Annotated in this window: 78 protein-coding genes and 1 pseudogene (1 of these 79 cut by a window edge); 40 read left to right on the top strand and 39 right to left on the bottom strand. The window is 71.0% G+C overall.

The window, feature by feature from the left end; translation table 11 throughout:
• Positions 1–77: 77 nt before the first annotated feature.
• Positions 78–935 carry a hypothetical protein gene (locus tag C7C45_RS15225; protein ID WP_110564318.1) on the bottom strand — a complete coding sequence of 286 codons (858 nt, stop codon included), beginning with the start codon at positions 933–935 and terminating at the stop codon, positions 78–80.
• Between the two features lie 37 nt (positions 936–972).
• Positions 973–2,817: a phosphoenolpyruvate carboxykinase (GTP) gene (locus C7C45_RS15220; RefSeq protein ID WP_110564317.1), complete on the bottom strand. Its 1,845-nt coding sequence runs from the start codon at positions 2,815–2,817 to the stop codon at positions 973–975.
• A gap of 136 nt (positions 2,818–2,953) precedes the next feature.
• On the opposite strand from C7C45_RS15220, the pseudogene C7C45_RS35855 reads away from it, so the two are divergent.
• The 4 genes and pseudogenes from C7C45_RS35855 to C7C45_RS15205 all read left to right on the top strand — a co-directional run.
• Positions 2,954–3,037: pseudogene (locus C7C45_RS35855) on the top strand (GtrA family protein); the annotation flags it as partial.
• A gap of 218 nt (positions 3,038–3,255) precedes the next feature.
• On the top strand, positions 3,256–3,795 hold the full coding sequence (locus C7C45_RS35850) for a GtrA family protein (RefSeq protein WP_110564316.1): 540 nt from the start codon (positions 3,256–3,258) through the stop codon (positions 3,793–3,795).
• A 63-nt stretch (positions 3,796–3,858) separates the two neighbouring features.
• Positions 3,859–4,569 (top strand): GtrA family protein, encoded by a 711-nt coding sequence (locus tag C7C45_RS15210; protein ID WP_110564315.1) that lies wholly within the window; start codon positions 3,859–3,861, stop codon positions 4,567–4,569.
• Positions 4,566–5,258, top strand: coding sequence for a MaoC/PaaZ C-terminal domain-containing protein (locus tag C7C45_RS15205; RefSeq protein ID WP_208641173.1), 693 nt, complete (start codon positions 4,566–4,568; stop codon positions 5,256–5,258). Before C7C45_RS15210 ends, C7C45_RS15205 begins: the two co-directional genes overlap by 4 nt.
• Before the next feature lie 43 nt (positions 5,259–5,301).
• On the opposite strand, the gene C7C45_RS15200 is transcribed toward C7C45_RS15205, so the two are convergent.
• Positions 5,302–5,874: a PH domain-containing protein gene (locus C7C45_RS15200; RefSeq protein ID WP_110564327.1), complete on the bottom strand. Its 573-nt coding sequence runs from the start codon at positions 5,872–5,874 to the stop codon at positions 5,302–5,304.
• Positions 5,875–6,014: 140 nt separating this feature from the next.
• The gene (locus C7C45_RS15195) at positions 6,015–6,890 is read right to left on the bottom strand and encodes a biotin--[acetyl-CoA-carboxylase] ligase (RefSeq protein ID WP_110564314.1); all 876 of its coding nucleotides are present in this window, start codon (positions 6,888–6,890) and stop codon (positions 6,015–6,017) included.
• 84 nt (positions 6,891–6,974) lie between these two features.
• On the opposite strand from C7C45_RS15195, the gene C7C45_RS15190 reads away from it, so the two are divergent.
• Positions 6,975–8,558: an acyl-CoA carboxylase subunit beta gene (locus C7C45_RS15190; RefSeq protein WP_110564313.1), complete on the top strand. Its 1,584-nt coding sequence runs from the start codon at positions 6,975–6,977 to the stop codon at positions 8,556–8,558.
• A gap of 108 nt (positions 8,559–8,666) precedes the next feature.
• Here C7C45_RS15190 and C7C45_RS15185 read toward each other — a convergent pair whose 3' ends face one another.
• From C7C45_RS15185 to C7C45_RS15170, 4 genes are all read right to left on the bottom strand, one after another.
• Positions 8,667–9,521 carry a hypothetical protein gene (locus C7C45_RS15185; RefSeq protein ID WP_110564312.1) on the bottom strand — a complete coding sequence of 285 codons (855 nt, stop codon included), beginning with the start codon at positions 9,519–9,521 and terminating at the stop codon, positions 8,667–8,669.
• Positions 9,514–10,014, bottom strand: a complete 501-nt coding sequence (locus C7C45_RS15180; protein ID WP_110564311.1) for a SigE family RNA polymerase sigma factor — start codon at positions 10,012–10,014, stop codon at positions 9,514–9,516. The genes C7C45_RS15185 and C7C45_RS15180 overlap by 8 nt, the downstream gene beginning before the upstream one ends.
• 62 nt (positions 10,015–10,076) lie before the next feature.
• Complete coding sequence (locus C7C45_RS15175; protein ID WP_110564310.1) at positions 10,077–11,060, bottom strand: ketopantoate reductase family protein; 984 nt, start codon at positions 11,058–11,060, stop codon at positions 10,077–10,079.
• 21 nt (positions 11,061–11,081) lie between these two features.
• Positions 11,082–11,825 carry a M50 family metallopeptidase gene (locus C7C45_RS15170; RefSeq protein WP_110564309.1) on the bottom strand — a complete coding sequence of 248 codons (744 nt, stop codon included), beginning with the start codon at positions 11,823–11,825 and terminating at the stop codon, positions 11,082–11,084.
• 101 nt (positions 11,826–11,926) lie between these two features.
• Between C7C45_RS15170 and C7C45_RS15165 the strand changes: the two genes are divergently transcribed.
• Both C7C45_RS15165 and C7C45_RS15160 read left to right on the top strand, forming a co-directional pair.
• The gene (locus C7C45_RS15165; RefSeq protein WP_110564308.1) at positions 11,927–12,472 is read left to right on the top strand and encodes a Uma2 family endonuclease; all 546 of its coding nucleotides are present in this window, start codon (positions 11,927–11,929) and stop codon (positions 12,470–12,472) included.
• A gap of 125 nt (positions 12,473–12,597) precedes the next feature.
• Entirely contained in the window at positions 12,598–13,350 is a 753-nt protein-coding gene (locus C7C45_RS15160; protein WP_110564307.1) for a GH25 family lysozyme, read from the top strand.
• A gap of 82 nt (positions 13,351–13,432) precedes the next feature.
• Here the strand turns inward: C7C45_RS15160 and C7C45_RS15155 are convergent, their stop codons facing one another.
• Together C7C45_RS15155 and C7C45_RS15150 are read right to left on the bottom strand one after the other, a co-directional pair.
• Positions 13,433–13,666 carry a hypothetical protein gene (locus C7C45_RS15155; RefSeq protein WP_110564306.1) on the bottom strand — a complete coding sequence of 78 codons (234 nt, stop codon included), beginning with the start codon at positions 13,664–13,666 and terminating at the stop codon, positions 13,433–13,435.
• Positions 13,667–13,753: 87 nt separating this feature from the next.
• Complete coding sequence (locus C7C45_RS15150) at positions 13,754–15,769, bottom strand: serine/threonine-protein kinase (protein WP_110564305.1); 2,016 nt, start codon at positions 15,767–15,769, stop codon at positions 13,754–13,756.
• A gap of 90 nt (positions 15,770–15,859) precedes the next feature.
• On the opposite strand from C7C45_RS15150, the gene C7C45_RS15145 reads away from it, so the two are divergent.
• The 5 genes from C7C45_RS15145 (at position 15,860) to C7C45_RS15120 (ending at position 20,771) form a co-directional block, all read left to right on the top strand.
• Positions 15,860–16,054 (top strand): acyl-CoA carboxylase subunit epsilon, encoded by a 195-nt coding sequence (locus tag C7C45_RS15145; protein ID WP_110564304.1) that lies wholly within the window; start codon positions 15,860–15,862, stop codon positions 16,052–16,054.
• Positions 16,055–16,144: 90 nt separating this feature from the next.
• Entirely contained in the window at positions 16,145–16,603 is a 459-nt protein-coding gene (locus tag C7C45_RS15140; protein WP_110564303.1) for a hypothetical protein, read from the top strand.
• 1,378 nt (positions 16,604–17,981) lie between these two features.
• Positions 17,982–19,151 carry a type VII secretion-associated serine protease mycosin gene (gene mycP, locus C7C45_RS15130; protein ID WP_110564302.1) on the top strand — a complete coding sequence of 390 codons (1,170 nt, stop codon included), beginning with the start codon at positions 17,982–17,984 and terminating at the stop codon, positions 19,149–19,151.
• Between the two features lie 301 nt (positions 19,152–19,452).
• Complete coding sequence (locus tag C7C45_RS15125) at positions 19,453–20,121, top strand: Maf family protein (protein ID WP_110564325.1); 669 nt, start codon at positions 19,453–19,455, stop codon at positions 20,119–20,121.
• Positions 20,118–20,771 (top strand): O-methyltransferase, encoded by a 654-nt coding sequence (locus tag C7C45_RS15120; protein WP_110564301.1) that lies wholly within the window; start codon positions 20,118–20,120, stop codon positions 20,769–20,771. The genes C7C45_RS15125 and C7C45_RS15120 overlap by 4 nt, the downstream gene beginning before the upstream one ends.
• 90 nt (positions 20,772–20,861) lie before the next feature.
• Here the strand turns inward: C7C45_RS15120 and C7C45_RS15115 are convergent, their stop codons facing one another.
• From C7C45_RS15115 to C7C45_RS15105, 3 genes are all read right to left on the bottom strand, one after another.
• Positions 20,862–21,617 carry an ABC transporter permease gene (locus C7C45_RS15115; protein WP_110564300.1) on the bottom strand — a complete coding sequence of 252 codons (756 nt, stop codon included), beginning with the start codon at positions 21,615–21,617 and terminating at the stop codon, positions 20,862–20,864.
• A 16-nt stretch (positions 21,618–21,633) separates the two neighbouring features.
• Positions 21,634–22,593, bottom strand: coding sequence for an ATP-binding cassette domain-containing protein (locus tag C7C45_RS15110; RefSeq protein WP_110564299.1), 960 nt, complete (start codon positions 22,591–22,593; stop codon positions 21,634–21,636).
• A 125-nt stretch (positions 22,594–22,718) separates the two neighbouring features.
• A complete protein-coding gene (locus tag C7C45_RS15105) occupies positions 22,719–23,333 on the bottom strand; it encodes a PadR family transcriptional regulator (protein WP_110564298.1) in 615 nt (204 codons plus the stop codon).
• Positions 23,334–23,481: 148 nt separating this feature from the next.
• Between C7C45_RS15105 and C7C45_RS15100 the strand changes: the two genes are divergently transcribed.
• The 5 genes from C7C45_RS15100 (at position 23,482) to C7C45_RS15080 (ending at position 31,276) form a co-directional block, all read left to right on the top strand.
• Positions 23,482–25,233 (top strand): acetyl/propionyl/methylcrotonyl-CoA carboxylase subunit alpha, encoded by a 1,752-nt coding sequence (locus C7C45_RS15100; protein WP_110564297.1) that lies wholly within the window; start codon positions 23,482–23,484, stop codon positions 25,231–25,233.
• A 110-nt stretch (positions 25,234–25,343) separates the two neighbouring features.
• Positions 25,344–26,783: a GuaB1 family IMP dehydrogenase-related protein gene (locus C7C45_RS15095; RefSeq protein ID WP_110564296.1), complete on the top strand. Its 1,440-nt coding sequence runs from the start codon at positions 25,344–25,346 to the stop codon at positions 26,781–26,783.
• 244 nt (positions 26,784–27,027) lie between these two features.
• Positions 27,028–27,510 carry a MarR family winged helix-turn-helix transcriptional regulator gene (locus C7C45_RS15090; protein WP_110564295.1) on the top strand — a complete coding sequence of 161 codons (483 nt, stop codon included), beginning with the start codon at positions 27,028–27,030 and terminating at the stop codon, positions 27,508–27,510.
• On the top strand, positions 27,504–29,237 hold the full coding sequence (locus tag C7C45_RS15085) for an ABC transporter ATP-binding protein (RefSeq protein ID WP_110564294.1): 1,734 nt from the start codon (positions 27,504–27,506) through the stop codon (positions 29,235–29,237). Before C7C45_RS15090 ends, C7C45_RS15085 begins: the two co-directional genes overlap by 7 nt.
• Entirely contained in the window at positions 29,234–31,276 is a 2,043-nt protein-coding gene (locus tag C7C45_RS15080) for an ABC transporter ATP-binding protein (RefSeq protein WP_425271139.1), read from the top strand. Before C7C45_RS15085 ends, C7C45_RS15080 begins: the two co-directional genes overlap by 4 nt.
• Before the next feature lie 58 nt (positions 31,277–31,334).
• Here the strand turns inward: C7C45_RS15080 and thrS are convergent, their stop codons facing one another.
• Positions 31,335–32,552, bottom strand: coding sequence for a threonine--tRNA ligase (thrS, locus tag C7C45_RS15075; RefSeq protein ID WP_110564293.1), 1,218 nt, complete (start codon positions 32,550–32,552; stop codon positions 31,335–31,337).
• Positions 32,553–33,069: 517 nt separating this feature from the next.
• Between thrS and C7C45_RS15070 the strand changes: the two genes are divergently transcribed.
• From C7C45_RS15070 to C7C45_RS15055, 4 genes are all read left to right on the top strand, one after another.
• On the top strand, positions 33,070–33,693 hold the full coding sequence (locus C7C45_RS15070) for a DedA family protein (protein ID WP_110564292.1): 624 nt from the start codon (positions 33,070–33,072) through the stop codon (positions 33,691–33,693).
• A 45-nt stretch (positions 33,694–33,738) separates the two neighbouring features.
• Entirely contained in the window at positions 33,739–34,107 is a 369-nt protein-coding gene (locus tag C7C45_RS15065) for a type II toxin-antitoxin system RelE/ParE family toxin (RefSeq protein WP_110564291.1), read from the top strand.
• Positions 34,104–34,436, top strand: coding sequence for a helix-turn-helix domain-containing protein (locus C7C45_RS15060; protein WP_110564290.1), 333 nt, complete (start codon positions 34,104–34,106; stop codon positions 34,434–34,436). The genes C7C45_RS15065 and C7C45_RS15060 overlap by 4 nt, the downstream gene beginning before the upstream one ends.
• A 150-nt stretch (positions 34,437–34,586) precedes the next feature.
• Positions 34,587–35,237, top strand: coding sequence for a DUF998 domain-containing protein (locus tag C7C45_RS15055; protein WP_110564289.1), 651 nt, complete (start codon positions 34,587–34,589; stop codon positions 35,235–35,237).
• On the opposite strand, the gene C7C45_RS15050 is transcribed toward C7C45_RS15055, so the two are convergent.
• Complete coding sequence (locus tag C7C45_RS15050; RefSeq protein ID WP_110564288.1) at positions 35,194–36,597, bottom strand: NAD(P)H-quinone dehydrogenase; 1,404 nt, start codon at positions 36,595–36,597, stop codon at positions 35,194–35,196. The genes C7C45_RS15055 and C7C45_RS15050 overlap by 44 nt on opposite strands.
• A gap of 106 nt (positions 36,598–36,703) precedes the next feature.
• Between C7C45_RS15050 and C7C45_RS15045 the strand changes: the two genes are divergently transcribed.
• Entirely contained in the window at positions 36,704–37,159 is a 456-nt protein-coding gene (locus C7C45_RS15045; protein WP_110564287.1) for a gamma-glutamylcyclotransferase family protein, read from the top strand.
• A gap of 90 nt (positions 37,160–37,249) precedes the next feature.
• Here C7C45_RS15045 and C7C45_RS15040 read toward each other — a convergent pair whose 3' ends face one another.
• The 3 genes from C7C45_RS15040 to C7C45_RS15030 form a co-directional block, all read right to left on the bottom strand.
• Entirely contained in the window at positions 37,250–37,984 is a 735-nt protein-coding gene (locus tag C7C45_RS15040; protein ID WP_110564286.1) for an SCO6745 family protein, read from the bottom strand.
• 101 nt (positions 37,985–38,085) lie between these two features.
• Positions 38,086–39,069 (bottom strand): coiled-coil domain-containing protein, encoded by a 984-nt coding sequence (locus C7C45_RS15035; RefSeq protein WP_110564285.1) that lies wholly within the window; start codon positions 39,067–39,069, stop codon positions 38,086–38,088.
• A gap of 4 nt (positions 39,070–39,073) precedes the next feature.
• The gene (locus C7C45_RS15030; RefSeq protein ID WP_110564284.1) at positions 39,074–39,706 is read right to left on the bottom strand and encodes an MBL fold metallo-hydrolase; all 633 of its coding nucleotides are present in this window, start codon (positions 39,704–39,706) and stop codon (positions 39,074–39,076) included.
• A gap of 93 nt (positions 39,707–39,799) precedes the next feature.
• Between C7C45_RS15030 and C7C45_RS15025 the strand changes: the two genes are divergently transcribed.
• Together C7C45_RS15025 and C7C45_RS15020 are read left to right on the top strand one after the other, a co-directional pair.
• Positions 39,800–40,816 carry a DUF4349 domain-containing protein gene (locus C7C45_RS15025; protein ID WP_110564283.1) on the top strand — a complete coding sequence of 339 codons (1,017 nt, stop codon included), beginning with the start codon at positions 39,800–39,802 and terminating at the stop codon, positions 40,814–40,816.
• Between the two features lie 178 nt (positions 40,817–40,994).
• Positions 40,995–41,738: a hypothetical protein gene (locus C7C45_RS15020; protein WP_146247323.1), complete on the top strand. Its 744-nt coding sequence runs from the start codon at positions 40,995–40,997 to the stop codon at positions 41,736–41,738.
• A gap of 2 nt (positions 41,739–41,740) precedes the next feature.
• Here C7C45_RS15020 and C7C45_RS15015 read toward each other — a convergent pair whose 3' ends face one another.
• From C7C45_RS15015 to C7C45_RS14990, 6 genes are all read right to left on the bottom strand, one after another.
• A complete protein-coding gene (locus C7C45_RS15015) occupies positions 41,741–42,328 on the bottom strand; it encodes a maleylpyruvate isomerase N-terminal domain-containing protein (RefSeq protein ID WP_110564281.1) in 588 nt (195 codons plus the stop codon).
• 44 nt (positions 42,329–42,372) lie between these two features.
• Positions 42,373–43,767 carry a glutamate-cysteine ligase family protein gene (locus C7C45_RS15010; RefSeq protein ID WP_110564280.1) on the bottom strand — a complete coding sequence of 465 codons (1,395 nt, stop codon included), beginning with the start codon at positions 43,765–43,767 and terminating at the stop codon, positions 42,373–42,375.
• A gap of 48 nt (positions 43,768–43,815) precedes the next feature.
• On the bottom strand, positions 43,816–44,856 hold the full coding sequence (locus C7C45_RS15005; protein ID WP_110564279.1) for an N-formylglutamate amidohydrolase: 1,041 nt from the start codon (positions 44,854–44,856) through the stop codon (positions 43,816–43,818).
• 87 nt (positions 44,857–44,943) lie between these two features.
• Positions 44,944–45,696 carry a histone deacetylase gene (locus C7C45_RS15000; RefSeq protein ID WP_208641172.1) on the bottom strand — a complete coding sequence of 251 codons (753 nt, stop codon included), beginning with the start codon at positions 45,694–45,696 and terminating at the stop codon, positions 44,944–44,946.
• Positions 45,693–46,988 carry an amidohydrolase gene (locus tag C7C45_RS14995; RefSeq protein ID WP_244200389.1) on the bottom strand — a complete coding sequence of 432 codons (1,296 nt, stop codon included), beginning with the start codon at positions 46,986–46,988 and terminating at the stop codon, positions 45,693–45,695. The genes C7C45_RS15000 and C7C45_RS14995 overlap by 4 nt, the downstream gene beginning before the upstream one ends.
• A gap of 647 nt (positions 46,989–47,635) precedes the next feature.
• Entirely contained in the window at positions 47,636–49,219 is a 1,584-nt protein-coding gene (locus C7C45_RS14990) for an acyl-CoA mutase large subunit family protein (protein WP_110564277.1), read from the bottom strand.
• Positions 49,220–49,425: 206 nt separating this feature from the next.
• On the opposite strand from C7C45_RS14990, the gene C7C45_RS14985 reads away from it, so the two are divergent.
• Together C7C45_RS14985 and C7C45_RS14980 are read left to right on the top strand one after the other, a co-directional pair.
• Positions 49,426–51,522: a serine/threonine protein kinase gene (locus C7C45_RS14985; protein WP_110564276.1), complete on the top strand. Its 2,097-nt coding sequence runs from the start codon at positions 49,426–49,428 to the stop codon at positions 51,520–51,522.
• A gap of 48 nt (positions 51,523–51,570) precedes the next feature.
• Entirely contained in the window at positions 51,571–53,250 is a 1,680-nt protein-coding gene (locus C7C45_RS14980; RefSeq protein WP_110564275.1) for a phospho-sugar mutase, read from the top strand.
• 189 nt (positions 53,251–53,439) lie between these two features.
• Here C7C45_RS14980 and C7C45_RS14975 read toward each other — a convergent pair whose 3' ends face one another.
• Positions 53,440–54,117 carry a GOLPH3/VPS74 family protein gene (locus C7C45_RS14975; protein WP_110564274.1) on the bottom strand — a complete coding sequence of 226 codons (678 nt, stop codon included), beginning with the start codon at positions 54,115–54,117 and terminating at the stop codon, positions 53,440–53,442.
• Positions 54,118–54,191: 74 nt separating this feature from the next.
• Positions 54,192–54,824, bottom strand: a complete 633-nt coding sequence (gene upp / locus C7C45_RS14970; protein ID WP_110564273.1) for a uracil phosphoribosyltransferase — start codon at positions 54,822–54,824, stop codon at positions 54,192–54,194.
• 126 nt (positions 54,825–54,950) lie between these two features.
• Here upp and deoC point away from each other — a divergent pair, with 126 nt between their 5' ends.
• The 10 genes from deoC (at position 54,951) to C7C45_RS14920 (ending at position 67,157) form a co-directional block, all read left to right on the top strand.
• Entirely contained in the window at positions 54,951–55,910 is a 960-nt protein-coding gene (gene deoC / locus C7C45_RS14965; protein WP_110564272.1) for a deoxyribose-phosphate aldolase, read from the top strand.
• 6 nt (positions 55,911–55,916) lie between these two features.
• Complete coding sequence (locus tag C7C45_RS14960; protein WP_110564271.1) at positions 55,917–57,347, top strand: aldehyde dehydrogenase family protein; 1,431 nt, start codon at positions 55,917–55,919, stop codon at positions 57,345–57,347.
• The gene (locus tag C7C45_RS14955; RefSeq protein WP_110564270.1) at positions 57,340–58,164 is read left to right on the top strand and encodes an aldehyde dehydrogenase family protein; all 825 of its coding nucleotides are present in this window, start codon (positions 57,340–57,342) and stop codon (positions 58,162–58,164) included. Before C7C45_RS14960 ends, C7C45_RS14955 begins: the two co-directional genes overlap by 8 nt.
• Before the next feature lie 723 nt (positions 58,165–58,887).
• Positions 58,888–59,385: a BlaI/MecI/CopY family transcriptional regulator gene (locus C7C45_RS14950; RefSeq protein WP_244200388.1), complete on the top strand. Its 498-nt coding sequence runs from the start codon at positions 58,888–58,890 to the stop codon at positions 59,383–59,385.
• 10 nt (positions 59,386–59,395) lie between these two features.
• Entirely contained in the window at positions 59,396–60,301 is a 906-nt protein-coding gene (locus C7C45_RS14945; protein WP_110564268.1) for a M56 family metallopeptidase, read from the top strand.
• Positions 60,302–60,659: 358 nt separating this feature from the next.
• Positions 60,660–61,913 (top strand): cytochrome ubiquinol oxidase subunit I, encoded by a 1,254-nt coding sequence (locus tag C7C45_RS14940; RefSeq protein WP_110564267.1) that lies wholly within the window; start codon positions 60,660–60,662, stop codon positions 61,911–61,913.
• Between the two features lie 18 nt (positions 61,914–61,931).
• Positions 61,932–62,939: a cytochrome d ubiquinol oxidase subunit II gene (locus tag C7C45_RS14935; protein ID WP_110564266.1), complete on the top strand. Its 1,008-nt coding sequence runs from the start codon at positions 61,932–61,934 to the stop codon at positions 62,937–62,939.
• Positions 62,936–64,612 (top strand): thiol reductant ABC exporter subunit CydD, encoded by a 1,677-nt coding sequence (gene cydD, locus C7C45_RS14930; RefSeq protein WP_110564265.1) that lies wholly within the window; start codon positions 62,936–62,938, stop codon positions 64,610–64,612. The genes C7C45_RS14935 and cydD overlap by 4 nt, the downstream gene beginning before the upstream one ends.
• Positions 64,609–66,414 (top strand): thiol reductant ABC exporter subunit CydC, encoded by a 1,806-nt coding sequence (gene cydC, locus C7C45_RS14925; protein ID WP_110564264.1) that lies wholly within the window; start codon positions 64,609–64,611, stop codon positions 66,412–66,414. Before cydD ends, cydC begins: the two co-directional genes overlap by 4 nt.
• Before the next feature lie 68 nt (positions 66,415–66,482).
• On the top strand, positions 66,483–67,157 hold the full coding sequence (locus C7C45_RS14920) for a permease prefix domain 1-containing protein (RefSeq protein WP_110564263.1): 675 nt from the start codon (positions 66,483–66,485) through the stop codon (positions 67,155–67,157).
• Between the two features lie 21 nt (positions 67,158–67,178).
• On the opposite strand, the gene C7C45_RS14915 is transcribed toward C7C45_RS14920, so the two are convergent.
• Positions 67,179–67,520, bottom strand: a complete 342-nt coding sequence (locus C7C45_RS14915; protein WP_110564262.1) for a PadR family transcriptional regulator — start codon at positions 67,518–67,520, stop codon at positions 67,179–67,181.
• 160 nt (positions 67,521–67,680) lie between these two features.
• Here C7C45_RS14915 and C7C45_RS14910 point away from each other — a divergent pair, with 160 nt between their 5' ends.
• Both C7C45_RS14910 and C7C45_RS14905 read left to right on the top strand, forming a co-directional pair.
• Positions 67,681–68,643: a DNA primase gene (locus tag C7C45_RS14910; RefSeq protein WP_110564261.1), complete on the top strand. Its 963-nt coding sequence runs from the start codon at positions 67,681–67,683 to the stop codon at positions 68,641–68,643.
• 39 nt (positions 68,644–68,682) lie between these two features.
• Positions 68,683–71,160, top strand: coding sequence for a transposase (locus C7C45_RS14905; RefSeq protein WP_110564260.1), 2,478 nt, complete (start codon positions 68,683–68,685; stop codon positions 71,158–71,160).
• Positions 71,161–71,401: 241 nt separating this feature from the next.
• Here C7C45_RS14905 and C7C45_RS14900 read toward each other — a convergent pair whose 3' ends face one another.
• The 4 genes from C7C45_RS14900 to C7C45_RS14885 all read right to left on the bottom strand — a co-directional run bounded on the left by C7C45_RS14900 (position 71,402) and on the right by C7C45_RS14885 (position 76,467).
• Complete coding sequence (locus C7C45_RS14900) at positions 71,402–71,995, bottom strand: GTP-binding protein (RefSeq protein WP_110564259.1); 594 nt, start codon at positions 71,993–71,995, stop codon at positions 71,402–71,404.
• 1 nt (position 71,996) lies between these two features.
• A complete protein-coding gene (locus tag C7C45_RS14895; protein ID WP_030329021.1) occupies positions 71,997–72,374 on the bottom strand; it encodes a DUF742 domain-containing protein in 378 nt (125 codons plus the stop codon).
• A gap of 98 nt (positions 72,375–72,472) precedes the next feature.
• A complete protein-coding gene (locus C7C45_RS14890; protein ID WP_030329023.1) occupies positions 72,473–72,877 on the bottom strand; it encodes a roadblock/LC7 domain-containing protein in 405 nt (134 codons plus the stop codon).
• Positions 72,874–76,467, bottom strand: coding sequence for a sensor histidine kinase (locus tag C7C45_RS14885; RefSeq protein ID WP_110564258.1), 3,594 nt, complete (start codon positions 76,465–76,467; stop codon positions 72,874–72,876). Before C7C45_RS14885 ends, C7C45_RS14890 begins: the two co-directional genes overlap by 4 nt.
• Before the next feature lie 502 nt (positions 76,468–76,969).
• Here C7C45_RS14885 and C7C45_RS35010 point away from each other — a divergent pair.
• Positions 76,970–77,263 carry a hypothetical protein gene (locus tag C7C45_RS35010; RefSeq protein ID WP_244200387.1) on the top strand — a complete coding sequence of 98 codons (294 nt, stop codon included), beginning with the start codon at positions 76,970–76,972 and terminating at the stop codon, positions 77,261–77,263.
• A 4-nt stretch (positions 77,264–77,267) separates the two neighbouring features.
• Here C7C45_RS35010 and C7C45_RS14875 read toward each other — a convergent pair whose 3' ends face one another.
• Positions 77,268–78,341, bottom strand: coding sequence for an adenosine deaminase (locus C7C45_RS14875; RefSeq protein ID WP_110564256.1), 1,074 nt, complete (start codon positions 78,339–78,341; stop codon positions 77,268–77,270).
• 111 nt (positions 78,342–78,452) lie between these two features.
• Between C7C45_RS14875 and C7C45_RS14870 the strand changes: the two genes are divergently transcribed.
• A complete protein-coding gene (locus tag C7C45_RS14870; protein ID WP_110564255.1) occupies positions 78,453–79,463 on the top strand; it encodes a putative RNA methyltransferase in 1,011 nt (336 codons plus the stop codon).
• A gap of 2 nt (positions 79,464–79,465) precedes the next feature.
• Here C7C45_RS14870 and C7C45_RS14865 read toward each other — a convergent pair whose 3' ends face one another.
• From C7C45_RS14865 to C7C45_RS14835, 7 genes are all read right to left on the bottom strand, one after another.
• Positions 79,466–80,146 carry a DUF4272 domain-containing protein gene (locus C7C45_RS14865; protein WP_110564254.1) on the bottom strand — a complete coding sequence of 227 codons (681 nt, stop codon included), beginning with the start codon at positions 80,144–80,146 and terminating at the stop codon, positions 79,466–79,468.
• A gap of 111 nt (positions 80,147–80,257) precedes the next feature.
• Positions 80,258–81,541 (bottom strand): thymidine phosphorylase, encoded by a 1,284-nt coding sequence (locus C7C45_RS14860; protein WP_110564253.1) that lies wholly within the window; start codon positions 81,539–81,541, stop codon positions 80,258–80,260.
• A 145-nt stretch (positions 81,542–81,686) separates the two neighbouring features.
• Positions 81,687–82,391, bottom strand: a complete 705-nt coding sequence (locus C7C45_RS14855; RefSeq protein ID WP_110564252.1) for a cytidine deaminase — start codon at positions 82,389–82,391, stop codon at positions 81,687–81,689.
• A 143-nt stretch (positions 82,392–82,534) separates the two neighbouring features.
• Positions 82,535–83,815, bottom strand: a complete 1,281-nt coding sequence (locus tag C7C45_RS14850) for an ABC transporter permease (RefSeq protein WP_110564251.1) — start codon at positions 83,813–83,815, stop codon at positions 82,535–82,537.
• Positions 83,816–83,818: 3 nt separating this feature from the next.
• The gene (locus tag C7C45_RS14845; RefSeq protein WP_110564250.1) at positions 83,819–85,195 is read right to left on the bottom strand and encodes an ABC transporter permease; all 1,377 of its coding nucleotides are present in this window, start codon (positions 85,193–85,195) and stop codon (positions 83,819–83,821) included.
• A gap of 76 nt (positions 85,196–85,271) precedes the next feature.
• Positions 85,272–86,819: an ABC transporter ATP-binding protein gene (locus C7C45_RS14840; RefSeq protein WP_341866492.1), complete on the bottom strand. Its 1,548-nt coding sequence runs from the start codon at positions 86,817–86,819 to the stop codon at positions 85,272–85,274.
• Positions 86,820–87,066: 247 nt separating this feature from the next.
• Positions 87,067–87,541, bottom strand: partial view of a BMP family lipoprotein gene (locus C7C45_RS14835; RefSeq protein ID WP_110564248.1) — the end only. Its footprint extends 593 nt past the window's final position; only the last 475 of its 1,068 coding nucleotides appear in the window; its start codon lies beyond the right edge, outside the window; the stop codon is at positions 87,067–87,069.

The raw sequence follows: 87,541 nt of genomic DNA, 5'->3' as shown, positions 1-87,541 counted from the left end.
GCCACGTCCCGGTAGTCGCCGCGTCCTGGTGGTCGCCGCGAGGCTGCCGGCCAGCCGGGCGCGAGGTCGTGCCGCCGTCAGCCCTGGCCGACGTCGTCGGTGCGTGCCGCGCGGCGCAGGCCGTAGAGGGTCAGGGCGGCGGCGGCCAGCAGCGGGGCGCCGTCGCGGACCAGGCCGTCCACGCCCAGCAGCCACCAGCACAGCGGCAGGTCCACGGCGAGGACGGCCACCGTGACGGCGACCAGGAGGCCACGCGCCCAGTCCTTGCCACGCAGCAGGAACGCGGTGCAGAACAGCACCGCGTAGCTGGCCACGATGCCGGCACCAAACCAGATCAACACGGCCGGCACCGCGGTCAGTCGACCATCCAGGATGGAGCCTCCGGCCACCAGGGCCGGCACCAGCATCAGTGGGCTGTAGGTGAACGCGGCCACCCGGCTGGTCAACAGCCAGGCGCTGGCCTCCGGCCGGCGGGGCGGGGTCTCCCGCCAGGAGAGGCCGGCCCGGTCGATGACCAGTCGTGGCCGGTGCCGGACAAGATGCTCGGCCAGCGCCGACGACCGGTACAGCAGCCAGACGACCGCCACACAGAGCGCGGTGAGTACGGCGAAGCCGAGCAGGCCGGGCAGCGGTGGCACCCCCTGCCGCGGCACGATCAGCCGGCCGACGGCGAAGATCGTGGTGACCGCGAGGATCAACCCGAACGGGCGGGCCACCGTCCGGCCCTTGCGTACGTGCCCGATCAGCAGCAGGAAACCGAACGAGCGCAGCATCGCCCAGCCGGTGCGTACCGCCAGACCGAAGCCCTGCTCCGGGGCGTACCACCAATTGAGCACCTCGACCACGACGGTGGCCGCCGCCGTCGTCGCGAGCAGGGTGGTGAGCACCCGGACGGCGGACGGCCGCCGGACCTGGGTCTCGGCGGCCGTCCTCATGGGATCCGATGATGCCCGCCAGGGGCGGACTTCACACCTAGCGCTGCGGCTGCACTGCGTCCAGACGCGCGCGCAGCGCGTCCAGCTCCGCCCAGAGCACGCCGGGCAGCTTGTCACCGAACTTCTCGAACCACTCGGTGATCATCGGCAGCTCGTTACGCCACTCGTCCGGGTCGACCTTAAGGGCGATCCGAACGTCCTCCGGGGTCATGTCCAGGCCCTCGACGTCCAGGGCGTCGGGCGCGGGAACCATGCCGACCGGCGTCTCGACCGCGTCGGCCGTGCCCTCGATCCGTTCGACGACCCACTTGAGCACCCGGGCGTTCTCCCCGAAGCCCGGCCAGAGGAACGAGCCGTCCGGGTCCTTGCGGAACCAGTTGACGTAGTAGATCTTCGGCAGCTTCGCCTCGTCGCCGTCGGTGCCCTTGCCCATCTCGATCCAGTGCCGGAAGTAGTCGCCCGCGTGGTAGCCGATGAACGGCAGCATCGCCATCGGGTCCCGTCGGACCACACCGACCGCCCCGGACGCGGCGGCCGTCGTCTCCGAGGAGAGCGTGGCACCCATGTAGACGCCGTGCACCCAGTCGCGGGCCTCGGTCACCAACGGGATGGTGTCCTTGCGGCGACCGCCGAAGAGGATCGCGTCGATCGGCACGCCGTTGGGGTCGAAGTACTCGTCGGCGAGGATCGGGCACTGGGTGATCGGGGTGCAGAAACGGCTGTTCGCGTGGGAGGAGAGGCCCTCGCTCTCCGGCGTCCAGTCGTTGCCCTTCCAGTCGATCAGGTGCGCCGGGGGCTCACCCATGCCCTCCCACCAGATGTCGCCGTCGTCGGTGAGGCCCACGTTGGTGAAGACGGAGTTGCCCCGGTCCAGGGTGCGCATGGCGTTGGCGTTGGTCTTCCAGTCGGTGCCGGGCGCGACACCGAACAGGCCGTACTCCGGGTTGACCGCGTAGAGGCGACCGTCGGGGCCGAACCGCATCCAGGCGATGTCGTCGCCGATGGTCTCGACCTTCCAACCGGGGATGGTCGGCTCCACCATGGCGAGGTTGGTCTTGCCGCAGGCAGACGGGAAGGCGCCCGCGATGTGGTAGACCCGACCCTCCGGCGAAGTGATCTTGAGGATCAGCATGTGCTCGGCGAGCCAGCCCTCGTCGCGGCCCATCACGCTGGCGATCCGCAGGGAGTAGCACTTCTTGCCGAGCAGCGAGTTGCCGCCGTAACCCGAGCCGTACGACCAGATCTCCCGGGTCTCCGGGAAGTGCGAGATGTACTTGGTCTCGTTGCACGGCCAGGGGACGTCCTGCTGCCCGGGGGCGAGCGGGGCGCCGATCGAGTGCAGCGCGTGCACGAAATCCCGATCGTTGCCCATCGCCTCGAGGATCCGCGTGCCCATCCGCGTCATGATGCGCATCGAGGCGACCACGTACGGGCTGTCAGTGATCTCCACACCGAACATCGGGGACTCGGCCTCGACGGGGCCCATGACGAACGGGATGACGTACATGGTGCGACCGCGCATCGAACCGCGGTAGAGATCCGTCATCGTCCGCTTCATCTCCGGCGGCGCCATCCAGTTGTTGGTGGGGCCGGCGTCCGCCTCGTCGACGGAACAGATGAAGGTGCGCTCCTCGACCCGGGCGACGTCCGTCGGATCGGTGCGCGCGTAGAACGAGTTGGGCTTCTTCTCCGGGTTCAACCGGATCAACGTGCCGGCCTCGACCAGCTCGTCGGTGAGCCGGCGCCATTCCTCGTCGGACCCGTCCACCCAGACGACACGGTCGGGGGTGGTCAGTTCCGCGACCTCACGGACCCAGGCGAGCAGTTTCGGATGGGACGTCGGGGCCTGATCAATACCCCGCACAACAGCCGGAGCAACCATGACACATCTCCTTGTGGTCGACGCTGACCGATCTATGGGATGCACGAAACTCAGCGGCGCGATGCGTCGCCTTCGTGGAAACCTGGGATTGGCCTCAGCGTAAACCGGGCAGCCTTCCGAGTCAGTGGGACTGGTTGTGAAGAACTGCACAAGGTACGGCCACGCTGCGGTATCACGAGCTGATACCCGCTTTCCCGCGCAGTTTCACGCAAATCTGTTGTGCACCCCGGCGGACGCTTGTTGCGGTCGGGCCGTGGACCTGCCCCGCCGACCGGTGCGTGGATTCCCGTTCCGAGGCGCGTCAGTCCTCCCAATTGGCTACGCTCCGTGCAACGGCCCCGCACACCGCGCTGGGCGCTTCCGGGCGACCACGCCCGCTCGCCGTTGCTACCCCTCTGACTGGTCGACAGCCGGTAGGCTCCGTCCGTGGCCGCCACAATGACCGGGGAACAACCGGATCCTCGGCAGACCCGACAGGGTTTGGTGGGCATGCTGCTGGACCGCTTCGGTCACCTTGTCCGCGAGTTGGGCAAGTTCGCCACCGTGGGCGGGGTCGCCTTCCTCATCGACTTCGGGCTCTTCAACTACCTGACGAGCAGTCGTGACGTCGAGGAGTTGACGGCGAAGACGATCTCCACCGTGATCGCGGCCTCGTTCGCCTTCGTGGGCAACCGGTTCTGGACCTGGCGGCACCGTCAGCGCAGCAACCCGGCCCGCGAGTACGCACTGTTCTTCTTCTTCAACGCGGTCGGCCTCGGCATCGCGGTGGCCTGCCTCGCGATCAGCCGGTACGGGCTCGGCAGCATCTGGCCCGACGTGTTCCAGACGCGCCTGGCCGACAACATCGCCAGCTACCTTGTCGGCGCGGGCCTCGGCACGCTGTTCCGATTCTGGTCGTACCGGCGGTTCGTCTTCGTCGAAGCGGGAACCCCGACCCTTCCACCACAGGTGAAGCCTGACCCCGATCACGGGGCGTGACCTGCCGCTCACCTCGTTCGGCCGGTGATCGCCGGCCGCACCGACTGCCCTAAGGTGTTTCGCATGCGTCTTGTCCGTCTCCTGCCTGAGCGCTGGCAGAAGTTCATCCACGAGGCGCTCAAGTTCGGCATCGTGGGCGGCATCAACACCGTCATCAATTACGCGGTGTTCAATGCCCTCGCACTGACCGTATTCGTCAATGGCCAGCTGAAGGCCTCCGTGATCGCGACCATCGTCGCCACGATCACGTCGTATCTGATGAATCGGCACTGGACGTACCGGGATCGCCCGAAATCGGCGCTCCGTCGGGAATACGTCCTGTTCTTCCTGTTCAACGGTGCGGGCCTGCTCATCGAACTGGGTGCCGTGGCAGCGGCGAAGTACGGCCTCGACATCCACGGCCTGCTCGCGTTGAACGTGGCCAAGACCGCCGGCGTACTGCTGGCCACCCTGTTCCGATTCTGGTCATACCGGACCTTCGTCTTCCAGCCGGTCGCGAAGACCGAGGTCGAGCCCGAGGCGAAGCCCGCATCCACCTGGCACAGCATCCCGCGTGACGAGTGGGACACGATGGCGGAAATGGACCCGGTCGCCGAACTGGCCGAGACCGTGTCGGAGCTGGAAGAGGCGGAGTCCGCGGAACGTGCCGACCCACCGCCCGGCGCGCCCACCCAGGGACGGTCCAAGCGGCTGAGCGTCAGCCCCGCCGCCGACCTGGACGCGGAACTCGCCGCGGAGTTGCACGTCAGCACCCGCCGCGCGCCCCGCCGGTGACGGCACCCGACGCCCGCTCCGGCACCGGGCAACCTGCCGAGCTGTTCTTCGAGGATCTCGTCCCAGGGCTCACCGTCGACCTCGGTGTGGTCACCGTGGATGGCGACGAGATGGTCGCCTTCGCCCGCCGCTTCGACCCGCAGTGGTATCACGTCGACCCCGAACTGGCCGGGGCGAGCCGGCACGGCGGCCTGATCGCCAGCGGTTTCTACACGGTCAGCCTGTTCATGCGCGCGTACGTCGACCACCTGCTGTCCCGGGCGGCGGCGGACGCATCCCCCGGGCTGGAGGAGCTGCGCTGGCTCGCCCCCGTGCGCGCCGGCGATCGGCTCGCGGTACGGGTCGACGTGATGGGCGCCCGGCCCTCGACCGCCCGCCCGGGGCTGGGCACCGTCAGCCTCACCGGCACCATGCTCCGCCTCGGCCCGGACGACCGACCCGAGCAGGAGGTGCTGCGGACCCGCTTCCGTGGCTGGTTCGCCGTGCGACCGGTCGACCCGGCCGAAGCCGACCCAGACGGGGCCGATCGGCCCGATGCCGCCCCAGCCGACGCCGAGCAGCCCGTCAGCGACCCAGCCGACGCCGAGCGGCCCGTGAGTGGGCCAACCGGCGCCGACCCGGCCGAGATCGGCCCGCCGGGGCCTGACCGACCCGGAAGCGGCACGCCCGGGGCCGAACCACACGACTGACCCGCCCCGACACCGCGGCCGGGGCGGGCCTCAAGCGTCCGGATCAGGTCGTGGTGTCGCGCAGCGGCTTGCCGTCCTGCATGTCGGCGAGGATGTCGCGCATCTCCCCGTCACCCAGCGAGTGCCTGTCGTGCTGTGCCTCGACCAGCTCGTACAGGGTGGTCTGCACCTTCCCGACGTTCGGCACGTCGGAAAGCACCGACTGGCCCCGCTCACCGGCCGACTCGATGGTGAGCGTGCCGCAACCGAGCAGGCGCTCGACGAACCGTTGGTTCATCGAGTGGTCGTTGACCCGGGTGAGCGGAAGATCCCGCCGGTCGCGGGAGAAGACACCCTGCTGGATCAGCACACGCTCGTTGGTGAACAGGTAGTGCGTGGTGCGCCAGACCAGGAACGGCCACAGGCCGAGCCAGAGCACCGCGACCAGGGCGATCGCCCCGATCACGGCCAGCACGATCGAACCGCCGCCACTCTCGGGCAGCAGGAGCACACCGACCACCACCGCCGCGATGGCCAGCACCAACACCGCGATCGGCTGGATCAACGCCTTCCAGTGTGGGTGCAGATGGAGCACGACATGCTCGTCCTCGGTGAGCACGTCTTCAGGGAACGCCACGACAACCTCCATCGCCATTTTTCCGACGCGCAGACCGTAACCGGTCCAACCGCCTGATCGGATCAGCCACCCGGGGTGCCTTGTGTCGACGGCGCGACCTTTCGCCGGCGGAGGCCTCCCGGCCAGCGAAGGTGCGGGCGTCACCGAAGGTGCAGGACGTCCCCGGCGGCAAGGGTGCGGTCGCCGCCAGCGGTGGTGACGAGGAGTTGGCCGTCCGGGTCGACTCCGGTGGCGGTGCCGGTCAGGGCTTCGCCGTTGGGGAGCAGGACGCGCACCTCCCGGCCGACCGTCGCGCACGCCGCCAGGTAGGCGTCGCGTAGGCCACTGGTCACCGCATCGCCGCCCGCGGAGCGCCAGCGGTCGTACCAGTCGGCGACCGACCGCAGCAGGGCCCGCAGCAGCGGATCCCGGTCGGTGGCCGCCGCGCCGGCCAACTGCAGCGAGGTGGCCGGCAGCCCGGTCGGATTCACCGGCAGTTCGTCGGCGCGCAGCGTCACGTTGAGCCCGATGCCGAGCACGATGGCCGGCGGTTGGTCCGCCGAGCGCCCCGGCACCGCCTCGGCCAGCACGCCCGCGCACTTCGCGTCGTCGATCAGCAGGTCGTTGGGCCACTTCAGGGTGGCCTCCAACTCGGCCAGCCGGGCCACTGCCTCGACCAGCGCCACGCCGGCCAGCAACGGCAGCCACCCGTACCCCGTGGGTGTCGCGGGCAGCCAACCGCGGTCCGGCACGGCCTCGCCGGGCCGCAGCAGCACGCTGGTGGTGATGCCGGCCCGCGCCGGCGACTGCCAGACCCGACCGCGGCGCCCACGCCCGGCGGTCTGCCGTTCGGCGACCACGACCAGGCCCTCGGGCTCACCGGCCCGCGCCGCCTCGGCCACGTCGGCGTTGGTGGAGCCCGTCTCGGCACGCAGCTCCAGCCGGGCCCACGGCCCGTCCGGGGCGACCAACGCGCGGCGCAGCCGGGCCGCCGACAGCGGCGGGCGGTCCAGATCGTTGTACGGGGAGCCCGACATTCCGCCAGCCTACGACGGTGGTCGCGCCGACACTGAGGCGTACTGCACAGCGGTGCCCACCTGAACCATCGTTATATTCCCTGGGTGACTACCGAGACCGGGACCAACATCCACAGCACCGCGGGCAAGCTGGCGGACCTGGAGCGCCGGGTCGACGAGGCGGTGCACGCCGGGTCGGCCCGCGCGGTCGAGAAGCAGCACGCGCGAGGCAAGAAGACCGCCCGGGAGCGGATCGAGATGCTGCTCGACGAGGGCTCGTTCGTCGAACTCGACGAGCTGGCCCGGCACCGTTCCACGGCCTTCGGGCTGGAGCGGAACCGCCCGTACGGCGACGGCGTGGTCACCGGCTACGGCACGGTGGACGGCCGGCAGGTGTGCGTCTTCGCGCAGGACTTCACGGTCTTCGGCGGTTCGCTCGGTGAGGTCTTCGGCGAGAAGATCGTCAAGGTGATGGACCTGGCCATGAAGATCGGCTGTCCGGTGGTCGGCATCAACGACTCCGGCGGCGCGCGCATCCAGGAGGGCGTGGTCTCGCTCGGCCTCTACGGTGAGATCTTCTTCCGCAACGTGCGGGCCTCCGGTGTCATCCCGCAGATCTCGCTGGTCATGGGGCCCTGCGCCGGCGGCGCGGTCTACTCGCCGGCGGTCACCGACTTCACCGTGATGGTCGACCAGACCTCGCACATGTTCATCACCGGACCCGACGTGATCAAGACGGTGACCGGCGAGGACGTCGGCATGGAGGAGCTGGGCGGGGCACGTACGCACAACTCCCGCAGCGGCAACGCGCACTACCTCGCCAGCGACGAGGACGACGCCGTCGACTACGTCAAGGCGCTGCTGTCGTACCTGCCGTCGAACAACCTGGACGAGCCGGTGGTCTTCGACGCCCCCGCCGACCTGGCGATCAGCGACGAGGACCGGGAGCTGGACACCCTGATCCCGGACTCGGCCAACCAGCCGTACGACATGCACAAGGTGCTCGAACACGTCCTCGACGACGGGGAGTTCCTCGAGGTTCAGCCGCTCTACGCGCAGAACATCGTGGTCGGCTACGGCCGGATCGAGGGGCGGCCGGTGGGCGTGGTCGCCAACCAGCCGATGCACTTCGCCGGCACCCTGGACATCGCCGCCTCCGAGAAGGCCGCCCGGTTCGTGCGCACCTGCGACGCGTTCAACATCCCGGTGCTGACCTTCGTGGACGTACCCGGCTTCCTGCCCGGTACCGGCCAGGAGTGGGACGGCATCATCCGCCGGGGCGCCAAGCTCATCTACGCGTACGCCGAGGCGACCGTCCCCAAGGTCACCGTGATCACCCGCAAGGCGTACGGCGGGGCGTACGACGTGATGGGTTCCAAGCACCTCGGCGCGGACCTCAACTTCGCGTGGCCGACCGCGCAGATCGCCGTGATGGGCGCGCAGGGCGCGGTGAACATCCTCTACCGCTCCGAACTGGCCGGCGCCGAGGACCCGGCGGCGGTCCGGGCCGAGAAGATCGCCGAGTACGAGGACACCCTGGCCAACCCGTACGTGGCGGCCGAGCGTGGCTACATCGACTCGGTGATCGCGCCGCACGAGACGCGCACCCAGATCGTCCGGGCACTGCGCGTGCTGCGTACCAAGCGGGAGACCCTGCCCCCGAAGAAGCACGGCAACATCCCCCTCTGAGGCCGCTCGCGGTCCCCTGATCCGCTGATCCGCGCAACTTCGGGGAAAGTGCTGCCTCCGGGCGACGGGAGGCAGCAACAACCCTGATGTTGTGCGGATCAATAGCGGTCAGCAGGCTGGGTTGGCGGCGACGCACATCCGGCGGGCGGCGACCTCCGCCAGGCGGCGCAGGTCCAGCTCGGTGCCGGCCTGTTCCATTCTGAGCACGGTGATCAGATCACCGACCCGGACCACGGCGGTGGTGGTCGGCCGGGGCGCCGCACCGATGGGCTCGCCCGTCTTCTGGTCGACGGGCTGCGTACCGGTGTGCCGCAGCAGCGCAGCCCCATCGCCGGCGAAACCCCGCTGGACCACCGCCCAGCGGTGCGTCGCCATTCCGGTGCCCGTCGCATCCCCCGCCTTGTACCCGCCGACGCTGACCCAGTCGGCGCACGGGGCAACCACGTCGTCCAGCGTGGCGAGTAGCTGGATGGCCGCCTCGGGTACCAGCCGGAAGAGATCCTGCGTGACCAGAGCAGTCGACTGGGTGCGGATCGGCGCAGCGCGTTTGGGCACAAACGTCTGCGAGCGAGACAGGATCGAGTTCTGCCAGCCATTCGAGCGTCCCTGGCTCGTCCGGCAAGCGCCGAGCAGTTGATCCAGCAGGACCGGCTCGCCCAGCCCCGATTGGCTGAGCTGCACATCGACCTGCTGCGACAGGTCGGCTGGCTGCAACAGGGCGTCGGTGGTGATCTCATGGCGGGTCGGCGAGGCGGAGGCGGCCGGCAGGGCCGGTGACGGGGACTTCCTCGGCGCAGCGACCGCTGCTGCGGACACCCCGGCGAGAGCCAGCACGACGGTCGCCACGACGATCCTGCGCCGGCTGCGGCGACGAGCCCGGGAGCGAATCTCCTCCGGACCGAGCCAGCGCACGTCCTGCAGGTCCCGCTGAATCTGTTCCACGATTGCCAGCTCGTCACGCATCGGTGGCCTCCTCAAGATCAGAGACGGCGAGCAGGCCGGCGAGCGCGGCGCGCCCCCGGGAGAGTCGGGCCTTGACGGTGCCGACCGGGGCCGCGGTCTCCCGCGCCACGTCGGCGACCGGCATGCCGACCAGGTAGTAGAGGGCGATGGCGACGCGTTGCTCCTCGGGCAGCCGGCGCAGGGCGGCGACCACCTCGACGGTGTCGGTGCCCGGCCCGGGAACGGTCTCGGTGGCACCGTGCCGCAGGTACGCGCGGGCACGGCTGCGCAGGCTGCGCCACCGGCTGACCGCGACCCGGCTGGCCACCACCCGCAGCCACGCCTCCGGGTCGTCGTACCCACTGACCGTCGACCAGCGCTGCCACGCCCGGATGTACGCCTCCTGCACGGCGTCCTGCGCCTCGACCCGGTCGCCGGTGAGCGCGTAGACGAAGCCGAGCAGCCGTTGCCGACTCCCCCGGTAGAACTCGTCGAACCCGTCGACGTCCGGCACCCGCTACCTCCCCGTGTCGGTCGCAGAGAACACGCACCAGGCAGGGTCGGCGGTTGCCCCGGTCAGGCGATCATCTTCTCCAGTTCGGCGAGCGGGAACGCGCCCGCCCCGATCCGCTCCCGGACCGCCCGGCGGACGGCCCGCTGCACGGCCACGTTGACCGGCGTCGGTACGCCGTGCAGCCGGCCGAGCAACGCGATCTCCCCGTTGAGGTGGTCGACCTCGGTCGAGTCAGTGCCCCGGGCGAGGCTCTGCCAGGTGGAGCCGCCGGACCGGGCCTCCCCGTCGACCGGGCGCTGCCCGACCCGGTCGCCGCGCTCGGCCTTCTCCTCCTCCGGCGAGGTGTGCGCGATGCCGGCGGCGGCGAGTGCGGCGACACCCTCGGCGCGTACCCGCTCGACCAATGCGTCGGGGATGTCCCGACCGAGCAACGCCTGTAGGCCGTTGCCGAGGTTGCTGAGCAGCTTGCCGTACTTCCAGCGCAGCACATCCGTACGGACCGGGGCGACGAACCCGGCCGCGCTCAGATCGGCGGCGATCGCCCGGTCGGTGTCGTCGGCGCCGCCGGGGTACCGCCCGATGTGGAGCATCCCCGGGTGCGGGTAGCCGTTGGCCACCACGACGCCCGGGTCCAGGTGGGTGGCCGGCAACCAGACGCAGACCGGGTGCACGTCGGCGAAGAGCCGCAGCGCGGCCCGCTCGTTGGCCACCCCGTTCTGCGCGGTCACCAGCGGCAGACGCTCGCCCGCCGTGCCACCACCGACCACCGGCGCGTCCACCCAGGCGGCCAGCGCACCAGCGGTGTCCTGCGACTTGACGGTGAGGATCAGTACCGTGTCCGCCGGCAGCGGCTGGTCAACGGGCCCGTCCACGGCGGCGAGCCGGGTGGTGATCTCCTCGTCGGGCTGCCGCAGGGTCAGACCCCGCGCGCGGATCGCGTCCAGGTGCGCACCCCGGGCCACCAGGGTCACGTCCCGCTCAGCATGCGCCAGCCGTACGCCGATGGTCCCGCCGACCGCACCCGCCCCGATGATCACGTATCGCATGGCCTCATTCTGCCCGCTGGATCAGACCGTCAGGCCGGCGCTGGTGAGGATGGGGCCCACCAGCAGGAGCGCGCCGGCGACCAGGGCGGCCAGGTTGACCAGAGCGAAGACGGTCACCCAGAAGAGCGCCGGGAACGGGGTGAGCCCGGCGAGCTGGTCGGCGTCGGAGGCGGGCATCCGGCCCCGCGAGCGCAGCCGCTGCAACTCGACCACCGGCCGCACCCCGCCGAGCAGCAGGAACCACACCCCGGTGTACGCGAACGCGGCCTGGACCTGCGGCGTCGCGTACCACGAGACGGCGAACACCAGTGCGCCGGTGACCAGCAGCGATACCACGCCGAAGACGTTGCGGATCATGATCAGCATGGCCAGCAGCAGCACCACCGCCACCCAGAGCAGCAGGGTGATCCGGTTGCCGCCGAGCAGCCAGGCACCGGCAAGCCCGACCAGCGGTGGGGCGACGTACCCGGCGAGCAGGGTGAGGATCATGCCCGGCCCGGTGGGACGGCCGGCGGAGAGGGTCAGCCCGGACGTGTCCGAGTGCAGCCGGATGCCGCGCAGCTTGCGGCCGGTGAGCAACGCGACCAGGGCGTGCCCACCCTCGTGCGCGATCGTGATGGCGTTGCGGGCGATCCGCCACGGCAGCCGGGTGGACACCACCACCAGCGCGACCGCCGCGGTGATCAGCACCAGCAGCGCGGGCGGGTCCGGCTGCGCGCCGAACAGCGTGTCCCACAGGTCGCTCAGCCCGTCGATCGACATCATGGGGCGCGAGCCTACCGGCGGCGTTCCGTGTCGCTCCCGGAGCACCGCCTCGTATCCTGGGAGACTGATCGGGTGGCGAGCCGGGTCGGAGGTGACAGCGGATGAGGTTGGTGCCGCTGGAACACCACATCGGCCCCTGGACCGAGGCCGACTACTTCGCTCTGGGCGAGACTCCCGACCGGATCGAACTGCTCGACGGGAGCCTGCTCCTGAGCCCGGTCTCGGACAAGCGGCACCAGTTGGTGTCGCGCCGGCTGGCCAACCACGTCCAGCGTGCCGCAGACCGCCTCGCCGTCTTCAGGGCGGTCAACGTACGGCTCGAGGTGGATCGGATCGCCATCCCGGATGTGGTCGTCGCGGACACCGACGATGAGGGCACGGTGGTGGACGCCGCCGAGGTGGTGCTCGTCGGCGAGATCGTCTCGCCCGGCAACGCCGCCGCCGACCGGCTGGTCAAGATGCAGCTCTACGCCATCGCCCGGATCCCCTGGTATCTGCTGGTCGAGCAGGACGGCGACGGTCACTCGCTACGGCTCCACCGACTCGACGGTGAGCACTACATCGAGGACCAGGTCGCCAAGGCGGGCGAGACGCTGACCATCGTCGAGCCGTTCCACTGGCAGCTCGACCCGGCCACCCTGGGCTGACTCGTTCCGCTCCGATCGCCGGGCCACCGACACCCGTCCATGAAGCTTTTTTCAACGCACCTTGTGATCTAGGGCACTTACCTCCAAAGATGGATGTCGATAGAGCGACGTCCTTGGAGGCATTCATGGCCCGTACCTCGTCATCGCTGCGCCGCGCGCTCGCGGCCGGCCTCACCGTCCTCGCCACCGCGGCGGCGGCCCTGGTCGCGACCGCCGGACCGGCGGCCGCCGCCACCACACCCGGCATCGACGTGTCCCGCTACCAGGGCAGCATCAACTGGACCAGCGTCCGCAACGCGGGCATCGAGTTCGCCTTCATCAAGGCAACCGAGGGCACCAGCTACAAGGACCCGAACTTCAACGCCAACTACGTCAACTCGTACAACGCCGGGGTGATCCGCGGGGCGTACCACTTCGCCCGGCCCAACATCTCCGCCGGCTCGACCCAGGCCAACTACCTGGCCTCCAACGGCGGCGCCTGGTCGGCGGACAGCCGCACCCTGCCGGCGGCGCTCGACATCGAGGCCAACCCGTACAGCGGCGGCTACTGCTACGGGCTCAGCACGACCGGGATGCGCAACTGGGTGCAGGACTTCCTCAACACGTACCGTTCCCGCACCGGCCGGTACGCCGTCATTTACACCACCACGAGCTGGTGGAACCAGTGCACCGGCAGCTGGACCGGCCCGTGGGCGAACCACCCGCTCTGGCTGGCCCGCTGGGCGAGCGCGCCCGGCGCCCTGCCGGCCGGCGCCTCGGTGTGGAGCTTCTGGCAGTACACCAGCACCGGCGTCGTCTCCGGGATCAGCGGGAACGTGGACCGCAACTACTGGAACGGCGACCGCAGTCGACTGATCGCGTTGGCCAACAACACCTGACCGGGCCGTTGGCGGCAGCGGGATCGACGGTCACCACACGGTCGACAATCGGTCCGGCTGCCGCCACACCACCGCGTACGGGTCAGACCCGCCGTCGGCTCAACGCCGGCACCATCACCGGAGCATCCTCGCGGACCAGCGCGTCCCGCCGGCTGAGCCGCCGGACGCCCACCGCACCAACGGTGATGGCAACGACGCCCAACAGCGCGACGAGTAGCGGAAGCCCAACGCTGATCAGCAGCAGTGCCACATCGCCGAGTGCGACGAGCATCCACAGTGCCAGCCGGGGCCGGGCGTTCCTGTATCGGTAACCCATGTCGCACCTCCCTCCGTCGTTGGAGATCAGATACCCCGAACGACGCAAGAACATGCGAGAGAGGTTCGCGCAGGTGCGGAACGCCTGTCAGTTGACCCGATCGGGCTTGAAGCCCTTGACGATCTGGTCGAAGTTGGCGAGGTTGGCCTGCCAGTCCTTTTCCGCGATCTCCCACCGGATGGCGAAACCCCGGTTGGTGGCGGTTACGAAGCCCCGGTTACGCACGTGGATGCGGGTGCCGTCCCGGGTCTCCAACCACTCCCAGTCGGCGCAGGTCCGATACCAGTCGCAGGCCTTGATGCTGCCCACCAACTGGTAGTTGGTGACCAGATCCCGACGGTCAGGTTCGATCGCCTTCCAGTCGGCGACCGCGTCCTTCTTCGGGGTGGGGGTCCACTGGACCAGCATTATGCCAGGCCCATTGGGCTGGTTGAAGACGACCGTGTCCGATCTGGTCTGACGGCCGCTCCAGCCAGGTGGAAGCGGAATGGAGAAGGTCGGCCCCTCGTGCAGCTTCCAGCCCGCCGGCAGCGCGTTCGGGTCGGTCGACGGCGTAGCCGAGGGCGACGTACTCGGTGCGCCCGTGGTGGGCGGAGGCGCCGCCGGAGCCGAGGACTGCGCCGGCGCCGACGTCGCGGCCGCACCGGTCGTCGGGCCGACCTGCGGCGTCTCCGTGTCGTCGCCCTTGGTCAGCATCGGCACGATCACCGCGAGCCCGATCAGCAGGAGGGCCACCAGGGCCCCGACCAGCACGTTGCGGCGGGTGTTGCTCGGCTTCGTACCGTCGAATGCCGGCACCGCCGCGCGCCCGGCCGGGCTCGCCGGGGGCATCACCGACGTGGGAGTCGAGGGTTTGCGCTGCTCGGGCGCCACCGGTGGGCCGTCGACCACAGTCGGTTCGTCGTCGAGGCTGGTCGTGCTGTCACCTGCGTGCGTCGTACCGTCGCCGCTCGTGTCGGGTGCGGCCGTGACCTTCGCGGTCGGGTCGGCATCGGACGGGCGGTCGATCGTGGCGGTCGGCTCGGCCGGGACCGCCGCCGTCGGGTCGGCTGGCACCGGTGCGGTCGGGTCGGAATGCTCGCCGGAGGGAACGACGGACGTCGGCGTGGCATCGGCGGCGGTGGTCGCCGCAGCAGCGGAGGTAGCGGCGGCCGGCGGCGGCGACACCGGCCGGTCGGCACTCTCGGCCGGTCGCGGCGCCGGCACCAGCGGCGGGCGCGGCTCACGCGGGCCGTTCGGCCCCGGTCGGCGTACGCCATCGAGCAGCGAGATCCCCCGCGCACGCTTGCCGCCGGCGCGGCGCAGCAGGCGTTCCGCCACCTCGGCGGTGATCCGCTCGGTCGGATCCTTGCGCAGCAGGCCGTTGAGCACAGCCTTGAGTGGACCGGCGTTCTTCGGCGGCGGAATCGGCTCAGTCGCCAGCGCCGCGAGGGTGCCGATCGCCGACGGCCGGGCGTAGGGCGACTTGCCCTCGACCGCCGCGTACAGCGTCGCGCCCAACGACCACAGGTCCGCCTCCGGGCCGGCGGTGCCGTCGCGGGCCCGCTCCGGCGAGATGTACGCGGGTGAGCCCAGCACCATGCCGGTGCGCGTCACGTTCGGGTCACCCGGGATCGTGGCGAGACCGAAATCAGTCAGCACCACCCGGCCGTCCTCGCCCAGCAGCACGTTGCCGGGCTTGACGTCGCGGTGCATGACGCCCGCCTTGTGCGCGGCACTGAGCGCGCCCAGCACGCCGAGGCCGATCTCCACTGTGCGGGCCACCGACACGGGACCATCTTCGGCGAGAGTGTCCTGCAACGACTTCGACGCCACGTACTCCATGACGATCCACGGATCGCCGTCGGTGCGCAGCACGTCGAAGATGCGGACCACATTGGCGTGGTTCAGCCGGGCAATTGCCCTGGCCTCCCGCAACGAGCGCTCGCGCATCTCGCGGCGCTCCTCGTCGGTGAGACCGGGTGGCGGCACCAACTCCTTGATGGCGACGTCCCGGTGCAGCACCTCGTCGCGCGCCTTCCACACCCGGCCCATGCCGCCCTGGCCGAGCGGCGACAGGAGCCGGTATCGGTCAGCGACAAGTTGGGGAAGCGCATTCGACATCGCTGAGACGGTACCCGGACCCCCCGACGCTCACACCGCCGGCACGCCACTGTGCGCTTCGCGTAACTTCGCGCCGCGTACCCTGGCGTCATGTCTGCCGAAGAGCCGCTGTTCCGGGTCGTTCGCGGCGTGCCCACCGCCGAGGAACTGGCCGCCCTGGTGGGGGCGATCATCGTCCGGTCCCGACCGACCTCCGCTCCCGCGCCGGCAACCCCGTCCACCTGGGCGCGCAGCGCCCGGCCCGGCAGCCCTGATGGATGGCGCACCGCCGGCCTGCCCCGCTGACCCGACCCGCCCATACGGGGGCTGCCAGGGGCCATGCGTAGCCGTTACCCTCACTCAGGGAAACGGTGCCGTGACAGGTAGGGAGGATCAATGATCCCCGAAGAGGACCGGCCAGCGCCCTGGCTCCGTGGCTACAGCGGCATCGAGGCCGACATCACACAGCTCAGAGAGTTCGCCGACCGGCTCGCCGCCGAGGTCGAGAGCAACTACGCGCCGCACCTGTCGTACATCGCCGAAGACATGTCCGCCAAGCTGCCCAACCCGTGCGACGCCTTCATCGAGCTGGTCACTTTCCTGCACGCGCACCACGAGACGCAGCAGGCCACCGCCGACATGGTGTACGCCGTCCGCGGCGCCACCGGCCACCTCGCCGCCGCCGCCGACCAGGTCGCCACCCGATACGCCGACAGCGACGCCTTCACCGCCGCACGGGTGGTGGACGTGCGCCAAGCCCTCGCCGACCCGACAACCATGCTGCCCGGCGGCCCGACGCCCATGCTGACCGACCCGACCGGCCCCAACGCCGAAAAGCCGGTGGTGCTGCCGTGATCGAACGGGGCACCGGCCGCACATCCGGCCTCACCGACTGGCAACTCATGGACGTCAACAGCATGTGGGCCTGCCTCCAGGACCACGACACCACCAACCACTGGAAGCAGGTCGCCGGCTGGCGCAAGGTCTGCGACCTGGCGCAAACCCACCTCGGCCGTCTCCAGGAATACCGGCGCGGGCTCGCCGAAGCATGGCCACCCGAAACCAGCGCCGCCTCCCGCACCTACCTCGCCGAACTCGACGAGCTGATCGACAAGGTGCAGCGCACCCACAACGCCGCCGCCGCGAACTACACCGCGCTCTCCGCCGCCACCCAGGCCATCGGCACCACTCGCGCCGCACTCCGCAATATCCATGAGGAGTACGCGACCAAGTTCCAACAAAAGCAGGCGTACGAGTCGATGGCTGCCGATCCAAAAGCGGTGATGGGCAACCGGGTCACCGAGGCACCCGTTACCGACGCGGAACTGGAACGACTGAATGTGCAGGCACGGGCCGCCATGTTCAACCTCAGCAGCGAACTCCAGCAAGCCCAAGCAACCCTCCAAAAACCACCACCACCGCCTTCACGTCCGAGACGAGATTCGTCAAGTTCAGACACATACAGCACTTCCGCACCGGCAATTCCTCCAATTCTGCCTATGCCGATTACCGTTAGCAGGGTCCCTCATTTGCCCTTGCCTAGCGCCCTGGGTAGCCCGCAACCCGCCCAGGTCACCCCCGTGATAGGTCCGATACTTGGCGGCACCAGTTCCGGAGTCGCGTCTCCGTCGACGAGTGCCGGGATATCCGGAACTGGAGTGTCCGTCCCGCCGCCCGGAGCAGGACCAGCACCGCTGCTGCCGAGTCCGATAGCTCGGGCCGCAACTCCACCCGCAAATGGAACACTTGGGGCCACTAATCGTCCGACAAGCGGGAATATCAATAGAGTTTCACAAACACAGCCTCCGACGATGCGACCGATGCCGCCCGGTGGTCTCATAGGCGGGACGCCTAGTCTTGGGCTTGGCCAGCCTGGATCCGCCTCCAGTCCGACGCGACGAGTTAATCCGATTGGCGGCGTAATCGGTGGCGGGGGCGCCGGCACAACGCCGACCGGCGGGGCTGGATCCCGACCAGGCGGAGGTCGAGGCTCAGCCGGAGGACAACACCTGCCGCCCATGGGCGGCGCTCCCGGCTTCGGTGGCACCGCCGCATCGGGTTCAGCCGCAAGCTACCCGCCTGGCCGTCCCACAGGAAAGGGACAACACGACGATGGGCGCGCCTGGGATCCCGACAGCCCCTGGGAGGTCGACCAAGGGGTGGATCCCATCGTCCGCCCTCCAGAGGAACAGGGCCCACCCGACCCCGGTCCGGCTATCGGCTTCAATCGGTAATGCAGTTCAAGAGGCGGACTCTTGGGCTGCCGGCCGCCATCTTACTGATAACGCTGTCCGCGATACATCCTACGGAAGTTAAGGCCCACACCCTTAACAACGAACCTAGCGAGATCCAGCGAATCCGATCCGATCAGTGGCATCTGAGCTACCTCAAAGCGCCCGATGCGCAGCGCATTTCCCAAGGAGCAGGAGTAATTGTCGCAGTCCCGGATACGGGCGTCCAACCGCATCCAGATCTCCAAAGAAATCTACTCAAGGGCACCGACATCATCACTGGCGGCGACGGCAATGGTCAGAGCGACCGGAATAGCCACGGTACCGGCATGGCAGGACTAATCGCCGCGCACGGACAGGGAGCCAACTTAGGTGCCCTGGGAATAGCTCCAGAAGCGCGCATACTACCCATCCGGGATACGCCGGCCGACGGACAGGGCGAACCCGATAAACTGGCTGCCGGCATTGACTTCGCCATCCGCAATGGAGCTGACATAATCAGCGTTTCGTCGGTGGGTGGCGCCGGAATACCGCTACAGCAAAGCATCAGAGCAGCGCTCGCGGCAGATGTATTAGTGGTGGCCTCGGCAGGCAACCTCCCGCAGGATTCCGCAGCTGGGTATCCCGCGTCAGAAGATGGAGTCCTCGCGGTCGGCGGAATCGACCGAGACGGGAACCGGGCTGCCGTCTCGGTGACTGGCCCGGAGATTGACGTGGTTGCGCCGGCGGTCGACATCTACAGCACGAGCATCGATGGCAAGTACCGCAAAGGCACCGGAACCTCTGACGCCACGGCGATCGTGGCGGGGGCGGCGGCGTTGATTCGGTCCAAGTACCCGCATCTGCCGGCGCGGGAGGTGGCGCACCGGCTTACGGCAACTGCGGTCGACAAGGGCGCGCCTGGGCGCGACGACGAGTACGGCTATGGCGTGATCGATCTTGTGGCGGCGCTGACGGCAGACGTACCGCCGCTGGGGTTTGAGTCTGTGAGCGCGCCGGCCGATGCTGGCTCGACGACGACGGCTGGTGCGCTGCCGGGTGATGAGGACAGCGGTGCGACGGCGCGTGGCCTGGCCACCCTTGGGGTGATCTTGGCTGCCGGGGTCGGGTGGGCGGTGGTGGCACGGCGGCGTCGGCGCGGCGATGATCCGCCGCCTCGGATTAGTCGCTGATTGGCCGGCGGCCGGGTGGCGCTGGGATCGGTTGCCGTGGTGTGGCGGCGTCCGGGCGTTGGATACCCCCAGTTCGGCGAAACGGGTCGATCACGGTGGGGATCTGGTCGGCCGGCGGGGTGATCGACTCCATATCGGCGATATTGCGGGGTCTGACCGCGCTGGATAGGCCAACGTCGCCGACATGGAGTGGATCAAGGTCAAGGCGGGTCAAGGCGGGTCAAGGCAAGGTCAAAGCGGGTCGAGGCGGGCGAGTGGCGGGAGGGCTCTTGCGGGGGTGGGAGCCGGTAACGTCGAGCGGGTGTCTGAAACTCTGCCGCTGCGCCTCGTGCTCGCCTCTGCGAGCCCTGCCCGTCTCAAGTCTCTCAAGGCCGCCGGAATTGAGCCGGATGTGCTGGTCAGCGGGGTGGACGAGTCCTTGGTGGTGACCGAACGGGCCGAGGAGTTGTGTCTGGAGTTGGCTCGGCTGAAGGCACAGGCGGTGCTGACCCGGCTGAGCCCGGGTGCCGGGCAGCGGACGTTGGTGATCGGCTGTGACTCGGTGCTCGCGTTCGACGGGGAGATCCTCGGCAAGCCGGCGGACCCGGCGGACGCGACCCGGCGGTGGCTGCGGATGCGGGGGCGCAGCGGCGTTCTGCACAGCGGGCACTGCCTCATCGACGTTACCGCCGGGCGGCGTGCGGAGGCGGTCGCCTCGACCACCGTCCACTTCGCGGACATCAGCGACGACGAGATCGCCGCGTACGTGGCCAGCGGTGAGCCGCTCGCGGTGGCCGGCGCGTTCACCATCGACGGGTTGGGCGGGCCGTTCGTGGAGCGGATCGAGGGTGACCCGGGGACGGTGGTCGGGCTGTCGATGCCGCTGCTGCGTCGGCTCCTCGCGGAACTCGACCTACGGATCACCGACCTGTGGACGAAGGTCGCGCCTGGGGGCCAATCGGTCGAGCCGCTCGGTAACGTCCGGTCATGACCACCAAATCGATCCCGCTCACCGACGAGCTGCACGCCTACCTGGTCGCACACGGCTCCCCACCGGACGAGATCATCCGGGACCTGGCCGAGGAGACCCGGTCGGTGCTGCCGGAGCACGCCACCATGCAGGTGGCCCCGGAGCAGGCCGCCTTTCTGACGTTCCTCACCCGGCTGCTCGACGTGCGGCAGGCCGTCGAGGTCGGCACGTTCACCGGGCTCTCGTCGTTGGCGATCGCCCGCGGGTTGCCCGAGGGTGGGCGGCTCACCTGCTTCGACATCTCTGCGGAATTCACCGGTATCGCCCAGCGCTACTGGGAACGGGCCGGGGTGCAGGACCGGATCGACCTGCGCATCGGCCCGGCCGGGGACAGGCTGCGGGAGCTGCCGTACGAGCGGCACCTGGACTTCGCGTTCATCGACGCGGACAAGACCGGATACCCGATCTACTGGGCGGAGTTGGTGCCCCGGATGCGGCCGGGCGGAGTGATCGCCGTCGACAACGTGCTGCGCGGTGGCCGGGTGATCGCTCCGCGGGACGCCAACGATCGGGCCATCGCCGCCTTCAACGACGATGTCCTCGCCGATGTGCGGGTGGACCCGGTGATGCTGCCGATCGCGGACGGCCTGACCCTCGCCCGGGTCCGCTGACCCGGCAGGGCACTGAACCCGGGGAGCACTGAACCCAGATGTCGGGGTGTCCTTCCAAGACGGAGACGGACACCCCGACAACCGGTCGGGTCAGCGGACGCTGCGGGCGAACTGCCGGGCGGCCCAGTAGACCCCCAACGCGGCGAGGACCGCGGTGATGCTCAGACCCTGCCAGACCTTGTCGCTGCCCAGGTCACCGGCGAACAGCGCCCGGGTGCCGTCGACAGCCCAGGAGAACGGGTTCCAGTCGGCGATGCCCTGCAACCAGCCGGGTGCGAAGGTCAGCGGTAGCAGGATGCCGGAGAGCAGCAGCACCGGCTGCGCCACGGTGTTCATCAGGGGGGCCAGCGCGTCCTCGCTCTTGACCTTGAGCGCGACGCCGTAGGAGACGGCCGAGGTCATGAGCGCGATCAGGGCGAGCATCAGGTACGCCAGTAACAGGTCACCGAGGAACACCCGCAGGTCGAACAGGAGCGCCAGCAGGGTGATGATGACCGCCTGCACGATGAGCGAGACCACGTCGCGCAGCGAGCGGCCGAGCAGCAGGGCGAGCCGACTGATCGGCGTGACCCGGGAGCGTTCGATGACGCCGGCGCGCAGCTCGGCAATCAGGCCGAAGCCCTGGAACAGGCCGCCGAAGATCGCGAGCAGCACCAACAGGCCGGGTACGAAGATCTTGTAGGCGGCGGCCTGAGTGGGCGCATTCAGTGCCGGCTTGAGCAGCGGGGCGAAGAGCAGCAGGTACATGACCGGCTGGAACACGCCGACGAAGACCCAGACCGGGTTGCGCAGCAGGAGTTGGGTCTGGCGTTGAAAGATCAGCCATGTGTCACGGGCGAATTTCATGAGTCGTCTCCGGTGGTCAGGACTCGCGCAGCGAGCGGCCGGTCTTGGTGAGAAAGACGTCGTCCAGGCTGGGTCGGTGCAACTCGATCGAGCGCAGCTCCAGCCCCGCGTGGTCGAGCCTGCGCAGCACCTGCGGAATGGCGGTGGCGCCGTCGTCGACGTAGAGGCGCAGGCCGCCCTCGTCGGCGGTCTCCAGCTTGTTGACGTACGGCTCGCCGTCGAGCGCCTTGGTGGCCTGCTCGGTGGCGGTCAGGTCGATGCCGACCAGCACCACGTCGCCGGAGATTTCCCGCTTGAGCTCGGCCGGCGTGCCCTCGGCCACCAGCTCGCCATTGTCCATGATCGCGATCCGGTCGCAGAGCGCGTCGGCCTCGTCCAGGTAGTGCGTGGTGATGAAGACGGTCATCCCGTCGGCGCGTAGTCGCCGGATCTCGTCCCACATGTGGGCGCGGCTCTGCGGGTCGAGGCCGGTGGTCGGCTCGTCCAGGAAGACGATCTTCGGCTCGTGGATGATGCCGAGCGCGATCTCCACCCGTCGGCGCTGACCGCCGGAGTAGGTCTTGCATTTGCGGTCGGCGTACTCGGTGAGCTGGAAGGCGTCCAGGGCGCGGGCGGCGCGGCGCTGCGCGTCGGCCTTGCCGATGCCGTACATGCGGGCGTGCAGCACCAGCTCTTCACGGGCGGTGGACTCGTCCCAGGTGCTGCCACCCTGCGGGACGTAACCGATCCGTCGGCGCACCTCGGCCGGGTCCTTGCGCAGGTCCGCGCCGGCGATGGTGGCGTCGCCACCGTCCGGCTCGATGAGCGTGGCGAGCATCCGCAGCGTGGTGGTCTTGCCGGCGCCGTTCGGGCCGAGGAAGCCGAAGATCTCGCCTTCGGCGACCTCAAGGTTGACGCCCCGCACAGCGTCCACCGTCTTCGTCTCTCGACCCGCGCGGGAGCGGAACGACTTCCTTAGCCCCCTGGTCTCGATCATCTCTGCTCCTGGTCGGTCGGTCGGGCCGGTCGGGCCGGCCTTCGAGTGGGACGACGCCGGATGACGCACTCCCCCGCTGTGCCGACAGCAGGCTAACGCGATATAGCTTTTCTAGTCAACGTTGATTATTCCGCGTCGGCCGCGGTCGGCGGCTCTCTGCGCTCCCTCCAGCCCGACCAACCCTCCTCGCTCTCCAGCTCAGCAGGCAGGTACGACACTCCGGAGTCGATCCGTTCGGCGATCCGTTCGCACCAACCCATCTCCGCCTCGGCCCGAACCGCCCACAGCTCGAACATCCAGCCCACGTGCACCGGCTTCCGGTTACGCACCCAGTCCGACTCGAGCGAGGCGCGCATCGACTCGACGCCGGCGCGCAGCAGATTGGCCCGGTTGCGCAGGGCCGCGGCAGCCTCGGCGCGCGGCATGGCCGGCAGGAAGGAGAAGGCCGCCGCGAAGGGGTCGGTCGGCTCGGTGAGGCCCCACCAGAGGCTGCGCAACAGCGTCTCGAACTCGTCCTCCCCCTTGGTCGTCACCTCGTAGGTGGTCCGGGCCGGACGGGCACCGACCTGCTCGGTGGCGACGGCACGCAACAGCCCCTCCTCGGTGAGCTTGCGCAGGGCGTGATAAATCGACCCGGGCTGCACGTTCGCCCACTTGTCGGCACTCCAGCTCAACAGCTCGCGGCGTACGTCGTAGCCGTGCACGGGCTGCATCCACCGCACCAGACCGAGGATCATCATTCGAGTCGCAGACACCCCACAAGAGTAATAAACAAGTTTGACTAGAGCGTGGCGGCACAGTGCGGCATCCCACACTGAGCGATCGTTAGGGCCACCTGGGCGGCCGATACACTCCCCGTCAGTAACCAGCCCGGGAGGAGCCACGAAGGTGCGCAAGGTACTCATCGCCAACCGCGGCGAGATCGCCGTCCGGGTGATCCGTGCGTGCCGCGACGCCGGCCTGGGCAGCGTCGCCGTGTACGCGGACTCCGACCGTACGGCCCTGCACGCCACTCTCGCGGACGAGGCGTACGCGCTCGGCGGGGACACCGCGACCGACACGTACCTGCGCATCGACAAGCTGCTCGACGTCGCCGCCCGGGCCGGCGCCGACGCCGTGCACCCCGGCTACGGCTTCCTGTCCGAGAACGCCGACTTCGCCCAGGCGGTCATCGACGCCGGGCTGACCTGGATCGGCCCCACCCCGCAGGCCATCCGTGACCTGGGTGACAAGGTCACCGCCCGGCACATCGCCCAGCGCGCTGGCGCCCCGCTGGTCCCCGGCACCCCGGACCCGGTGGCGAGCCCGGACGAGGTGATGGCGTTCGCCGTCGACCACGGCCTGCCGGTGGCCATCAAGGCCGCCTTCGGCGGTGGCGGGCGCGGCCTCAAGGTCGCCCGGACCATGGAGGAAATCCCCCAGCTCTTCGAGTCGGCCACGCGCGAGGCGGTCGCGGCGTTCGGTCGGGGCGAGTGCTTCGTCGAGCGCTACCTGGACCACCCCCGACACGTCGAGGCGCAGGTCCTCGCCGACCAGCACGGCAACGTGATCGTCGTGGGCACCCGGGACTGCTCCCTGCAGCGCCGGCACCAGAAGCTCGTGGAGGAGGCGCCCGCGCCGTTCCTCACCGACGCGCAGCGGGCACAGATCCACGACAGCGCCAAGGCGATCTGCCGCGAGGCCGGCTACCACGGCGCCGGCACGGTCGAATACCTGGTCGGTGTGGACGGCACCATCTCCTTCCTGGAGGTCAACACCCGGCTCCAGGTCGAGCACCCGGTCACCGAGGAGACCGCCGGCGTCGACCTGGTGCGCGAGCAGTTCCGGATCGCCGACGGTGCGAAGCTGCGGATCACCGAGGACCCGACGCCGCGTGGGCACTCGATCGAGTTCCGGATCAACGGCGAGGACCCGGGCCGCAACTTCCTGCCCGCCCCCGGCACGGTCACCGCGCTGCGGCTGCCGACTGGCCCGGGTGTCCGGGTCGACACCGGCATCTCGGCCGGGGACGTGATCGGCGGCAACTTCGACTCGCTGCTCGCCAAGGTGATCATCACTGGTGAGACGCGCACCGAGGCGCTGGAGCGCGCCCGCCGCGCGCTGGACGAGATGGTCGTCGACGGGATGGCCACCGCGCTGCCGTTCCATCGGCTGGTCGTGCGGGACGAGGCGTTCACCGCTGAGCCGTTCACCGTGCACACCCGGTGGATCGAGACGGAGTTCCACAACACCGTGCCGCCGTTCGCCGCCGCCGTCGGCGCCGCCGAAGCGCCGGCAGAGCGCGAGACCGTCGTGGTCGAGGTGGGTGGCAAGCGCCTCGAGGTCAGCCTCCCCGCCGGCTTCGGCGGGGGTACGACCACCGTGGCACCCGCCACCCGTAAGCCGGCCCGGCGCGGCGGCGGAGCCAAGGCGGGCGCCCCGGTCGGCGGCGACGCCCTCACCTCACCCATGCAGGGCACCATCGTCAAGATCGCGGTTGCGGACGGCGACACCGTGGCCGAGGGCGACCTCGTGGTGGTGTTGGAGGCGATGAAGATGGAGCAGCCGCTGCACGCCCACAAGGCGGGCACGGTCAGCGGGCTCACCGCCGAGGTCGGCGCCGTGATCACCGCCGGTGCCCCCATCTGCACCATCGCGTGACGAAAGGGCACCCTGGGCTGAGGGGTCTTTCCTGACCGCGGGTCGCGCGTCAGGGGTGGTTTGCGGCACCGCGACGGGCAGGGGTGGCCGCAAACGGGAATGATGGCCGGGTGCGGTTCCTTCACGGCGCGGTCCCCGCGCACGACCTGACCTATACCGACGTCTTCATGGCGCCGGCCCGCTCCGACCTGGGTTCCCGGCTCGACGTCGACCTGTCCACCGGCGACGGCACCGGCACCACCATCCCGTTGGTGGTGTCGAACATGACCGCGGTCGCCGGCCGGCGGATGGCCGAGACGGTGGCCCGCCGGGGCGCGATCGCGGTGATCCCGCAGGACATCCCGATCGAGGTGGTGGCGAATGTCGTCGCCTGGGTCAAGCAGCGGCACCTGGTCTACGACACGCCGATCACCCTGGGCCCGACCGAGACCGTCGGCGACGCCATCCACCTGCTGCCCAAGCGCTCACACGGTGCGGTGATCGTGGTCGACGACGCCGGACGGCCGATGGGCGTGGTCACCGAGGCGGACACCACGGGAGTGGACCGGTTCGCCCAACTGCGTCACGTGATGTCCACCGAGCTGCACACCGTCCCGGCGGACGCGGACCCGCGTACCGGCTTCGATCTGCTCTCCGCGGGCCGCCGTCGGCTCGCTCCGGTCGTGGACGCCGAGGGGCGGCTGGTCGGGGTGCTGACCCGCCAGGGCGCGCTGCGCGCCACGCTCTACACGCCGGCCGTGGACGACCGGGGCCGGCTTCGCATCGCGGCGGCCGTCGGGATCAACGGCGACGTGACCGGCAAGGCCGCAGCCTTGCTGGAGGCGGGGGTGGACACCCTTGTCGTGGACACCGCGCACGGCCACCAGGCACGGATGCTCTCCGCGCTCCAGGCGGTCCGCAAGCTGGACCCGGGGGTGCCGGTGGCGGCCGGCAACGTGGTCACCGCCGAGGGCGTACGCGACCTGGTGGAGGCGGGGGCGGACATCATCAAGGTCGGCGTCGGCCCCGGCGCGATGTGCACCACCCGGATGATGACCGGCGTGGGTCGACCACAGTTCTCCGCCGTGCTCGACTGCGCGGCCGCCGCCCGGCAGCTCGGCCGGCACGTGTGGGCCGACGGCGGGGTGCGCCACCCCCGGGACGTCGCGCTCGCGCTCGCCGCCGGCGCGTCGAACGTGATGATCGGCTCGTGGTTCGCCGGGACCTACGAGTCCCCCGGTGACCTGTACGCCGATGCGGACGGCCGGCGGTACAAGGAGAGCTTCGGGATGGCGTCGGCTCGGGCGGTCAGCGCCCGTACCGCCGACGACAGCCCGTACGACCAGGCCCGCAAGGCGGTGTTCGAGGAGGGCATCTCCTCGGCCCGGATGTACCTGGACCCGGCCCGCCCCGGTGTCGAGGACCTGATCGACGAGATCATCGCTGGGGTACGCAGCGCCTTCACGTACGCCGGCGCACGAAACCTGACGCAGTTCCACGAGCGGGCGATCGTCGGCGTCCAGAGCGCCGCCGGCTTCACCGAGGGAATGCCCCTCCCCACCAGCTGGTAACCCCCGCCCCGCCTCCCCACCCCCACCCGGCCTCCCCCACCCCGCCCTGCCCAGTCCCCGTTGATCATGAGGTTATTGCCTTCCGCATCGGCGTGTCGGGGCAATAACCTCATGATCAACCGAGGGAGGGCGGGGAGCCCGGTCACCCCGCTTGGGCAGCGCACCGGCCTGCGGATCGCGAGCGGCGTCACTGTTGCGGGTATTTCGTTTGGCCCCTGACTATCAGGGAGCTAACCTACCTCTCGTGGAACTCGTCACCCTCCAGGATGTGCCGCTCGGCCGGCTGCTGGTGGTGGCCGGGCACCTCGTCGGGCAGCGGTGGAATCGCTACCTCGCCGAGGAGCACGGCCTCACCCAGGCCGGCATGGTCACCCTGATGACGCTCGCCCAACACGGCGAGCTGCCCCATCGGGAGGTCGCCGAGAAGGGCTTCGTCCGCCCGGCGACCCTGACCGGCATCGTTGACACGCTGGCCCGCGACGGGCTCGTCGAGCGGCAGCGCGACGACAGCGACCGACGCAGCGTACGACTCGTCCTCACCGCCGCCGGGCGGGAGCGGGTGGCCGCGCTCAACGCACTGATGCACTCCGGACGCCCACTCACCTCGGTCGATGCCGACCCGGTGAAGGCACAGGTGATCAGGGAGTTCCTGCTCGAGGTCATCGGCAGCGGGGACGACCCGCGGATGACCGGACGCCCAACCGAACCGAAGGATCCGGCGTGCTGATCCGACTCCTGCGCAACCAATTGCGCTCCTACCAACGACCGTTGCTGGCCGTGGTGCTGCTCCAGTTCGTGGGCACCATGGCCTCGCTCTACCTGCCCAGCCTCAACGCCGACATCATCGACAAGGGCGTTGCGCGAGGCGACACCGCCTACATCGTGCACACCGGCGGGTGGATGCTGCTGGTCAGCCTGATCCAGATCGCCTGTTCGATCGTGGCGGTCTACCTGGGCGCCCGGATCGCGATGGGCTTCGGCCGGGATGTCCGGGCCACGTTGTTCGGGCACGTCAACCGTTTCTCCGCCCGCGAGGTCGCCCGGTTCGGCGCACCGTCGCTGATCACCCGCAACACCAACGACGTGCAACAGGTGCAGATGCTCGTCCTGATGAGCTGCACCATGATGGTCGCCGCACCGATCATGTGCGTGGGCGGCGTGGTGATGGCGCTCCGCGAGGACGTCGGGCTCTCCTGGCTGATGCTGGTCAGCGTGCCGGTGCTGGCCGTCGCCCTCGGCGCGATCATCCGTCGGATGGTGCCGGGTTTCCGGCTGATGCAGACCCGGATCGACACGGTCAACCGGGTGCTGCGTGAACAGATCACCGGCATCCGGGTGGTCCGCGCCTTCGTCCGCGAGCCGTACGAGACGGATCGTTTCGCCGTCGCCAACGCCGAATTGGCAGCCACCGGTATGCGTACCGGCCGTCTGCTGGCGATGATCTTCCCAGTGGTCATGCTGGTGCTGAACGTCTCCAGCGTGGCGGTGCTCTGGTTCGGCGCGCACCGGGTGGACTCCGACGCGATCCAGATCGGCGCGCTCACCGCCTTCCTGCAGTACCTGATGCAGATCCTGATGGCGGTGATGATGGCCACCTTCATGCTGATGATGGTGCCCCGGGCCGCGGTCTGCGCCGAGCGGATCGTGGAAGTACTGGACACCGACTCCTCGGTGGTTCCCGCCGCCGAGCCGGTCAGCGAGCTGTCCACCCGGGCCGAGTTGGAGCTACGCGGGGTGCGTTTCCAATTCCCGGGTGCGGTCGAACCGGTGCTGCGGGACATCTCCTTCCGGGCCACCCCGGGCACCACCACGGCGATCATCGGCAGCACCGGTGCCGGTAAGACGACCCTGCTGTCGCTGATCCCCCGTCTGGTCGACGTCACCGCCGGCGCGGTGCTGGTCGACGGGGTGGACGTACGGGAGTTGGCGCCGGACGAGTTGTGGCGGCGGATCGGCCTGGTGCCGCAGCGGCCGTACCTGTTCACCGGAACGGTTGCCAGCAACCTGCGCTACGGCAACCCGGACGCCACCGACGAGGAGCTGTGGACGGCGTTGGAGATCGCCCAGGCCCGGGACTTCGTGGCCCAGATGCCCGGCGGGCTGGACGCGCCGATCGCGCAGGGCGGCACCACCGTCTCCGGTGGGCAGCGACAGCGTCTGGCCATCGCCCGGGCCCTGGTCCGGCAACCGGAGATCTACCTCTTCGACGACTCGTTCTCCGCGCTCGACCTTGGCACCGACGCGCGACTCAGAGCCGCCCTGCGGCCGATCACCGCGCAGTCCGCGGTGGTGATCGTGGCCCAGCGGGTTTCCACGATCATCGACGCCGACCAGATCATCGTTCTTGAGGACGGAGGGGTCGTCGGAGTGGGACGACACGCGGAATTGTTGGAGACCTGCCCGACGTACGCCGAGATCGTGGCGTCCCAGCAGACGGCGGAGGTGGCGGCATGAGCGAGCGCGACGAGCCGCGCACCGCGGCCGTACCCAGTCAGAAGCCGGCCGGCGGCGGCGCGGCGACGCCGAAGCGGCTGCCGCCCGGCGGTCAGCGCGGCGGCCCGGGGTGGATGAGCGCCGGGATGCCCGCCGAGAAGTCGATGAACTTCGGGCCGTCCGCCCGACGGTTGCTCGGCCGGCTGCGCCCGCACCGGCTGCACCTGGGCGCGATCATCACTCTGGCCGTGGTCAGCGTCGGGTTCAGCGTGGCCGGGCCGAAGCTCCTCGGCCATGCCACCGACCTGATCTTCACTGGGGTGATCGGCCGGGACCTACCCGCCGGCACCACCGCCGAGCAGGCCGTCGCCGCGGCCCGGGCCAGCGGCAACAACAGCTTCGCCGACATGCTCGCCCGGATGGACGTGATGCCCGGGGTGGGCATCGACTTCGGCGCCCTGGGTCGGGTGCTGCTGCTGGCGCTCGGGCTCTACCTGGCCGCGAGCGTGCTGTCCTGGTGGCAGGGCTGGCTGCTCAACGGGGTGGTCCAGCGCACCGTGCAACGGCTGCGCGCCGAGGTGGAGGAGAAGCTCAACCGGCTGCCGCTGCCCTACTTCGACCGGCAGCCCCGCGGTGAGCTGCTCAGCCGGGTCACCAACGACATCGACAACATCGCCACCAGCCTCCAACAGACCCTCAGCCAGCTACTCACCTCGCTGCTGACCGTCGTCGGCGTGCTGGCCGTGATGTTCTGGATCTCGCCGCTGCTGGCCCTCGTCGCCCTGGTCGCGGTGCCGCTGTCGGTGCTGGTCACCCAACGCATCGCCAAGCGTTCACAGAAGCAGTTCATCGCGCAGTGGAAGCACACCGGCGAGTTGAACGGCCAGATCGAGGAGGCGTACACCGGTCATGAGCTGGTGAAGGTCTTCGGCCGGCAACGCGAGGTGGAGGCCGCGTTCGCGGCGAAGAACGACGAGCTGTTCCGGGCCAGCTTCGGGGCCCAGTTCATCTCCGGGATCATCATGCCGTCGATGATGTTCATCGGAAACCTGAGCTACGTGGCGATCGCCGTGGTCGGCGGGCTGCGGGTCGCCTCCGGCGCGATGAGCCTCGGCGACGTGCAGGCGTTCATCCAGTACTCCCGACAGTTCACCCAGCCGCTCACCCAACTCGCCTCGATGGCCAACCTGCTGCAGTCCGGGGTTGCCTCGGCCGAGCGGGTCTTCGCGGTGCTCGACGCCGATGAGCAGACCCCCGACCCGGTAGAGCCGGCCCGGGTCACCGACCCGCACGGTCGGGTCGAGTTCGAACACGTCTCGTTCCGCTACGAGCCGGACAAGCCGCTGATCGACGACCTGTCGCTGGTCGCCGAGCCGGGTCACACGGTGGCCATCGTCGGCCCGACCGGCGCCGGCAAGACCACCCTGGTCAACCTGGTCATGCGGTTCTACGAACTGGACGCCGGCCGGATCACGCTCGACGGGGTGGACATCACGACGATGCGCCGCGACGACCTGCGCGGCCGGGTCGGCATGGTGCTGCAGGACACCTGGCTCTTCGGCGGCACCATCCGGGACAACATCGCCTACGGGCGGCCGGACGCGACCGAGGAGGAAATCCTCGCCGCGGCCCAGGCCACCTTCGTGGACCGGTTCGTGCACAGCCTGCCCGACGGCTACGACACGGTCATCGACGAGGAGGGCAGCAACGTCAGCGCCGGCGAGAAGCAGCTCATCACCATCGCCCGGGCGTTCCTCGCCGAGCCGTCGCTGCTGATCCTCGACGAGGCGACCAGCTCGGTGGACACCCGTACCGAGGTGCTGCTCCAACGGGCGATGGCCGCGCTGCGCTCGGACCGGACCAGCTTCGTCATCGCGCACCGGCTCTCCACCATCCGCGACGCCGACCTGATCCTGATGATGGAGAACGGCCGGATCGTCGAGCAGGGCACCCACGAGCAGTTGCTCGCCGCCCACGGCGCGTACCACCGGCTCTACCGCTCCCAGTTCACCGGTGCCGTCGTCGACAAGGAGCCGGTCGGCCAACCGGCGGCGGTCTAGCTAGGTCGCCGTGCGCGCGACGCGATCGACGGCGACCCGCCCCGGATCGGCGGGTGGGTCAGTCCGCCGGGAGCAGGTCGGCCGCGCGGGCGGCGACCTGCCCGCTGATCAAGGCGAGCGCGGCGTCTGCGGGCATCGGTTCCAGGGCCCGGCCGCCGCGCAGGCGCAGCGCGAGACGCCCGTCGGCCGCCTCGCGTGGACCCAACACCCCGAGGTACGGGACGCGGCGGCGGGCCGCGTCCCGGATCCGGGCGCCCAGCGAGCCGGTGACGTCGACCTCGACCCGCAGGCCGGCGTCGACGGCCCGCCGGGCCAGGTCGGCCGCCACGTCGGCCTGGGCATCGTCGACCGGCAGCAGCACCAGTTGGACCGGCGCGTACCAGGCCGGGAAGGCGCCCTCGTGCACCTCGATCAGGTACGCGAACAGCCGCTCCATGCTGCCGACCAGGCTGCGGTGCACCATGACCGGTCGACGCCGGCTGCCGTCCGAGTCGGTGTACGACAGGTCGAACCGCTCCGGCTTGTCGAAGTCCAACTGGATGGTGGAGAGGGTCGACTCCCGGCCGGCGGCGTCGACGATCTGAATGTCGATCTTCGGACCGTAGAAGGCGGCCTCCCCCGGAGCCTCGACGTACGACACCCCGGCCAGCGCGCCCCGGAGCAGATCCTCGGCACGGGCCCACTGCGCGTCGTCGCCGACGTACTTCTCGCCCGGCCCACGCAGCGACAGCCGGAAGCCGGCCGGGCGGACGCCGAGCGCCGCGTGCGCGGCGCGGATCAGCCGGAGGATCCGGGCCACCTCCTCACCCACCTGCTCGGGGGCACAGAAGGTGTGCGCGTCGTTGAGCGAGATGGCGCGTACCCGGGACAGCCCACCGAGCACCCCGGAGCGCTCCGAGCGGTACATCCCACCAAGCTCCGCGACCCGCAGCGGCAACTCCCGGTAGGAGCGACCCCGGGCGCGGAAGACCAGCGCGTGGTGCGGGCAGAGCGCGGGCCGGAGCACGAACTCGTCGTCCGCGCTCAGTCGCATCGGCGGAAACATGTCGTCGGCGAAGTAGCCGAGGTGCCCGGAGAGTTCGAAGAGTTCGCGTTTGCCCAGCGGCGGCGAGTAGACGTGCTGGTGGCCGGAGCGGCGCTCCAACTCCCAGACGTACTCCTCGACGGCGTGCCGGGCGGCGGCGCCGGCCGGCAGCCAGATCGGCAGGCCGGCACCGGCGAGCGGATCGGAGACGAAGAGGTCCAGCTCGCGGCCGAGCCTACGGTGGTCGATCATGTCGGGCTCCTGGATCGGGTACGACCCGGAGGCGACCTGGGCTCCGTTCGGCGCGCGGCCCTCCGGGGCGGATCGCCCCGGGGCCTGGTCGACGGTGGTTACGTCAGAGCAGCGCGCCGGGGATACCCGGCGTCGTCGTCAGCACTACGGCTCTGCGCATACCGCGACCGTACCCACCGACAATCGGGGAGGCACCTGGATTTGCGGCGGCGAAGGAAGGGGCGGGCCGCCGGCGCGGGACCCGCCGGCGGCCCAGGCGGCCCGAATCGTCAGGAACGGGGGACCCGACGGGCCTGGGCCGCGCCGACAACGGTACGCCGACGTACACCGATTTGCCGACCGCACCGGACGGGTGGGAGGGCCACCGCACCCCGTCACCCGAGATCGGTTCGCCTCGTTGTACCTGGGTGGCCGGGTCGTGTCGACCGTCACGACGGGCCGGGGCTGTCCACGGTGACGCCGGACACGCAGTCAGGCTCAAGACACCCAATCGGCCGCATCCGGCGAGGTGGCAGGCGTGCCCGAACTACTGACTGACGTCGCATCGCCGACGTGGGCGTACCTGCTGCTGCTCGCCCTGCTGATCGCGGACGCCTTCGTCCCGGTGATCCCCACCCAGATCGTCATGATCACCAGTGGTGCGCTCACCGTCTACGGCGGGCTCAGCCTGCCGGTCACCATCGCCGTCGGCGCGCTCGGCGTATTCGCCGGCGACCTGGCTTGCTACCTGCTCGGACGCGTCGCACCGGACCGGCGGCCACCCCGGCACGCCGCCGAACTGAGCCGGGCCCGTCGGGTCGCCAATCGGGTCACCCAGGGGCTGCGACAACCCGGGCCGCTGGTCATCCTGCTCTGCCGGTTCGTGCCCGGCGGGCGGATGGCGGCCTGCTTCTCGGCCGGCCGCAGCCGCTACCCGTACCGACTGTTCGTGGTCTACGAGGCCATCGCCGCGCTGGGCTGGGCCACCTACGGCGCGCTCGTCGGGCACCTGGGCGGCACCGCGCTGACCGAGTCAGCTTGGCGGCTGGCCATCATCGCCACCGCCGCCGCAGCCGGGTTCGCCGCGGCGGGCTGGGCGATGACGCTGGTCAGCGCCCGCCACGCCCGAGCCGCCGCCGCAGTCGACGTCCCCCTCGACTGAGTGTCAGCCCGCCCTTCGGGTATAAGCTGGACTTATATTGACGAGATGTGGGACGTCAAACTTCACCCTGAGGTCGAGGAGTGGTTCCTCGACCTCTGCAGGACGGACCCCGCCAGTGCCGACCTCATCAGTGAGGCCATCGACCTCCTCACGGAGCACGGACCGGCACTCGGGCGTCCGTTGGTCGACCGCCTCAAAGGCAGTTCCTTCCACCACATGAAGGAGCTGCGACCTGGGTCCGCTGGCTCCACGGAGGTCCGCATGATCTTCGCTTTCGATCCACTTCGAGAGGCGGTCTTCCTGGTCGCCGGAGACAAGTCCGGCCAGTGGCAGAGTTGGTACCAGACGGCCGTCCCCTTGGCGGACGATCGGTTTCAGGAGCACCTCATCAGCCTGAAAGGCGCACAACGATGACCGGTGGAGCTGACTGGCGCGACGTGAAGGCGAAAGCCCGGGAGCTCGACCCGTCCTGGGATCATCCGGATCGGGTCGCCCGACGGGCCCAGCAGCGCGAGCAGATGCTGGCGTCAGTCAGCGGTGCGCAGCTGGCGGAGATCCGCAAACAACTGGGCATGACCCAGACCCAGCTCGCCGAGGCCGCCGGCTTGACCCAGGCGAGGATCAGCCAGATCGAGAATGGCGAGCACACCAGCCTGGAAACACTCCGTGCCTACGTCACCGGGCTCGGGGGCCACCTCGACGTCGTCGCCCGCATCGGGAACATCCACCTGAACGTTGCCTGATGGGGCTAGGGCCGCCGTCGGCGAGGCCAACACACGGCTGCACCTGAGGGACCACACCGATTCTCCGGATGCCTCTAGGGGTGGTCCCCCGCAACGATTTCGGTGGCGGTCCCGGATCCGGCTCGGGTGCCTGCGGCGACAGGCTGAGGCATGCCTGGAACCCGGAGCACCGGCCTGTTCGCCCTCGGCGGCATCGCGCTGGCGGCGCTGCTCACCGTGATCGGCCACCTCGAAGTCAACGACGACCTCAGCCCGTGGGCGCTGACCATCAGCGACTTCGCGGTCTCCGACCGGGGCGGCGTCATCGACGTCGCCATGGTGGTGCTCGCGCTCGCCACCGTGACGCTGCTGTACGGGCTGCGCGGCACCGGCCCACCCCGAGCAGCCGAGTTGCTGCTCGGCACCTGGGCGGCCGGTCTGCTACTCGCCGCGGTGGTGCCGACGAACGAGCCGGGCACGGCGATGACCACGGCGGCCTACCTGCACCGGTACGCCTCGGTGGTCGCCTTCCTGGCGCTCCCGATCGGCGGTTGGCTGCTTGCCCGCCGGTCGGATCTGGCCCCCGCAGCCCGGACGCTACGCGCCCTCGTCCTGCTCAGCCTTGCCCTGGCGGCGGCGATGGTCTGGTCCGCCTACCCCGGTGACCGGGTGCTCATCGGCCTGGCCGAACGCCTCCTCATCCTCGCCGAGGTCGCGGTCCTGGCCACGGTGGCGGTGTTCCAGGCCCGGACCTCGGCGGTCGGCAGAGGAGCGGCGTTCACTCCAGTTCGTGGAGCATCAGCTGGCGCGCTGCCTCGGTGATCGAGCCGGAGAGGCTCGGGTAGATGGTGATGGTCTGGGCCAGCTCGTTGACCGTGAGGTTGTTCTCCACCGCCATGGTGATGGGCAGGATCAGCTCGCTGGCCTTCGGGGCGACCACCACGCCGCCGATCACCTGACCGCTGGCGGGTCGGCAGAACAGCTTCACGAAGCCGTCGGGGAGGTCGTCCATCTTCGCCCGGGCGTTGCCGGACAGCGGCAGCATCACCTGCCGGGCCGGCACCTTGCCCGCGTCCACCTCGTCCTGCGAGACACCCACGGTGGCCAGCTCCGGGTCGGTGAAGACGTTCGCCGCGACGGTACGCAACCGCAGCGGGCGGACCGCCTCGCCGAGGGCGTGCCACATGGCGATCCGACCCTGCATGGCGGCGACGCTGGCCAGCAGCAACACACCGGTGCAGTCGCCGGCCGCGTAGATGCCGGGCACGTTGGTCCGGGAGGCCCGGTCGACGGTCACATAGCCGCCCCGGCCCAGCTCGACGCCGTACTCGGTCAGGCCCAGGTTGGCGGTGTTCGGGATCGAACCGACCGTGATCAAGGCGTGCGAGCCGGTGACCTTGCGGCCGTCGGAGAGCTCCACCTCGACGCCGTCGGCGGTACGCCGGACCGCGTCGGCCCGGGAGTTGTTGAGGATCTCCATCCCCCGGTTGCGGAACACCCGCTCGATGGCGGACGCGGCATCGGCGTCCTCGTGCGGCATCACCCGATCCCGGCTGGAGACCAGGGTGACCTCGACCCCCATGGCCAGGTACGCGCTGGCGAACTCCGCCCCGGTCACACCCGAGCCGACCACGATCAGGTGCTCGGGCAGCTCCGGCAGGTCGTACACCTGGCGCCAGGTCAGGATGCGCTCGCCGTCGGGGACGGCGGTGGGCAACTGGCGGGGGGTCGAGCCGGTGGCCACCAGCACGGTGGACGCGGCGATCGAGTATTCCTCGCCGCCGTCGGCGGGGGTGACGACCACCCGGTGGGTGTGCCCGAGGGCGTCCTCACCGAGCCGGGCGGTGCCGGCCACGAAGGTGACCCCCGCCTTGAGCAGCTTGGCGTGGATGTCGGCGGACTGCGCCAGGGCCAGCCGCTTGACCCGCTCGTGCACCGCCCGCGCGTCGACGGTGACCGCCTCCAGGCCGTCCGAGTGCACCCCGAACTCCTCGGTGTCCCGGTAGCCGGTGACCACCCCCGAGCTGGCGATGAAGGTCTTCGACGGCACACAGTCGGAGAGCACACACGCTCCGCCCGCGCCGTCGGCCTCCACCACGGTGACATCGGCGTCCAGCTGGGCGGCGACCAGCGCCGCCTCGTACCCGGCCGGCCCCCCACCGATGATCACGATCCGGCTCACAGCGTTCGCCCTTCGTTCATACTCACAGTGACTTTCTTCTCCCGAGCGCATTCGACACGCACTGTCGTATTCTCCCCCACCCGTCCGCCGGGCTATCGTCATCGCCGTGCGTCATCACGCCGCCTACGGCTCAAATCTCGACCCCGCCCGGATGCGTGCCTACTGTCCGCATTCGCCAATGGTGGGCACCGGCTGGCTGGAGGGCTGGCGGCTGACCTTCGCCGGGGCGGACGTGATCGGCTGGGAGGGCGCGGTGAGCACCCTGGTCGAGGCGCCCGGTGAGCGGGTCTTCGTGGCGCTCTACGACATCCACCCGTACGACGCGGGCCAGCTCGACGAGATCGAGGGTGTGACCGCCGGCACGTACCGCAAGCTGCACGTCCGGGTCTCCACCCTCGACGGTGACGTGACCGCGTGGATCTACGTCTTCAACGGGTACGAGGGCGGCCTGCCGACCTCGTGGTATCTCTCCGAGATCGCGAACGCCGCCGAGAAGGCCGGCGCCCCGGACGACTACGTCACGGAGCTGCGGTCCCGCCCCACCGGCACCGCGTCGGCGTAGCAGCGCGTATCGCACGCCTCCAGTCTGCTACCGCCGTCGACCGGCTCGCCGCTCGGGCTCGACCGGCGTCGTCAATCACACACCAGCGGCTCAGGCGAGGTCGGCCCGGGTGCGGTGCAGCAGCTCCACCAGCTCGGCGCCGTCCGCGGGGCCGAGGGCGGTGAACGCCGGCGCGACGAGACGGTTGGTCACCGCCTCTGCCCACAGCCGCCGACGCACCAAGGGCCCGATCGGCGGGTACGGCGGTGACCAGCCGCAGGCCACGGCCCCCGCCTCCCCCTCCGGCCCGGAGAGCACAGCCTCCAACGGGGTCATCCCGGCGGCGCGCACCGCCAGCAGGTAGGCGCCGGTGAAGTATTCCCGGAGCAGTCGCAGCCCCGCGGCGCTCCGGGCGCCCGGAGAGAGATCCGGCAGCGGCACGGCCCGCCACGCGGCGAAGAGCGGCATCCCACTGGCGTCCGCCGCCACCACCGCCCGCTCGACGAGTGCCGCCAGACGCTCGGTGTTGGGCAGGGCGTCGAGCTGCTGCGAGCCCCATCGGCAGCACTCGGCGAGGCTGGCGGCGGCCACCTCGAACGGCGGGACAATCCGGGCCGCGGCGTCCCAACCGTCCGCGACCGCGTCCGGGGCGATGAAACCGAGGGCGGCGGCGGCCGTCTCCGCCCGTACATCGCCGAGCGCGCCAGCCCGGCCACTGATGTAGAACGCCCAGCCGGAGATGCCGAGCAGCCGGGCCCGGCGCAGCGTGGTCGAATCCCGGCTGAACGCGTCGCCCAGGTCGAGCACGACCGGCTTGCTGGCGGCGGCGATCTGTTCCGGTGTCATCCGAGCGCCCTCCTCGGGCAACCCAACCCGTCGACCACGACGCCCCGATCCAGGGTCACCCGCCGTGGACGGTCCGCACACTCGTCGTCGCCCATCGATGGTCAGTCTGCCGCGCCACCCCCCGCGTCCGCATCCCCCTCTTCGGCCGCCAGCGCCTCGACCGCCGCCTCGACCTCACCCGCCCGGCGCCGGGCCACGGTGACCGCACGCTCGGCGGCACGCCGAGCGAGCTTGGCCCGGCTGAGATCCTGCTCGGCGACCGCGCGCCGCCGCTCCAGCTCGGCCAGTTCGGCCTCGATCCGATCGAGTACGGAAGCGCCGTCCCGCTCCTGCCCGGTCGCCTGGGTCAACTCGGCCTCCGCGCGCTCCTGGTCGGCCTGGGCCTTGGCAAGCTCCCGGTCCAGGGCACGGCGCTGCCGGGCCCGCTCGGCGCGGGCCGCCCGCTGCGCAGCCCGCTCGGCCTGCTCGGCGCGCTCCGCCGCCCGGTCCGTGCGGGGCGTGTCCTCCCGACGCCCTCGCTGGGCACCGGGCCGCCGGGCGGGGCGTTCCGCCGCCGGTTCCTCGTCATCGTCGGTGACCAGCCGCAGCTGTGGCCGGGGCACCTCACCGAAGCCGGCGTAGCTGGCCGCCCGCAGCAGGCGCCCCGCGCGCACCTGTTCGGCGACCTCGACGTCGGAGAACGCCGCGTTCAGGGTCGCCTCCACCTCGGCCAGGGGCAACCGGCCGGCCGGTGGCGAGTCCGGCTCCGCCGCGGCGAGCTTGCGGATCTCGGCGACCAGGGCGGCGACCACCGCCCGGCGCTGCGCGGACAGCTCCCGCAGCCGGGGCCCGCGCAGCTCCCGCTGGGCGGCCCGCAGTGCATCGGCGAGCTGCACCAGGTCGGTTACCAGCTCCGGGCGTCGAATGGCGAGCAGGTTCACCAGCCAGGCGGCCACCGTCGGGCGACGTAGCCGGGCCAGTTGTCGGGCGGTGCTCTGGTCGCCGGCACGGCGGGCGTCGGCCACGGCGGCGTCCCGGGCGGCCACGAACCGGTCCGGTGGGATGCGGTAGAGCTGCTGCACCAGCTCCGCTGAGGGGCCGGGCATCGTTTCAGACGTCCACCCGGCTACCGGGCTCCAGCCGCTGGTATTCGGTGCCGGACAGCGCGGCGTACTGCCGGTCGAGCACGCCCAGCCCGTTGTCGTTGAGCAGGGCGTCGTGCAGGGCGTACGCGCGCCGCGGCGCGACCGCGCGGATGAAGTCGACCACCTCGGAGAACTTCGACCAGGGTGCGTGGATCGGCGCGAAGAGCGTGTCGACGGGTGTCTCCTCGGGCACCACCAGGGCGTCACCGGGGTGGTAGACCACGTCATTGATCAGGTAACCGAGGTTGTCCACCACCGGGATGTCCGGGTGGATCACCGCGTGCCGCCCCCCGTACGCGCGGACGGCGACCCCGGCGGCGGTGAACGACTCACCGACGGTGACCGGGCGCAACGCCTCGGCCGCGTCGCCCAGCACCCCGGCGAGCGAGGCGGGCCCGTGGATCGGGAACGGCCGCCGGTCGAGCTGCAGGCGCACCGCCGCCACGTCCAGGTGGTCGGGGTGTTCATGGGTGATCAGCACCGCGTCCACACCGTCCAACGCCACCGCGGGGTCGCTGAACATCCCCGGGTCGACGACGAGCACTCCCCCGTCGTGTTCCACCCGGAGGCAGGAGTGGGCGTACTTGGTGAGCCGCATCGTGACTCCTCGATTATCGAATCGTGACGTCCTCAGCGCAGTCTGCCGGAACCAGCCGACGCGTGCGCCGCGTCCGAGCTATCGCCACACCGGATGACGACGATGGGAGCGGGGATGGACGGACAGGCGGTACGACGCCGCAGCGCACTGCTGGCGGCCACGGCACTGGCGGCGGCGCTGGTCCTCACGGGGTGCGGAGCCGGTGACAGCGGGTCGCAGGATACGGCGGGCACGAGTGCCGACGGCCCGGCGGCGGCGAACGGCGGTGCGGACAAGGACGGCCTGCTCGGAAAACCCGAGGCGGCCGGGGCCGGAGCACCGCAGGAGGACCGGGCCGGGGCACCGCAGAATGGTGGTGCCGCGCCACCGGACCTGCGGGTCGACCAGCGGGCGATCATCTACACCGGATCGATGCGGGTGCAGGTGGACGATGTGGACGCCACCGCCCGTGAGGTCACCGCCCTGGTGACCCGGGCCGGCGGCTTCGTCGGTGGTGACCAGCGGCGCAGCGCCCAGGCCGACGCGGTGGCGGAGTTGCAGCTGCGGGTGCCGGCCGCGAAGTTCACCGGTGTGGTGGACGAGATCTCGAAGCTCGGCCGTCAGCAGAGCCGGGAGATCAGCACCGAGGACGCCACGGAGGCGATCGTCGACCTGGACGCCCGCATCATCAGTCAGCGGGCCAGGGTGGAGAGTGCCCGCAAGTTGCTGGCCCGCGCCACCTCGATCACCGATCTGGTGTCGTTGGAGAACGAGCTGGGTCGCCGCGAGGCCGATCTGGCGTCGTTGGAAGCCAAGAAACGGCGACTGGCCGACCTGACCGCCCTCTCCACGATCACCGTGACGCTCGCGGGGCCGGCGGCCAAAGACACCCCCGAGAAGGAAGAGACCGGCTTCCTGGCCGGGCTGACCGGCAGTTGGAAAGCGTTCGTCGCCTCGTTGACCGTCCTGCTCACCGTGCTGGGGGCGCTGCTGCCGTGGCTGCTGACGTTCGGCGTACCGGTGGCGGTGTTGCTGCTGGTGCTGCGTCGGCGCCGCAAGGCCCCGGCCGTGGCCGTGGCCGCACCGGTCAGCGCACCGCCGCCGGTGCCCTCAGCGCGGTCTGCACCATGACGCGTACGCCGACGGACATCATGGAATTGCCGTTCTTGGAAATCCCATCCGCAATCATGCTTCGGCGCTGATCACTTTCCGACTCCGTCGTCCGGAGCTGAAATCACGCTGTCGTGAGATACTTTTCGCACCGATTCCGCTGTGCGTCTCGCAGCGCTTCCCGCGGAAGGGAGTTCCGTTGAACAACGACGAGATCGAACAGTCTCGGATGGAGGCGCTCGAGTCCAAGCTGATCACCCTCGCGCTCACCGTGGCGCTGGCGGTGAGCCTGGCCGACAATATCTTTCATTTCATCAAGAATCAGGACTGGACGATCCCGCTCATTTTCCTGACCATGCTGGTGTTTCTCCGCTGGCTCGACGTGACCCGGCGTCGGGTCGTCTCCATCGCCAGCGGAGCACCCCTGCGCACGTACGATTCCTCGTCCGCCTTCTACGGCGAGGCGCTGCACGCCATTTCGCGGAGTTCCAAGTCCGTCTACGCCGTTTTCTCGCACGACACCGCCCCCGGGCAGCAGACGGAGGAGTCCCGTCGCTACTACACCGGCACCATCCGCTGGGCGCGCAAGATGCCGGGGAAACGCTCGCTGCACCGGGTGATCCGGCTGCCGAACAGCAGCCCCGACATCCAGCAGTGGGTCGACGAACAGATCGACCTGGCCTCCAGGATCGAGAATTACCACGTCAAGCTCCTGCGTTATCCGCCCGGCATGGAGCTCGAAGGCGAGAACTTCGCCGTCATCGACTCCTCGGTGGTCTTCCTCGGCTTCGCCGTGGACGACCGCGGGGAGATGCGGGGGTTCAGCGTCCGCGACGCACGGGTCGCGGCCGCCTTCGAGCACCACTTCCGGGAGTTGTGGCGCCTCGCCAACGCCAATCCCCAGCCGCCCGCGCCCGAGCCCCGCCGACCGGCCGAGGTCTAGGGTCAGGCCGCCTGGTCTACCCGCAACTGCCGCCCGGCCGCCGAAACCAGGCCTGCCCAGTCCTCGGTCGGGGGTGCGGGCAGATACGCCATGCCCGTGCGGAAAGCCTCGACGATGAGCGCCGGCTCCCGCGGCCGGTGCTCGACGCCGATTGTGACGGCCAGATCCCAGGCGTGCATGTGCCATTCGACGGCGAGCACCCCGACGCTGCACGCGACGTCCCACACCCGGCCCCGGTAGCTGTAGCAGGGCAGGTCCGGCGAGGCCGAGGCCAACACCAGGTAGCGGCCGGCCAGGCGGACGAACTCCGCCAGCGTGGCCGTCGGCTCCGCGGGCGCCAGCGAGATCAGGGTGCGGTCGTTGAAGAGCGCCAACTCGTCCGGTGTCATCAGTTCCTCCGGGCCGTGCCGCCACGCGTGGGCGAGCGTGGCGAGGCTCTGCCCCGCAGTGATCTGGAGGTGACGCAGCAAATCCAATCCCGACCAGGGGTGGCACGGTCCGGTACGCGACCAGTCCTCGGGACCGTAGCCGGCGACGATCGCGCGAACCGCCGCGACGCCCTCGTGGTAGACCCGGCGATAGCAAGCCATGCACGCCACCGGTCGATGGTATCGACGGATGCGCGTTGCCTGGACTACGCGATTCGATCAGTTGTTTCCGTCGGAACCGCCATCGCCGCCACGTAGCGGTCCGGTCGTTGGGCCCACTCACCTGCCCACCGGGCGACGATCTCGTCGGCCGGCGGTCGGCCGGTGACGGCACTCTGGAACGCCGGCCCCAGCGATTCGATGAGCTCGGGGCGCTCGGCTCCCCGGGAGATCCGGGCGGAGAGCCCCTGCTCGGCGAGGTGCACGAGATGCCCGGCCACCTCGCGGATCTGCGGGTTGATCCCATCCGGGCTGCCCTGCGCGGCCTTGACGGCGACCAGGTCCAGCGCCTCCGTCCGGAACTCCGACACCAACTGGAGCGCCTCCCGGCGGATCGCCGGCTCCTCCGCGAGACCGACGAAGAGCGCCGGAACGAGCGCGAGCCGGTCCCATGCCTGGCCGTCGGGGAGCCGGGTCTCGAGTGTCCGACGTGGCCGGATCGCCGGCCAGACCTGCGCCAGGTGGGTCTTCCAGTCGGCGATCGTCGGCCAGGTGCCGTCCTCGAACCCGTCCCGCAGCGCCTCCCCGAAGCGGCGCGACCCGCCCGGCACGTATCCGTGCGCGGTGCGTCGATAGATCATCGGCAGATCGGTCAGCACCTCGACCAACTCGGCCAGGCTCGTCACCTCGTAGAGCCGCGAGGCGAGATGCTGGCACCGCGCGGGGTCGATCCGGCGCCAGTAGGCCATTCGCTGGGACACGATCCCGTCGTCGGTTCGTGGCCCGGTGAGCGCCGGAGCGTTCGCCAGGATCGCGGCGAGGAAAGGCGCAACCCCGAGCAGCGTACGGAGTTTCTCCAGGTATTCCTGCTCGTCGAGCGCGTCCAGGCTGACCTGCGTGGAGAGCGTCAGCCCCATCACCTGATCACCGAGTCTCCCGCCGTCGCCCAGCCCGGCGAACCAGTGCCGCATGATCCTCGTCCGCGACTTGGGCGCCCACTTGATCTCGCCCGGGTCGTCGAAGGGCAGGTGTGCGCCGGTCAGCACCCGTAACCGCAGCGGCTCGGCCGCCCGCGCCACCATGCTGAGGCACCGGCGGGCGGCAACCATGCTCTCGCTCACGGTCGCCTGGGCCGCCGAGGAGTATTCGATCGCGCCCGCCATCTCCAGGGTCAGCGCCGCCCCGTCGGAAAGCGCGAGACCGACGAGCGTGCCGTCTTCCTGGATCGGGTCGCCGTGCAACTGCTCCAGGAGCACCTCCAGCAGGGCGCGAGTGCCCCCCGGTTCGTCGTACGAGACAGACCGGCCGGTCTCCGGACGAACCAGGCCGCACTCCATCTCGAGTCCGATCAGGTGGCTGCGCTGGCCGGCAGGCAGGAACCACCCGACGAGGTCGGGGAACGCCAACCGCGGCTCATCGTGTGGCACCAGGCCCTGACTCATGGTCTCTCCCGATCGCGGGCCGCTCGTCCCACGGTGCTGAGCAGGGCTTCAGCCGCCCTTGGCGGAGGACGCGGACTCTGCTGAGGACGTTACCGCCGAAGCGGACGAATCCCGGAAACGCCACGGCGCCACGACTACCCAGGAGCGGATGTGATCCTCGGTCGCGAGCAGGTCCTTACGGAGGTCGTAGACGAGGTGCCGGGGTGCGTCCGCCGGGTCACCGATCCGGGTCCCGCGAAACGGCAGCACCGGCAGCAGCAGCGGGTAGTCGATCTGGCCGCTGCCGTTGCCCATCCCGATCTCCTTCTCCAGGAAGTCGCGGATGGCCGTCTGGACGCCCTCGATGTCGCCCAGGTGAGCGAGCCCCAACTCCCCCTCCCCCGGGTCCACGTCCACCGAGTCCAGCAGCGCGCGCCGCCAGATGAGCTGGAACGCGGGGCGTTTCTCGGTGAAACCCCGGTCCCACGGGCGCGGACTCATCGAGTACACGTCGTAGGTGTGGTGGTGGTAGACGGTGCCCGTCCCGCCCAGCTCACGCAGTACCTCGTCGACCGCGTCCAGCCAGGGCAGCAGGGCCTCGACGCGCAGCCGGGCCCCCTCGCTGAGCACATACTCGCGGTAGAGGTCGGCGGAGCCGACGTACGGGGTCGGCGGCAACTGCTCGTCGACGAGGTGCCGGTTCGCGTCGAGCAAGAGACGGGTCAGGTGGAAGCCGGCCACCGCCACGCCCTTGGCCCGGCCCGCGACGATGTCGTCCACCAGGTGTCGATAGATCGCGGCCGTGCCCAGGTCGACGTTCTCGTGGACCAGTTGGGACAGCCGCGGGTAGTCGGCCGGATCTACCGAGGCGAGCAGGTCGTGCGGCACCTCGGTGCCGCCGTGCGGAACGATGTGCAGCTCCCGCAGCGGCTCGTCGGTGTTGGCGATGATCGTCCCGCCGCCCACCCGGATTCGGCGGAAGTGCTCGCCGACCGGCCCGAGGTGCGAGTCCAGGTACGAGTAACCGCAGTCCGTGCAGGGGTGCTGCCGTTGCTCGGCCAGGAACAGGCTGCTGCGTTCCAGGTCGGCCGCTGTCGCGCTCAGGTACACGGCCAGTCCTCCTCGATGTCTCACCCCGGCTGGGGCGTGCGCGGCTTTGTCGAACAAGCGGGCGGAAGCGGTTCGATCGGCGATCGACTAGCCGGCGACCACGACGAGGGGCGCCGCCAATACCGCCTGCACGAGCTCGCTGACGTGGTTGGCCCGGGGCGGCTCCGGTGGCGGCATACCGAGGTCGGCGACGAGCTCCATCAGTTCCTCCGGTGACCAGTGCCCGGCCGCGCCGGGTCGGCTACCGAGGTACGCGGCGACCTCGGCGACGCTCCAACCGTGGGTCTCCACCAGGCCGGCCGCCAGGTGCCGCAGGTAGATCCCCGCGGGCTTGCGATGCTCCAGGTCTCCACTGCGCCACGGCGCGGTGAAGGTGAAGGCCGAGACACCGTCGATGTCGCCGAGGTGGATGAGGGTCTCGTAGCAGCCCGGGCCGAGGGTCTGCCACCCCTGACTCAGCACGTCGGTCAGGTCGACGTCCTCGCCCGGCGCCAGGTTCATCTCTTGGGCGAGGATGTCGGAGAACTGCGACACGGTGAGCCGGTACGCCCGCGCCGGGGTGTCACCGGGGTGCAGGTGGTCGTAGAAGGCCATCCCCCCGGTCCAGGCCAACGCCTCCAGGGCGAAGTAGACGGTCCCCGGCAGCCGGATCGCCCGGCTCTCGCTCGGCGGGTTCTTGTCCCGGCAGCCCGGGTAGGTCAGCGCGCCCATGGGCGGGCGGCCCCCCAACAGGTAGTAGTTCAGCCGGCTCAGGCTCATGTTCGAGCCATAGCAGACGTACCAGATGTGGGTGGGGCTGACCGGCGCCGGGCCGCGGGTCAGTTCCGGGGCGATGCTCACCGCTGCGTCCCCTTCCCCGGCTCGCCGGCCCCGGTGTCAGCGAGCGCGGCGAGCGCGGTGTGGGCCAGCACGCGGACCCCGCACTCGATCGCCCGTTCGTCGACGTCGAAGCCACTCTGATGGGTGTCGTAGGGGGCGGTGACCCCGGGTGCGGTGACTCCCAGCCGGATCATCGCCCCCGGCACCCGCTCCAGGTAGTAGGAGAAGTCCTCGCTGCCCATACTCACCGGCGCCTCGACCACCTGGCCGACGCCGAGGGCGCGGGCCGCGGCGGCGGCGATGAGTGCCGCCGCCCCCGGGTCGTTGATCACCGGCGGGAAGCCCTCGACGTAGCGCACCTCGACGTCGGCGCCCGAGCCGGCGACGAGATCCGGCACCACCTTCGCGATGATCGCGCCGGCCTCGTGCCAGCCCTCGCGGCTGAGGCTGCGCACAGTGCCCCGCACCGTCCCCTCCACCGGGATGGTGTTGAAGGCCTCTCCCGCGTGAACCGCGCCCCAGACGAGCGAGACCGGCCAGCGCGGGTCCATCCGGTGGGTGAGCACTCCCGGGAGGTCCACGATGACTCGCCCCAGGATGTCGACGAGGTGCGTGGTGAGGTGCGGCCGGGCGGTGTGCCCGCCGGCCCCGGAGACCCGGACCTCGAGAGTGGCCGACGCGGCGGTCAGCGGCCCGGGCCGGACGCCCACGGTCCCCACCGGGAACTGCGGCGCGCAGTGCAGCGCGTAGATCGAGGAAACCCCGTCCAGCGCCCCGGCTGCGATGACCTCGGGGGCGCCCGAGGGCACCGTCTCCTCGGCGGGTTGGAAGATCAGACGGACCCGGCCGGCCAACGCGCCGCGCTTGGCGAGCGGGACGAGCACCGAGGCGAGGCCGAGCAGCACGGTGGTGTGCACGTCGTGACCGCAGGCGTGGCAGACCCCGGGCACGGTGGAGCGGTAGTCGACCGCCTTGCTGTCGAGCAGCGGAAGCGCGTCGAGGTCGGCCCGGAAGGCGACCATCGGGCCGTCTGCCGCACCGACGATGTCGCAGTAGAGGCCGTTCCCCTTGGGCAACAGCCGTGGGGTGAGCCCGAGCCCGGTCAGCCGCCGGACGACCAGCGCCGTCGTCTGGAACTCTTGGCCCGACAGTTCGGGGTGCGCGTGGAGGTGCCGACGGACGGCGATCAGATCCGGTGCTTCCCGGACCAGCGCCTCCTCCGCTCCCTGCGGCAACGGCCGCGCCCCCGCGCTCTCCGCCGACCAGGACGATGCCGGCGGGCTACCCGCGGGCGGCGTCAACGCACTCGTCACGTCGATTTCTCGATCACTAGAGATGGATGGATCATCGTGCGGAACAGCAGACAGACTAGACCGCTGTCGGTGACGCTGCGCAACATCTTTCCCGTAGTGATCGGACCGCGCAGCGTCACGAATGCCCTGGTCGGAGAGCTCGGAAATCTGCGGGACAGCAGGTAGATCGCGGTCGGAGGCCGTCATCTGCCCAACACCTCCTACAACGCGTCACCGATTCTGTAGTCACCAAACACCCGGGCGTCGTTCGAATTGTCGCATTGGTCGCGCGTCACCTAACCGGCACTGAAAGAAGTCGCGACGACACTTGGCCACGGAACAGCTCCGGACGGTGACATGTCGGTCCGGAGTTCACCCGGACAGGCTGTCCGTCCCGTTCACCCGATCGAGTACCCGCATCTTCGATCCGCACACGGTCGCGAAGTCGGGCCGCATTGCCCACGACGGGACGGACACCCCGGGCGACGTCGCCCGGGGAGGTCCGCACCGAAGGCGCCGCTCCCACCGATATGCGGGGACAAATCCGACTGTACTTCGTCGGCAGGGTGCTGACGAGACCCGAAACCCCTGCTCAGGGCTGTTGTCGGAGCTCGGACACCGGCCCGACGGACAGCACCGCGGCGGACGCCGTCGGCGGCCGGGGACGGTCAGAAGCGATCGGTGGGCCGGTACAACCCCCACACCTCGCGCAGCGTCCCGCAGACCTCACCCACGGTGGCCCGGGCCCGCAGCGCCTCCTTCATCGGGTACAGCACGTTGTCCGAGCCCTCGGCGGCGGCCCGCAGGTCGGCGAGCGCCCGCGTCACCGCGTCGGCGTCGCGCTCGGAGCGCAGCCGGGCCAGCCGGTCGGCCTGGGCCGCCTCGATGGTCGGGTCGACCCGCAGCGGCTCGTACGGCTCCTCCTCGTCCACGGTGAACCGGTTGAGCCCGACCACCACCCGCTCCCCCGAGTCGATCTCCTGGGCGATCCGGTACGCGGACTGCTCGATCTCCCGCTTCTGGAACCCGGCCTCGATCGCGTCCACCGCGGAGCCGTGGTCGGCCACCCGTTCCATCAGCTCGACGGCGGCAGCCTCTATCTCGGCGGTCATCGCCTCCACCACGTACGAGCCGGCGAACGGGTCGACGGTGGCGGTCAGGTCCGTCTCGTACGCCAGCACCTGCTGGGTCCGCAGCGCGAGCCGGGCGGCCTTCTCGGTGGGCAGCGCGATCGCCTCGTCGAAGCTGTTGGTGTGCAGCGACTGGGTGCCGCCGAGCACCGCGCCCAGCCCCTGCACCGCGACCCGGACCAGGTTGACCTCCGGCTGCTGCGCGGTGAGCTGCACGCCGGCGGTCTGGGTGTGGAACCGCAGCATCATCGACTTCGGATCCTTGGCGCCGAAGTCGTCACGCATCAGGCGGGCCCAGATCCGACGGGCGGCGCGGAACTTCGCCACCTCCTCGAGCAACGTGGTGCGGGCCACGAAGAAGAACGACAGCCGGGGCGCGAAGTCGTCCACCGCGAGCCCGGCGGCCAGCGCCGCCCGCACGTACTCCACGCCGTTGGCCAGGGTGAACGCGATCTCCTGCACGGGCGTCGCGCCGGCCTCGGCCATGTGGTAGCCGGAGATGGAGATGGTGTTCCACTTCGGCACCTCCTTGCGGCAGTACGCGAACGTGTCCGCCACCAGGCGCAGCGACGGCTTCGGCGGGAAGATGTACGTCCCGCGGGCGATGTACTCCTTGAGGATGTCGTTCTGGATCGTGCCGTTGAGCGCCGAGCCGGGCACCCCGTTCTCCTCGGCGACGAGCTGGTAGAGCAGGAGCAGCACCGAGCCGGGCGCGTTGATGGTCATCGAGGTGGAGACCTTGTCCAGCGGGATGTCGGCGAAGAGCAGCCGCATGTCCTCAATGGAGTCGATGGCGACGCCCACCTTGCCGACCTCGCCGTGCGCGATCGGTTCGTCGGAGTCGTAGCCCATCTGGGTCGGCAGGTCGAAAGCGACCGAGAGGCCCATCGTGCCGGCTCGCAGCAGTTGGTGGTACCGAGCGTTGGACTCGGTGGCGGTGCCGAAGCCGGCGTACTGGCGCATGGTCCACGGGCGCGAGGTGTACATCGTGGGGTAGACCCCCCGGGTGTACGGGAACTCGCCGGGGCTGCCCAGCCGAGTGTCCAGGTCCTCCGGAAGGTCGGCCTCCGTGTAGACGCCGTTGATCGGGAAACCGGACTCGCTTGACCGCCGTTCGCTCATCCCCGGATGGTAGGACCACGGACCACGTCGCCGGGTGAGGGATACCGCACAGTGCGTCCCGACCGGTCGACACGAGGTGAATGACAGGGCACGTTCTGTCGCTTTCGATAAACGACCGTCGCGTCGGCTTTCGCATCGGGCGTCGGAACCAGCAAGATAGGGGGGTTGTGTCCCAGCCCCCCTCGATTTCCCCCGGTGGCTTTTCTGTGACTCAGATCCCGACGTGGAGCGGCGGACCAGTTAGTCCCGCCAACGGACGAGCAGCGCCCGGCACCACCATTGGTGGCCGGTACTCGCTGCGATCCTCGGTGGGCAACGGCGGCATGGGCACGGTGTGGCGTGCCACAGACACCCTGCTGCGCCGCGATGTGGCGGTGAAGGAGGTCGTCCTGCCTCCGGGGCTGGCCCCCAGCGACCGCGACGCGATGTACGAACGCACCCTGCGCGAGGCCCGCGCCGCCGCTGCCCTCCAGCACCCCGCCGTGGTGCAGGTGTACGACGTGGTCACCGAGGCGGGCCGGCCGTGGATCGTGATGGAGCTGCTGGACGCCCGCAGCCTCGCCGACATGGTCATCGAGGACGGGCCGGTCGCGCCCCGCGCCGTCGCCAAGATCGGCATTGCGCTGCTCGGCGCGTTGGAGGTCGCGCACGCGATCGGCGTGCTGCACCGCGACGTGAAGCCCGCCAACGTGCTGATCTGCAGCGACGGGCGCTGCGTGCTCACCGACTTCGGGGTCGCCCGGATGCCCACCGACGTGCAGCTCACCACCCCCGGCATGGTGCTCGGCTCGCCGCACTTCATCTCGCCCGAGCGGGCCATGGGCCAGGAGTTCGGCCCGCCGAGCGACCTCTTCTCGCTGGGTGTGACGCTTTACACCGCGGTGGAGGGGCGGCCCCCGTTCGACAAGGGCGACCCGATCGAGACCATGCACGCCGTGGTCGAGGACCCGCCCGCCCCGCCGCAGCGCAGCGGCCCGCTGACCCGGGTGCTGATGGGTCTGCTGGAGAAGGACCCGGCGCGCCGGCTGGACGTGCACACCTCCCGGGCCATGCTGCGCGAGCTGCTCGCCGGCCCGTTGGGCAGCACCGCGAGCGCTGTGCACTCGGTCACCGACCCGTACGCGGTGGTGCCGGTGCAGCAGCGCCCGGTGCCCGTCCTTCCGCCGCCCCAGCCGGAGCCGAAGCCGGACAACCAGATCGGCGGTCCGGCGATGCTGGCCCCGGGTGAGTCCCTCACCGACCGGCTGGCCGCGTTGCGCCGGGGCGAACGCCCACAGCCGGTCGGCGGCGCCGACGCCACCGGGCTCGACGAGACCAGCGCCGACGCGTTGGCCGGCCCGCTGCACACGCCCACCGGCGCGATGCCCGGCCCCGGTCAGGCGGCCATCGGGCGCACCTACGGCGGCAGCGCCGACGCCACCCAACGGGTGGACGCCGGCGGACACCCGGACGCCACCCAGCGGGTCAGCTACGGCAGCCCGGCCGACGCCACCCAGCAGGTCGGTTACGGCAGCCCGGCCGACGCCACCCAGCAGGTCGGTTACGGCGGCGCACCGGAGGCCACCCAGCGCATCGGCGGCACCTACGGTGGCGGCAACCAGTGGTCGGTGCCGGGCACCGGCCAGCCCTGGGCCGCCGCGCCCGCCCCTTCCGGGGGCGGCGCTCTGGGCAAGGTCCGCAGCACCGGAGTCCAGCTCGTCGGCACGGTCAAGGGCTGGCCGCGCAAGGTGCAGCTCGCCGCGGCCGGAGGGTTGGCCGTCGTGCTGCTGCTCGGTGCGCTGGCGCTCTCCGGCGGGGACGACCCGCCGCCGACCAGCCCGCAGGCACAGCCCGGTCCGTCCGCCGCGGCGGGCGCGGGCGTCGAGATGCAGGAACACGCCGCCCGCGGCATTCAGGTCATGGTGCCGAAGGGCTGGAAGAAGGCCACCGGCGGCTCCTACACCGACTACATCGACCCGGAGGACAGCGGCCGCAAGGTCCGCATCATCACCGAGAAGTGGTCCAGCAGCTCCACCCGGTGGGCAGAGACGGCGGAGAACGGTCTCAAGACCAGGAGCACCTCCTGCGTCAAGCCGTACGCGCAGGTCAACGCCACCGAGACCGAGCTGGCCAGCAAGCCCGCCGCCGAATTCGAGTACACCTGCGGCGAGGGCGACGTCATGCGGCACGGCGTCTGGCGGGGTGTGGCGGAGGGCGGCAAGGCGTACTCGTTCTACCTCACCTCGACCGACGCCAAGTTCGCGGAGAGCAAGCCGATCTTCGACGAGATGGTGCGGACGTTCCAGCTCACCGGGGAAGGCTGAGCCGGAGGGAACCCACAGCGGTGATCCGCCGCCGTGCTATCAAGAGGCATGGCGGCGGACACCACTGACATCGACGACATTCGCGAGCAGGCCCAGCGTTGGCTGGCCGACGACCCCGACCCGGCCAGCCGGGACGAGCTGACGGCGGTGCTCGACGGGCTGCCGGCGAGCGCGCCGGAGCTGGCCGACCGGTTCGCCGGCCCGCTGACCTTCGGCACCGCCGGCCTGCGCGGCCCGCTGCGCGCCGGCCCGAACGGAATGAACCTCGCCGTGGTCACCCAGGCCGCTGCCGGCCTGGTCGGCTGGCTCGCCGCCCAGGGCGGCACCGGTCCCCTGGTGATCGGGTACGACGCTCGGCACGGCTCCCGGCAGTTCGCCGAGCGCACCGCCCAGGTGGCAACCGGGGCCGGCCGGCCGGCACTGCTGCTGCCCCGCCCGCTGCCCACCCCGGTGCTGGCGTACGCGGTGCGTCACCTCGGCGGGGTCGCCGGGGTCATGGTCACGGCCAGCCACAACCCGCCGCAGGACAACGGCTACAAGGTCTACCTCGGCGCGGAGTTGGGCGGTGCGCTGGGCGCCGGCGCGCAGATCGTGCCGCCCGCCGACGCCGGTATCGAGGCGGCCATCCGATCGGTCGGGCCGCTGACCCAGGTGCCGCTGGGCCAACCCGGGCAGGTGCTCGGCGACGACCTGGTCGCCGCGTACGTCGAACAGGCCACCGCGGTGATCGACCCGGAAGGGCCACGGGACCTGACGGTGGCGTACACACCGCTGCACGGGGTGGGCGCGGCGGTGCTCACCGCCGCCTTCGCCCGCGCTGGTTTCCCCGTCCCCGGGGTGGTCCCCGACCAGGCCGAGCCGGACCCGGCGTTCCCGACCGTGTCGTTTCCCAACCCGGAGGAGCCGGGGGCGGTGGACCGGCTGATCGCGCTGGCCGACTCCACCGGCGCGGACCTCGCCATCGCCAACGACCCGGACGCCGACCGGTGCGCGGTGGTCGTCCGCGACAGCGCGGGCGACGGCGGGCAGACCTGGCGGATGCTGCGCGGCGACGAGGTGGGCGTGCTCCTCGCCGACCACCTGATGCGCCGCGGGGTGACCGGGCTCTACGCCACCACCATCGTGTCGTCGTCACTGCTGCGGGCGATGTGCGCGGCCCGTGGCCTGCCCTACGACGAGACGCTGACCGGCTTCAAGTGGATCGTGCGGGCCGGCGGTGGAAGCGCGCCGTTGGTCTTCGGCTACGAGGAGGCGCTCGGCTACTGTGTCGCCCCGGAGCACGTCCGGGACAAGGACGGCATCACCGCCGCGCTGACCGTGGCCGAGCTGGCCGCCGGCCTCAAGACGCAGGGCCGCACGTTGACCGACCGGCTGGACGAGTTGGCGGCCGAGTTCGGCGTGCACCACACCGACCAGCTCTCCGCCCGGGTGGACGACCTGCGGGTGATCACCGACGCGATGGCCAGGATCCGGGCCGCCACCCCGACCGCCCTGCTCGGGCAGTCGGTCGACAGCGTCCGGGACCTGCTACCCGAGTCGGACGTGGTGATCCTGCGGACCGCGAAGGCGCGGGTGGTGATCCGCCCGTCCGGGACCGAGCCGAAGCTCAAGGCGTACCTCGAGGTGGTGGAGCCGGTCGTGGACGGTGACGTCCCGACGGCCCGCAGCCGGGCGGCGCAGGCGGTCGCCGCCCTACGCGGCGAGATCGCCGCGGCGCTGGGGCTCTGACCGGCGGGCCGCGTCGGGGCCGACCACCGGGGAAGTCCGGCCGCCTGCCCCCTCTGGTTCCTTTGCTCTGCTTCAACCCACGCTACGAAAACGGGACCGGACTGTTGCCTCCGTTGAAGCAGAGCAAAGGACGCGTGGGTGCCGGACGGGCCGACGCCTGGTCGACCTAAGAAAGACCGCTGCGCGAGGTCAGCGGCGCGGGCCGAGGGCCTGGTCGACGGCCCTGCCCAGGGCTGCGACGACCAGGCCCACCGAGGGACGGACCACCGAGTCGTCGGTGCTCACCTCGCCGGAGAAGCCGGCGCCGGTGGCGATCTCCTCCAGCCGGCGACGAGCGTCGGCGGCGGTTTCGCCGCTCACCCCGAGCCCGGCCTCCATCCGCAGCACCACGACCAGGGTGGCCAGCGCGGCGGTCCGCTCGTCCGGGGCCGCCGCGCCGGTCAGAGCCTCGGCCAGCCGCTGCCGGGTCTCCGCCTCGATGGCGGCGTTCAGGACCGGGTAGCGGTGCACGTGGATGAAGCCCAACTCGGTCTCGTCCACGTCGCGGATCACACCCTGGCCGCAGAGGTCACCGAGAATCCGGTCCCGCAGGCCGTGCCGCAGGCGCTGCACCCAGGAGGCCGGGGTGTGCGGGGTATCGGCCGCGATCCGGCCCAGCACCTCGTCGGCGACCGGCTCGCCGGTGGGCGTCGGGTCGATCACCGTCAACGACCCGTCGTCGTACGCGATCCGGCCGGCCAGGGCCAACTCGACCAGCACCGCGGCGGCCATGCCGAGGTCCAGGCTGATCCGTGGCATGGTCGCCTTGCCGGTCGTGTCGTCGTAGGCGAGGAGCAGCAACTCCTCGGCGAGCGCAACACCAGTCATGGCCGGACACGGTACTGGGTCCGCGCATCGCCGCGCACGGACCCGCCCGACCCGGCACCGTCCGGGTCACCGCCTCAGAACCGGGGCATGCCACCGAACTGCCGGTCACCGGCGTCGCCGAGCCCGGGGACGATGAACATGCGGTCGTTGAGCCCCTCGTCGATCGAGGCCGTGACCAGGCGCAACGGCAGACCGGAGCGTTCCAGCCGCTCGATGCCGACCGGCGCGGCCAGCACGCAGAGCACGGTGATGTCGGTGCAGCCCCGGTCGGCCAGCAGCCGACAGGAGTGCTCCAACGAGCCACCGGTGGCCAGCATCGGGTCCAGCACCAGCACCGGCAGCCCGGTCAGGTCCCGGGGCAGCGATTCCATGTACGCGCGCGGCTCGTAGGTCTCCTCGTCGCGGGCCAGGCCCACGAAGCCCATCGAGGACTCGGGCAGCAGGCCGAGCGCGGCATCCGCCATGCCCAGACCGGCCCGCAGTACCGGCACCAGCAACGGCGGGTTCGCCAGCCGGGTGCCCTCGGTGCCGGTGACCGGCGTCTGCACCGGGTACCGCTCGACGGGGAAGGTGCGCGCCGCCTCGTACACCAGCATGGTGGTCAGTTCGTGCAGCGCGGCCCGGAACGTCGAGGAATCGGTGCGCGCGTCCCGCATGGCGGTCAGCCTGGCCTGGGCCAGCGGGTGGTCAATGACGAGTACGTCCACGATCGCTCAACCTACCGGTCCGTCCCCGGCGGCGGTGTGACTGCGCGCGGACCAGCGACGCCGCTCACGTCCGGCAGGCCGCTGTGAGCAAGATCACTTGCCCTTTCCGTGCGTAGACTTCGGGGCATGACGGCGACAACGACGTCGGCCCGGTCGGAGCTCTCCGAGCTGGGACGATCCGAGACCGCTCTGCGGACCTTCCTGCACGGCCTGCCGGGCGTGGACCAGGTCGGCGCGGAGCAGCGGGCGGCACAGCTCGGCACCCGATCCATCAAGACCACCGCCAAGGCCCAGGCGATCGACCTGGCGATCCGGATGGTCGACCTGACCACCCTGGAAGGCGCGGACACCCCGGGCAAGGTGCGCGCGCTCGCCGCGAAGGCGCTGCGCCCCGACCCGGCCGACCCGTCCTGCCCCCACGTCGGCGCGGTCTGCGTCTACCCGGCGATGGTCCCGTACGTCGCCGAGGTGCTACGTGGAAGTGGCGTGCACCTGGCCAGCGTGGCGACCGCGTTCCCATCGGGTCAGGCCCCGCTGGAGATCAAGCTCGCCGACACCCGGGCCGCCGTCGCGGCCGGCGCCGACGAGATCGACATGGTGATCAACCGGGGTGCGTTCCTGGCCGGGCGGTACAAGGAGGTCTACGACGAGATCGTGGCCACCAAGGAAGCCTCCGGTGACGCCCATCTCAAGGTGATCCTCGAAACCGGCGAGCTGGCCACCTACGACAACGTCCGGCGGGCCTCCTGGCTGGCCATGCTGGCCGGCGGCGACTTCATCAAGACCTCCACCGGCAAGGTCCCGATCACGGCGACCCTGCCGGTGACGCTGGTGATGTTGGAAGCGGTCCGCGACTTCCGCGAAGCGACCGGACGGCAGGTGGGTGTGAAGCCCGCCGGTGGCATCAAGACCACCAAGGACGCGATCAAGTACCTGGTGCTGGTCAACGAGACCGTCGGCACGGACTGGCTCGACCCGGACTGGTTCCGCTTCGGCGCCTCCAGCCTCCTCAACGACCTGCTGATGCAGCGCACCAAGCTGACGACCGGCACCTACTCCGGTCCCGACTACTTCACCCTGGACTGATAGCCGATGTTCGAATACGCCCCCGCCCCCGAGTCCCGCTCGGTGGTGGACCTCAAACCCTCGTACGGGCTGTTCATCGACGGCGCGTTCGTCGATCCGACCGACGGTGACAGCTTCAAGTCGATCAACCCCGCCTCGGAGGAGGTGCTGGCCGAGATCGCCGAGGCCGGCGCGTCAGACGTGGAACGCGCGGTGCGCGCCGCCCGGAAGGCGTACGACAAGGTCTGGGGTCCGATGCCCGGCCGGGACCGGGCGAAGTACCTGTACCGGATCGCCCGGCTCATCCAGGAGCGCTCCCGCGAGCTGGCCGTCCTGGAATCCCTGGACAACGGCAAGCCGATCCGGGAGTCCCGCGACGTCGACCTGCCGCTGGTCGCCGCGCACTTCTTCTACTACGCGGGCTGGGCCGACAAGCTGGAGCACGCCGGGTTCGGCGGGAATCCCCGGCCCATCGGCGTGGCCGCGCAGGTCATCCCGTGGAACTTCCCGCTGCTGATGCTCGCCTGGAAGATCGCCCCCGCCCTCGCGGCGGGCAACACGGTGGTGCTGAAGCCGGCGGAGACCACCTCGCTGACCGCGCTGCTCTTCGCCGAGATCTGCCAACAGGCCGACCTGCCGCCCGGCGTGGTCAACATCGTCACCGGCGCCGGCGACACCGGCCGCGCGCTGGTCGAGCACCCCGGCGTGGACAAGGTGGCCTTCACCGGCTCCACCGACGTCGGCCGGGCCATCGCCCGATCCGTCGCCGGCACCCGCAAGAAGCTGACCCTGGAGCTGGGCGGCAAGGCCGCCAACATCGTCTTCGACGACGCCCCCATCGACCAGGCCGTCGAGGGCATCGTCAACGGCATCTTCTTCAACCAGGGGCACGTCTGCTGCGCCGGCTCCCGGCTGCTGGTCCAGGAGAACGTGGCCGACCGGGTGCTGGAGTCGCTGAAGCGGCGGATGGCCCAACTCCGCGTCGGCGACCCGCTGGACAAGAACACCGACGTCGGCGCCATCAACTCGGCAGCCCAACTGGAGCGGATCCGCGAACTGTCCGACGCCGGCTCGGCCGAGGGCGCCGAACGTTGGTCGCCCCCGTGCGAGCTGCCCGACCGGGGCTTCTGGTTCGCGCCGACCATCTTCACCGGCGTCACCCAGGCCCACCGCATCGCCCGCGAGGAGATCTTCGGCCCGGTGCTGTCGGTGCTCACCTTCCGCACCCCGGCAGAGGCCGTCGAGAAGGCCAACAACACGCCGTACGGGCTGTCCGCCGGCATCTGGACCGACAAGGGATCCCGGATCCTGTGGATGGCCGACCGGCTGCGCGCCGGCGTCGTCTGGGCCAACACGTTCAACAAGTTCGACCCCACCTCGCCGTTCGGCGGCTACAAGGAGTCGGGCTACGGTCGCGAGGGCGGCCGGCACGGGCTGGAGGCGTACCTCAATGTCTGAGCGGGTCGCGGTACGCAAGACGTACAAGCTCTTCATCGGCGGGAAGTTCCCGCGCAGCGAGTCGGGACGGTCGTATCTCGTGCAGTCCTCGAATGTGTCACTGGCCTCCCGCAAGGACGCCCGGGACGCGGTGGTCGCCGCCCGCGCCGCCGTCAAGGGCTGGGCCGGGGCGACCGCGTACAACCGAGGTCAGATCCTCTACCGGGCCGCCGAGATGCTGGAGGGCCGCCGCGCGCAGTTCGTCGCCCTGGGCGTACCCGGCGACGAGGTGGACGCCGCGGTGGACCGCTGGGTCTGGTACGCCGGCTGGGCCGACAAGCTCGCCCAGGTGTACGGCGGCGCCAACCCGGTCGCCGGCCCGTACTTCAACATCTCCGCGCCCGAGCCGACCGGCGTGATCGCGGTGGTCGCCCCGGAACGCCCGGCGCTGCTCGGCCTGGTCAGCGTGATCGCCCCGGCGATCGTCACCGGCAACACGGTGGTGGTGGCGGCGTCGCCCTCGGAGCCCCTGGCGGCGGTGACGCTGGCCGAGGTGCTGGCCACCTCCGACCTGCCCGGCGGGGTGGTCAACATCCTCACCGGCGCGATCACCGAGACCGTTCCGGCGCTGGCGGCGCACATGGACGTCAACGCCATCGACCTGACCGGGGTGATCGACACCGCGCTCGCCACCGACCTGGAGGTCAAGGCCGCGGAGAACCTCAAGCGGGTACTCCGACCGGCCTCGGCCGATCACGACTGGTTCGCCGACCCGGGCCTGGCCCGGATGACCGCCCTGTTGGAGACGAAGACGGTGTGGCACCCGAAGGGGGTGTGATCGTCGGTCCTCGGCCTTTGGGTCTCTGGTTTTCCGGGGGGAGCCCGCCCACTCCGGGCGGTCAGGCTTGATCCCTGCGTGGGCGGGCTCCCCCGGAAAACCTGACGTGGGCGCGGCCCGTCGGGTGGGTCAGCTTGCGGGTTCTGCCTCGGGTTGGGTTGACGGTCAGCGGGGTTTTGGTGGGCCGCCACGTTGCGCTGCGGCCCTGCGGCGCGCTCCGGCCCTGCGGCGCGCTCCGGCCCTGCGGCGCGCTCCGGCGCTGCGGCGCGCTCCGGCGCTGCGGCGCGCTCCGGCGCTGCGGCGGCTCGTGCGGTGCTGCGGCGGCTCGTGCGGTGCTGCGGCGGCTCGTGCGGTGCAAGATCTTCACGACTTCGGCGATGTTGCTGCTTCCGGCGTTCCTGATGCAGCAACATCGCCGGTCTTGTGTGGATCTTGGCTGGTGGTCGGGCCAACGACGGTGACCATTCGGGCGAGCGGCGGTGATCATGAGGTTGGTGGGGGATCTGATCTCTCCGGGGTCGGTCAACCTGATGATCTCCGCTGGGCGGGGAGCGGGCGGGGCGCAGACGGGCGGGAGCGCCCGGCGGGACGGGCGGGAGCGCCCGGCGGGACGGGTAGGAGCGCGGGGGGACGGGCGGGAGCGCCCGGCGGGACGGGTAGGAGCGCCGGGGGACGGGTGGGAGCGCCCCCGAAGGGGTCTACTACCGGGGGTAGGATTGAGGCGTGACTCGGTTGGGCGATCTTGAGCGTGCGGTGATGGACGTGTTGTGGGACGTGGTCCCCGGCACGTCGGATGGTGTGACCGTGCGCGAGGTGGCCGACGCGCTCGACGGCCGCGAGTTGGCGTACACCACGGTGATGACCGTGCTGGACCGGCTCGCCGGCAAGGGCATGGTGCAGCGGGAGCGGGAGGGGCGGGCCTGGCGGTACCGACCGGCCGCCAGCCGCGAGGCGCACATCGCCCAACTCATGCTCGACGCCCTCGACCTGGGCGGCAGTCGGGACGCCGCACTGGTGCGCTTCGCCCGTTCGGTCACCGGCACCGAGGCTGAGGTGCTGCGGGCGGCCCTGGGGAGCGAAGCCGGCCTGACCGGGCCGGGCGCCACCGCCGGTGGCACGGGCGCCGTCGGATCTGGCCGAGCCGGGCCGGGCGCTGAGATGACCGACCGGGTGGACCAGCTGGCGGGCCGGCGACCTGCCGGCGAGGCAGCGGAGCGGTAGGGCCCGCGCCATGGCCTACGCCGTGCACTTCGCCGCCACCATGCTGGCCTGCTATCTGACGGCTCAGGTGCTGGCGCGCTCCACCTGGACGTGGCGCAGCCCCCGGGTGGCGATCATCTGCTGGCAGGCCGTCGGGTTGGCGCTGGGCCTCTCCGCGATGGGCCTGCCGATGGCGCTCGGGTTGAGCACGTACGACCTGCCGACCGGGAGCGCACTGCTCGCCCTGGCCAACGACCTCGGCCACGGCCCGCTGCCGGTCGGGCTGAGCACCTTCCACCTTGCCGGTGTCGGGGTGGGCTTCGGCATCGGGGCGGTGCTGGTCACCACGACCGTACGCAGCATCCACGGCACCGTACGCGCCCAGCGTCGGCACCGGGACCTGCTCTCCCTGGTCGCCCGGGACGACCCGGCCGCACCCGGCGCCCTGGTGTTGGACCATCCGAGTGCCGCCGCGTACTGCCTGCCGGGGGTGAAGCCGCAGGTGGTCGTCAGCGCCGGCACGCTGAGTCTGCTGGATCGGGCCGAGCTGGCCGCGGTGCTGAGCCACGAGCGCGCGCACGCCCACGAGCGCCACGACCTGGTGTTGCTGCCGTTCACCGCGCTGTGCCGCGCGCTGCCCTGGTTCGCCTGGGTGCGCGACGCGCACGAGCGGGTCGCCCTGCTCGTCGAGATGCGCGCCGACGACAAGGCCCGTGAGCTGCACGCGGATGCACCGCTGGCGGGAGCGCTGCGCCGGTTCGCCGCCGCCGGCCACCGGGTCACCCCGGCGGGCGCGTTGGGCATGGGCGACCGCGATCTCGACGTACGGATGCAGCGTCTGATGGTCAGCGACCGGCCGCCCCGGGTGCTCGGTGCCACCGCCCTCGCAGTCGCCACCATGCTTGTCGCCCTGCCCGTCACCCTGTTCCTGAGCTGAGCTGAGCGGAGCTGAGCTGAGCTGAGCTGAGCGGAGCGGAGCGGAGCGCAGCCGGCCCACGCCGGCCCGCCCACCACACCGCACGCCCGCCTCCGCACGCCCGCACGCTGACCCTCCCCCACAGCGCACGCCCGCACGCCCGCACGCGACTGCAAGATCGCACTCGATCCAGGATCGAGGGGCATCCCGCGGCCACGAGGCCACTACATCCACGATCGAGCGCGATCTCCCCCAGCCCGCCCACACGTACTACGTTACGTAGTAGAGTTTCCTACGACAGGACGTAGTAGACCGACATGTAGCCAAGCTACGTGTAGGGTGGCTACGACAAGGCAGCCAACACTACGGAGGGCCGGCCATGGACACCCTGCTCCTCGCCCGCCTGCAGTTCGCCACCACCACCTCGATCCATTTCCTGTTCGTGGTCGTCACGCTCGGGCTGGTCACCCTGCTGGTCGGGATGCAGACCGCCGGGGTGCTCACCGGCAACCCGAAGTGGGAGCGACTCACCCGGTACTGGGGCCAGTTGTACGTCATCAACTACGTGCTCGGCATCGCCACCGGCATCGTGATGGAGTTCCAGTTCGGGCTGAACTGGAGTGGCCTGTCGCGCTACGTCGGCAACGTCTTCGGCGCACCTCTGGCCATCGAGACGCTTGTGGCGTTCTTCCTCGAATCCACGTTCCTCGGGATGTGGATCTTCGGCTGGCATCGCCTCCGCAAGGGTGTCCACCTCGCGCTGCTCTGGGGTGTGGCGATCACCGCGTACGCGTCGGCGTTCTGGATCATGGTGGCCAACTCCTGGCTGCAGAACCCGGTCGGATACGAGGTCCGCGACGGGATCGCCCACCTCACCGACTTCGGCGCGCTGCTCACCAACCCCAGCCTCGGCATGGCGTTCGGGCACGTGGTCTCGGCCGCGTTGCTGGTCGGCGGGATGGTGATGGCGGCGGTCAGCGCCTGGCACCTGATCCGGCGGACCACCGACTTCGCGCTCTTCCGCACCTCGCTGCGGATCGGCCTGGTCACGTCGGCGCTGGCGATCAGCCTGGTGCAGGGCTTCGGCTTCGCCCAGTTCGGCCCGGTCGGCGGGGTGCAGCCGACCAAGTTCGGCGGCCAGAGCCCGGAGGCCCAGGCGCTGATCGCCGAGTGGACCGCCCGGTTCGGCCCCGGCGACTACACCCCACCGGTGCTGGCCAGCGTCGGGCTGGGCTTCATGATTTTGACCGGCTTCACCCTGGGCTGCGTCTGGCTGCTGCTGCCCCTGCTCTTCCGGGACTGGATCATCCGGCTGCGCTTTCCGCTCTGGCTGACCCTGCTGGCCCTGCCGCTGCCGTTCGTCGCGGTGATCCTCGGCTGGATCGCACGGGAGGTCGGCCGTCAACCCTGGGTGGCGTACGGGCTGCTCTCCACCGAGCAGGCGGTCTCCCCGGTCGGCGCACCCGTGATGCTCACCTCGCTGATCGGCTTCAGCCTGCTGCTGGGCACCCTCGCCGTCACCAACTGGGTGCTGCTCGCCCGGCACGCGGCGCGCGGCGCGGCCGACCCGCCGCTCGGCCGCCCACCTGCGCCGCCCGGTGAGCCGGCCCACCCCGAGCCCGCCCTCGTCTGAGGATCTGAGGAGAAGACCGTGGACCTCGCCTGGTATGTCCTGCTCGGCCTCTTCAACGCCTGCTACCTGGTGCTCGCCGGCTACGACTACGGCGTCGGGCTGCTGCTCGCGCGCGGCGGTGGCGCGGCCGAGCGGCGGGCCGCGCTCACCGCGCTCGGCCCGTTCTTCCTCGGCAACGAGGTCTGGCTGGTGGCTGCCGTCGGCATCCTCTTCGGCGCGTTCCCGCTGCTGGAGGGCGAGTTGCTGGCCGGCTGCTATCCGGCCGTCGCCGGTGCCCTGGCCGGCGTCGTTCTGGTCACCGCCGGGGTGCAACTGCGCAGCCGGTCCACCGACGAACGGGTCCGCGCCCGCTGGGACCGCGTCGTGATGATCGGCAGCGCCCTCGCCGCGCTGGGCTGGGGTGTGCTGCTCGCCGCACTGTTGCAGGGTGTGCCCCGCCAGGCCGACGGGCACGTCGCCGGGGTGTCGCACCTGGTCACGCCCTTCGCGGCAGCCGTCGGGCTGGCCCTGGTGGCCGTGGTCGCGGTGCACGGTGCGACCTTCCTCACCCTGCGACTGCCGAGCGCCGACGCCGCTGTGGTCGGCCGCACGGCCCGCCGGCTGGTGCCGGTGGCACTCACCGCGGTCGCGCTGGCCACCGTCGTGGGCCTGCTCTCCTCCCGGGTACGCGACGCGGTCCAGCGGCCAGCGGTGGCCGTACTCCTGCCGGTGCTCCTGGTGGCGGCGCTGCTGGCGGCCCGCGCGGCGCTGGCGCGGCGGCGGCCGGGGTGGGCCCTGGTCGCCACCGGCGCGGCCCTGGCGCTGCCGGTGGGGTTGGTCGGCGCGGCCCTCTGGCCCTACGTGCTGGTGTCCACGACCGACCCGGGCGCCTCGCTGACGGTGGCCGACGCCGCCGCCAGCGCACCGACCCTGCGGCTGCTCGGCTGGGTGGCGCTGCCGCTGCTTCCGGCCCTACTAGGCTTCCAGGCGATGTGCTGGTGGGTTTTCCGAGGACGGACCGACGGTAGGGCACCGGTGTACTGGTGAACCGCCGTCCGTTCGACCCGCGTCTGCTGCGCCGGGTCCCCGCGGCCCGACGCGATCTTGCCGTGCTCGCGCTGCTGGGTGTGCTCGCCGCCGGGTTGATCGTGGCGCAGGCCACCGCGCTCGCGGCGGTGCTGGCCACCGCCGTCGACGGCCGGCTGGATCGACCGGCGCTGGCCGGCTTCGTGGTCGCCGTCGCCGCCCGTTCCGCGCTGGTCTGGGCACAGGGCACCGTCTCGGCACGGGTCGCCGCCACGGTCAAGGCCACGCTGCGCGCCGACCTGCTCGGCGCGGTGGGCCGACACGGGCCCGGCTGGGTGGCCGGGCAGCGCGCCGGTCAGCTCGCCACCCTGGCCGGGCGCGGGTTGGACGCGCTGGACGCGTACTTCACCGGATACCTTCCCCAGCTGGTGCTCAGCGTGACGGTGCCGCTGGCAGTGCTGGCCCGGGTCGTCTTCGCCGACTGGAGTTCGGCGGTGATCATCGCGCTGACCCTGCCGCTGATCCCGGTCTTCGGCGCACTGCTCGGCTGGCAGGCGCAGGCCGCCACCGAACGGCAGTGGCGCCGGCTCGCACTGCTCGGCGGCCACTTCCTCGACATGGTCGCCGGGCTGCCCACGCTGCGCGCGTTCGGGCGGGCCCGGGCGCAGACCGACGTGGTGCGCCGGATGGCCGACGGGCACCGGGTCGCCACCATGAAGACGCTGCGGATCGCGTTCCTCTCCGCGCTGGTGCTGGAGCTGGTCGCCACCCTCTCGGTGGCGCTGGTCGCGGTGCCGGTCGGCATCCGGTTGCTCGGCGGCGGGCTGGCCCTGCAGACCGCGCTGCTGGTGCTGCTGCTCACCCCGGAGGCGTACCTGCCGCTGCGGTCCGCCGGCAGCCGCTTCCACGCCAGCATGGAGGGGCTCGCCGCGCTGGACGAGGCGCTGACCGTCTCGGCCGCGCCCGTGGCGCCCCGCGCCGCCGAGGGCGCCGCCACGCCGGACGCGCGAGGTGAGATCCGGTTCGAGGGGGTGACCGTGGCGTACGAGCGGACCACCGCGCTGCGCGACGTGACCCTGACCATCCGACCCGGCGAACGGATCGCCATCATCGGGCCCAGCGGCGCCGGCAAGAGCACCCTGCTCGGCCTGCTGCTCGGCTTCGTGACGCCGACCAGCGGGCGGATCACCGTGGACGGGGTCGACCTCGCCACCGCCGACCCGGACGCCTGGCGCCGACAGCTCGCCTGGGTGCCGCAGCGGGCCCACCTCTTCGCCGCCTCGCTGGCCGACAACATCCGGCTCGGCGCACCGGACACCCCGGCCGACGCGCTGGCCGCCGCGGTGCACGATGCCGCCCTGGACGACGTGGTGGCCGGCCTGCCGGACGGCCTGGACACCCTGCTCGGGGAACGTGGGCACGGGCTGTCCAGCGGGCAGCGGCAGCGGGTGGCGCTGGCCCGGGCATTCCTGCGGGCCGCGCCTGTGGTGCTGCTCGACGAACCGACCGCCCGACTGGACACCGCGGCCGAGTCGGTGGTGCTCGACGCCACCCGCCGTCTGGTCGCCGGGCGGACCGCGCTGCTTGTCGCGCACCGACCGGCGCTGCTCGCCGACGCCGACCGGATCCTCCGCGTCGAGGACGGTCGGGTCACCGAGCTGACGCCTGAACCGACCGGAAAGGGGCCCCGATGAGCACGGCAAACGGATCGGGCCCGGTCGGCACGGGGTCGGTCGGCGACGCGGCACCGCGTGGGCGGGTCACCGCCGAACGGGCCGTGCTGCGGCTGGCCCGGCCGTACCTGGGCCGTCTGGTCGGTGCCGGGCTGCTCGCGGCCGCCACCGAGTTCGCCGGGCTGGCCCTGATGGCCACCGCCACCTGGCTGTTGATGAGCGCCGCCGGTCAGCCTCCACTGGACCGGCTCACCGTGGCGATCGTCGCGGTCCGCGCGCTGGCCATCAGTCGGGGCGTGTTGCGCTACTCCGAGCGGCTCGCCGGGCACGACGCGGTGCTCCGCATGATCACCGACATCCGGGCCCGGGTCTTCGCCACCCTCGCGGCCCGCCGCAGCGCCGTGCACCGCTCGGGTGACGTGCTGAGCCGGCTGGTCTCCGACGTCGACGCGGTCCAGGATCTGCTGCTGCGGGTGCTGGTCCCGGGCTCGGCGGCGGCGCTGGTCGGTGTGCTGGCGGTGGGCGTGGCCGCGCTGATCTCCCTGCCGGCCGCCGGAGCGCTCGCCGTCGGGCTGCTGGTCGCCGGTGTGGCGCTGCCCGCACTGGCCACCGCGGTCACCCGCCGCAGCGCGGCCGAGGTGGCCCCACTGCGCGGCGCGCTGGCCACCGACGCGATCGACCTCACCCACGGCGCTGCCGACCTGGCCGCGTTCGGGGCCACCGGCGTCGCGCTGCGCTCCGCCGAGCAACGCGCCCGCCGGCTGGCCCGACTGGAACGTCGGCTGGCCGCCACCGGGTTCGCGGTGGACGCGGCCGGCGTGCTGACCGCCGGGTTGACCGCAGCGGCGGTGGTGCTGGCCGCGCTGGCCGCCGACGTGCCGGGGGTGCTGGTGGGCGTCCTGGCCGTCGGCGCACTGGCGGCGGTCGAGGTGACACTGGCGCTGGTCGCGGCGGCCCGCCAGTGGACGCAACTGCGGCCCGGCCTGGCCCGGGTGGCCGCCCTGCTCGACGACGGCACCCCGACGCCGCGGCCCACGGACGGCGTGACCACCCTGGTCGGCCCGCACGACCTGTGCTTCGTCGACGTGACCGTGCGGTACCGGGCCGGCGCGGCGCCCGCCCTGGACGGCGTCAGCCTGGATCTGCCGGCCGGGCGGAGGATCGCGGTGGTCGGCCCGAGCGGCGCCGGCAAGAGCACGCTGGCCGCCGTGTTGACCGGCACCGTCCGGCCGGTCTCCGGCCAGGTCACCCTGGACGGTCAGGACCTGTCGGCGTACGCCGAGGAGGCGCTGCCCCGCGCGGTCGGCGGCCTGCTGGCCGAGGCGTACGTCTTCCACGCCACCGTTCGGGAGAACCTGCTGCTCGGGCGGCCCGGGGCTGGCGAGGACGAGCTGACCGCCGCCACCGCCGCCGCCGGCCTGCTGGAGTGGGTACGCGCCCAGCCGGCGGGCTGGGACACGCTTGTCGGTGAGGAGGGCGGGCAGCTCTCGGGCGGCCAGCGGCAGCGGCTGGCGCTCGCCCGGGCGCTGCTCGCCGCCCCACCGGTGCTGGTGCTCGACGAGCCCACCGAAGGGCTGGACCCGACCGCAGCGGACGCGGTGCTCGCGTCCACCGTCGCCGCCACCCCCGCCGACCATTCGGTGCTGTTGATCAGTCACCGGCTCAGCGGGCTGGAGGGGCTGGACGAGATCGTCGTCCTCGACGGCGGCCGGGTGCTCCAGCGCGGTCGGCACGCCGAACTGGTCGCCATCGACGGCTGGTACCGGGACCAGTGGCTGCTGCAGGCGGCGGCCGAACGCGGATACCTGGCTCTCGCCCCCTGAGCGGCCTCCGGGGCGGACCAGGGTTCTCCCCGACGTCGGGGCCTTGCGGTCCGTGGCAGGGTGGTGCCATGCCGCGCTGTGAGGACGTGTTGGTCGACGAGCACCTGCGGGAGTTGGGCTCCCGGTTGCAGGGGCCGGCACGACTCAAGTCCGACCTGCTGACCGAGGCCCGGCACGGGCTGCTGGACGCCGTCGAGGCGTACCGCGAGAGCGGTGTGCCACCCACGGAGGCGCAGCGCCGGGCGGTGGTCGAGTTCGGCTCGCCGGCGCAGCTACTCCCCTCCTGGCAGGCGGAGCTGGCGGTCGGCGCCCTGCGCGGGCTCTCCCTGCGGATGCTGGTGATCGCCGGCGTGGGGATGGCTGCCGGCGACCTGACCTGGCGGGGGGCGAGCTGGAGCGACGGCCCACGCCCCCCGGCCGGCTACCTGCTGCTCTCCAACTCGGTCGACTGGATCTGGGCGGGTTCGCTGCTGCTCGCGGTGGTCGGCCTGCTGGTGGTCGCGGCGAGCGCCCGTTCGACCCGGCCGGGCCTGGCCGTGGCGCAACGCATGGTGGGCACCGGCCTGACCGGCGTGCTGGCTCTCGGCATGGTCGCCGGCTGCGCCCTCTTCGTCTGGTCGATCAGTCTCTGGGACGCGGCGCTGCGCTGGCCGCCGATGATCATCGGTGCGGTGCTGGTGGGCGGCGCCTACTTCTCGCTGACCCGCGCGACGCGCGGCTGGCTGCTGGCCAACGCCCGCTGACCAGCGCCGCTCGCCGGAGAGTCAGGCCGGGGTGGTGGATGAGCTGCCGGGATCGAGGAACCGACCCACGGTCAGCTGGAACTCGTGCCAGCCGGCGCGCTCGCCGGCCAGCGCCCGCCGGCCCGAGTCGGTGAGCTCGTACGTCCGCCGTTCCCGGCCGTTGACCGTGCTCCAGGTGCTCGCCACGTACCCGGCGCGTTCCAGGCGACGTAACGCCGGATAGATGGTGCCGGTGGGCAGATCCAGGCTGCCCTCGCTGCGCGCGCGCAGCGACTCGATGATGGCGTACCCGTGCAGCGCGCCCTGTTCGAGGACGGCGAGCAGCAGAGCGTCGAGATGGCCGTGCAACTCCTGGGCCTTCATGCGTAGCTACGCTACTTGTCGATCGGCCGGTTCGCCACCGGCAGCCACCAGCAGGTCGAACCCGTGCGCCAGCCGGCCACCGGGGTGCGGGCATCGGTCACCCAGGGCCGCCGACTAGGGTATGTGCCCAGAGTCACTCGCCGGTCAGAGACCCCGGCGGGTGGGCAACCCGAAGCACACGGAGGTCAGCGTGGCCCGCCAGTCGCCCCAACGGCCCGACGCCGACGAGCCCGAGCTCGACGACACCACCGGCGCGGCCGAGCCAGATCAGGCCGAGGAGACCGACCGCACGTCGGCCTCGGTCGACCGTTCGCTCTGGGACGAGCTGCACATCGATCCGGTAGAGATCGCCCTGCCCGCCGGCACCGGCTTCACCCTGCGGGCGTACCGGCCGGCCAGCTCGTTGACGCCGACCGACGTGACCGAACGCGACCAGGACGACCCGTTCCTCGCCCGCCGCCAGGTCATCGAGGAGGAGGACGACGACGAGACCGTCGTCATCCTCGACGAGGAGCTGGCCGAGGAGTTCGCCGACAGCGACGAGGACGAGGACGAGTCGACGCGCCGCCGCGCCGCGACCGCCGACACCGACGCGGACGACGAGGCGGACGAGGCCGTCGCGGACGAGGCGAACGACGAGGAAGTGCCGATCTTCCTCAGCCACCGGGGCAAGCTGCTGCTGTTCAAGACCCCCGAGTCGTTGGTCAGTTTCATCCGGTCGGGTGCGCCCAACGATCTGTCCCAACTGGACAGCTGGAATGAATTGTCCGAACGGGTGGAGCCGGCAGATATCGCGCCGCTCGACGAGGACACCTACGAGCTCGACCTGGTCGTGGAGAACCTGCGCGGCGGGCACGACACCTGGGATTCGACGCTGCTGATCGAGGCCGGCGAGGTCGCGCGTGACATCTCGTACGCGTTGCGGCTGCCTGCGGTGCTGGACATGCTCTCCGCCGGCTCCAGCCTCGATGATCTGGACGAGGGATTGCGTGCCACCGCCAACGGTGGGATCGGCGCGTTCATGGGTCGCCGACGGCTGAAGAAGATCGGAGCGCAGACCGCGAGTTTGGGTTGGCGCACCATTGTCGGCAAGATCTCTGCGGTGGTGGACTGGCGCGACTGACCCGTACCGGGGAGCATCAGTTGCTGGCAGAGGAAACACCTGTCCCGGGAGGAGGACGACGCCGTGGCGCTCGTGCGCGTTTACTGCGGTCTGGCCTCGGCGGATCCAGCTGACCGACCGGCCTCCGCCGGCTCGACGCTGACGTCCGCTGTGGTCGACGACGCAGGCCGTCTGCTGCATGTCTGCGAGATCAGCGATGACGCCGCTGGCTACGCCCAGCTCGTCGCGCTGCTCGTGGAGCGGTCGGGCGGGCCGAGCGGTGCGGCCATCGCGGCCGACAGCGACGACCACACGGTCACCTCGCTGTTGAGCGCGGCAGGTCGACCTTTGGCTATCGCCGACGACGACTCGGTGGACGACTTCGCCGAGCGGTTCGCCGATGACGACTCACTGGAGGAGATGCAGTCGCCTCCGGCCGAACGACGGGCCGTCGGCCTGGCCCGTGCGTTGCAGGCGGGCGCGCTCTCCGCGGTCACCCTGCCGGCACCCCGGGACCTCGCCGGTTACAAGCAGGTGCTCTCCGCGCACGCCGCGCTGGCCAGTGGCCGACACTCCGCCGCCGTGGCGCTGCGCGAGGTTCTGCGTGAGCTCTACCCGGCGGCCCTGCGCGCGTACCCGGACCCGGCCGAACCGGTCTCTCTGGCAGTGCTGGACGCGCTGCCCGAGCCGGGCATGCTCGGAGGCACCGTCGCCCGGGGCCGCGAGGTGTCGGTGGCAGCGGATGCCATCGCCGCGCACCTCGCCGCCGACGGGGTCGCCGACGCCGAAGAAATCAACGAGGCGGTCACCGCCCTGCGGGTCGCCATCTCCGAGACGCCACGCCGCGCCGCGGTCAACCGTGCGCTCACCTCCGCGGTGGCCGAGACGGTCCGCCAGGCCGTCGCCTCCGTGCGAGCCTGCGACGCGGGCTGCGAGGCGCTGGTCAGCGCTCTCAGCTCACGGGTCAGCACGCCCACTCAGGCGCCGGGCCGCCGGGCCGCCGCCCGCCGGGGCGAGTCGGTCGGCGAGTTGACCGGTCTGGCCGGCACCGCTGCCGGTCTGCGGTCGGTTCGGCCCACTCCGGCCGCCGACCCCGCACCCGTCCTCGGGCGACGCAGCCGCCCCGAGCCGGTCGGTGGTAACGCGCCGCTGGCGTCGCCCCGCCCACTCGGGCCACCACCGGTCGCCCCGGCTCCGGTCACGCCGCCGCCGGTCGCACCCGCGCCGATGGCCCCGGCGGCGATGGCTGGTCCGCCGGCGTCCACGCTGCCCGCGCGCACCGAGTCGGTTGCCAGCCGGATCGACGGTCCGACCAACCGGCCGGTCTCCTCGCCGCCGCCCCCGCCGCCGGGGATCACCCCGATCGCACCCGCACAGCGCGGCACGGTGCCCCCGGCGGAGGCCGGTGAGCCGTTCCGGCCGACGCTGACCACCGCCGCGATCAACCACGCGCGGGCGGAACGGCAGCGCACGGTCATCCCGCCCCGCCCCAAGACCAACGGCGAGCAGCGGCAGAGCCACCTGCAACGCCCGGTCGACGAGCCGCCCACGGGCGGGTTCAGCGCCACCGACCTCAGCATTCCGGTGCCGACCCCCCGCCCGGATCAGGAGGCCGCACCGCCCGGATCCCGGGCCAACTGGCCACTGGTCAACAACCCGGAGGACCCGGCCGACAGCTCGCCGAACAACCCGGTGGCCTACTCGTACGGTGGCAGCCGTGGCATCGACGCCCCGACCGATCCCGGTCGGGCCGACGGTCGGGTCACCCCGCCCTGGCTGGCGGACGACCTGCCGCAGGAGCCACCGATGCTGCGGCTGGTGGAGCCGCCGCCACTGGCTGACCGGGCGCTGCGGGAGGGGCTCAACCCGTCCGCGGATCCGCACCTGGAGACGCCGCCGTTGCGGTTGGTCGACCGGGAGCAGGCCGCTCGTAGCGGCCGGGCGGCCGCTCGCTCGGACCGCGCTGCCGAGCACCGCCCGCCGCCCCCGGTGGAGCACCGTCCGCCGGCAATGGAGCACCGTCCGCCCGCAATGGAGCACCGCCCGCCGGCAATGGAGCACCGTCCGCCGCCGCCGGTCGAGCATCGGCCCCCACCGGTCGCCGACGAGGGCGACGGCGACCTGCTGATCTTCGCGCAGGCCAAGTCGGCCTGGTTCGTCGGGCAGGCCGAGGAGTCCGACCTGGACTGGTCGACCACGGCCGACACCGGCTGGCAGGCCGCTGAGCAGGCGGCCCGCCCGGCAGTGGGCGCCGAGACCAACGCCGGGCTGCCGAAGCGCGTGCCACAGGCCAATCTGGTCCCTGGTTCGCCGCTGCGCGAGGAGCGCCCACTGCGGATAGTGCGTGATGCGGCAAGCCTCGCGGAGAACACCACCGGCTACTTCCGCGGCTGGCGTCGCGGACAGGAGATCGGCGGTTTCGCGGTGGGTGGTCGGCCCGGTCGCGAGGCGGCCGGCGGCTGGGACTTCAGCCGCGACCACGGGGACCGCGACGACGACCGGGAGTACGAGTACCGCTCCGCCGGCTACCAGTCCTGACCTTCGCCCTCTGCCCTACTCGAATCGCGCCCCCGGTCAACTGATCGGGGGCGCGATTTCGTGTGGGGCAGGACGCCTCCCTGCCACACCGAAAACGCCGCCCCTCGAAGACCTGGAAGGAACGCACCCTGAACGGGGTGGAAATCTTCCAGCTCTCAAGAAGGCGGCGAAGGGCCACACGGCGGGCAGGGCGAAACGCCCGATGGCGGCCGGAGCCACCACCGGGCGTGCGGCGTCCCGATCAGGCCGGGGCGACGGCGCGCGTACGGCGCATGGTGAGCACGTACTCGACCAGCGAGATCAGCACGTGCTTCGTCGACTCCCGGTTACGAGCGTCGCAGGCCACCACCGGCACGTCGCTCGAGATCGCCAAGGCGTCCCGAACGTCCTGCGGGTCGTGGTACTGCATCCCGTCGAAGCAGTTGATCGCCACCAGGTACGGCAGGCGTCGGTGCTCGAAGAAGTCGATCGCCGCGAAGCAGTCGGCCAGCCGGCGCGTGTCCACCAGCACGACCGCACCGATGGCACCCCGAACCAGTTCGTCCCACATGAACCAGAATCGGGTCTGACCCGGCGTACCGAACAGGTACAGGATCAGGTCACGGTCGATCGAGATCCGGCCGAAGTCCATGGCCACCGTGGTCGTCGTCTTGCCCGGCACCTGCCGGGTGTCGTCGACGCCCACGCCAGCGGAGGTCATGATGGCCTCGGTGGTCAGCGGCGTGATCTCCGAGACCGAACCGACCAGCGTCGTCTTACCGACACCGAATCCGCCGTCGATAACGATCTTCGCCGACGTCACGCGCCCACTCGGGTTAGGCGGGCGGTGCGACATGTCAGAGCCTGCGAAGTCCACTCAGCACCCTCTCCAGCAGTTCAGTGCCCACCGCGTCGTCGGAGTCGTCCAAAATGGTCGGCTCGTGGACTGCGACCAGGCCGTCCGTCGCCATGTCGGCGATGAGCACCCGGGCCACACCGAGCGGGAGCTGCATCCGCGCCGCGATCTCTGCGAGCGATTGCACGCGTCCGTCACACAGCGCGGCGATGTACTGGTGTTCGCGGCCCTGGCCGCCGTTGCCATTGGCAGCGGCCCGGCCGCGCACCGTCGTCTCGACGAGCGCCTCCAGCGCGATGTCGAGCCGGGGACGGGTACGACCACGGGTCACGGCGTATGGACGGACCAACGCTCCGGTCGGCTCGTCACGATCGGCCATCTCGCCGCTCACCTCCTTCGTACCCGCTGCCGGCTCCCACCGGTGAAACCCGTCGTTGTCGTTGTTGCGGTCGTGCCGACCTCACGATCGGCGGGGCGTCAGCCCAGCATGCCCGCAGCCGCACGCGGCTGCGGGGTCAGCGCGTCGCCCACCCGGTCGACCAGCAGCGCCATCTCGTAGCCGACCTGGCCCACGTCGGAGCTGCGGGCCGCCAGCACGGCGAAGGACGAGCCGTCCGAGATGGACATCAGGAACAGGAAGCCATTGTCCATCTCCACGACGGTCTGCAACACCGCGCCTCCCTCGAAGCAGCGGGCTGCCCCCTGGGTCAGGCTCACCAGACCCGAGGAGATCGCGGCGAGCTGGTCGGCCCGGTCGCGCGGCAGATCCCGTGACGACGCGAGGAGTAGGCCGTCCGCCGAGACGGCGACCGCATGCGCGACGCCGGGCACCCGGTCGGCGAAGTTGGCCAGCAGCCAACCAAGATCCTGCGTAGTTGTCATCCTTCTTGCTCCTTCTGCCCGCTCCCGGCCACCGGGCCTGAGCCAGACTGCGAGGATTGCCCGCCCGGAGTCGCCTCCGGGCTGGTCGGGTTGTCCGAGGTGCTACGCCCTCGCTGCACGCCCCGGTGGTAGGCGGAGAGCAGGCCACGGACCGCCTCCGGGGAACGGCGCTGGACCGAGGTGGTGGGCTTCTCCACCGCACCCGGCACGAGCTGCGCCATCGGCTTGCGCTTCGGCAGGCCGGTAGTGGTGGTTTCGCTCACCGGTGCCGCGCCAGCCGCCGCCGAAGCGGCACGCCAGCCATCGTCAGCTGCGGTCTGCCAGCCGTTGGACTGCGGTTGGGGCCGGCGGTTCGACAGGCTCTCGGCGACGCTGGGGCGGGCGCCCTCGCTCGCTGTGGAGCCGCTGTCCCGCGGCGCTCCTCCGGCCGTCGGAGTGTCTGCCATCGGTGTGTTACCTGTCGTCCCGGGTGGTGTCTTGTGGACTGTCCGACCGGTGGCCTCGACCGTGGCGAACTGCTGGGTCGCGGTGTCGCCGTTCGTTGCCGGCTGGGCGCCAGCCGCAGGCTCCTCCGAGCCCGGGCGGCGGGTACGGAACCAGGCCGACTCAAGCTCCCGGAAGATCGGCAGCTCCATCGTCTCGTCCGCGTACCGCTGCCGGTTCTGCGCCTGCGGTTGCTGCGGCGCCGGCCGACTCTGCGGAGCCGGAGCCGGAGCCGGAACGGGAGCAGGAGCGGGAGCGGGAGCGGGAGCGGGGGCCGGCGGCCGGTTTGCGGCTGCGGGCTGCTCGCCGGGTCGCGGCACACGCGGCAACTCCGTCGTCATGTCCAGAGCGGCGGCAAGCCGTTCCGGCACCGGCGGGGTCGCCGCGTCCCGGTCGGCACCCGGCACCGGCGGCCAGGCCGGCGGCGCGGGGACGCTGGGCGTCTGCGCGGGCGGAGCGGATCGGGGCGCGAACCCGCTGAACGACGGGCTGGAGGCGGGCGGCACCGAGTACGGCTGACCGGACGCCGGCGACGCCGAAACCGGCGACGCGGACACCGGCGACGCGGACACCGGCGACGCTGACACCGGCGGACCGGCGTACGGCGCACCCGAGTAGGGCTGCCCGGAGTACGGCTGGCCCGAGGCCGGCGAGGCGGAGACCGGCGCGCCGGAGTAGGGCTGAGCGGAGACCGGCGGCACCGAGTACGGAGGTGCCTCGGGGCTGCTCGGCAACTGCCGAGGAATGGACGGCTGCTGACCGGTGGTCGGGCTGTCGTCCCCGGCACGGCGCTGCGGCAGCGGGTCGATCGACTGGCCGTTGGCCGGCCGCGGGGTGAACCCGTCGCCGCCGTTGACACCGTTCGTCCCGGCCGCGCCGGTCAGATCCGACCAGGCCGGCATGGAGCGGTACGAGCCGGTGTTGGCGGGGGTGCCGGCACCGTTGCGCGATGCGGGGTCGAACGGGCGACCGCCGAGGGTGACCTGGTTGCCGGACTCGCTCGGGCGAGGGACGTTGCCCAGCGCGGGCAGCGCACCGAAGACCGGCACCGACCCACCCGGCTGGGGGCCGTTGGCCGCGGGCATCGCCGGGGACTGCTGCACCCGGCCGGAGAGCGCCCGGGGCACCAGCACGGAGGTGGGCAGGGTCACGTCGGCGACCGTGCCCCGGTCGGAGCCGGGGCGCAGCTCGACCCGGACACCGTGCCGGGACGCCAGCCGGGCGACCACGACGAGGCCCATCATCCGGGACACTGCCACGTCCACCTGCGGCGGCGTCGCGAGCCGCTCGTTGAGGTCGTGCAACTGCTCGGCGCTGATGCCGATACCGCGGTCCTCGACGTAGAGCGAGGAGCGGTCGCCGACCCGGCGGGCCTCGACCATCACCTGCGAGTCCGGCGGCGAGAACGCGGTGGCGTTGTCGAACAGCTCGGCGACGAGGTGCACCAGGTCGTTGACCGCGTGCGCGGCGACCTCGATGTCGCGGTCGATGACACCGAACTCGATACGGGTGTAGTGCTCGACCTCGGACTGCGCGGCGCGGAGCACGTCGATGAGCGCGGCCGGCTCACGCTGCACACGGGTGGAGTCGGCACCGGCGAGCACCAGCAGGTTTTCGTCGTTGCGGCGCATCCGGGTGGCGAGGTGGTCGAGCTGGAACAGCTCGGCCAGCCGGTCCGGGTCCTCTTCGCCGCGCTCCAGCCGGTCGAGGTGCCCGATGAGGCGGTCGACCAGGATCTGCGAACGGCGGGCCAGGTTGACGAACATGGTCGCGACGGAGGCGCGCAGCGCGGCCTGCTCGGCGGCCGTGCGGACGGCTTCCAGGTGGACGGCGTTGAACGCCTCGGTCACCTGGCCGAACTCGTCCTTGCTCCGGACCGGCAGCGGCTCGGCGATCTGGTTGGCCAGCTGCACCGGGGAGAGCTGGCCGACGACCTGCGGGTCGCGCAGGCGGGCCACTGCCTGGGGCAGGCCGTACTGGGCGACGGACAGCGCACCTTGGCGCAGCTCACGCAGTGAGCGGGCCATGGAGCGGGCGACCAGGTACGCGAAGAGGATGGCCAGCAGCAGCATGCTGAGCAGCAGGCCGGTCTCCAGGAACACCTGGCGCTGGACGTCCGAGCGGAGGTTGTCGGCGCCGGTGACCACCTCATCGTCGAGCTTCTGCTCAACGGTGCGGATCAGCTTGGCGTTGGCCGTCATCGCGGCCTCCCACTGGTCCGGCTTGAACGGCGCACCGCGCATGTCGCCGGTGGTGTTGCCGTCGATCCAGCCGGTGTAGTTCTGTGCCTCCCGACGGTCGCCGCCCGCGACGGTCTGGTCGTGGAACTTCGCGTCCTCCGGGGTGGCGACGGCCTTGAAGCTCTGCAGTGCCTGCTGCTGGCCGGTGCCGCTGGCGATGTAGTCGGTGCGCAGTGCCGGAGTGAGGCGTTGCCCACCCTTGACGCCCAGCGCGCGGTGCACCACGACCCGGCGTTCGGCGAGGAACTCCTTCTCCCGGGCGACCGCCGCGGCGGCGCGCATCCGGTCGCTCAGGTCGTTGTCGCCGGCGAGCTGCGTGGCCGAGTCACGGATGGCGAGCAGGTCACTGATCAGGCCCTCGTACGCCTGGACGGTCTCGGTGAGCGCGAGCTTGCCGCTGAACACCTGACTGCGGATGCCCGACAGGTCCTGCAGGTTCTGGTCGATGCCGTCGAGCAGGGACTCGAGGCTGGCGGGCAGGTCATCGATCTCGGCCCGCTGCTGCCGATAGGGGCCCGTCTCCTGGTCCACCCGGGAGTTCACCCGGTTGTAGGCCTCCTGGTACTGCGCTGTCGGCTGTGTCCCGTCCGCTCCCAGCAGCAGCACGGCGGCGGTCCGCTCGTCCTGCAGCGTGTCGACCAGGTTGCCTGAATAGCTCGACAGGTTGGCCAGGTCGCCGGCTCGGTTGGCATTGTTGAGCGTTTCCACATGGTCGACAAGACCACTGGTGCCCACCACGACTGTGGCGATGGTCGGCACGATCATGATGAGACCGAGCTTGGACCAGATCGGCATGTCCCGGAGCCGGCTGGCCGGCCGGCGCAGCCGCGACAGGAAGGAGCCCGCCGTCTTTGGCCGTTTGCTCACGTCACCGCCCTCGCGATTACAGCTTCAACGCGTTGCCCCGGGCAACGCCCAGCGACCGACCCGGCGGGTCGGACCCCCGAGATTCCATCACGCCGGTCGACAAGAAGAAAGCCCAGGTTGTCACCTGCCGAAGGTGTGATGAGATGTTGATGCGATTTGATAGCAGTCCGTCTGGCCGGAGTAACTGAAGGTAATGAAACATCCGCACCGCGTTGTCCTCCTCGCCGGCCCTTCCGGGTCCGGAAAGTCGTACATTGCGCAGCAAACCGGCTTACCGGTGCTCTGCTTGGACGACTTCTACAAGAACGGCGACGACCCTACGTTGCCGCGACGAAACGGCCAGGTGGATTGGGAATCGCCACTGTCCTGGGACGCCCCCGCAGCGGTGGAAATCATTGCTCAACTAGCGCGCGAGGGCCGGGCTGATGTGCCGGTTTATGCAATCGGCGCAGATCGACGGGTAGCCACCCGGTCATTTGATGTCGCCGGATCGCCACTTTTCGTGGCTGAAGGGATCTTCGCCGCCGAGATCGTCGCGGAGTGCCGTCGCCGGGGACTGCTCGCCGGGGCGTACGCGCTGCGCCGGCCGCGCGGGGCGACCTTCCTGCGCCGACTGGCCCGCGACCTGTCCGAACAGCGCAAAGCGCCCCGGGTGCTCGTCCGGCGCGGCGTCGCGCTGCTCCGGGCCGAGCCCGCCGTGCTGCGCCGACAGACCGGGTTGGGCGCGGAGGCGGCCCGTGCCCGGGAGGTGCTGCACCGGGTGGCCGGCCTGCTCGCCGGCCACCCGCACGGCTGACCCCTCAGGCCAGCAGCTTGGCGTACGCCGGCTTGATCACCTCATCGATGATCCGCAGCCGCTCGTCGAACGGGATGAAGGCGCTCTTCATGGCGTTGATCGTGAACCACTGCAGCTCCTTCCAGCCGTAGCCGAACGTCTCCACCAGCAGCGCCATCTCCCGCGACATCGAGGTGCCGCTCATCAGCCGGTTGTCGGTGTTGACGGTGGCCCGGAAGCGCAGGTCCCGCAGGAGGCCGATGGGGTGGTCCGCGATCGAGGCCACCGCACCGGTCTGCACGTTCGACGAGGGGCACAGCTCCAGCGGGATCCGCTTGTCCCGGACGTACGCGGCCAGCCGGCCGAGCGCACCGTCGGGGGCGATGTCGTCGATGATCCGCACCCCGTGACCGAGCCGGTCCGCGCCGCACCACTGGATCGCCTGCCAGATCGACGGCAGACCGAACGCCTCGCCGGCGTGGATGGTGAAGTGGAAGTTCTCCCGCTGCAGGTACTCGAAGGCGTCCAGGTGCCGGGTGGGCGGGAAGCCCGCCTCGGCGCCGGCGATGTCGAAACCGACCACCCCGGCGTCCCGGTGCCGCACGGCCAGTTCGGCGATCTCCTGGGAGCGGGCGGCGTGGCGCATCGCGGTGAGCAGCGTGCCCACCCGGATGGTCAGGCCCGCCTCGACGGCCTGGGCGGTGCCTTCGGCGAACCCGGCCAACACCGCCTCGACCACCTCGTCCAGGCTCAGATCCTGCTCCAGATGCTGCTCCGGGGCGAAGCGCACCTCGGCGTAGACGACTCCATCGGCGGCCAGATCCAGTGCACACTCACGGGCCACCCGGCGCAGCGCGGGCGGGGTCTGCATGACCGCCACGGTGTGCGCGAACGTCTCCAGGTAACGCTCCAGCGAGCCGGAGTCGGCCGCCTCCACGAACCAGCGTCCGAGCGCCTCAGGATCGGTGGTGGGCAGTTCGTGGCCTACCTCGGCGGCCAGGTCGACAATCGTCGCCGGCCGCAGCCCGCCGTCGAGGTGGTCGTGCAGCAACGCCTTCGGAACCTTGACGATGTCCTCATACCGGATAGTCGCGACCATGCTCAGACCCTAGTCACGAGGCGGTCAACCCCGCCGCTGGGACCGGCGCATCACCCTCACCTGCCGGTGGCCTACCGTGATCGAGGTGGAACTACGGTCACGGAACGCCTGATGGACCCCCGAGTCGTCGACCGCCTGTGCTGCCCGATCTGCGGGGAGCCACTGGTCGAACAGAGCGCCGGTTCCGCGCGGGCGCTGCGCTGCACCCGCCAGCACAGCTTCGACATCGCCCGGCAGGGATACGTCAATCTGCTCACGGGGCGCGCCCCGCACGTCGGTGACACCGCCGAGATGGTCGCCGCCCGGGCGGACTTCCTCGACGCGGGCCACTACGACGTCATTTCGGCTGCCCTGGCCGCAGCCGCGACGGAGGCCGCCGTCCGGCTCCGGCGGATGTCCTGGCCGCACCCTGGGCCTCCTCCATCCACCCTTTGCTCTGCTTCCCTCCGCGCAACAGCGGCAGGGCAAAACTGTTGCGTGGAGGGAAGCAGAGCAAAGGACACAACACCAGGGGTACGGGCCGAACCACTGACGCCAGACTTCGGGGCGTACCCCCTGGTGGTGGATGCCGGCGCCGGCACGGGCCGCTACCTCGGCGCGGTGCTGGCGGCGCTGCCGGAGGCCGTGGGCCTGGCCCTGGACGTGTCCAAGCCGGCGCTGCGTCGCGCGGCCCGCGCGCACCCCCGGGCCGGCGCTGCGCTCGCCGACACCTGGCAGCGGCTGCCGCTCGCGGACGCCTCGACCGCCGTGCTGCTGAACGTCTTCGCCCCACGTAACGGGCCGGAGTTCCACCGGGTGCTCGACCCGGCCGGTTCGCTGCTGGTCGTCACGCCCCACACCGACCACCTGACCGAGCTGGTGGGTGCCCTCGACCTGCTGCGTGTGGACCCGGACAAGGCCGACCGGGTGATCGGGAGCCTGGGCGGGCACTTCACACCGATCAGCTCGACGGTGCACCGGGCGGAGCTGACCCTGACCCGGTCAGAGGTCGCCACCCTGGTCGGGATGGGCCCGAGCGCGTGGCACACCGAGCCGGGCGCGCTCACCGCCCGGCTGGCCGCGCTGCCCGAGCCGGTCCGGGTGACCGTGGCGGTCCGGGTGGACGCGTACCGACCTCGTTGAGCTCAGGTGGAGAGGTCGACCTCTTCCCAGCCGGGCGGCTCGTCGTGGTACGGCCCGCGCAGGATCACCGCCCACTCCAGCGCCCAGCGCCGCTGCCCGATCGCGTTCGCGTCGATCAGCCCGGGCAACCGACGGCCGCTGCGTTCGGTCTCCAGATACGCCCAGTCCAGGCAGTAGTGCAGGTCGAGCAGGGCGGCCGCGTCGGCCGGGTGCTGCGGGGCCGTGAGGATCCGGGAACGCCACCGGGGGAACGTCTCCCCCTCGGCGATGTGCGGCAGCCGCTCGACCAGCCGCTCGTCGACGGCGAGGGTGGGGTCGAGCTGCTTGCTCAGCCCGAGCACCCACGCCAGCGCGAAGAGCGCGTCGTGGTGCAGCACGAACGAGCGGTGATCGCCCTTGCCGCCCATCACGAACTGCCACTCCGGCGGGGTGACCATCTCGACCAGGTGCGAACCAAGCAGCCAGCTCATCGCCGCCTGCGGGGGCATCCCGAAGCAGCGGGCCAGGATCAGATGCAGCACGGCGATCCGCGCCTCGATCTCCGCCGTGGGGCGCAGGTCGATCTCGTCGCCCGGCTCCCAGACCAGCGGAAACTGGGCCGGCGGCAACGGTAGGCCGAGCCGGGACAGCTCGTCCAGGCTCGCCTCGCGCACCTGACGTGGGTCGGGGGCAGCAACGGTCACGGCGGATCTTCCTGTCTGCTCGCGCCGGCGCAAGGCCGGTTATCCCCCCTATGGCCTGCGACAATAGCGCTCCCAGGTGACCGGCACCACGCCCGGGCGGCCCGCGTCCGATCAGCCAATGCGCTCGATGACCAGCGGCGTCGACGCCGGGGCGGTCGACGCGATCCGCACCGCGTTCGCGGCCTCGGCCAGCGCCGCCGGAATCCGCGTCGCGTCCTCGGCGCGCAGCTCGTAGAGGGGGTCACCGGCCCGCACCGCGTCACCCGGCCGCTTGTGCAACACCACGCCGGCCGGCACGCTGACCGGGTCCTCCTTGCGGGCCCGGCCCGCGCCGAGCCGCCACGCCGCAACCCCCATCGCGTACGCGTCGACGGCCGCGACGTATCCGTCCTGCTCGGCGCGGACCACCTCGACCTCGGCGGCCGCTGGCATCGGCGCGTCCGGGTCGCCGCCCTGCGCCCGGATCATCGCCCGCCAGGAGTCCATCGCCCGACCGTCGCGCAGCGCGGCAGCCGGATCGGCGTCCGGCAGGCCGGCCGCGTCGAGCATCTCCCGGGCCAGGGCCAGCGTCAGCTCCACCACGTCGGCCGGCCCGCCACCGGCCAGGACCTCGACCGACTCGGTCACCTCGACCGCGTTGCCGATCGCCAGGCCGAGCGGGGTGGACATGTCGGTGAGCAGGGCGACCGTCCGCACGTCGTGCGCGCCGCCCAACTCGACCATGGTGCGGGCCAGTTCGCGGGCCTGGTCGACGGACTTCATGAAGGCCCCCGAGCCGACCTTGACGTCGAGGACCAGCGCGCCGGTGCCCTCGGCGATCTTCTTGCTCATGATCGAGCTGGCGATCAACGGGATCGCCTCCACGGTGCCGGTCACGTCACGCAGCGCGTACAGCTTGCGGTCGGCGGGGGCGAGCCCGGCGCCGGCCGCGCAGATCACCGCGCCGACCTCGTCCAGCTGGGCGATGAACTCCTCGTTGCTCACCGTGGCCCGCCAGCCCGGGATGGACTCCAACTTGTCCAACGTGCCGCCGGTGTGCCCGAGACCGCGGCCGCTGAGCTGCGGCACGGCAGCGCCACACGCCGCCACCAGCGGGGTGAGCGGCAGAGTGATCTTGTCGCCGACGCCGCCGGTGGAGTGCTTGTCGACAGTCGGCCGGCGTACCGCCGAGAGGTCCAGCCGCTCACCGCTGGCGATCATCGCGGCGGTCCACCGGGCGATCTCCGGCCCGGTCATGCCGTTGAGCAGGATCGCCATCGCCAGCGCGGACATCTGCTCGTCGGCGACAACCCCCCGGGTGTACGCGTCGACCACCCAGTCGATCTGCGCGTCCGACAGCACTCCGCCATCCCGCTTGGCCCGAATAACGTCAACAGCAGCAAAACCCGAACTCATCAGCAGATCTTCCTAGTCGAATGGCGGCACCGACGCACGGCCGGTGACCACGACGGGGCCGGGGCCGACCGTGCCCGGCGGAGGGATCAAGCCTGACCGCCCGGAGCCGGGCACGGTCGGCCCCGGCCCCGAACAGCAACCACACTCAAGACCAACGCACCGGAATCTCCACCGGCGGCTCGCCCTCACCAGCCCAGAAGATCGTGCCGGTCGCGTCGACCACCACCACCCGTGGCGTCCGGGCCAGGCCCCACGTGATCGCCTCGGCCGGATCGTCCCAGCTCGGTGCCTCCTCCAGCACCCCGGTCTCGGCGCCGGCGTCGTCCCCGGCCGACCGCTCCCAGTACGCCGTCCAGACCTGCTGACCGGCGGACATGTCCGGGTGCACGAAGACGGTGCCGCGCCCACGCCAGGCGGCCAGCCGCTCCGGGACCACCGGCACCGGCGTCTCCCCGGTGACGGCCTCCAGGTCCTCCACGCCGAAGGCGTGCGGCAGCAACTCGGCCATCCGCAGCGGGCGGGTCTTCGATTCGATCAGGCACTCCGGCCCGCCGTGCTCCCAGAGCAGTTGCCGGCAGCGACCGCACGGCATCAGCGGCTCACCGGTGGCGTCGACGCAGGACAGCGCGACGAGTCGACCGCCACCGGTCGCGTGCAGGCTGGAGACGACGCCGCACTCGGCACACAGCGTCACCCCGTAGGCGGCGTTCTCGACGTTGCAGCCGACCACCACGCGTCCGTCGTCGACCAGCGCGGCCGCGCCGACCGGAAACGTCGAGTACGGCGCGTACGCGTGCCGCATCGCGTCGGTGGCGGCGGCCCGCAAGCGCGCCCAGTCAATGTCGGTCATGCCGCCATTCTGCCGAAGTGACCCAGCTCAGACCCACCAGGGCCGGGTGAACGGACAATCTTCGCGCGCCCGTTCCAGTGATCAGGTGATGAGAAGTAGGTCAGCGACGCCCCTGACACCTACTTTTCATCACCTGATCACGGTCAGCCCTTGATGTACGGCTTGCCGTCGGCGGCCGGTGCCCGAACCCGGCCGACCAGACCGGCGACCGCCAGGATGGTCGCCAGGTAGGGCAGCATGGCCAGGAACTGGCTGGGGATCGAGCTGCTGATCGCGCCCAGGTAGGTGGCGAGCTGGTCGGCGAAACCGAAGAAGAGCGCGGCGAGCAGCGCACCTGTCGGGTTCCACCGGCCGAAGATCAGCGCGGCCAGTGCGATGAAGCCCTTGCCGCCGATCATGTTCTTGGTGAACGAGTAGAGCGCCAGCGTGTAGGACGCGCCACCGATTCCGGCGACCACGCCGGCCAGCAGCACGTTGCGGTAGCGCACCCGCAGCACCTTGACGCCGAGCGTGTCGGCGGCGATCGGGTGCTCGCCGACCGAGCGGGTACGCAGCCCCCATCGGGTGCGGAACAGCCCGATGTGGATCACCAGCACCAGCAGCAGCCCGACGTAGAGGAAGATGTTGCCGCGGAACAGCGCCGGCCCGAGCACCGGAATGTCCCTCAGCAGCGGGATCTCCCAGTTGCTGAAGCGGGGCGCGCTGTTGTACTTCTCCGCGTCGGTCTGCATCAGCCGCTCGTAGAGGAAGCCGGTGACGCCGACCGCCAGCAGGTTCAGCACGATGCCGATGACGACCTGGTCGACCAGGTAGCGGATCGCGAAGACGGCCAACAGCAGCGAGATGAACGCGCCGCCGAGGGCCGCGGCGAGCAGACCCACCCAGACACTGCCGGAGATGCTGCCGAAGAGCGCACCACTGAACGCGCCCATCAGCAACTGGCCCTCGATGGCCACGTTGACCACGCCGGATCGTTCGCAGAGCACACCGGCGAGCGCGCCGAAGATCAGCGGCAGGGCCAGGATGAACGTGCCTCGGATGATGTTGACGAGCGGCATGAAGTTCTGCCCGGCCGGCGCGGCGGAGACCTGCCAGCAGAGGAACGACAGCACGAAGCCGACGAGCCCGACGGCGAGCACGGGAAGAAACCATCGTTTCGGCACTCCGGCGAGCAGCGCCGCGCCGGCGGCGATCGCGATGATCCCGAACAGGATCGCCCCGATCGTGCCGTTGATCTCCAACGCGGCGCCGGCCGCGTCGTCGCTGAGCGTGAACCGGGCTTCCTGTTCGGTGGCGAGCGCGCCGAAGAGCACCGCGGCCAACAGGCCGAGCCCCAGCAGCGTGAGGCCAACCTTGCGGCTCCGGGTCCAGAAGCCCTTGCGGACCGGGGCGACCGCGATGTCGGGGACAGCCATGGTGGACATCAGCTACCAGCCCTTCGCCAGGCTCGTCTGCAACCGGGCTGCGCGTGCGGCCCGGAGCTGGAAGATCGCCTTCACCAGGGCCGGCGCGGCGATGAAGATGACGATCAGCGCCTGGAGCACGGTCACCAGCTCCAGCGAGATCCCGGAGTACGACTGCATCCGGTTGCCACCGGCCTGCAGCGCCCCGAACAGCAGCGCCGCCAGCAGCACCCCCCAGGGCTTGACCCGCCCCAGCAACGCCACCAGGATGCCGTCGAAGCCGATCTGCGCGACCACCAACGGCGTCAGCGCGCTGGCGGTGGAGCCGAGCACCATGTTCGAGCCGCCGAGGCCCGCCAGGATGCCGGCGAAGACCATGATCAGGATGTACGTCCGGGTGACGCTGATGCCGGCGGTGCGGGCGGCGTCCGGGTTGGCGCCGACCGCCCGCAGCTCGAAGCCGAGCGTCGAGCGGTTCAGCAGCCAGGCGACCGCCCAGGTCGCCAGCACGGCGAGCAGGATGCCGGCGTGCACCCGCAGGTTGTCACCGAGCAGTCGGGGCAGTTGGGCGGACGTGTCCACCGCCCTGCTGATCGCGTCGGTGCGGTTCGGGTCCTGCACGCCGTTCTGCACGATCAGCCAGGTGAGGAAGTACGTGGCGACGTAGTTGAGCATGATCGTGTTGATCACCTCGTGCGCGCCGGCGCGAGCCTTGAGGATGCCGGGGATGAAACCCCAGATCGCCCCGCCCAGGGCGCCCGCGAGCACCGCAACCAGCAGGTGCAGCCCGGGTGGCAGGGGCAGCAGGAAGCCGGCCAGCGCCGCCATGATCACGCCGATGGTGGCCTGCCCCTGGGCGCCGATGTTGAACAGGCCGCCACGGAAGGCCAGCGCGACCGACAGGCCGGTGAAGACCAGCGGCGCGGCGTAGGTGAGCGTCTCGGAGATCGGCGCGAGCACGGCCTGCCAGCTGTTGGTGCCGTCCAACCAGCCGGCGAACGCCTCGGGGTCGAAGATCGAGCCCTTGAACAGGTTCGCGTACGCCTCGCTGACCAACGTCCAGCTGGAGTTGATCGCGTCGGACGGACGGGAGGTGATGTACGAGTAGGTGGAGAGCACCGCCGGATCAGAAATGATCATCAGTACCGCGCCGACCACGATCGCCAGCACCAGCGACAGCAGAGTCACCGTGAAGGTGTTGGCCGCCCAGAGGTTGTCGATGAACAACCGGCCCAGGCTGGGCCGCGGCTCCTGCTGCGGCTCCGGCTTCGACGCCGGAGTGTTCGGCTCGGTCGCCAACTCGGCCCGTTCGGTGTTGCCGAGCGCGTTCTGCGCGGCCTGCGCCTCGCTCGCCGGCTCCTTGTCCGGTGAACCGGACTGCGGGGTGGGGTCGTTGCTCATGCCGTCACTCCGCTTCGCTGCGTGACGCCATGAGGCACCAACGGCCGGAAACGGTGATTCGCTCGCTGACGCTCGCTCATGCCTCGTCCTCGTTCGCGGAGCCCGCGTCGCTCGCCGGGCTCCCGTCGGTGGCCGCGCCATCCGCCGGCGCGGCGTCCGTGCTGCGCTCGTGGGCCGCGTCCGGGCTGATGCCGGCCATCAGCAGGCCGATCTCCTCCCGCGGGGTGTCCGGGCCGACGATGCCGATGATCCGACCGCGGTACATCACCGCGATCCGGTCGGCCAGCCCGATCACCTCGTCGAGTTCGCTGGAGACCACCATGACGGCGGTGCCGACGTCCCGCTCGTGGATGATCTGGCTGTGGATGAACTCGATGGAACCGACGTCGACGCCGCGGGTCGGTTGGGCGGCGATGAGGAGCTTCAGCGGCCGGGACAACTCCCGCGCCACGATCACCTTCTGCTGGTTGCCGCCGGAGAGGGTGCCCACCGGCGCGTCGGCCGATGAGGTGCGGACGTCGAACTGCTCGATCCGCTCCTTCGCCGAGGTCGCGATCGCGTCCGGCTTGAGCGCGAGCCCGGCACCGAATGGCGGCCGGTCGTAGATGTCCAGCACCAGGTTCTCCGCGACGCTGAACTCCTTGACCAGGCCGTCCACGCTGCGGTCCTCGGGCACGTAGCCGACGCCCGCGCGGAGCACCTTCTTCGTCGTCCAGCCGTCGATCCGGTCGCCGATCAGGCTGACCGTGCCGGCGAGCACCGGGCGCAGGCCCATGATCGCCTCAATCAGCTCGGTCTGACCGTTGCCCTGCACGCCCGCCACGCCGAGCACCTCACCGGCGCGTACGGTCAGGTCCATGCCGTCGACCGCGCGGATCTGCCGGTCGTCGTCGACGACGAGCCCGGCCACCTCCAGCACCGGTTCGCCCGGCGTGGCCGGGGACTTGTCGACGGTGAGTCGGACGTTGCGCCCGACCATCAGCGCGGCCAACTCGTCCCGACTGGCCTCCGGCGAGGCGGTGCCGACGGTCTTTCCGCGTCGGATCACCGTGATCCGGTCGGCGATGGCCTTGACCTCGCCAAGTTTGTGGGTGATGAAGACGATCGACTTGCCGGCCGCCTTGAGCGACCGCATGACCGTCAACAGCTCTTCGGTCTCCTGCGGGGTGAGCACGGCGGTCGGCTCGTCCAGGATGAGCAGGTCGACGTCACGGGTGAGCGCCTTGACGATCTCCACGCGCTGCTGGATGCCGACCGGCAGGTCCTCGATCACCGCGTCGGGGTCGACCTGCAGGTTGTAGCGCTCGGACACCTCGGTGACCTCGCGCCGGGCACGACGGCGGTCCAGGAAGCCGGCGATGCCGCCCTTGACCTGCTCGGCGCCGAGCATGATGTTCTCGGCGACGGTGAAGACCGGCACCAGCATGAAGTGCTGGTGCACCATGCCGATCCCGGCCCCGATCGCGTCGGACGGGCCCTTCAGCTTCAACGGCTTGCCGTCGACCAGGATCTCGCCCTCGTCGGGCTGGTAGAGCCCGTAGAGCACGTTCATCAGGGTCGACTTGCCCGCACCGTTCTCGCCGAGCAGGGCGTGAATCTCTCCAGGCTCCACCGTCAGGTCGATGTGGTCGTTGGCGACCAGATCACCGAAACGCTTGGTGATGCCGCGCAGTTCGAGTCTCAGCGCAACCTCCTGGAGTGCGAGCGATGGTGCAGCCTAGCTGCCGTCAACCCGACCGGACCGGCCTGGCCGCCGTGGTGCGCGATCGGCCGCTCCGACCCCGGGTCACCCGCAGGGCCAGAGCGGCCGATCGGTCGTACCTGTCCCCGCCGATCCTTCCGATGATCTCACCGGAGAGGCCGGCCGGTTGTCACTTGGTCGGCTGGGCCCGCGAGGTGACGGTGATGGTGCCCGCGGCGATGTCCGCCTTGATCTTGTCGATCTCGGCCTTCAGCTCGGCCGGAACCTTGCCCTCGAAGTCGTGGTACGGGGCGAGCGAGACACCGTTGTTGGCCAGGGTGCCGACGAAGCCCGGCTTGGCCGGCAGCTTGTCGCCCGCGGCGGCCTTGACGACCGCCTCCTTGACGGCGTCCGGGATGTTCTTGACCACGGTGGTGACGATCGCGGAGCAGTCCGGGGTGCTCTCGCAGCCGTCGACGTCCACCCAGATGGTGCTGTACTTGCCACCCGACGCCTTGGCCGCGGCGGTGGTGCCGAGGCCGGAGCCGCCGGCGACCGGCATGATGATGTCCGCGCCCTGGGCGACCAGCGCGTCGGAGACCTTCTTGCCCTCGTCCTGCTTGGCGAAGTCGTTGGTGAAGGAGCCCTTCTGGGTCTGCTTGTTC

The sequence above is a fragment of the Micromonospora arborensis genome (assembly GCF_003205615.1).
Taxonomy (GTDB): Bacteria; Actinomycetota; Actinomycetes; order Mycobacteriales; family Micromonosporaceae; genus Micromonospora; species Micromonospora arborensis.
This window is presented reverse-complemented; position numbering and strand designations above follow the sequence as displayed.

Excerpts from the sequence above, each read along its gene's own strand:
- C7C45_RS15225 (WP_110564318.1), bottom strand. The coding sequence starts at position 935 with ATGAGGACGGCCGCCGAGACCCAGGTCCGGCGGCCGTCCGCCGTCCGG.
- C7C45_RS15220 (WP_110564317.1), bottom strand. The coding sequence starts at position 2,817 with ATGGTTGCTCCGGCTGTTGTGCGGGGTATTGATCAGGCCCCGACGTCC.
- C7C45_RS35850 (WP_110564316.1), top strand. The coding sequence starts at position 3,256 with ATGACCGGGGAACAACCGGATCCTCGGCAGACCCGACAGGGTTTGGTG.
- C7C45_RS15210 (WP_110564315.1), top strand. The coding sequence starts at position 3,859 with ATGCGTCTTGTCCGTCTCCTGCCTGAGCGCTGGCAGAAGTTCATCCAC.
- C7C45_RS15195 (WP_110564314.1), bottom strand. The coding sequence starts at position 6,890 with ATGTCGGGCTCCCCGTACAACGATCTGGACCGCCCGCCGCTGTCGGCG.
- C7C45_RS15185 (WP_110564312.1), bottom strand. The coding sequence starts at position 9,521 with ATGCGTGACGAGCTGGCAATCGTGGAACAGATTCAGCGGGACCTGCAG.
- C7C45_RS15175 (WP_110564310.1), bottom strand. The coding sequence starts at position 11,060 with ATGCGATACGTGATCATCGGGGCGGGTGCGGTCGGCGGGACCATCGGC.
- C7C45_RS15170 (WP_110564309.1), bottom strand. The coding sequence starts at position 11,825 with ATGATGTCGATCGACGGGCTGAGCGACCTGTGGGACACGCTGTTCGGC.
- C7C45_RS15165 (WP_110564308.1), top strand. The coding sequence starts at position 11,927 with ATGAGGTTGGTGCCGCTGGAACACCACATCGGCCCCTGGACCGAGGCC.
- C7C45_RS15160 (WP_110564307.1), top strand. The coding sequence starts at position 12,598 with ATGGCCCGTACCTCGTCATCGCTGCGCCGCGCGCTCGCGGCCGGCCTC.
- C7C45_RS15155 (WP_110564306.1), bottom strand. The coding sequence starts at position 13,666 with ATGGGTTACCGATACAGGAACGCCCGGCCCCGGCTGGCACTGTGGATG.
- C7C45_RS15150 (WP_110564305.1), bottom strand. The coding sequence starts at position 15,769 with ATGTCGAATGCGCTTCCCCAACTTGTCGCTGACCGATACCGGCTCCTG.
- C7C45_RS15145 (WP_110564304.1), top strand. The coding sequence starts at position 15,860 with ATGTCTGCCGAAGAGCCGCTGTTCCGGGTCGTTCGCGGCGTGCCCACC.
- C7C45_RS15140 (WP_110564303.1), top strand. The coding sequence starts at position 16,145 with ATGATCCCCGAAGAGGACCGGCCAGCGCCCTGGCTCCGTGGCTACAGC.
- mycP (WP_110564302.1), top strand. The coding sequence starts at position 17,982 with ATGCAGTTCAAGAGGCGGACTCTTGGGCTGCCGGCCGCCATCTTACTG.
- C7C45_RS15120 (WP_110564301.1), top strand. The coding sequence starts at position 20,118 with ATGACCACCAAATCGATCCCGCTCACCGACGAGCTGCACGCCTACCTG.
- C7C45_RS15115 (WP_110564300.1), bottom strand. The coding sequence starts at position 21,617 with ATGAAATTCGCCCGTGACACATGGCTGATCTTTCAACGCCAGACCCAA.
- C7C45_RS15110 (WP_110564299.1), bottom strand. The coding sequence starts at position 22,593 with ATGATCGAGACCAGGGGGCTAAGGAAGTCGTTCCGCTCCCGCGCGGGT.
- C7C45_RS15105 (WP_110564298.1), bottom strand. The coding sequence starts at position 23,333 with ATGATGATCCTCGGTCTGGTGCGGTGGATGCAGCCCGTGCACGGCTAC.
- C7C45_RS15080 (WP_425271139.1), top strand. The coding sequence starts at position 29,234 with ATGAGCGAGCGCGACGAGCCGCGCACCGCGGCCGTACCCAGTCAGAAG.
- thrS (WP_110564293.1), bottom strand. The coding sequence starts at position 32,552 with ATGATCGACCACCGTAGGCTCGGCCGCGAGCTGGACCTCTTCGTCTCC.
- C7C45_RS15065 (WP_110564291.1), top strand. The coding sequence starts at position 33,739 with ATGTGGGACGTCAAACTTCACCCTGAGGTCGAGGAGTGGTTCCTCGAC.
- C7C45_RS15060 (WP_110564290.1), top strand. The coding sequence starts at position 34,104 with ATGACCGGTGGAGCTGACTGGCGCGACGTGAAGGCGAAAGCCCGGGAG.
- C7C45_RS15055 (WP_110564289.1), top strand. The coding sequence starts at position 34,587 with ATGCCTGGAACCCGGAGCACCGGCCTGTTCGCCCTCGGCGGCATCGCG.
- C7C45_RS15040 (WP_110564286.1), bottom strand. The coding sequence starts at position 37,984 with ATGACACCGGAACAGATCGCCGCCGCCAGCAAGCCGGTCGTGCTCGAC.
- C7C45_RS15035 (WP_110564285.1), bottom strand. The coding sequence starts at position 39,069 with ATGCCCGGCCCCTCAGCGGAGCTGGTGCAGCAGCTCTACCGCATCCCA.
- C7C45_RS15030 (WP_110564284.1), bottom strand. The coding sequence starts at position 39,706 with ATGCGGCTCACCAAGTACGCCCACTCCTGCCTCCGGGTGGAACACGAC.
- C7C45_RS15025 (WP_110564283.1), top strand. The coding sequence starts at position 39,800 with ATGACGACGATGGGAGCGGGGATGGACGGACAGGCGGTACGACGCCGC.
- C7C45_RS15015 (WP_110564281.1), bottom strand. The coding sequence starts at position 42,328 with ATGGCTTGCTATCGCCGGGTCTACCACGAGGGCGTCGCGGCGGTTCGC.
- C7C45_RS15010 (WP_110564280.1), bottom strand. The coding sequence starts at position 43,767 with ATGAGTCAGGGCCTGGTGCCACACGATGAGCCGCGGTTGGCGTTCCCC.
- C7C45_RS14990 (WP_110564277.1), bottom strand. The coding sequence starts at position 49,219 with ATGAGCGAACGGCGGTCAAGCGAGTCCGGTTTCCCGATCAACGGCGTC.
- C7C45_RS14980 (WP_110564275.1), top strand. The coding sequence starts at position 51,571 with ATGGCGGCGGACACCACTGACATCGACGACATTCGCGAGCAGGCCCAG.
- C7C45_RS14975 (WP_110564274.1), bottom strand. The coding sequence starts at position 54,117 with ATGACTGGTGTTGCGCTCGCCGAGGAGTTGCTGCTCCTCGCCTACGAC.
- deoC (WP_110564272.1), top strand. The coding sequence starts at position 54,951 with ATGACGGCGACAACGACGTCGGCCCGGTCGGAGCTCTCCGAGCTGGGA.
- C7C45_RS14960 (WP_110564271.1), top strand. The coding sequence starts at position 55,917 with ATGTTCGAATACGCCCCCGCCCCCGAGTCCCGCTCGGTGGTGGACCTC.
- C7C45_RS14955 (WP_110564270.1), top strand. The coding sequence starts at position 57,340 with ATGTCTGAGCGGGTCGCGGTACGCAAGACGTACAAGCTCTTCATCGGC.
- C7C45_RS14945 (WP_110564268.1), top strand. The coding sequence starts at position 59,396 with ATGGCCTACGCCGTGCACTTCGCCGCCACCATGCTGGCCTGCTATCTG.
- C7C45_RS14940 (WP_110564267.1), top strand. The coding sequence starts at position 60,660 with ATGGACACCCTGCTCCTCGCCCGCCTGCAGTTCGCCACCACCACCTCG.
- cydC (WP_110564264.1), top strand. The coding sequence starts at position 64,609 with ATGAGCACGGCAAACGGATCGGGCCCGGTCGGCACGGGGTCGGTCGGC.
- C7C45_RS14920 (WP_110564263.1), top strand. The coding sequence starts at position 66,483 with ATGCCGCGCTGTGAGGACGTGTTGGTCGACGAGCACCTGCGGGAGTTG.
- C7C45_RS14915 (WP_110564262.1), bottom strand. The coding sequence starts at position 67,520 with ATGAAGGCCCAGGAGTTGCACGGCCATCTCGACGCTCTGCTGCTCGCC.
- C7C45_RS14900 (WP_110564259.1), bottom strand. The coding sequence starts at position 71,995 with ATGTCGCACCGCCCGCCTAACCCGAGTGGGCGCGTGACGTCGGCGAAG.
- C7C45_RS14895 (WP_030329021.1), bottom strand. The coding sequence starts at position 72,374 with ATGGCCGATCGTGACGAGCCGACCGGAGCGTTGGTCCGTCCATACGCC.
- C7C45_RS14890 (WP_030329023.1), bottom strand. The coding sequence starts at position 72,877 with ATGACAACTACGCAGGATCTTGGTTGGCTGCTGGCCAACTTCGCCGAC.
- C7C45_RS14875 (WP_110564256.1), bottom strand. The coding sequence starts at position 78,341 with ATGGTCGCGACTATCCGGTATGAGGACATCGTCAAGGTTCCGAAGGCG.
- C7C45_RS14870 (WP_110564255.1), top strand. The coding sequence starts at position 78,453 with ATGGACCCCCGAGTCGTCGACCGCCTGTGCTGCCCGATCTGCGGGGAG.
- C7C45_RS14860 (WP_110564253.1), bottom strand. The coding sequence starts at position 81,541 with ATGAGTTCGGGTTTTGCTGCTGTTGACGTTATTCGGGCCAAGCGGGAT.
- C7C45_RS14855 (WP_110564252.1), bottom strand. The coding sequence starts at position 82,391 with ATGACCGACATTGACTGGGCGCGCTTGCGGGCCGCCGCCACCGACGCG.
- C7C45_RS14850 (WP_110564251.1), bottom strand. The coding sequence starts at position 83,815 with ATGTCCACCATGGCTGTCCCCGACATCGCGGTCGCCCCGGTCCGCAAG.
- C7C45_RS14845 (WP_110564250.1), bottom strand. The coding sequence starts at position 85,195 with ATGAGCAACGACCCCACCCCGCAGTCCGGTTCACCGGACAAGGAGCCG.